The organism is Microbulbifer echini (assembly GCF_041447225.1).
Classification (GTDB): Bacteria; Pseudomonadota; Gammaproteobacteria; order Pseudomonadales; family Cellvibrionaceae; genus Microbulbifer; species Microbulbifer echini.
In genome coordinates, this window is record NZ_JBGMEL010000005.1 from 1 (window position 1) to 115,343 (window position 115,343).

At 52.8% G+C, this 115,343-nt stretch carries 101 protein-coding genes and 1 tRNA gene (1 of these 102 running past the window's edge); 45 read left to right on the forward strand and 57 right to left on the reverse strand.

Annotation, left to right across the window (positions count from 1 at the left end; all coding sequences use genetic code 11):
• Positions 1-51: 51 nt before the first annotated feature.
• The 8 genes from ACCI51_RS06225 to ACCI51_RS06260 form a co-directional block, all read right to left on the reverse strand.
• Entirely contained in the window at positions 52-282 is a 231-nt protein-coding gene (locus ACCI51_RS06225; protein ID WP_226648993.1) for a holin, read from the reverse strand.
• Positions 279-635 (reverse strand): hypothetical protein, encoded by a 357-nt coding sequence (locus tag ACCI51_RS06230; RefSeq protein WP_252084500.1) that lies wholly within the window; start codon positions 633-635, stop codon positions 279-281. Before ACCI51_RS06230 ends, ACCI51_RS06225 begins: the two co-directional genes overlap by 4 nt.
• Before the next feature lie 140 nt (positions 636-775).
• Positions 776-1,030: a DUF5675 family protein gene (locus ACCI51_RS06235; RefSeq protein ID WP_371842979.1), complete on the reverse strand. Its 255-nt coding sequence runs from the start codon at positions 1,028-1,030 to the stop codon at positions 776-778.
• Between the two features lie 186 nt (positions 1,031-1,216).
• Complete coding sequence (locus tag ACCI51_RS06240; RefSeq protein ID WP_371842980.1) at positions 1,217-1,882, reverse strand: hypothetical protein; 666 nt, start codon at positions 1,880-1,882, stop codon at positions 1,217-1,219.
• A 54-nt stretch (positions 1,883-1,936) separates the two neighbouring features.
• A complete protein-coding gene (locus ACCI51_RS06245; protein WP_371842981.1) occupies positions 1,937-2,182 on the reverse strand; it encodes a hypothetical protein in 246 nt (81 codons plus the stop codon).
• Between the two features lie 25 nt (positions 2,183-2,207).
• Positions 2,208-3,086: a hypothetical protein gene (locus ACCI51_RS06250; RefSeq protein ID WP_371842982.1), complete on the reverse strand. Its 879-nt coding sequence runs from the start codon at positions 3,084-3,086 to the stop codon at positions 2,208-2,210.
• 280 nt (positions 3,087-3,366) lie between these two features.
• Positions 3,367-3,570 (reverse strand): hypothetical protein, encoded by a 204-nt coding sequence (locus tag ACCI51_RS06255; protein WP_371842983.1) that lies wholly within the window; start codon positions 3,568-3,570, stop codon positions 3,367-3,369.
• The gene (locus tag ACCI51_RS06260; RefSeq protein ID WP_371842984.1) at positions 3,542-3,811 is read right to left on the reverse strand and encodes a transcriptional regulator; all 270 of its coding nucleotides are present in this window, start codon (positions 3,809-3,811) and stop codon (positions 3,542-3,544) included. The genes ACCI51_RS06255 and ACCI51_RS06260 overlap by 29 nt, the downstream gene beginning before the upstream one ends.
• Before the next feature lie 77 nt (positions 3,812-3,888).
• On the opposite strand from ACCI51_RS06260, the gene ACCI51_RS06265 reads away from it, so the two are divergent.
• From ACCI51_RS06265 to ACCI51_RS06315, 11 genes are all read left to right on the forward strand, one after another.
• Positions 3,889-4,632 carry a LexA family protein gene (locus ACCI51_RS06265; RefSeq protein WP_371842985.1) on the forward strand — a complete coding sequence of 248 codons (744 nt, stop codon included), beginning with the start codon at positions 3,889-3,891 and terminating at the stop codon, positions 4,630-4,632.
• Positions 4,633-4,848: 216 nt separating this feature from the next.
• Positions 4,849-5,190 carry a LuxR C-terminal-related transcriptional regulator gene (locus ACCI51_RS06270; RefSeq protein WP_371842986.1) on the forward strand — a complete coding sequence of 114 codons (342 nt, stop codon included), beginning with the start codon at positions 4,849-4,851 and terminating at the stop codon, positions 5,188-5,190.
• Complete coding sequence (locus ACCI51_RS06275) at positions 5,187-5,375, forward strand: hypothetical protein (RefSeq protein ID WP_371842987.1); 189 nt, start codon at positions 5,187-5,189, stop codon at positions 5,373-5,375. The genes ACCI51_RS06270 and ACCI51_RS06275 overlap by 4 nt, the downstream gene beginning before the upstream one ends.
• Positions 5,372-5,674: a DUF7673 family protein gene (locus tag ACCI51_RS06280; protein WP_371842988.1), complete on the forward strand. Its 303-nt coding sequence runs from the start codon at positions 5,372-5,374 to the stop codon at positions 5,672-5,674. The genes ACCI51_RS06275 and ACCI51_RS06280 overlap by 4 nt, the downstream gene beginning before the upstream one ends.
• 166 nt (positions 5,675-5,840) lie before the next feature.
• Entirely contained in the window at positions 5,841-5,990 is a 150-nt protein-coding gene (locus tag ACCI51_RS06285; RefSeq protein ID WP_371842989.1) for a hypothetical protein, read from the forward strand.
• Positions 5,987-6,274, forward strand: a complete 288-nt coding sequence (locus ACCI51_RS06290; RefSeq protein WP_371842990.1) for a phage antirepressor KilAC domain-containing protein — start codon at positions 5,987-5,989, stop codon at positions 6,272-6,274. The genes ACCI51_RS06285 and ACCI51_RS06290 overlap by 4 nt, the downstream gene beginning before the upstream one ends.
• 85 nt (positions 6,275-6,359) lie before the next feature.
• On the forward strand, positions 6,360-6,629 hold the full coding sequence (locus ACCI51_RS06295; RefSeq protein ID WP_371842991.1) for a hypothetical protein: 270 nt from the start codon (positions 6,360-6,362) through the stop codon (positions 6,627-6,629).
• Between the two features lie 66 nt (positions 6,630-6,695).
• Complete coding sequence (locus tag ACCI51_RS06300) at positions 6,696-7,142, forward strand: hypothetical protein (protein WP_371842992.1); 447 nt, start codon at positions 6,696-6,698, stop codon at positions 7,140-7,142.
• Positions 7,139-8,071 (forward strand): hypothetical protein, encoded by a 933-nt coding sequence (locus ACCI51_RS06305; RefSeq protein ID WP_371842993.1) that lies wholly within the window; start codon positions 7,139-7,141, stop codon positions 8,069-8,071. Before ACCI51_RS06300 ends, ACCI51_RS06305 begins: the two co-directional genes overlap by 4 nt.
• The gene (locus ACCI51_RS06310) at positions 8,064-8,309 is read left to right on the forward strand and encodes a hypothetical protein (RefSeq protein ID WP_371842994.1); all 246 of its coding nucleotides are present in this window, start codon (positions 8,064-8,066) and stop codon (positions 8,307-8,309) included. The genes ACCI51_RS06305 and ACCI51_RS06310 overlap by 8 nt, the downstream gene beginning before the upstream one ends.
• A 32-nt stretch (positions 8,310-8,341) precedes the next feature.
• On the forward strand, positions 8,342-9,544 hold the full coding sequence (locus ACCI51_RS06315) for a tyrosine-type recombinase/integrase (RefSeq protein ID WP_371842995.1): 1,203 nt from the start codon (positions 8,342-8,344) through the stop codon (positions 9,542-9,544).
• Between the two features lie 327 nt (positions 9,545-9,871).
• Here ACCI51_RS06315 and drt4 read toward each other — a convergent pair whose 3' ends face one another.
• The 3 genes from drt4 to gltX form a co-directional block, all read right to left on the reverse strand.
• Positions 9,872-11,485, reverse strand: a complete 1,614-nt coding sequence (gene drt4 / locus ACCI51_RS06320) for an antiviral reverse transcriptase Drt4 (RefSeq protein WP_371842996.1) — start codon at positions 11,483-11,485, stop codon at positions 9,872-9,874.
• A 384-nt stretch (positions 11,486-11,869) separates the two neighbouring features.
• Positions 11,870-11,945: transfer RNA gene (locus ACCI51_RS06325), tRNA-Ala, on the reverse strand.
• A gap of 146 nt (positions 11,946-12,091) precedes the next feature.
• Positions 12,092-13,567 (reverse strand): glutamate--tRNA ligase, encoded by a 1,476-nt coding sequence (gltX, locus tag ACCI51_RS06330; protein ID WP_299586812.1) that lies wholly within the window; start codon positions 13,565-13,567, stop codon positions 12,092-12,094.
• A 276-nt stretch (positions 13,568-13,843) separates the two neighbouring features.
• Here gltX and ACCI51_RS06335 point away from each other — a divergent pair, with 276 nt between their 5' ends.
• The 6 genes from ACCI51_RS06335 to ACCI51_RS06360 all read left to right on the forward strand — a co-directional run bounded on the left by ACCI51_RS06335 (position 13,844) and on the right by ACCI51_RS06360 (position 22,412).
• A complete protein-coding gene (locus tag ACCI51_RS06335; protein ID WP_299586809.1) occupies positions 13,844-14,371 on the forward strand; it encodes a hypothetical protein in 528 nt (175 codons plus the stop codon).
• Positions 14,372-14,419: 48 nt separating this feature from the next.
• Positions 14,420-16,936 (forward strand): TcfC E-set like domain-containing protein, encoded by a 2,517-nt coding sequence (locus ACCI51_RS06340; protein ID WP_371842997.1) that lies wholly within the window; start codon positions 14,420-14,422, stop codon positions 16,934-16,936.
• Positions 16,923-17,873, forward strand: coding sequence for a hypothetical protein (locus ACCI51_RS06345; protein ID WP_299586804.1), 951 nt, complete (start codon positions 16,923-16,925; stop codon positions 17,871-17,873). Before ACCI51_RS06340 ends, ACCI51_RS06345 begins: the two co-directional genes overlap by 14 nt.
• Positions 17,874-18,352: 479 nt before the next feature.
• Positions 18,353-18,886 (forward strand): hypothetical protein, encoded by a 534-nt coding sequence (locus tag ACCI51_RS06350; RefSeq protein WP_371842999.1) that lies wholly within the window; start codon positions 18,353-18,355, stop codon positions 18,884-18,886.
• 56 nt (positions 18,887-18,942) lie between these two features.
• The gene (locus ACCI51_RS06355; RefSeq protein ID WP_371843000.1) at positions 18,943-21,450 is read left to right on the forward strand and encodes a TcfC E-set like domain-containing protein; all 2,508 of its coding nucleotides are present in this window, start codon (positions 18,943-18,945) and stop codon (positions 21,448-21,450) included.
• Positions 21,450-22,412: a hypothetical protein gene (locus tag ACCI51_RS06360; RefSeq protein WP_371843001.1), complete on the forward strand. Its 963-nt coding sequence runs from the start codon at positions 21,450-21,452 to the stop codon at positions 22,410-22,412. Before ACCI51_RS06355 ends, ACCI51_RS06360 begins: the two co-directional genes overlap by 1 nt.
• 413 nt (positions 22,413-22,825) lie before the next feature.
• Here the strand turns inward: ACCI51_RS06360 and ACCI51_RS06365 are convergent, their stop codons facing one another.
• Together ACCI51_RS06365 and ACCI51_RS06370 are read right to left on the reverse strand one after the other, a co-directional pair.
• Positions 22,826-23,509: a fimbrial biogenesis chaperone gene (locus ACCI51_RS06365; protein WP_371843002.1), complete on the reverse strand. Its 684-nt coding sequence runs from the start codon at positions 23,507-23,509 to the stop codon at positions 22,826-22,828.
• A gap of 103 nt (positions 23,510-23,612) precedes the next feature.
• Entirely contained in the window at positions 23,613-23,936 is a 324-nt protein-coding gene (locus ACCI51_RS06370) for a hypothetical protein (RefSeq protein WP_299586791.1), read from the reverse strand.
• 451 nt (positions 23,937-24,387) lie between these two features.
• On the opposite strand from ACCI51_RS06370, the gene ACCI51_RS06375 reads away from it, so the two are divergent.
• The 5 genes from ACCI51_RS06375 (at position 24,388) to ACCI51_RS06395 (ending at position 28,860) form a co-directional block, all read left to right on the forward strand.
• The gene (locus tag ACCI51_RS06375) at positions 24,388-25,080 is read left to right on the forward strand and encodes a glycerophosphodiester phosphodiesterase family protein (RefSeq protein ID WP_371843003.1); all 693 of its coding nucleotides are present in this window, start codon (positions 24,388-24,390) and stop codon (positions 25,078-25,080) included.
• Positions 25,064-26,272 carry a glycerol-3-phosphate dehydrogenase/oxidase gene (locus ACCI51_RS06380; RefSeq protein WP_299586785.1) on the forward strand — a complete coding sequence of 403 codons (1,209 nt, stop codon included), beginning with the start codon at positions 25,064-25,066 and terminating at the stop codon, positions 26,270-26,272. Before ACCI51_RS06375 ends, ACCI51_RS06380 begins: the two co-directional genes overlap by 17 nt.
• Positions 26,273-26,393: 121 nt before the next feature.
• On the forward strand, positions 26,394-27,371 hold the full coding sequence (gene dusA / locus ACCI51_RS06385) for a tRNA dihydrouridine(20/20a) synthase DusA (RefSeq protein ID WP_371843004.1): 978 nt from the start codon (positions 26,394-26,396) through the stop codon (positions 27,369-27,371).
• Positions 27,372-27,425: 54 nt separating this feature from the next.
• Positions 27,426-28,421, forward strand: coding sequence for a transaldolase (tal, locus tag ACCI51_RS06390; protein WP_299586780.1), 996 nt, complete (start codon positions 27,426-27,428; stop codon positions 28,419-28,421).
• Positions 28,402-28,860, forward strand: a complete 459-nt coding sequence (locus tag ACCI51_RS06395) for a tellurite resistance TerB family protein (RefSeq protein ID WP_299586777.1) — start codon at positions 28,402-28,404, stop codon at positions 28,858-28,860. The genes tal and ACCI51_RS06395 overlap by 20 nt, the downstream gene beginning before the upstream one ends.
• Positions 28,861-28,921: 61 nt before the next feature.
• Here the strand turns inward: ACCI51_RS06395 and ACCI51_RS06400 are convergent, their stop codons facing one another.
• The 7 genes from ACCI51_RS06400 to hrpA form a co-directional block, all read right to left on the reverse strand.
• Positions 28,922-29,440 carry an STAS domain-containing protein gene (locus ACCI51_RS06400; protein WP_371843005.1) on the reverse strand — a complete coding sequence of 173 codons (519 nt, stop codon included), beginning with the start codon at positions 29,438-29,440 and terminating at the stop codon, positions 28,922-28,924.
• A 206-nt stretch (positions 29,441-29,646) separates the two neighbouring features.
• The gene (locus ACCI51_RS06405) at positions 29,647-30,825 is read right to left on the reverse strand and encodes a PP2C family protein-serine/threonine phosphatase (protein ID WP_299586772.1); all 1,179 of its coding nucleotides are present in this window, start codon (positions 30,823-30,825) and stop codon (positions 29,647-29,649) included.
• Positions 30,826-30,863: 38 nt separating this feature from the next.
• A complete protein-coding gene (locus tag ACCI51_RS06410) occupies positions 30,864-31,769 on the reverse strand; it encodes an MlaA family lipoprotein (protein WP_371843006.1) in 906 nt (301 codons plus the stop codon).
• A 174-nt stretch (positions 31,770-31,943) separates the two neighbouring features.
• A complete protein-coding gene (locus tag ACCI51_RS06415) occupies positions 31,944-32,726 on the reverse strand; it encodes an HvfC family RiPP maturation protein (protein ID WP_371843007.1) in 783 nt (260 codons plus the stop codon).
• Positions 32,707-33,558 (reverse strand): HvfB family MNIO-type RiPP peptide maturase, encoded by an 852-nt coding sequence (locus ACCI51_RS06420; RefSeq protein WP_371843135.1) that lies wholly within the window; start codon positions 33,556-33,558, stop codon positions 32,707-32,709. The genes ACCI51_RS06415 and ACCI51_RS06420 overlap by 20 nt, the downstream gene beginning before the upstream one ends.
• A 74-nt stretch (positions 33,559-33,632) precedes the next feature.
• On the reverse strand, positions 33,633-33,947 hold the full coding sequence (locus ACCI51_RS06425) for an HvfA family oxazolone/thioamide-modified RiPP metallophore (RefSeq protein WP_299586763.1): 315 nt from the start codon (positions 33,945-33,947) through the stop codon (positions 33,633-33,635).
• Positions 33,948-34,177: 230 nt separating this feature from the next.
• Entirely contained in the window at positions 34,178-38,092 is a 3,915-nt protein-coding gene (gene hrpA, locus ACCI51_RS06430) for an ATP-dependent RNA helicase HrpA (RefSeq protein ID WP_371843009.1), read from the reverse strand.
• Between the two features lie 150 nt (positions 38,093-38,242).
• Here hrpA and ACCI51_RS06435 point away from each other — a divergent pair, with 150 nt between their 5' ends.
• Entirely contained in the window at positions 38,243-39,736 is a 1,494-nt protein-coding gene (locus tag ACCI51_RS06435; RefSeq protein ID WP_371843011.1) for a peptide MFS transporter, read from the forward strand.
• An 86-nt stretch (positions 39,737-39,822) separates the two neighbouring features.
• On the opposite strand, the gene ACCI51_RS06440 is transcribed toward ACCI51_RS06435, so the two are convergent.
• From ACCI51_RS06440 to dnaX, 10 genes are all read right to left on the reverse strand, one after another.
• Positions 39,823-41,004: a vWA domain-containing protein gene (locus tag ACCI51_RS06440; RefSeq protein WP_371843012.1), complete on the reverse strand. Its 1,182-nt coding sequence runs from the start codon at positions 41,002-41,004 to the stop codon at positions 39,823-39,825.
• Between the two features lie 98 nt (positions 41,005-41,102).
• Positions 41,103-41,948 carry an AAA family ATPase gene (locus ACCI51_RS06445; protein WP_371843013.1) on the reverse strand — a complete coding sequence of 282 codons (846 nt, stop codon included), beginning with the start codon at positions 41,946-41,948 and terminating at the stop codon, positions 41,103-41,105.
• A gap of 142 nt (positions 41,949-42,090) precedes the next feature.
• Positions 42,091-42,771 (reverse strand): YEATS-associated helix-containing protein, encoded by a 681-nt coding sequence (locus ACCI51_RS06450; RefSeq protein ID WP_371843014.1) that lies wholly within the window; start codon positions 42,769-42,771, stop codon positions 42,091-42,093.
• A 380-nt stretch (positions 42,772-43,151) separates the two neighbouring features.
• Positions 43,152-43,532 (reverse strand): hypothetical protein, encoded by a 381-nt coding sequence (locus ACCI51_RS06455; RefSeq protein WP_371843016.1) that lies wholly within the window; start codon positions 43,530-43,532, stop codon positions 43,152-43,154.
• A 56-nt stretch (positions 43,533-43,588) separates the two neighbouring features.
• A complete protein-coding gene (locus ACCI51_RS06460) occupies positions 43,589-44,038 on the reverse strand; it encodes a YcgN family cysteine cluster protein (RefSeq protein ID WP_299586745.1) in 450 nt (149 codons plus the stop codon).
• Positions 44,039-44,045: 7 nt separating this feature from the next.
• Positions 44,046-44,333 (reverse strand): YcgL domain-containing protein, encoded by a 288-nt coding sequence (locus tag ACCI51_RS06465; RefSeq protein WP_371843017.1) that lies wholly within the window; start codon positions 44,331-44,333, stop codon positions 44,046-44,048.
• Positions 44,330-45,460: a ribonuclease D gene (rnd, locus tag ACCI51_RS06470; protein ID WP_371843018.1), complete on the reverse strand. Its 1,131-nt coding sequence runs from the start codon at positions 45,458-45,460 to the stop codon at positions 44,330-44,332. The genes ACCI51_RS06465 and rnd overlap by 4 nt, the downstream gene beginning before the upstream one ends.
• Positions 45,461-45,465: 5 nt before the next feature.
• Complete coding sequence (gene recR / locus ACCI51_RS06475; protein ID WP_299586738.1) at positions 45,466-46,074, reverse strand: recombination mediator RecR; 609 nt, start codon at positions 46,072-46,074, stop codon at positions 45,466-45,468.
• 29 nt (positions 46,075-46,103) lie between these two features.
• Positions 46,104-46,448, reverse strand: coding sequence for a YbaB/EbfC family nucleoid-associated protein (locus ACCI51_RS06480; protein ID WP_371843019.1), 345 nt, complete (start codon positions 46,446-46,448; stop codon positions 46,104-46,106).
• Between the two features lie 63 nt (positions 46,449-46,511).
• Complete coding sequence (dnaX, locus tag ACCI51_RS06485) at positions 46,512-48,503, reverse strand: DNA polymerase III subunit gamma/tau (protein ID WP_371843020.1); 1,992 nt, start codon at positions 48,501-48,503, stop codon at positions 46,512-46,514.
• Positions 48,504-48,740: 237 nt separating this feature from the next.
• Here dnaX and ACCI51_RS06490 point away from each other — a divergent pair, with 237 nt between their 5' ends.
• The 5 genes from ACCI51_RS06490 to ACCI51_RS06510 all read left to right on the forward strand — a co-directional run bounded on the left by ACCI51_RS06490 (position 48,741) and on the right by ACCI51_RS06510 (position 61,342).
• On the forward strand, positions 48,741-49,268 hold the full coding sequence (locus ACCI51_RS06490) for an RNA polymerase sigma factor (RefSeq protein ID WP_299586729.1): 528 nt from the start codon (positions 48,741-48,743) through the stop codon (positions 49,266-49,268).
• A gap of 288 nt (positions 49,269-49,556) precedes the next feature.
• The gene (locus ACCI51_RS06495) at positions 49,557-50,600 is read left to right on the forward strand and encodes a FecR family protein (protein WP_371843021.1); all 1,044 of its coding nucleotides are present in this window, start codon (positions 49,557-49,559) and stop codon (positions 50,598-50,600) included.
• A gap of 109 nt (positions 50,601-50,709) precedes the next feature.
• Positions 50,710-53,619: a TonB-dependent receptor gene (locus tag ACCI51_RS06500; protein ID WP_371843022.1), complete on the forward strand. Its 2,910-nt coding sequence runs from the start codon at positions 50,710-50,712 to the stop codon at positions 53,617-53,619.
• 237 nt (positions 53,620-53,856) lie between these two features.
• Positions 53,857-56,718: a TonB-dependent receptor domain-containing protein gene (locus ACCI51_RS06505; protein ID WP_371843023.1), complete on the forward strand. Its 2,862-nt coding sequence runs from the start codon at positions 53,857-53,859 to the stop codon at positions 56,716-56,718.
• Between the two features lie 1,915 nt (positions 56,719-58,633).
• Positions 58,634-61,342, forward strand: a complete 2,709-nt coding sequence (locus tag ACCI51_RS06510) for a TonB-dependent receptor (RefSeq protein WP_371843024.1) — start codon at positions 58,634-58,636, stop codon at positions 61,340-61,342.
• 118 nt (positions 61,343-61,460) lie between these two features.
• Here ACCI51_RS06510 and ACCI51_RS06515 read toward each other — a convergent pair whose 3' ends face one another.
• Entirely contained in the window at positions 61,461-62,594 is a 1,134-nt protein-coding gene (locus tag ACCI51_RS06515; RefSeq protein ID WP_371843025.1) for a tetratricopeptide repeat protein, read from the reverse strand.
• Between the two features lie 380 nt (positions 62,595-62,974).
• Between ACCI51_RS06515 and ACCI51_RS06520 the strand changes: the two genes are divergently transcribed.
• Complete coding sequence (locus ACCI51_RS06520) at positions 62,975-64,507, forward strand: peptide MFS transporter (RefSeq protein WP_371843026.1); 1,533 nt, start codon at positions 62,975-62,977, stop codon at positions 64,505-64,507.
• 99 nt (positions 64,508-64,606) lie between these two features.
• On the opposite strand, the gene ACCI51_RS06525 is transcribed toward ACCI51_RS06520, so the two are convergent.
• From ACCI51_RS06525 to fabV, 9 genes are all read right to left on the reverse strand, one after another.
• Positions 64,607-65,431, reverse strand: a complete 825-nt coding sequence (locus ACCI51_RS06525; RefSeq protein ID WP_371843027.1) for a sulfite exporter TauE/SafE family protein — start codon at positions 65,429-65,431, stop codon at positions 64,607-64,609.
• Positions 65,432-65,625: 194 nt separating this feature from the next.
• Complete coding sequence (locus ACCI51_RS06530) at positions 65,626-66,450, reverse strand: sulfite exporter TauE/SafE family protein (protein ID WP_371843028.1); 825 nt, start codon at positions 66,448-66,450, stop codon at positions 65,626-65,628.
• 94 nt (positions 66,451-66,544) lie between these two features.
• Positions 66,545-67,321 carry an MBL fold metallo-hydrolase gene (locus tag ACCI51_RS06535; protein WP_371843029.1) on the reverse strand — a complete coding sequence of 259 codons (777 nt, stop codon included), beginning with the start codon at positions 67,319-67,321 and terminating at the stop codon, positions 66,545-66,547.
• Positions 67,321-68,514 (reverse strand): outer membrane protein assembly factor BamC, encoded by a 1,194-nt coding sequence (gene bamC / locus ACCI51_RS06540; protein WP_371843030.1) that lies wholly within the window; start codon positions 68,512-68,514, stop codon positions 67,321-67,323. Before bamC ends, ACCI51_RS06535 begins: the two co-directional genes overlap by 1 nt.
• A 34-nt stretch (positions 68,515-68,548) precedes the next feature.
• A complete protein-coding gene (gene dapA, locus ACCI51_RS06545) occupies positions 68,549-69,424 on the reverse strand; it encodes a 4-hydroxy-tetrahydrodipicolinate synthase (protein WP_371843031.1) in 876 nt (291 codons plus the stop codon).
• A gap of 92 nt (positions 69,425-69,516) precedes the next feature.
• The gene (gene lpxL / locus ACCI51_RS06550) at positions 69,517-70,482 is read right to left on the reverse strand and encodes an LpxL/LpxP family Kdo(2)-lipid IV(A) lauroyl/palmitoleoyl acyltransferase (protein ID WP_299579889.1); all 966 of its coding nucleotides are present in this window, start codon (positions 70,480-70,482) and stop codon (positions 69,517-69,519) included.
• Positions 70,483-70,595: 113 nt separating this feature from the next.
• Positions 70,596-70,829: a DUF2789 family protein gene (locus ACCI51_RS06555; protein ID WP_299579892.1), complete on the reverse strand. Its 234-nt coding sequence runs from the start codon at positions 70,827-70,829 to the stop codon at positions 70,596-70,598.
• A 74-nt stretch (positions 70,830-70,903) separates the two neighbouring features.
• The gene (locus ACCI51_RS06560) at positions 70,904-71,947 is read right to left on the reverse strand and encodes an NADP(H)-dependent aldo-keto reductase (RefSeq protein ID WP_299579895.1); all 1,044 of its coding nucleotides are present in this window, start codon (positions 71,945-71,947) and stop codon (positions 70,904-70,906) included.
• A gap of 174 nt (positions 71,948-72,121) precedes the next feature.
• Positions 72,122-73,300: an enoyl-ACP reductase FabV gene (gene fabV / locus ACCI51_RS06565; RefSeq protein WP_371843032.1), complete on the reverse strand. Its 1,179-nt coding sequence runs from the start codon at positions 73,298-73,300 to the stop codon at positions 72,122-72,124.
• Positions 73,301-73,765: 465 nt separating this feature from the next.
• Between fabV and ACCI51_RS06570 the strand changes: the two genes are divergently transcribed.
• On the forward strand, positions 73,766-74,194 hold the full coding sequence (locus ACCI51_RS06570) for an acyl-CoA thioesterase (protein WP_371843033.1): 429 nt from the start codon (positions 73,766-73,768) through the stop codon (positions 74,192-74,194).
• A 287-nt stretch (positions 74,195-74,481) separates the two neighbouring features.
• Positions 74,482-75,192, forward strand: a complete 711-nt coding sequence (locus ACCI51_RS06575) for a DUF2238 domain-containing protein (protein ID WP_371843034.1) — start codon at positions 74,482-74,484, stop codon at positions 75,190-75,192.
• A 9-nt stretch (positions 75,193-75,201) separates the two neighbouring features.
• Here ACCI51_RS06575 and ACCI51_RS06580 read toward each other — a convergent pair whose 3' ends face one another.
• Positions 75,202-75,678, reverse strand: a complete 477-nt coding sequence (locus tag ACCI51_RS06580; protein WP_299579907.1) for an Lrp/AsnC family transcriptional regulator — start codon at positions 75,676-75,678, stop codon at positions 75,202-75,204.
• A gap of 193 nt (positions 75,679-75,871) precedes the next feature.
• Between ACCI51_RS06580 and ACCI51_RS06585 the strand changes: the two genes are divergently transcribed.
• Positions 75,872-77,545, forward strand: a complete 1,674-nt coding sequence (locus ACCI51_RS06585) for an aminotransferase class V-fold PLP-dependent enzyme (RefSeq protein WP_299579910.1) — start codon at positions 75,872-75,874, stop codon at positions 77,543-77,545.
• A 37-nt stretch (positions 77,546-77,582) separates the two neighbouring features.
• Here ACCI51_RS06585 and ACCI51_RS06590 read toward each other — a convergent pair whose 3' ends face one another.
• Entirely contained in the window at positions 77,583-78,482 is a 900-nt protein-coding gene (locus tag ACCI51_RS06590; protein ID WP_299579913.1) for a universal stress protein, read from the reverse strand.
• Entirely contained in the window at positions 78,482-79,987 is a 1,506-nt protein-coding gene (locus ACCI51_RS06595; RefSeq protein ID WP_371843035.1) for a SulP family inorganic anion transporter, read from the reverse strand. The genes ACCI51_RS06590 and ACCI51_RS06595 overlap by 1 nt, the downstream gene beginning before the upstream one ends.
• A 396-nt stretch (positions 79,988-80,383) precedes the next feature.
• On the opposite strand from ACCI51_RS06595, the gene ACCI51_RS06600 reads away from it, so the two are divergent.
• From ACCI51_RS06600 to ACCI51_RS06640, 9 genes are all read left to right on the forward strand, one after another.
• Positions 80,384-81,664 carry an efflux RND transporter periplasmic adaptor subunit gene (locus tag ACCI51_RS06600; RefSeq protein ID WP_299579916.1) on the forward strand — a complete coding sequence of 427 codons (1,281 nt, stop codon included), beginning with the start codon at positions 80,384-80,386 and terminating at the stop codon, positions 81,662-81,664.
• 89 nt (positions 81,665-81,753) lie between these two features.
• Positions 81,754-82,455: an ABC transporter ATP-binding protein gene (locus ACCI51_RS06605; RefSeq protein WP_299579919.1), complete on the forward strand. Its 702-nt coding sequence runs from the start codon at positions 81,754-81,756 to the stop codon at positions 82,453-82,455.
• A gap of 12 nt (positions 82,456-82,467) precedes the next feature.
• Positions 82,468-83,781 (forward strand): ABC transporter permease, encoded by a 1,314-nt coding sequence (locus ACCI51_RS06610; protein WP_371843036.1) that lies wholly within the window; start codon positions 82,468-82,470, stop codon positions 83,779-83,781.
• A 9-nt stretch (positions 83,782-83,790) separates the two neighbouring features.
• On the forward strand, positions 83,791-84,999 hold the full coding sequence (locus ACCI51_RS06615) for an ABC transporter permease (RefSeq protein WP_299579925.1): 1,209 nt from the start codon (positions 83,791-83,793) through the stop codon (positions 84,997-84,999).
• Positions 85,000-85,069: 70 nt separating this feature from the next.
• Positions 85,070-85,603 (forward strand): nuclear transport factor 2 family protein, encoded by a 534-nt coding sequence (locus ACCI51_RS06620; RefSeq protein ID WP_299579928.1) that lies wholly within the window; start codon positions 85,070-85,072, stop codon positions 85,601-85,603.
• A 109-nt stretch (positions 85,604-85,712) separates the two neighbouring features.
• Complete coding sequence (locus ACCI51_RS06625; protein WP_299579931.1) at positions 85,713-87,065, forward strand: sigma-54-dependent transcriptional regulator; 1,353 nt, start codon at positions 85,713-85,715, stop codon at positions 87,063-87,065.
• Positions 87,065-88,399 (forward strand): sensor histidine kinase, encoded by a 1,335-nt coding sequence (locus tag ACCI51_RS06630; RefSeq protein WP_371843037.1) that lies wholly within the window; start codon positions 87,065-87,067, stop codon positions 88,397-88,399. Before ACCI51_RS06625 ends, ACCI51_RS06630 begins: the two co-directional genes overlap by 1 nt.
• 311 nt (positions 88,400-88,710) lie before the next feature.
• Complete coding sequence (locus ACCI51_RS06635; RefSeq protein WP_371843038.1) at positions 88,711-91,032, forward strand: immune inhibitor A domain-containing protein; 2,322 nt, start codon at positions 88,711-88,713, stop codon at positions 91,030-91,032.
• Between the two features lie 163 nt (positions 91,033-91,195).
• Positions 91,196-91,480 carry a high-potential iron-sulfur protein gene (locus ACCI51_RS06640; protein ID WP_299579940.1) on the forward strand — a complete coding sequence of 95 codons (285 nt, stop codon included), beginning with the start codon at positions 91,196-91,198 and terminating at the stop codon, positions 91,478-91,480.
• Here ACCI51_RS06640 and ACCI51_RS06645 read toward each other — a convergent pair.
• Complete coding sequence (locus ACCI51_RS06645; protein ID WP_371843039.1) at positions 91,477-92,439, reverse strand: AraC family transcriptional regulator; 963 nt, start codon at positions 92,437-92,439, stop codon at positions 91,477-91,479. The two genes, ACCI51_RS06640 and ACCI51_RS06645, sit on opposite strands and share 4 nt — an antisense overlap.
• Positions 92,440-92,830: 391 nt before the next feature.
• Here ACCI51_RS06645 and ACCI51_RS06650 point away from each other — a divergent pair, with 391 nt between their 5' ends.
• Together ACCI51_RS06650 and ACCI51_RS06655 are read left to right on the forward strand one after the other, a co-directional pair.
• Entirely contained in the window at positions 92,831-93,973 is a 1,143-nt protein-coding gene (locus tag ACCI51_RS06650) for an efflux RND transporter periplasmic adaptor subunit (protein ID WP_371843040.1), read from the forward strand.
• 96 nt (positions 93,974-94,069) lie between these two features.
• Complete coding sequence (locus ACCI51_RS06655) at positions 94,070-97,264, forward strand: efflux RND transporter permease subunit (RefSeq protein ID WP_371843042.1); 3,195 nt, start codon at positions 94,070-94,072, stop codon at positions 97,262-97,264.
• A gap of 77 nt (positions 97,265-97,341) precedes the next feature.
• Here the strand turns inward: ACCI51_RS06655 and ACCI51_RS06660 are convergent, their stop codons facing one another.
• The gene (locus tag ACCI51_RS06660) at positions 97,342-97,722 is read right to left on the reverse strand and encodes a hypothetical protein (protein ID WP_371843043.1); all 381 of its coding nucleotides are present in this window, start codon (positions 97,720-97,722) and stop codon (positions 97,342-97,344) included.
• Positions 97,723-97,959: 237 nt separating this feature from the next.
• Here ACCI51_RS06660 and ACCI51_RS06665 point away from each other — a divergent pair, with 237 nt between their 5' ends.
• Positions 97,960-98,742 carry a glycosyltransferase domain-containing protein gene (locus ACCI51_RS06665; protein ID WP_455363772.1) on the forward strand — a complete coding sequence of 261 codons (783 nt, stop codon included), beginning with the start codon at positions 97,960-97,962 and terminating at the stop codon, positions 98,740-98,742.
• 128 nt (positions 98,743-98,870) lie between these two features.
• Here ACCI51_RS06665 and ACCI51_RS06670 read toward each other — a convergent pair whose 3' ends face one another.
• The 11 genes from ACCI51_RS06670 to ACCI51_RS06720 form a co-directional block, all read right to left on the reverse strand.
• On the reverse strand, positions 98,871-99,158 hold the full coding sequence (locus tag ACCI51_RS06670) for a hypothetical protein (protein WP_371843046.1): 288 nt from the start codon (positions 99,156-99,158) through the stop codon (positions 98,871-98,873).
• Positions 99,148-99,444, reverse strand: a complete 297-nt coding sequence (locus tag ACCI51_RS06675; protein WP_299579962.1) for a hypothetical protein — start codon at positions 99,442-99,444, stop codon at positions 99,148-99,150. Before ACCI51_RS06675 ends, ACCI51_RS06670 begins: the two co-directional genes overlap by 11 nt.
• A 113-nt stretch (positions 99,445-99,557) precedes the next feature.
• On the reverse strand, positions 99,558-99,827 hold the full coding sequence (locus tag ACCI51_RS06680) for a hypothetical protein (RefSeq protein WP_371843047.1): 270 nt from the start codon (positions 99,825-99,827) through the stop codon (positions 99,558-99,560).
• Between the two features lie 254 nt (positions 99,828-100,081).
• Positions 100,082-101,740 carry a dihydrolipoyllysine-residue acetyltransferase gene (aceF, locus tag ACCI51_RS06685; RefSeq protein ID WP_371843048.1) on the reverse strand — a complete coding sequence of 553 codons (1,659 nt, stop codon included), beginning with the start codon at positions 101,738-101,740 and terminating at the stop codon, positions 100,082-100,084.
• Between the two features lie 17 nt (positions 101,741-101,757).
• Entirely contained in the window at positions 101,758-104,427 is a 2,670-nt protein-coding gene (gene aceE / locus ACCI51_RS06690; RefSeq protein WP_371843049.1) for a pyruvate dehydrogenase (acetyl-transferring), homodimeric type, read from the reverse strand.
• A gap of 447 nt (positions 104,428-104,874) precedes the next feature.
• Positions 104,875-105,453, reverse strand: coding sequence for a class GN sortase (locus ACCI51_RS06695; RefSeq protein ID WP_299579974.1), 579 nt, complete (start codon positions 105,451-105,453; stop codon positions 104,875-104,877).
• The gene (locus ACCI51_RS06700) at positions 105,450-107,831 is read right to left on the reverse strand and encodes a marine proteobacterial sortase target protein (protein WP_299579977.1); all 2,382 of its coding nucleotides are present in this window, start codon (positions 107,829-107,831) and stop codon (positions 105,450-105,452) included. The genes ACCI51_RS06695 and ACCI51_RS06700 overlap by 4 nt, the downstream gene beginning before the upstream one ends.
• 408 nt (positions 107,832-108,239) lie before the next feature.
• Complete coding sequence (locus ACCI51_RS06705; protein WP_371843050.1) at positions 108,240-110,096, reverse strand: hypothetical protein; 1,857 nt, start codon at positions 110,094-110,096, stop codon at positions 108,240-108,242.
• 606 nt (positions 110,097-110,702) lie between these two features.
• Positions 110,703-111,806: a phosphoribosylaminoimidazolesuccinocarboxamide synthase gene (locus tag ACCI51_RS06710; RefSeq protein ID WP_299579983.1), complete on the reverse strand. Its 1,104-nt coding sequence runs from the start codon at positions 111,804-111,806 to the stop codon at positions 110,703-110,705.
• Between the two features lie 105 nt (positions 111,807-111,911).
• Positions 111,912-112,997 (reverse strand): AI-2E family transporter, encoded by a 1,086-nt coding sequence (locus ACCI51_RS06715; RefSeq protein ID WP_299580353.1) that lies wholly within the window; start codon positions 112,995-112,997, stop codon positions 111,912-111,914.
• A 20-nt stretch (positions 112,998-113,017) separates the two neighbouring features.
• Positions 113,018-113,296, reverse strand: a complete 279-nt coding sequence (locus ACCI51_RS06720; RefSeq protein ID WP_371843052.1) for a sulfurtransferase TusA family protein — start codon at positions 113,294-113,296, stop codon at positions 113,018-113,020.
• A 208-nt stretch (positions 113,297-113,504) separates the two neighbouring features.
• Between ACCI51_RS06720 and ACCI51_RS06725 the strand changes: the two genes are divergently transcribed.
• Positions 113,505-115,013 (forward strand): M48 family metalloprotease, encoded by a 1,509-nt coding sequence (locus ACCI51_RS06725; RefSeq protein ID WP_299579987.1) that lies wholly within the window; start codon positions 113,505-113,507, stop codon positions 115,011-115,013.
• 93 nt (positions 115,014-115,106) lie between these two features.
• Here ACCI51_RS06725 and nadA read toward each other — a convergent pair whose 3' ends face one another.
• Positions 115,107-115,343, reverse strand: the end of a protein-coding gene (gene nadA / locus ACCI51_RS06730) for a quinolinate synthase NadA (protein WP_371843053.1). 816 nt of this gene lie beyond the right edge of the window; 237 of the gene's 1,053 nt are visible here — the last part of the coding sequence; the start codon falls outside the window, past its right edge — the gene reads right to left on this strand; its stop codon occupies positions 115,107-115,109.

The following is a 115,343-nucleotide window of genomic DNA, read 5'->3' on the forward strand; positions in this document are numbered from 1 at the left end:
TTTTTTAATTCAGCCGATGCTCGATCAAACTTTGAGGTATCCAGCTTTACACTAACGTCCATCATCCCCACCCTGCTGCTGTTCTTGCAGCTTCAAGCGCTTGTGGTTGTAATACCAATTCACAATGAACCCACTCAAGGCAATCAAGAAACCTCCAACCGCCAATAACTCTTGTGCGGCATATCCACCGACTACCGCTGTACCCGCAGCAACCGTCGTGGTTGCACTGGCGACCTTCTGAACCATGGCTTCCCTCGCTGCCTCTTGAGCTACAGTGTTCACCGCTTAACCTCACTCACCCATGACTTCACGAAATAGAAGCCGATGATGATGCTGTAAGGCTGCACAACCACATCAACGAGCAGGCCCTTTAGGTCTGCTACAAAAGGCGCTTTGAAAGCCATGGCCGCCGCAATAAATAAAACCAGCAACGCCCAAACCAATGTCACCAGAAAGGCAATTAATCGTCGTGCCCTGTTCTGAGGCTGCGTGGCCTCCAGGTACTTGAGATACCAACGGGATTTTTCCTCATTGGTAAACCACACCGCATCCACAGTATTTACAGTGGCATCCAGCACCTTGCCCGCAGACTCAGGGCCAGCAAATAAACCCTTAACTCCAGACCAAATACCCATCACGGATACTCCGGCACATAGTGCGTAATTGTCAGATCAAACTTAGGCGGCAGTAGTTCTCGTAGTTGCTGCATCGCCCTGCGGGAGTGCGTCACCCACCAACCACCGGGCGCCAGGTTAGAACCAATTCCAATACAGCCCTACACATCCGCCGAATAATTCGCGGTGTGGATCAATATTTTTGTACGGCCAGGGACTTCCTCTAGCTCCCACACATTGGGGAACCTCGGTGAGTTATAGGGATTACAGGAATAAACCCCTTCAGGAATACAGCTCTCGAACGGACGATTCCCCAACCACGGGCGCTCTACCGTATAAAACACACAGTCGCGCACTCTCAGTCGCCCCAATGTGGCATCAGGCCCATAGGCGAATCGTTGCAGGTTGCAGTTCATGAATTTCCGCTCGCAGAGCTAAGGAATAAAAAAACGGCGCCCACAAGAACGCCGCCAAGTACAGGTGACGGAGCAATGAAAAATAGAAAGTCAGAAACGAAAAAACCCGGCTGGGGGAGCCGGGTTTCTGTTGCAAGCGGAAATACCGCAAGCTAGAAAAAAAGTACCATCCTGGGTCAAAGTCTGTCAACCCACTTTCAGAAACTTTTCTTTGTAACCCTCCACAATCTCAGAAACAGGACCCAGGGCACGCGCTGGTAGCGGGTCCAAACGTCTCTGTAATTTACGCCAAATATTCTTCCACTCCAGATCCCAGGCAGGTTTATTACAGCCAACAATAGCGCGGGCCTGCTTCACATCCACCTTACGCCCATTCACATCCCGCAACGCACTCGCACTAATACAAAATAACGCCAGCTGGCTAACCTTATCCCTCGGGTGCGGCTCCTCCCACTTATCGAATTCAGACATCAAGTACTGCAATAGCGCCGCCCGCTCTTTAAATCTTTTTGCCGGTGGTGCATAGGCAGCCATGCCCCAGCAGTAAGCCAGTGGATCACTTTGTCTCAGCTTGGCAACCACGCTCTGAATGATTCCCTTCTCACAGGAATCCATAACTCGTCCACCGCTACCCTTGCCTACAACCGTTTCAACACCACTCACCCGAGGCGCATCAATGCGGCAAATCACCTGATTAGCCTCTCCCTGCACCTCACCCCGAATAATTAACTTCCGCCCTCGCCGAGCCTTTGAGGTGACCGTGCTCCTATTGCCCATAGCCTCATAATCAAACGCCGCCGCAGAGCCATCAAAGGCATCATGCCAAGCCTGTCTCGCTGAATCGAATCTCATGCCACCTCCCCCAAGACTGTAAACACTAACCCCAGCTGGCCCGGCAGGGCCCTATCACGCAGCCACCTGAAAACGATCGAAATACTCCTGAAAAACCTTCCTCGCCACATGCAAATTATCCCGGTGGAAAGTCCCCAAATAATCCTCATGCACCTCTCGGATTTTATTTTGAGTCACCACCGTATGAGCAAACACCAGATCCACTTGGCGCGGGTTATCCGTGCGGAATGCCGCTAGGGGTCTACTCGCAGCGGTTGTCATAATTCGCTCTGTCGCCTCGATGAGAGTCACAACGGTCATAGCATCGTTCCTTGAAAACCCGTGTTTACCAGCCAGTGTCTGTCAGCATTTCACCGATGGGGCGGTCCCGTGTTCGCTGCTGAGGCACGGCCCGCTGTGGTGGAATAAACTTCTCGCGCCTCACCCAATTGCGCCACACCGCCAACCAATCACGCCGCACCCCCTGCTTGCCTGACTGAGATTTCCAGTAATCACCAAAGCTAGCCGCAATGTCGTAGATCTGGTGCATCACCTCTGGCCGCGTCTTGGCCGCCTCAGTGTAAAATTCTTGGGTTAACTGCCAATCATCGGGAAGGCGAGTACCACGCTTCGATGGCGGGGCGGATTCCTGACGGAGAGCAAGGGCACCACCCTGACCGCTCTCTCTCTGGTTATTTTCTAGATTGGTTACTTTCTTAGTATCTTTACTTTCTTGTGTCGGCAAATCCGGATACGGTAAACCCGTATCTGGTAAATCCGTATCCGGTAAATCCGTATCCGGTAAATCCGTATCCGGTAAATCCGTATCCGGTAAATCCGTATCCGGTAAATCCGTATCCGGTAAATCCGTATCCGGTAAATCCGTATCCGGTAAATCCGTATCCAGGTTTTCAGGAAGTGGATCAGCATCTCGTGAGGTATCAGAGATTTCATAGTCTGTACCGACTATTTTTCCCCGCTCACCACGCCGAGTAATTCGCTTGCAATATCCAGCATTAATCAACTCACCTAACAGCTTGTAGACCTTATCCCTGCCCTCCTGAGCCTCTTTAGCCAATGCCGAAGGGGAAACTTCCCAATGATCAGGCTTTGACAACAAGTGCAGCAGCAAGCCGCCAGCCGCGAAAGAAATACGGCGATCGCACACAACCGAATTAGCAACCACCAAGTAATTTGATGATGGCCGAGCACTTCGACGAATCATGCCGCATCCCCCTTGGAACAAAGTAATTTGAACATAGTTTTTTTACCTATCCTTGATTTCACTCGTCGTGCATAGTGAATTCCACCGATCAGAAGCACCCAAGACGCAGAGACTTGTTATCGTTTTTCCCCGGTCGTCAGCTGGTTCTCCGACCCTGTATGAATCCCCATATACCGCAATGCATTCATCCCAACCCTCATTCACCGCAGAATGGCAGGACTACAAAATGGGGATTTGAAAATGATCGTTATTCTGGTTTCACTGGAAAACCCGCGTGGGCTTAACTTGCCTGCCGTACTTCTGGCATACCTTGCTGATCAGCAGCTTCAAACAGCTGAACCAGCTCCGGGCAAAGATCCACAGCCCGAACCACACCACCTGCCACCGGCTCCGCGCGCAGAGCCAATTCAGCTGACGCACCATGTTTTTCATTCAGTAAGTTTCTGATGGTGGGCTCACTGATTCCGAGGGCTTTCGTTTCCACCTCCTGTAGCTTGAACTGGGGTATTGGTATATACCGGCTCTCCAAAAATATCTGGGCGTAGCTCATAGCGGGTAACAGTCTTATCAGTTGCACGTTCAATCTGAGAGCACCAGTGCGGGGCAACCTTCTTTCGTCCGGTTGACCATGCAGAAACCATCCCCTGGGTAACCCCAAGGAGTTCCGCCAGGCGTGCTTGTGTGCCTACTTTGTTCACCGCATTTTTTATTGCGTTCATACGCATATTAATACCTCAGATATTAATATCAATCAATACCCAGGGTATTTGTTTTTCAATAGTCGCGCTATTAACCTCAACCGATGAATAAATCGAAACGCAAACTCACTGAAAGCGAATTGCAGCTGTCGGAAAGCCTCCGGCGCATTTGGCTTGCAAAAAAAGGGGAGCTTGGCCTCAACCAAGAGAAAGCTGGCGCGGCCTTGGGAATTACTCAGGGCGCAGTTGGACACTATTTAAACGCCCGCATTGCTCTCAACACCGAGACAATCATTAAGTTTGCCCAGCTACTTCATGTCGAGCCTAGTGACATTGACCCTAATCAGGTAGTTAAATTGGGAAGGCGATCAAATCCAAGCGCCACTACTGAGGACGTATTACAAGGAGTTAGCAATGCATCAGGAACCCAATCTCCAATCCCACCACACCGTACTACCGTGCCGCTGATTTCATCTGTGCAGGCTGGAGGGTGGGCAGAAGTTGTAGATAACTTTCAGCCTGGAGACGCTGAAGAGTGGCGGGAGACAACTGCAAAGGTTGGCCCAAATGCATTTGCCTTACGCATTGAAGGTGACTCAATGACCTCACCTGCGGGAGTTAGTATTCCCCACGGGTCGATAGTGATTGTTGACCCTGACGTGGAATACACGAACGGTTCTATCGTTGTTGCCAAATTGATTGATGTGCAAGAAGCCACCATCAAGAAGCTCGTAATTGATGGCCCCAACAAATACCTCAAACCTCTTAACCCGAACTACGCACCAATCCCGATTAATGGGAACTGTCGCATTGTGGGTGTAGCAAAAAAAGTTGAAATCGACCTATAAACCATGAAGAGGTGGCCCTTACCTCTCCCTGGGCCACCCTTGTGGCCCTCCCACCTTTAGCCTCAGCTTAATCAACCCTCTTTATCCAACCTAAATCTCTGGCGCGCCTTAATACTTGAACACCACAAAATAATACCCAGGGTATTTACATAAGAAGTACCCCTGATATTATCTGTTGCAGAAATATGCGGAAACCACCAAGGACAGGGCACCCAAATGCACACCGCCAAGCACCTCAGACCACTGGCCCCACGCCAGGCCGAAGCGCTGACCCATCGAGCGCGTGGACTCTCCAATCGCGAGACCGCCCAGGCGATGCGGTGCTCCGTCACCAACGTTACCAACCTGCTTGCCGAGTGCTTTTACAAGCTGCACGCCCGCAACAGCACAGACGCGGTGGCCAAAGCGGTTAAACACGGATTAATTCAGCTCGCCTTAATCGCCTCGATCATTAGCGGTATTGGTGCCGATGCACAGGAACAACTGCGCACCCGTATCCAACGCCGCCCCTCTGTTCGAACTATCCGTATCCGCAACAACCGGGAGGGAATCGCATGACCGCCACCGTGTTTGTACACCCAACGGCTATGAGTAAAAGCAATATTGAACGCCTTAAACGCCGTATTGCATTGATCGACTGCGGCAGCCACAAATCGCAACGTATCCACTTGGTGCAGCCAAAGCCCGCCGCCGTACAGCCTGCTCACAACGACTGGCCACCGTTTGGAGGTGATGCCGCATGAATACTTTTAGTCCCACCCAGAGCGTAGAAACCCTGCTCCACGTAGCCAATAGAAACTCCGGCGCGAGTGAAGTCGCCGCACAGGTTTTGCTTTCAGCCTGGAATAGCAGGGATTTCGCCGTCCCCGTTGCCAGCCTCTCCCTGCTGGATGGCGACAACTATGAACACGCAATCAACGTAATGAATCTGCGCTACCACGGCAGAGCACCGCAAAGCGTAATTGCAGACGGCGAGAAAAAACTAAACGCCCTCTACCGCGAATGGAACCACCTGGAAATACAGAGGAAGGAAGCCGCGTGAGCCAAACCCAGCCGCTCCCGCAAATGCCCTGCCACCACTGCGGAAAACCCGCAGAACCCGTATTTAACGGGCAATTGCAATTACGCGGCTGGAACTGTCAGCCCTGCCGATACTGGGAGCCGGCCATCGGCAGAGAAAGGACGTTCAAAAAAAACGGGGTTAAGCCATGAGTGAATTTAGCCGGATTTTAGAACTTTACGAAGAGCTAGCACGCACAGTACAGCTACAACAAATCCAAATAAATCAACTGCGCAAACTCGCAGCTCAACAAGCCCAAACCCCACAAATAAAACCCAAAAAACAGGAGGCAGTGTGAAAAAGGTAAAAACCTTCACCATCACCCAGGCCGCCAGAGAGGTAAAACTGGGTAGAAATACCCTACTGAAATTAATGCGGGAAAACGGCTTGCTGCATAACCGCGAACCCATGCGCAACACGCCAACAAAACAGGCTGTTTCGCAGCAACTGCTCATTGCAGAGATCTCCGAATATAACCGCGGTCCGGTAAAGGTGCAGTACATCACCACCAAGGTAACCGCTAAAGGCATGGTCTGGATTCGCGACTTTGTTGAAGACAAGCCAATACCCAAAGCCAGCTAAAAATTTAACCGCGCCCAGGCGCATCAGTCAGCTGTAACCGTTAGGGCTGCCGGTATGGAGCCCATTTTAAAAATGGGAGAAACCAATGAAACGATACGCTCTATTTAGCGGCGCCTACAACCTAATGATGGGTGGCGTGAAAGATTTTAAACAGTCATACCACACAGAAAAAGAAGCCTTTGAAGTGGCAACGCAAATTGCCAAAAACGATATTTTCACCCGCTGGGTACAGATATTCGACAAGAAAATAGACACCGCAAAAATTTACAGCGTAGTGGATGGAAAGCTAAAGGAACGGAAAGAAAAGACCTGCCCGGCAGGGCTTTTCGAAAGCACCCAGCCCCAGGCCTGCTGAAATTAAATGCCGACCTAAGCCCGCCCAGTGCGGGCTTTGTGGGTAGAAGAGATTGAGGAATAGAGAATGGCCAAGCGCAAACCCCGCAAACCCATGAGCAGACAGGCTCAACATGCCCGCTTGGTTAACCGCTGGCTACCCGGTTTAATCCTCACCGCGCGTAGCAGTACCGGCCTGGATACCGATGGCGATCCCATTTTAAAAATCACCCACCGACGCCAACGTGGCGCCGTGGGCGATATCGCTCGCGCAGATTACCAGCATGAAATATTGAACTGGCAACACCACTGGCTGGTAACGGTATTTGTTGAGTGTAAAACCCCAGAAGGTGAAACCTACACTGATTCAACCGAATTCGAAGCCTACGGTGTCCGCCTTAATGACCTTGCCGAATTAGTGCGCCCAGAATTGGACACCATCCAAAACCAAGCCAACCCCAACCACTACAAAGACCACGGTTGGCAGGCGGAGATTCTGCCGAATCGCAAACAGGAAAAAGGGAGAGCCGCGTGAAGCTCTGGCAATCCCTCACCGGCATCGCCGCGTTGATCTTCTGCGGCACCAGTCTCGTGTTTACCGTGCAGCTGTGGGTATCCATGCCCGCAGGCCTGGGCGGGCAGCTGGTGGCCGGTGCCACTGCGGTGGCCCTGGAGCTGTGCAAATTCAGCTTTGCCCCGCTGGGCCTATGGCTGTGCAGCCAAGGGCAAAAGAGCGGCTATGCCCTGCTTTGCCTTTGGCCCCTGCTGGTACTGATCAGCATTGTCGCTACCGTTGGATTCCTCGCCACCCACAGCGAAGAGCAGCAACAACGCAGTACCCGCAACAGCCAGGAATACCAAGCGCTGCAACAGCAGCTCAACAGCCTGCAACAGCAGATCAACACCTTAAACGGCCTGATCAATACCGATGCCAACAACGGTTACCGCCAACGCGCGCTTAATACTGCCGCACAGTTATCCACATTGGAGACTGAGCGCACCCAGCTGATAGAAAAGCTATCCACAATCGAGCAAGCACCCAGCACGCACAGCGCCTTTAACAGCTTGGCGGGCACCCTCAAGGCAGACCCGGCAAAGGTTCAGCATATTGGCTTCCTCGTCCTGGCGATCATCACAGACATCGTAGGGCTGGTCGCATTGCTCGCATTTAACGCCGCTGCAACAGTTGTAAAACGCGCCACTAAACCGTTGCAACAGCCTGAAACGGTGGAAACACAACCGTTACACACCGCTCACCTCAATGAAGAACAACAGCAACTGGCCCAGCGAATCAGTGTTGGGGAGTTCGGCCCGAAGCCAGTGATGCGCAACATCATTAAAGATCTACGCCTTCGCTACGAAACCGTTAATCCTGTTTTCAAAGCACTGCAACAAGCAGGAACACTCAATAAAAATGGCCGGGGATACTTCCTGGCGAGTCAGGGAGGGCTGCCCAATGGGTAAGCTGGTTAAAGGGATCACCTGGGCCAAAGAGCAATTCGAAAAAGGCTCCCGCCCAGGCAAAGAGAAAATCTTGGAGTGGATAGAGGCCGAGCATATCCCCGGCCAGATCATCGCCGGGGAGCCCTATGTGGATGCCGACCGATTCGCCATACGCGACCATACCGGCAAAACCCCAGCCCAGAACACCTCCGCCAACGATGGCCAACCCAAGACCGGGATGGACCTGCTGGCGGGCTAACCCCAATTAAATAGAAGTAGTCGAGCAAGGAAATGGCCAGACCAAAGAAGCCCCGTATGGTGGGTGAGACTTTATTACCCGATAACCTATATCCAGATTCACGCGGGCGGGAAAACTATTGGCGCTATCGTCGCCCCGATCTAACGGATAAAGTTTTCTCTGCATCGCTTGAAGAAGCTATACGCATGGCTGAGCAAGCTAATGCTCAACGAGGTATAAAGGTAGAACGCAAGCCGGCGAAAGCGCCTGATAGAGCTAGCTTTGCCTACCACGCTGCACGCTATATAGATTGGCGCATTGAAAATGACCCACGCCTATCCAACAAGTCCAGCTGGCGCAATCGTTGTAACGCCCTGAAAAGGTTTGGCGAAGACTTCGAAGCCATCTCTATACATAAAGCCAAATTGGCTGACTTGCGCAAATGGTGGGAATCCCTTACCTATCACCAGCAACATGCGCGCCGCGCGGAGTTTAATAAATTCTTTAATTTCCTAATGGCCGAGGGATTATGCAAGCTCGAAAGCAACCCCTTCACCACAGCCGATGACCGACCGCGCCTGCTGGAAAAAGGAAAGCCCATTAAAAAGCGCCAACGCTTAACCCTGGAAGCTTACTGGACCATCTATGAAAAGGCTGGGGAATTAGGCTATGAAGCGCTACAGGTTGCCATGGGTATCAGCATGCTAACTACCATGCGCCGCGCTGATATTTGTGAGCTGAACTTTGAGAAACATCTGCAAGGAGACCACCTTCGCAAAACGATTAATAAATCCGAAGCACAACGGGACAGCCTCGCCGCCAGCCATTTAAGTTTTAATTTAAAAACCCACCAACAACTTGGCAAACTTATTAGCCGCGCCAGAGAACTCAGTCTAAGAAATTACCGCTGCCCCTACATACTGAGCCACACACCCAAGCAACGGCGGACAGGGAAAATTAAAGAGCATGTTTGCCAGGTAATCCCCGACCGACTGAGCGATATGTTTACCGAAGTTCGCAACGCTACTGGACTTTATATCGGCTTGCCCAAAGACCAAACCCCACCCAGTTTCCATGAAGTGCGCAGTCTCGCCTCAGACCGGTTTAAGCGAATGGGGTACGACGTAAAATCAGTACAGCAATTGATGGCGCACACAGATGAGCGGGTTACTCAGTCTTATCAGGCGGGACACGGTATTGATTATGAGGAGATTAGTATCCATTTGGATGAGCAGGCTATTGGAAGAGAGTTTTAGAAAATTAAAATCCTGATGAAACAGCCCATAAAAAACTTCAATATTTTACCTAGCGTCCCCAAAGGCATTACACTATATTCAGAACAGCAGCAAGAACTTATAAAGTTCCCACACTCAAAAATAGCTTTTTAGTTGACCTTTGACATCAGCTGATAGTTCCTACAGGAAGGTATAATTGACTCACCAGAAAAGGCTGAACTTAGAAACTGTAGAGCCATTTATTTCCATATCTTTGACAAGTAGATTCTCTCACTTACCTAAAATCATTCACTCAACCTGATCTCAGCCAGAAACTAGGAGACTATAACCAAACCAATAATGCCCACTTCAAACCCCTATCCTTTTACGAATGCGCTTAAAATTTAGACTTAAGAGTAGCTCCTTAAATGAATTTGAATCCTTCCTTTTCAAGCATGATAAATCGATGAAAGATATTTTTTTCTCTTTTAATCTATTAAAACATAGAACCTCCCTCCGCATAACATCTTCCTCCGACTCACTTTTCTTCCTTATACCTGAATACAAAGAGGCATCTGAATAAGGGTTTTTGATTTTTCCATCTAAAAACATCTGATAAAGAAGCAGCCATTGCTCATCAATAGCATAAAGATCTTGAGAGACTATTTGATTGGCAAATTTAATAACTTTATCTTCACACCCACCAATCAAATACAGCATCGTAATTGAAATACAATCTTGAGTCTCGATTATTTTATCCACAATATTCTCTGACAATCTTACCAAACAGTGCTTTCTCAGGAGGTAAATTGTCCAAGACATGCCATCCGATCTAGCACAACTGATATTTTCAGTGAGAATCTTAAGTAAGCGACCTTCAAGATCAAACCCTTCAGTCACATTTAAACCAATTAGTAATGGGTCAAGCAATGGAATTATCACTGGGTAATGGAAGGCTAAATTAAGCGCATACTTTACCAATGAGAGCCTGGCTTCAATATCGACTCTGGAAGATATCGCCTTTACAGCGAACTTTAGAACACTACCATCAGGTGTTTTTCTTTGAATTGAAACTGCGTAATCAAGATACCTCGTCGCCTCAAGAAAGGTAACTTTTTTTGTTTTAGGAAGTCTAGTACTTAGATCTGCAACCCAATCATCACTTGCTGCTTCAGGCAACTGTAAAACGTAAGTTTTATTCAAATTTAAAATTAACTTGAATCGCTTTAACTCTTTGCCCAAGTCGGAGATAAAACATTCCGCTTCCTCATTAGATTTACAGTATCCTGTATAGTCATCAATGTAACGGCTGAATGAGTAACCTGAGCCCCTCAATCTTTCATCGACTCGCTGCAAAATTGATTCTGCGAATATATTTGAAGTGGCAGGCCCTATGGGAACTCCCATTGTCTCATCTCTTTTACATTGGCGCTGAAGTTTATCCAGTTTGTTGTACCACTCGTTTGGGTCTTGATTTTTTTTGGCTTCAGAAAACCCTACAAGCGCCCACGGGATTGCATGCGTATAAATTGAATTGAAAAAATTTGATATATCAGTATGGACTACAAACTTCATGCCTAGCGACTTGTTCAAGTGTCTATGGGAAAATCTTTGAGAGCTATCGTAATCCATGATTATCAAGCGACCATCTTTATGGGCTTGTGGCTTTATAATGCTCGAAGTATTTTGTTCAATACTTGATATCTCCTCCCAATTTGACTGAATTTCAAGACACAACTCAGCGTATGGCCTCGGATGCGGTATTGATAGTGCTCTAGGAACATTCGTAAACCTCGTGGACCGATATTCCACTTGATCATAGCCACCTGCTCGAGCTTTAACCCCACGAATTACTGACTTCGCGACTTCCTTATCGAACATTGAAGAGTTAAAAATCGGGGGAATCTCTTCACGATCCTTTTTCTGCACGGGAAAGTAATTCCACTTCAATAATGAATCGGAAATGTCTTCCTTTTTTAGCATGGTCCTTCACTACCTGAGAATTTCAATTCATTTAATAGATACTCATTTATATCACCCATCCTTACAAATTACCCCTCCAATCACACAAAAATCTTAGGGAAAACGCAGTCCCCATAACTAGTAGTATCTAAGAAAAACAGATGAGCAATAACTACTTTTAATCCTTAACCTCGAAAATAGAAAGTGAGATCAACCTTACCCTAGGAAAGAAAAATCAGCTGGAAAGAAGTACTAAGAGGGGGAGATTTCAGGCGAAAAAAAAGGGCCCGAAAGGCCCTTTTTTCATCCCGCATAAGTTTGTGTGCGGGTTTATGTACAGTTTGTGTACACCTTGCAGAAGTCAATTTCTCTTCTTCCGCAACCCCTTGATAGACAAGGGAAATTTGGTGGAGCTAAGCGGGATCGAACCGCTGACCTCAACACTGCCAGTGTTGCGCTCTCCCAGCTGAGCTATAGCCCCAAATCCTTTTTGCTTTGCTTAACGTTTCCGTTGAAAGCGAGGCGCATTTTAGCAAGGTTTAGGCGCCTGTCAACAGAAAAAATAACTTTTTAATCAATTAGTTAGCGTCAAACCCGGAACAGCCCCCTGCCGGGGGCTGTGAGTACTTATGGGAGTAAGGCGTACTCCTTTTCCCAGCGCTTGAGCACTTTCTTCCCGGCGCCACCTAGGGCGTCGATGGCCTGGCGCAGGCGGGCGCGGCTGAGGTCGGGGCCCAGCAATACCATAGCGTCCATTACTGAGAAAGAGGCGGTGGTGCCGCTGATGGCGACAAACAGGGGCGCGTTGAAGTCCTTGAGCTTGATCTCCATGGCCGTGGCCAGAGCCTTCACGGCCTGGAAGATGCTGTCGCGGTCCCAGGCGCGTAGGGCTTCCAAGCGCCACAGGGCGAATTGCAGCAACTTCTTCTGCTCATCCAACTCCAGCTTGTTCCCCTTGAAGCTCTCTTCACTGAGTGGCAGCTGGCCCGCGGCAAGGAAACTCACCAGTGGTGCGAAGTCGCCAAACGTCTCCATGCGCTCCCTGGCGTGGGGCAGTACCTTGAGCAGGTTTTCGCGGTTAAACATCCAGTCGATCAAACGGTCGGCGAGCTGTTCGTTCTCCAACTCACGAATCCACAGACCATTCAGCCAGGACAGTTTTTCCACGTCGAATACCGGGCCACCCAGAGAGACGCGGTGAATATCGAAGTCTTCCAACATTTCTTCCAGTGAAAACTTCTCGCGCTCATCGGGCATGGACCAACCCATGCGGCCCAAGTAGTTGAGCAGGGCTTCGGGCATAAAGCCGGCGCGCTGGTAATAAAGAATAGAAGTAGGATTCTTGCGCTTGGACAGCTTGGTTTTGTCCGGATTACGCAACAGCGGCAGGTGGCAGAGCACCGGCATATCCCAGCCGAAATATTCGTACAGCAATTTGTGCTTGGGTGCCGAGTTAATCCACTCTTCCCCGCGCAGGACGTGGGTGATCTCCATCAGGTGATCATCTACCACGTTGGCCAGATGATAAGTGGGCATACCATCGGACTTAAGCAGAATCTGCGCATCCACTTGAGCCCAGTCGATCTCGATAGAGCCGCGCAGCAGATCTTCCACCACGCAAGTACCGCTCTCCGGTACATTCATGCGCACGACGAAAGGGGCACCGGCGGCACGACGTTTTTCCACCTCTTCTTCCGGCAATGCCAAATCGCTGGGTTTCAGTGAGGTGCGCCCGGCTTCACGCAAACCTTCGCGCAACTGTTCCAGTTCTTCTGACGTGCGATAGCAGTGGAAGGCGTGGCCCTTTTCTACCAGCTCATCGCAGTGGGTTTTGTAAATATCGCCGCGCTCGCTCTGGCGGTATGGGCCGTGCGGGCCACCTACATCGGGTCCTTCCTGCCAGTCCAGCCCCAACCAACGCAGGCTGTCGAGAATCGCCTGCTCAGATTCCGGAGTGCTGCGCTGCTGATCGGTGTCTTCGATACGCAACACAAACTGGCCACCCTGGGCACGGGCAAAACACTGATTAAACAGAGCGATATAGGCGGTACCAACATGGGGATCACCGGTTGGAGACGGTGCTATTCGGGTTCTTACGGTCATGACAAACCTGACTGAGGGTGAATGAAGGACTCTAAAGGCGCGAGATTATAGCGCTGGCCGGGCGTTCGGCACAGGCGCGGAGCTTTTAACAGAAAGATCTTTTTGACGCCATAAATCAAAAATCACCCACAAATGGCGTGACTTAGATCACAAAAAAAGTATTATCCCCGCCACAAAGATGGAATAGCTTGACTAACGCAGTACCCCTGACCCGTGCAGGATCTTCGCGAGCAGCTTTTCACAGAACGATAAATCAACGGCTCAGGAAGATACGCCATGCACAAAAATGTAGTTCGTTCACTGGTCTCTGCGCTCACAGCAGGCATCTTTTTCAGCACCTCGGCAGCCACCATGGCAGCCACGGCTGACTCAAGCAGCATAATTAAACTAGAGTTCACCCCAACTATTGAAATTGCTGCAGTTGGTGATATTTCAATTACCGATCCCGCGCTGGGTTCCAATGCGGTTGCCAGCGAAGATTTTTGTATTGGCGGTTTTGGCTTCCCTACCTTCAGCATCACCTTCGAAAGTAATGACGGTATTAACGATAACGCATTCAGCCTTTCCGGCAACGGTCTCGATGTACCCTACAGCGTAGGCTTCGATAACAGCACCAGCGGAACCTTTACCCAAGTCAACGAAGGTCAGGCAGTCACCGGGCAAACCCGCAATGCCGCTTCCTGCAGTGGTTCAGACAACGCCAGATTCCAGATCACTATTGCCAATGGCGATTGGCAGACCAGCGATGTCCTCAATGGCACCAGCTATACCGATACCCTGCTGATCACCGTAGCCTCTGAATAATTTTGCGGTGTGACCGGGTAGGGTCTCGAGCCAAACCGGTCACCGTCTATGGCAGGATGTCTCAATAAATGGCATGCGCTGGTTTTTTGCCTGGCGCAGGCCATTCACACCGATACCTTCGCAGCCACAGCAGCGACTTTCCTGCTGGAAACCTCTGCGCCGGAAGGGTTTGATACACTAATCGAACCACAGCAGTTGCTGGCGGATCTCTACTATGGCGGCCGTTATATCGGCGCAGCGCAGATTACCGCTGACCCCACCCATATTCATTTCGACCAGCCCGAATTATTACTCCCGCATCTGCCAGAATTACTGGATAGAGCGGCGGTGCTGACGGCAATCAGCAAGCCTTTGCTCAAAAACTCGCAGTATTTATGTCGCACTACCCGGCAAAAGCACTGTGGCTACCTACTACCCGAACAGGTGGCCGTGATTTACGACGAGAGTCGCTATCGGCTCGACCTGTTTTTTTCCGCAGACCTATTGCCACAAGAAGCGGCTATTACCGATCCTTATCTCCCTGCATCTACCAGTGCGTTTTCGATTGTTCAAAACCTCAACGGCACCTGGAGTGGAGTGGAAAGTGATCGCGGAGGCAACAGCCACAGCGCAACTTTGAATGGTAATACTATCGTCAGTTTCGGCGAGGGCGCCCTACACGCCCGTTGGTCCGCCGCCACAGAGCAGCACAACCAAATTGGCGCACTGCATTGGTACAGGGATTACCGCGGAAAAGCCTACTCAGTTGGTTTATTACAACCCCAGGGAGGCTGGCACTATTTCGGCAGCCAAAACACACTGTATGGACTGGAGTTGCGCAGCTCACAGCTCAGTCGCACAGACACCAAACACCGGCAGGGTGCACCGCTTGAAATCAATATGCCGGTGCGCGGGCGCGTGGAAATTTATCGGGATAAGCGGCTGATTCACACGGAAATGCTGGAGGCCGGTAACCGCCTGCTTAATACCAGTACCCTGCCCCACGGCGCCTACGAAATAGAAGTGCGCACCTTTGATGAGATGGGCCGGGCATTGCACCGTCACATTGAATTTTTTACCAAGGATTCCCTGCTGCCCGCCCCTGGGGAGTGGTCCTGGAATTTTCACGCGGGGCAGCCTGCGCATTCCTTTAGTAATACGCAAATGCTGCCCAAGCGCTACGATGATTTGTTAGTGCAAGGATCTATTTCCCGCCGGCTCACCAGCAATCTGGGGCTCTTTGCTGCGGCGAGCTCTACGCGGGAGCAACAACTCTATGAACTCGGCACCCGCTGGGTAGGGCATTACTTTGAGATTTCGCCGAGCCTAGTGACCAGCGACGATGGACGCAGTGGCCACAGGATTCAAGCACTGCTGAAAACGCCTTTCGCCACACTGAGTGCCATTGATACCAGGCTGGATAACGCCACCATTTTTAATGAGCCGAATAGCCTACAGTTACTGCCCAGTGGTTATTCACAGCGCAGCCTGGCTGTGCAGAGTGGTCTATTTGGGGGGCAACTGGCTTTGCGTTTGCGCGAGCGGGATAGTTCCTACCATTTACTACCCGGAGAACAGGCCGATAGGCTGGAAAGTGCACGCAAACTCACCACGCTCTCTTTTAAGCGCAATATTTTCAAAAGCGCAAAGTGGCTCGGCAGCGCAACCCTCTCCTATAGTGAGGCCGACGAACATGAGTACACCGGCCTGGAAGTAGAATTCCGGCGGCGCTCCAAACACTGGCAGCACAGCGCAAATCTACATAGTGAACGCAGCAACCACAGTGGCCGTGAACAGCGGTTGGCCCTGCAAACCCGCTGGCACGATAGAGACTTATGGGCTGCGGAATTTGAGCAACAGCTTTCCGCGGAGAAAAGCACACAGACTCGCTACTTAGAAAGTCGCAGTTATCTCGCCGGCCATTTCGGTTATTTAAACAGCACCTTGGGTTTTAATAGCGATAACACCGGCAAAGCTTTCAATTACCTGGGCGGTTTCAGCACCAATTTGATTGCAACGGGGAATACCCTCGCCTGGGGCGGCGAGCGCACATTGGAAAGCGCAGTCATTATTGAAATTGATGGGAGTGATCAGCAGGATTTTGAAGTGTTAGTGGACGGCACCCGACGCGGTTATGCCAAGGGCGGTAAAAAATCTGTCATCAACTTACCCGCTTTTAAAAGTTATGACCTCTCTCTGCGTCCATTGGATAACGGTTTCTTCGATTACCGCGAGCAGAGTGAAACCTTTACCCTGTATCCCGGCAATGTGAACGCCACGACCTATCAAATAGAGCAACAGCGGCTCATTTTGGGGCGCCTTACCGATATGGGAGAGGGATTGCCAAACACCCGTCTTTCCATCGGCGGACACAGTACCACAACCGATCAGTACGGCGTATTCCAGCTGGAAATCAATACAAACCAGAAAAGCCTCCTCTCCCAGGAATTAACCTGGGATTTGTGCCGTGCCCCCATAAATATTCAGTCTGCCGGAGAGAATTGGTTGAATATCGGTACCATTGAACAATCCGAGGCAAGCTGCCAAGTTGAATACACCGCGGAGGTAATCGGTGCGCAACGTTAAAGACCTTCTCGGCAAACTCCTGTGGCTGAGTTTGCTTTTTCTGTCTTGCTATACACCGGCCCAGGCACAAAGTTGCTCCAGTAATGACAGCTTACGCACCTGCAACCTTGGTGGCACACACAGTCTGAATTACCAACCCAATACCAAGGAGATAGCCTTTACTTTGCGCAGCCGAAGCGCATTCAGTGGCCGCGCCTTCTCCTACTATGCAGAGCTTGCGCCTTTGAGTGGGAATAGCTTTACACTGACTGCCGACAATGGCGATATCCTGGATATATCCTTTACCCTAGACCCCAGCAATAGCGATGCCCAGTCGCTCACGCTCAACACTCTCGCAGGCCCTTTTAACGGTAGCCGCAACGATACCAACGCCTCTCTTTTAGTAGAAATTGACAACGCCAAAACCCCCTCCTCCAATCAATACACGGGAAGCTTCCAGTTAACCCTGGAGCAATACTTCCTTGTCTTCGTGACCGATAGCGAAACAGTAGACTTTGATATCATTTTGGAGGTGGAGCCAAACATTACCATTCGCCATCTGGGGGATGTTGACCTGAGTAATTCGGGTATCTCGTTTGGTCAGGCGATTGAGGGGCATGAAGATTTTTGTATAGGTGGTATTGGCTTTGATCGCTACAAGGTCAACCTATCTAGTGGTAATGGCAGTACGGGAGGGACTGGTACTCACCCCTTTGCTCTGCGCGGGGCCAGTGAGAGCATTCCGTATTCAATCAGTTTCTCTGATAATTTAAATAGCAATAACTCAAGTTTCCCAGGCAGCCAGGGTGACATTGCCGGCTCTTTTATCCGGCGTACCGATGAATCCTGTATCAATGAAAATGCCAGGGTCTATATCACCGTAGCCCCTTCCGACTGGGAGCAGGCCGGGGAGCCTATTTATACGGACGTACTAACTATTACGGTCAGTAGTCAATAGTTAACGGCTACCTCATTCGTTACACATTTTAAATAAACCCCGCCTGTTTAGCTTAAAATAAAGACACTTTTAAAACAGCTTAAAATCAGCAATCTAAACCTTCGCCACCAAAACGCCAACAACCTGAATACCGTATAAATACTCATTTAATAAAAATTACATCAAGTCATTGAGCACCTCAGCAATAAAATTGACATACCAAAAAAACTGCCTGCATCCCCAGCTAATTTAATTCTTGCATATCCCCACTTATAAACAACCAAGCAACCGTCACCCCTACCCACAAAGATAAAATAATCAATAAAAATGTCGCATAAAACCTTACAAGACACTCAATGCAACCAATTACAGAGCAAACCTAGAATAAATTACTATCCTTGCGGGGCCGCATAATGAATCGGCAAGAGTGCAACTCGGAACAAACAATAAAACTGGCAATAATAATTAGGATGCCAACTTTCCCTTAAAAGGATAAAAATATGAAAATAAATAATTTTAATCACGCCTTACTCGGCGGAACAATAGTCTGTCTAACTCTTGCAATATCGCCAGGATCTTTTGCCGTAGATGATACGGCGCTATCGGATATCTCTTTACAATTCACTGATGCTATTGATATCGCTGCTGTACAAAATGTACAGATTGTTGACCCTGCAACTGGTACAGATGCTAAAGCAATCGAAGATTTTTGTGTGGCTGGAATGGGCTTTAGTACATTTGAAATTCTCTTTGAGAGTGACAATGGTGTCGGTGTATTCGAACTTGTCGGTGGCGGAAATAAAGTTCCCTATCTTGTCGGGTATGATAATAGTACCGCTGGCATATTTACACCTATTATTGAAGGCACAGCCCTTACTGGGCAAGCTCTCAACGATATAGCCACCAGCTGTATTGGCATTGTGGACAATTCCCGCTTTGAGATCACCATTTTGAATGCGAGCTGGGAAAACGGCACTATTCTAAGTGGCGGTCCCTATACCGATGCACTAACAATAACGGTAACCTCTGAGTAATTGGTTCGGCGGCTGCATCCTAGATTCAGCCGCCAACAAGATACCCTAGATGCCCTATGACAATAAAATTTATCAAGTATTTTACTTACTCCTTCTGCATTCTCTTTGTTGTATCTAAAAGCGCGCTCGCAGAGATAGCAACCAAGCCACCGATTGAAACGAGCATCCCAAGTGGATTTGAGGACCTGAGTGGCCCACAAATTACGGGGGCTGACATCTACTACGGCGGCCAGTTAATCGGCGTGTCGGAAATCACCGTATTCCCGAAATATATAGAGTTTAATGATCCCATAGCTGTGTTTAATTTGCTCCCAGTCACGCTAGATTCCGAACGACTTAAAGAGCTCCTGCAACAGCCACAGAATAAAAATACACATCGAATATGCCACAATTTATCACAACCTGACTGCGGATATTTAACGCCTGAAGATTTCGCAGTAATTTATGACAATGACAATTACCGCCTCGATGTGTATTTTTCCCCCGACTTATTACCGCATCAAGAAGCGATCAGCGATCCTTACTTGCCAGCCTCGAGTAGCAAATTCTCCCTGGTGCAAAACCTAGGGGCAACTTGGTCAGGGACAAAGTCCGAAGGCATCGATAACAGCTATAGAGCAACCTTTAACGGCACCACCATTGCCGGGTATGGCGAGGGGGCTCTCCGCAGTGATTGGCACTTCTCGGACGAGCAGGGCACTCAGATTAGCAGCTTGCATTGGGCCAAGGATTTTCGCGGAAAAATCTACTCCGCGGGATTATTTCAACCACAGGGAAACTTCGGGTACTTTACACCTTCACAAACCATTTTTGGCGTAGAGTTTCGTAATTCAGACCACACCCGGACAGATATTTCGCATCAGCAAGGTGCTCTTATTGAAGTCAACATGCCTGTACGTGGGCGTGTGGAAATCTACCGGGAAAACCGCCTGATTCATAGTGAGTTGCTTAGCGCAGGCAATAAATTGCTCGATACATCAAACTTGCCCAGTGGCGCTTATGATATTGAGATTCGGACCTTTGATGAATCTGGCCGCCCCCTCACAAGCTTCTCAGAATTCTTTGCTAAAGATTTTTATCTGCCGGCCCCAGGAGAGTGGCACTGGAGCTTATTGGCGGGGATGCCCACAAAATCGAACAGCTATAGCGACCTGCCAAATTACTACAATGAAGGACTTCTACAAGCCTATTTAGGCCGCAGAGTCTCAGAAAATATCGCTTTATTCAGCGCAATTTCTGCCACTGAAAACCAGCAACTCCTGGAACTGGGAACCCGTTGGATAGGTGCACAACTCGAACTCTCACCGAATGTTTTAATAGGCTCAAAAGGACAGCATGGCTACAGGATTGACGCGCGTCTCAGAACGCCACTCTTTACATTAAATGCCTCAACGGCGGACACCAACAAAGAAGACTCCTATGACTTCTCTGAATACGCATTGCTTCGCAATGGCTTGTCCTACAGAAGCGTAGGTATTCAAAGTCAATTTTATGGTGGGAGTCTTGCCTTTAGATACAGCAAAAGAAACCGTACAAATATTTTCTATGCCGACACCTCATCACTAGAGAATATCACGCGCAGTAATCGCAAACTTGCCACCCTTTCTTACCAGCGCACAATTTTGAAAAAAAATAATTGGTTCGGAGATATTACTTTTTCGTACAACGAAGCAGACAGTGAAAAATATTCAAGTATTGATTTTCAACTTCGACATCAAACTAACCAGTGGCAACACCTCGCCAACGTTCGCAGAGAATTTGGCGACAACCCGAGTAATGATCCCCGTAGATTCAGCCTTGACAGCAAATGGAATGATCGTGAACTTTGGGCCGCCGAAGTAGAGCAAGCCTTGGGAGTAGAATCCACAAAAAATGGCTACTATCTAGAAAGCCGTAGCCGCCTGTCAGGCCACCAGGGTTTTATTCACTCATCAATCAGCCTGAGCGATGAAAACAACAACCGTACAACCAATTATCTCGGCAGTTTCAGCACAAACCTTATTACCGCAGGAAAGCAGTTTGCCTGGGGAGGGGAGAGATCTCTGGAAAGTGCCATTATCGTTGATATCGATGGCAGTAAAGATAAGGATTTTGAAGTTCTCGTGAATAACTCACGCCGTGGTTATGCCAAAGGCGGTAAAAAATCCGTAATTAACCTCCCACCTTTTCGCAGTTACGATATCACTTTACGGCCTCTTGACGATGGTTTTTATGAATACAAGGAAAAAAGTCAGTTTGTCACACTATATCCAGGAAATGTGACCGAGGCCAATTATATCATCCAACCACTGTACGTAATAATGGGAAGGTTAACGTCTTTTGGCAACGGCATTCCAGACACATTAGTTACCATCGACAGCCACCGAGTAACAACTGACAGATTCGGCGTGTTTCAATTAGAAATCCCCATTGACATTAACGGGTATTCCAACCTAGAGGTTAAGTGGCTTAACTGCAGTATTGATGTTCAGGTAGAAGACTCTGGGGAAAACTGGATCAATCTTGGCACACTGCAACAATCCGATGCTTATTGCCTACCCCCCTTCAAAGTAAGCAAAAAATAATGAAAAACATTAAAAAACGGTATCAAAGAATTTCCCAAACTTGGATACATACCTTCGCAGGCGTGATATTAATGCAGCCCTTTGAAGCCCTGGCCGTTTGCACGGGAAATACCCAACTACGAACCTGCAATCTACAGGGCAGCCATACGATCAACTATGAAGCTAGCAGGAAAGATGTGGATTTTACCTTACGCAGCAATAGTGGTGGTCATGCGCAACCGTTTGCGATTAAGGTTGAACATGCCAGCGGGGGCAACTTTCGTTTGCTTTCTGACAGCGGTGAAGAGCTGGAAGTAAATCTCACTTTTTCTTACAGGAGTAGATCCTCCACTCCATTATACCCGGGCCAATTTAGCCAACAATTTCCAGGAAATCTCAACGACATAAATAGTCTACTGAGTGTTAACGTTGATCCGTCCTCCCCCATAACTTCCAGTTATTACCACGGAACCTTTCAAATGGAGGTTATGCAGTATTTGAACACCTCCTCAGAGATTTCTCAAACCGTGAATTTTGATATTGAACTAGAGGTTAAGCCAAGCATTAAAATTCGAAATCTCGGCAATATTTATATTAATGGTTCTCACTTCCATCCAGGCCAAGATATTATGGGCTATGAAGATTTCTGTGTGGATGGTAAAGGTTTTAGTAGTTACCTGGTGAGCTTGTCCAGTAGAAATGGGATTTCCTCAGATTTCAAAGGAACAACCATGTTTCAACTCAGCAACCCCATGGACAGCCTCCCATACGCTGCATCTTTTACCGATGATATGAATCAAACTAAAAGTACCCGAACACTCAATTCAGGGCATACTCGGGCCACCCTTACGAATAACCACCGGCCAGGCGCCTGCCTAACAGACAACGCTAGACTCATTGTCTCTATTCCAGCCGGCAGCTGGGAACAGGCACGTGGCTCCTACTATACTGATGTTTTAACCGTGACAGTGACCAGCCAGTAACGCCAATCAGGAAAAAAGAAAAGGGGTTAAGGCCTGCACTATTCATGGGAAGGTTAAGCATTTTTAGCTAACACTGGCTATAAACCCTAAAAACCTAAAAAAGAGCATCCAGCCTTCCAGAATCCATAAATCCAAACATACCCCAAAATGGCCATAGCAACCTGTGAAGGCAAGTGGGTATTTACCTAGCTGTCACAGACATAACCTGTCACCGTAGAGAAAGCAATTACTCCCTTAGGGGCATCGCTATAAGGTTTCGCCTTGATATCCGTTAGCGCCAATTTAGGAGAGTTTCAGAGCAATAAAACTGAGGGGAATTAATATGAGAACTGCCTTTAAAGGATACTAAAAGGGCCATGGATGTGACGGTACCGCAAGACAGAATTGCAATGCCTTGCGGTATATCCCCATACTTATCCCTCTAGAGGGAAGCGGATTCTTTCACTTTTTTGTCCACGCAGTAATACTTCAAGCTCACCTTTGGCCGGCACATCGGCCACCTCGATACTGGTACCAGCATACAGCCGCCCTGAAGTTTCTATTTTTTCGCATTCTGTTTCAGAAAAACAATGACGCACCTCAACAACTTCGACATTAATATTGCCCTTATTGGTGAGATGATAAGTACCGCCGTCCTCTAATAATCCAACCTTGTAAGCTCCGTCCTCTGGCTGGACAAATACCAGCGCCTGATAGGCTACAAGAATTTTCAATGCGGTTTGCTCGGCTTTAATTTCACCGACTACTGGTCTAAAGGTCACCCGATAGACCTTTTCCTCATCCAGATTGCGATCGAGGGCCATAAAACGGAAGCGCTTTCGCTCACCAGGGCTTAACACAGCCTTTGCGGGGCTCACCAGTAGCTTGAATTCATCGGGGTTTATCACCCTGATTCTCTCTTCATTCTCCCGACCGGGATTGTCCACACGGAAAATTTCCGTTTTTACATAAAGCGGCTCTTCATCCGGATTACTGACGACGATATCATCCCTTGAACTGGGACCATCTTCCAAATAGAGAACAATTTTATCCACCGACATAGCGGCCATTGCTGGCTGGACAACCAGCAATATAAAGACAATAAATAGCTTTTTCATAAGTAACCGAGTAATTTTAGAGGTTCTTATTCGAAATACGTTATTACGCTTAGACGAAAATGGCGACTGTTTAAACTTGCATAGGAATTCATGTGCAAGATAGTTATTCTGCGCTAATTATCAACTCTGAAACTCCTTTGGTATCCAGTTCAGATAAGCACCCCTGTGCACCCAAATCGAAAGCTTGCGCACTGTTACTGAGTTTCTGCTTCAAAATCGACACACTGATGTGCTGGGTCGGTACATTTTGTAGACAGAAGTCATGTTGATTGCCAGCCTCAGCCTGCCTCCAAGTTGTTTTCGACGGAAAAATTAACATAATTTGTGCCGTAGCTGTGGCTGAACTATTAGCGGCAGCTGTATTCCCTGCAAAAATACAAGTGAAACACCCAACAAGGAAAATCACTATCAATCGAATACTGGCCATAGGCGCCTCACACCTCTTTACAATACGGAAAACTACATCCGTACAGACTACAAATGGGCGATCCACTCTAATTTTAGCAATGGAAGTGCACGCTGCCACTTGGGCAGCCAGAAAGAACCGCTAAATAGGCCCGGGTAGCCCTGCGGGCATTTCAAGCAGATCTCTATCGGGCACTGTGGATCGCACAAAACCTCCGCCCTTTACGAGAGCTACCGCACAGTGACTTCAGCCCGCAGGCCTCATCCGGCGAGGACTCTAAAGATTTCACTCATCTAAGGGGAAGCTTCATTCGCCTCCAACTTTCACCCCCACTCCACTTGCAACAGCCCCGCCAAGGTCTATTTTTCCTGTAAGCCCCGGTTCCACCCTGGGCCGATTGAGCCTTGGGTTACTGAGCGCCAAGCGCCCATATCCAGCCAACAATAACGCCTGCTTTCCGGATTTTATTCACATGCTAATCGCACACCGAGGCGACAAAACCCGCCACCCGGAGAATACGATCGCCGCCTTCGAGGCTGCCCACAACCTGGGCGCCTGTGCTATCCAGTGCGATGTTCGCTTTAGCCTTGACGGCACCCCCTGGTGCTTTCACAGCGATACCCTGTCTCTGCCCAGCGATAAGCGCCAACACTTTTTCCACGAGCTGAGGGATTCGCAACTCAATCGCCAACCGATTGATTCTTTTTTGCAGCTCGTGGATTGGGCCAGCTGTCACCGGCACCTGGATTGGTTTGTGGGTATTTCCGCAGCCAATATCGCTAACATCGGCTTTACCAAAGCGGTGCAGAAGCTCTTGGAGCAAATGCGCAATGAGCGCGAGTCCTTTGCCCTGCTCACACAGGATTGCCGCAGTCTCCGCGCCGCCCGCAATATGGGCTGGGATCGCGTGGCACTGCAAATCAGTAACGTGCCCCGCTGCCTATCGGCCGATATCGTCACGCTTGCCCCGGAGTACCTCCTGATTCGCGACAGTTTTGTCGACTGCGAGGAACTACCGCCCGGCCCCTGGCAGTGGGTTGTCTACGAAATAAACTCCACCGAGGAGGCCGTACTTTGGCGCCGCCGCGGTGCTCACCATATTCTCACCGGTAATCTGCCTTTGCTGATGCGCTCTCGGGAAGCCAGTGATGTCTACGGATTTTGATGTTCTGGTAGTTGGCGCGGGAATTCTCGGCGCCGGTACCGCCGAGGCCCTGGCCAAGGCCCGTCACTCGGTCGTCATACTGGAACAACAGGGTATCGCCGCAGCGACTTCCTCACGCTCCTCCAAACTTATCCACGGCGGCTTGCGCTACCTGGAGAGTGGGCAGTTTAGTCTCGTCTACGAATGCCTGCGCGAGCGCAGCTGGCTACTGGAAAACAAACCCCAGCTGGTGCGCATGGTGCCTTTTTATATACCCGTCTACCGCCACAGCAAGCGGCCGCCGTGGATGGTCAGGCTGGGGCTCAGCCTTTACGCCCTGCTCTCTGGTATTGGCAGTGAGGCCTCGCGCTTTCGCGCTTTGTCCAAATCCGAGTGGGATACATTGCCAGGCCTGAAAAGGGAGGACCTACTCGCGGTATTTCGCTACTTCGATGCACAAACAGATGACGCCGCCTTAACCCGCGACGTCGTTGCATCCGCCATCGCTCACGGCGCACAAATTATCTGTCCGGGCAGCCTGGTGGGTGCGGAACTCACCGAAGAGGGAGTACGGGTTGACTACGTAGCCGACGGTAAGCTCAACACCTTGCACACCCGCGCTCTGGTCAACTGCAGCGGTCCCTGGGTGGCCACCACCAATGCGCGCTGCTCACCCCCAGTGTCCCTGCCCCCCATCGATCTCGTAGCCGGCACGCACATACTGCTGCCACTGTCTCTGGGCAATAAGATTTTCTATGTTGAGGCGGAAGACAATCGTGCAGTTTTCGTGATGCCCTGGCAGGATAAGACCCTAGTAGGTACGACCGAGCGCCCCTTCTGCGGCGATCCTCGGGAGGTCGCTCCCACAGTCGAAGAGGAAGCTTACCTACTGCGCACCGTACAGCAGCACTTTACCCAAACCCGCGGCCTGCGGGCCGAGGATATTTGCGAAAGTTATGCCGGGCTGCGCGTCCTGCCAGAAGCGGAGAAGAGCCCATTTGCCCGCTCGCGGGAATCTATGATTTGCTGCGACAATGAACGCCGGCCGCGTATCCTCGCCGTTGCCGGCGGCAAGCTCACCAGCTACCGTGCCACCGCGCGCAAACTGGCGAAAAAACTACAGGCTACCTTGCGAGAAAAAGGCCCTTCGCGCAAAAATCCTCCACCGAGCAGTAGCCCTACCAGCGCCTCGGAAAGAGAGCGCAACCTGTAACATTCCCCGCAGCCCCCTCGAATTTCACGACACTGATATATATCTTCCTTAGGGTCTGGGTTTTACATCCCATATAATGCCCGGCTACTCTGATTTTATGACTTATTTTTACACGTAGTTTATGTCCCAATACAGCCCCCACCGCTTTTGTACTGCCCCTCTTCTCGATTGGAGTGACCGCCACTGTCGGTATCTGTGGCGCCTAATGAGCAAGCGTGCGCACCTGTACACGGAGATGGTGACCACTGGGGCGATATTGCACGGGGATCGCGAGCGCCACCTGCAGTTCGATGCCGCCGAGCTGCCCGTTGCATTGCAACTTGGCGGTAGCGATCCGCGCGAACTGGCGGAATGTGCCCGTATCGCCGAGGAGTGGGGCTACGCAGAAATCAACCTGAATTGCGGCTGTCCCAGCGACCGCGTGCAATCCGGCCGTTTTGGCGCCTGCTTAATGGCGGAGCCCGAAATCGTGGCCGTGGGCCTGAGTGCTATGCGCGATGCCGTCTCGATTCCAGTCACCGTCAAACACCGTATCGGTATTGACGATATGGAGGACTATCCCGGCCTGACCCGTTTTATCGAGGCCCAGGAAGCCATTGGAACTGAAACGTTTATCGTACATGCGCGCAAGGCTTGGCTGCAGGGCCTCAGCCCAAAGGAAAACCGCGAAATCCCACCGCTCAATTACGACATGGTTTACCAATTGAAAAGGGATTACCCGCAGTTACAAATTGTTATTAACGGCGGCATCCAATCGCTAGAGGAGTGCCGACAACATTTGCAACAGGTGGACGGTGTTATGCTGGGGCGCGCGGCCTACCAGACCCCGGCGATTCTGTCACAAGTCGATCGCGAATTATTTGGGGAGAATGAGGGGCCGGATGCCGCGGAAGTTGTCGCGCAAATGCTGCCCTACATCGAGCGGGAACTGAGTCGTGGCCAGCGCCTCAATCATATTACCCGGCATATGCTCGGGCTCTTTCAGGGGCTGCCTGGAGCGCGTAGATTCCGACGTCATCTCAGTGAGAATGCACACAAGAAAGACGCGGGGCCAGAAGTTGTGGAACAAGCTTTATCACTGGTCACCCAGGCAGCTTAGGCAAGGCCCAGAGTTTCAGCTGAAAGGAAGCCAACAATTACCGAGGGATTCGCTATGAATAAACTGGAACAACTCAAACAACGCAGCCAAGTGGTGGCCGACACAGGTGATATTGATGCCATTCGCCGCTACCGCCCACAGGATGCCACCACTAATCCCTCCCTGCTTTATAAGGCCGCCCAGCTCCCCCAGTACAAAGGCCTGATCCGAGAATCCCTGGATTGGGCTGCGCACCACCAAGGCAGCGCCAGCCCTACCGAAACGGCCCGCTTGGCCACGATCAAACTGGCCGTTGCTATCGGCAGCGAGATATTGCAGTTAATTCCAGGTGTGGTCTCCACGGAAGTGGATGCACGCCTTTCTTTTGATACACGCGCCACTATTGACTATGCTCGACACCTTATCGCGCTCTATGAGCATGCGGGCATAGCGCGCGAGCGGGTACTGATCAAGATTGCCGCCACCTGGGAAGGCATCGCCGCCGCTGAGATCCTGGAACGGGAGGGGATTCACTGTAATCTGACGCTGTTGTTCAGCCTGAGCCAGGCTATCGCCTGCGCCGAAGCCGGGGTCACCCTAATATCCCCATTTGTCGGCCGTATTCTCGATTGGCATCTGGCCAATGGAGACCGCAAGGCTTTCAGCGGTGAAGAGGACCCCGGCGTACTCTCCGTGCGCAATATTTACCACTATTACAAATCACGCGGCTACAACACGGTTGTGATGGGAGCCAGTTTTCGCAATACCGCAGAAATCGAAGCGCTGGCAGGATGTGATCGACTGACGATCAGCCCACAACTGCTTCAATCCCTGGAAGAGAGCGAGGGCTTACTGGTCGGCGGGCTTCCCACGGTCAACGAGCCGCTACCACGCCCGGAAGGACGACTTGGCGAGGCGACATTCCGCTATCTGCAGAACAGCGATGCCATGGCCACCGAAAAGCTCGCCGAGGGCATTCGCAATTTTGTCAAAGATCAAGAGCGGCTCGAAATGCTTCTGCAGAGCCAAGTAATGGGACACCGGGAAACTGATGCTGCAACAAATCCGTAAGCTGTTTGAACAGATTGGCAACAGTGCCGATGTTGAAATGCACGATGAAAAAGACGTGCGTATGATCAGTGCTGCCCTACTGGTTGAGGTGGCAACGGTGGATCAAAAGCTCGACCAGCGCGAGCGCGATACCCTGATTGAATTGCTGCGCCAGCACTACGCACTGGAAAACCAAGATGCCACAGAGATCATCGATGAGGCTATTGGGCAGCGCGAACGCGCCACTTCCCTGTTTGAATTCACCCAAGCGGTCAACGACCAGTTCAATGAGCGGGACAAATATCTGCTGGTGCGGCAAATGTGGCAGGTGGCCTTTTCCGATGATGTTATCGAGGCTTTCGAAGAACACCTTATTCGCCGAGTCTCCGAATTAATCTACCTACCCCACGGGCTGTTTACACGCGCGCGGGCCGAAGCTCGGGATATGCGCGGTAACTGAAACACTGAATCGGTACAATATTAAAGTGGCGTGGTGGGAGTCTTTCTTAGACGCGCGGGTTTTAGTGTAGGCGCGCAGAGGGTTTGCCGTGGGGCTCGCATTCCCGCTCCAGGGTATGGACCAAATCACGAAAGGTTTCCGCATTCTGCTCGTTCATGCTCATCAACACCCGGTGAGCTTCCAGCACTTTTTCCCGCGCGGCGCATTCGTCGGGCGTTTGGCAAACCAGTGGCTGTGTCTCCACAGAAAATTTGCACTGTTCGTCGCTGATCTCCATCAGGGTGTCGAACCCCATCGCATCCAGCAGGTGCCAAATGCCTTTATTGGCAAGGAAAACCAGAGGTTTTTGGCAACCGCGTTCCCGTGCGCGAATAGCTATCTTAGCCATCAACCCGAGAGTCGTGCTGTCGACACCCTCCGCTGTGTGGAGGTCGAAAGCCACGCCGGCGAAGTCACTTCGCGCAAACATATTGTCGATAAAACTATCGAACGAAGTGCATAGGTTGAGCCTGACATCACCCATCAACTTGATGATATAAACGCCTTCGTGGGCGCCAACCATAATTTGCCCGGACTGCATAACAACCCCTGGCTCACCCGCACACACTTAGAGGATGGAAGTGCGCTTAGATGGCTAAAGTTCACTGGTAGGGCACAAACGCTTTTGGCGGTTTTGCCGCCTCGGCACTTTTGTGCATAAAGTGGGCGGAGCTTACTCCTGACCGCATGGACTGACAAGGGCGCTAGGGCATGAAATTCGACTACTTGGTCGACAAAGAACAGGCCCTATCCACGGGTGAGGGTGAGAATCGTAATATCGTCGGGCAACGCGCCAAAAGTATCTACTTTCAGGCTTTCACACAGCATATCCAGTTCACCATCCGCAGCGGCAATCAACTGTAATAGCCGATCCTCTTTTTCCAATAAATCCCCTTCGAGCAGCTCCAGAACACCATCGGAACAGGCTACCAGTCGCCAACTGGCGGGAAGCTCCGCGCGCATTACCTGCCAGTCACCTCGCTCAAAAATCCCCAGAGGCCGTCCCTTGCCCGGCAGCCAGTCAGCCCCCGCGGCACTGGCGAGCGCCGGCATGGGAATCTGCCCTGCAACCGCGTAGTGCAGCTGGCTCGCGGCGGTATCCACCACACCGACAAACATACTGGCATGTTTGCCCATGCCGGTGGATAAAAGCTCGCGGTTTATCAGCTCCAGTACCTCCAAAAGGTCTGTGCCGAGCGACTCCAGCTGGGAAAACAGCGGGCGCTCGCGCAAGCGGTGCATGATGGTATTTTTGATTAGTGCAGTGACTAACGCGGAGGACACACCATGGCCGGAGACATCCACCAGGTAAAAAGCCACAAAGCGCTCGCCAAACAGGCCGTAGTCAACGAAGTCACCACTGAGGTACAGAGAGGGGACCAGGCGATAGGCAACGGCGATGCCGCCGGGGTAAACATAGGGGCTGCGGGGCAACAGGTGCTGTTGCAACAAGCGGCCGGCCTCTTGATCCCGCCGCAACAGCTCAATATGGTCGCGCAGCTCGCTGTTGCGCTCCTCCAAGGCCTTGCGGTATTGAATATTCTGCTGGGCGAGGTTTTCCTCTCCGGTGATACGGCAGATCACACTGTCGATCAGTGCGGCCTGCTGAATAGGCTTTATCAGAAAGTCACAGGCGCCCAGGCGCATGGCCTGTAGCACTTGGTGTAACTCGCCGCTATCGGCAATCATTAAAACCGCAGTACCCGGAGAGAGATGCTTGATTTTGCGCAGTACTTCCAGCCCGTCCATATCGGGCAGAAGCAGATCCACGACCACCAGCTGGAAAAGTTCGGGGGAGAATTGCTCGATGCCCTGCTGGCCGCTGTCGGCTACAGCGACCGACAGCCCCTGACGCGAAAGCGCTCCGCGCAAGAAGTTGCGGGAGCACTCATCATCGGTCAGTAGCAGGCTACTGGGGCCGGCCACGGTAGGCCCTTATAGAAGAGGGTTTAACTCGCTGATGCTCAGTAGTCACTAGACTCTTCGACTTCACCCTGATCGATGGCCTCAGCGGCTTCGGTCTCGGTGTCCACATCCACTTCACCATTCACGATGAGGAAGTCGCGGCGCTGTAGGTAAGCATCGCGCAGCAATACATAGCGATCCCCCTGCAGCAGAGATTCCGCCTTTAACAGGCTGGCGCGGCTCTGGATAATGTCGGTTGCTTTAAGGGTATAGCGGGTGGCATCGTGATCCACATAACTCAAGGGATTGGTGTAGTAATCCACAACTCTGGCCGGGGTATCCCGCACAGTAGAGGGGCCCAGTAATGGCAACACCAGATAGGGACCCGAAGGTACGCCCCAAACCGCGAGGGTTTGCCCAAAGTCTTCGCCGTCTCCCCTCTCCAACCCCATATGCTTGGCGACATCGAAAAGGCCGGCGATACCAATAGTGGTATTAATCAGCAAGCGGCCCGCATCGTTCCCAGCCTGACCCAAGTTGCCTTGCAACACACCGTTAAAAGTATTGGACACTTCACCCAGGTTACTAAAAAAGTTACTGACACCCTGCTGCATAAAGATCGGGGTAATCTGCCGATAACTCACCGCAGCCGGCTTCAGGACATAGCGATCCGCACCATCATTAAAGCTGAATATTGCACGGTTGAAGCCTTCCCAGGGATCGCGCAGGGCAAAGTTTGCCCCTTCTTCCCCACCAAATTCATCCGCGGGATCAAAACCGTATTCATCCTCCAGTGACCCACTTCCATCACCGGTGGCCGTATTCTGTTCAACAGGCTCAGACTGGATTGAAACTGCGGGGGTGGCCGCCGCTCCAAATGGATCTTGTTGCGCCAAAGCGCCCAACGGGGAAGCGGCCAGTATCGCGGCCATCAACCAGGGCGATAAATCTCTGCGTCCTAGCAAAACCCTGCTCCTCTTTTAACAAAAATTAAGGCCAAGGATTCTAACGCCCTCGCAAACTGTAAACCACCCTCGGCAGCATAGCATCTGGGATTCGTCAAAGATGAGGCAGTTTCAGGCAAGTACACGCCGTCACCAAAAAGCAATTTGCGCCAAAAAATGGAATGCCGAGGACGTTTACCCGATACTCTGGTGCCGCAACCCGGCAATCACACCTTTATCCAATAGCTTTTTCAGTAACTCTCCCCCAAACCCATAGAGGGTTTCTCGGTCGACTTGAGGCAGCTCCGTGGCAATCTGTCCCAGCAGTTGCTCCCCTGTACTCTCCCCTTCAGAGGCCAACTGTAACAGGCGCGCAGTCACCGCATTGATCTCCATAAAGTTGACCTCTTCGTCGAGGCCGCGGTAGACCAGCAAAAAGGTGGGCGATTCTGCCGGCTCCTGTGGTTGAAAGTCGGGGCCGATACGATGCACCGGGTAGCTGTAGCTGAGACTCCACACCAGCGGTGAGACCACCGGCACAGAAGTCAGCAGATCCCCCTGTCGATCCAAGCCAGTGGGTATTTCCTCAGTACTTACGTCCAGGGCCAGCTCCACCCACTCGTAGTGGGCCAACTCCAATAAAAATGGGGGATCACCTTTCCGGTGGCCCCGCTCATGTTGCAGATAGGTGAGAAATTCCTCACTAATCTGCAGGAAGTAAGGGCTCTCTGCGCTATGGCTCTGGACAAAATCCCGCACCATTGCGTGCCAGTATTCATCGCTGTAGAGACTGCGCAATACAGGAAAACCACTGGCAATAAATGATTCGATATTGTTGTAAATTAAGTCCCGGTATATAGCCACGCGCCGGTCTTCAATGTCCCTAGGTGCTGCGATGTGTTCGGGGGCCCGTAAGTGGGCGACAAAGTCCCGTTGCAGTCCCTGGAATCTGGCAGTTTTATCGGCGACTGAGGACATAGGGTTCTTCTACTTGGTAGCTGGCCTGGGTACGCTTGATCTGCTGAACCTCTTCGAGCAGTTGTGGCATGGGCGGAATATTAAAGTCACGCTCCAGCAGTGTGGGCATAACACCGTGAATTTCGTAGGCTTTATCCAAAAGCTGCCACACTGGATCAATCACCGCGGCACCATGCGTATCCACTTTCAGGTCATCCGCTTCATCGTAATGCCCCGCCACATGCACATAACGCATTCGCTCAGAGGGGAGCGAACACAGAAATTCGAGGGGATCATAGCGGTGGTTGATTGAGTTCACATAAATATTGTTGACGTCCAATAAAAGATCGCAGTCCGCCTCCTGCAACACGGCTTGCAAAAATGCCAACTCACTCATTTCCTGACCTGGAGCGGCATAATAGGAAACATTCTCCATGGCAATGCGCTGTTCCAGGGTGTCCTGTACCATACGAATCCGCTCGGCGACATACATCACCGCTTCCTCCGTAAAGGGGATCGGCAATAAATCGTAAAGATGCCCCTGGTCCGAGCAGTAGCTCAAATGTTCACTGTAAAGACGAATATCGTGCTCGCGAATAAATTGCTTAATAGAAGCGAGCAGTTCCATATCCAGCGGGTCTGACGAGCCGATGGAGAGAGACAAACCGTGCAAAATAAATGGATGCCGCTCGCTCAGCTGGCGAAACCAGCGGCCATAGCGACCACCAACACCGATCCAGTTTTCCGGTGCCACCTCGAAAAAATCCACCGCATTCGATGACAGATCCTCTCCCATCATAGAGCGACGCAGTCCGAGACCGGCCCCCTCCACTGAATAATTGCGCACCACGATTTGCCTCTGTTACTTATGGAAAGAGCTAGGGCGGTACTTTATGCCGTACCGCCCAAGTCGTGCGGGACGGAATATTAATTACCGCATTTCCCTTCGCCGCACTTACCTTCTTTCTTCTTACCTTCGCCGCATTTCCCTTCGCCGCACTTACCTTCTTTCTTCTTGCCTTCGCCGCACTTACCCTCTTTCTTCTTGCCTTCGCCGCACTTACCTTCTTTATCCTTATCCTTGTGATCGTGATCGGCCAATGCCAGGTTGTAGCCAGAGTTCAGCTCTTCAGCGGCAAACGGGTTGGCGTCGCTATTGGCTGCAGACACATTCATAGCCGCAGTGGCAATAAAAGCCGCACCAACAGCAGCCGCAACCGGGGAAAGATGTTTCTTGTTCATAAAAAATCTCCTAACTAATACCCTGTGTAATAAAAACCTTTAAGACTTTTTCTAGATCCGGCGACAGTATAATGAAACCGGGTGAGAAACCGTCATTTAGTGAACCCAGCCCATAGCACACGCACTAACGCTCTGCGCCTTTCGCCGACTCTACATTGATCTGTCGGGCCAGAGAGAGGGATCTTACACAAGGCGCCCTACTTTTTTTGTGATCTGCGCCCACTGGTCCATCAACCCAGCCGCACCTTGCCATCAACCTCGGTCCACAGCTTGTGTAGGCGCTTGGCTGAGACTGGCATTAGCGTCTTGAGTGTTTGCGCAAATAAGCTCACACGGAATTCTTCCAACATCCAGCGGTACTCCGCCAGGGCCGGCTCTGAAGCCAATTCCCTATTTGAGAACTTCTCTGCTTGATCGCTGTAGGGTTCGGCCGCCTTGTGGTACTCCACTTGCAGTTTGCGGTCCCGATTGGGATCGAGAGCGGCCTTTTCAAGGCGCAGTGCGATCGCCTTCAAATAGCGGCTATACTGACGCAGCCACTCCAGCGGCGTATCGAATAAGAATCCCCGGTAGAAGAGCCCGGTTAGCTGCTGCTGGATATCCCCCACAGCCATGGCGACCGCCAGATTTTTTTGTTGCTTAATCTGTTTGCGCAGAGGGACTAACTGCCCCAAGGCTTTGACCAACAAGTTTCCCATCTCCTGGGCCGCACCCACCAACTCGCCATCGTTCTGAAGCGCAGAGAGGAATTCAATCTCGGTACGCGGCCAGTTTTCATCCGGCCAGAAGACTTCGCGCACGGCGGCCATCAGAATATCGTCTGCCACCTCCTCACGCCGGCCCAGGTCTGCAGCCGATAAACCCAACTCTTTACCGCGCAATAGCTCTTTGCGCAGGTATTTCACTTTTTCCGGTAAGTGCAGTAGGGCCAGACGGCAAATACCGGCACGGCTCACCCTGCGCGCCTCGGCGGGGTTATCCAGCAACTTCAGGGAGACACTATCCTTGCCCTCCACCAGCGCCGGATAAGCCCGCACTTTAAGACCGCCCTGGTCGAGGGTATGGGTTTCCGGTAGCTCGCCAAAATCCCAATGGATAATACCGTCGCGCTCAAAACTGTCGCCAGCATCGGCCAGGCCCTGCTGTACCCGATCGCGATAGCGCGCCTGCAACAGGGCAAGATCGCGATCCTGGTCGAGCAGCTTGCCCGCCTCATCCATTACCTGAATATTGACGCGATAGAAATCTTCCAGGGACTGCTCGGCGGACTCCCAAACGCTATCGGGTAACTGCTGGGCGGTCTGGCGCTGCAGTTCCAGGGCCAGGGATTGCCACAAGGGCGTATTGTCCGTACGCAGCTTGGGCAGAGCCCTGTCGACTGCCGCCGGAACTGGAACAAAATATTTGCGCCACTGCTTGGGCAGGGCTTTTAACAGGGCGATGCATTTATCGCGCAATATACCCGGCACCAGCCAGGACAAGCGCGCGGCGGGCACCTGGTGCAAAGCGCCCACAGGCACCTGAATACTCACACCGTCATCCACACTACCCGGCTCAAAATGGTAGCTGAGAGGATAAACAACCCCTCCCGCCTGTAACTCATCGGGAAATTGGGCCTCGCCCACATGGTCCGCACTCTGCTGCATGAGCAACTCACGGGGCATAAACAGCAACTGGGGATCGCTGGACTCCACGTCCTTACGCCAGTGTTCAAAACCTGCCAAATTCACAATATCTGCGGGCAAGCGCTCATCGAAAAAGCGATAGATCACTTCGTCATCCACCAGAATATCCCGGCGGCGGGACTTGGCTTCCAGCTCTTCCAGTGACTGCAGAAGATCGGTGTAATGCTTGTAGAAACGGCCTTTTCCACGATAGCGCTGCTCTACCAACGCCTGGCGAATAAATACTTCACGTGCAACTTTTGGGTCCAGTTTGCCGTAGGGAATACGGCGTTTTTCCACCAGGACCAAGCCGTAAAGTGAGACCTTCTCGAAAGCCATCACCTGACCGGAGCGGGCATCGTAGTGGGGTTCGAAATAATTGCGTTTGACCAAATGCTGTGCTGCGGCCAGCACCCATTCCGGCTCTATTTTGGCAACGGTGTGGGCAAACAGGCGGCTGGTTTCCAGTAGCTGGGCGGAAACCACCCATCGCGGCGGCTTCTTAAACTGGCCGGAACCCGGAAAAATATGGAAGCGGCGATTGCGACAACCGTTAAATTCTTTATTTTCATCGCGTACGCCAATATTGCCGAGCATGCCCATAACAATGCCCCGGTGCACGGCCTCATACTCCGCCGGTTCTTTATTTTCCTTCACATCCAGATCGCGACAGGCCACCCGCAACTGGTGATGAATATCCCTCCACTCGCGCATACGCAGCCAGGATAGATAGTTTTTCTGGCACCACTTGCGCAGCTGATTTTGGCTCAGTTCCTGGCGCTGAGTTTCAAAGGCATCCCACAGCTGAACATAAGACAGAAAATCCGATTGCTCGTGTTGCCATTGACGATGTTTTTCATCGGCGGCCTGACGTTTTTCCGCCGGCCGTTCCCGTGGATCCTGCACAGCCAGGGCGGCGACAATAATTAACAACTCGCGCGCACTGCCTTTATCGGCCCCGGCCAGCAACATCCGGCTCAAACGCGGGTCCAGTGGCAATCGCGACAGAGCCCGCCCAAGCTTAGTCACCTTGCCCTGAGCATCCACCGCCAGCAATTCCTCCAATAGCTTGTAGCCGTCATTAATCAGGCGTGGATCGGGTGGGTCGACAAAGGGGAAGTCGCGAATATCGCCGATACGCAGTTGCAACATTTGCAGGATTACTGCGGCCAGGTTGGTACGCAGGATTTCCGCATCGGTAAATTCCGGGCGCTGCTCATAATCGCGCTCTTCATAAAGGCGGATACACACACCCGCGCTGACACGACCGCAGCGGCCGGCACGCTGATTGGCGCTGGCCTGAGAAACCGGCTCTATCGGCAACCGCTGAATTTTGCTGCGATAGCTGTAGCGGCTGATGCGCGCAGTACCCGGATCAATCACATAGCGAATGCCCGGCACAGTAATCGAGGTCTCCGCCACATTCGTGGCCAGTACAATACGGCGACCTTTATGGCCGTGAAAAACCTTGGCTTGTTCGGCCAGGCTCAAACGGGCATACAGAGGGAGAACTTCCAGCTGCGCAATCTGTGCATCGCGCAGGGCCTTGGCACATTCACGGATTTCCCGTTCGCCGCTCATAAATACCAGTATGTCACCACCGCGCCGGCTACTGGATTTTTCTTCGTGTAGGAGTTCCTCCACGGTAGCCACCACCTGCTCATTCAGATCCGCATCGCTGTCTGCGGCGGGTCGGTAGTGAATGTCCACCGGGTAGGTGCGGCCCGACACTTCAATAATCGGTGCATCGGCAAAATGTCGAGAGAATTTTTCCAGATCAATGGTGGCTGAGGTAATAATCAGCTTAAGGTCTGGGCGTTTGGACAATATAGTTTTCAGATAGCCCAGTAGGAAATCAATATTGAGGCTGCGCTCGTGGGCCTCATCGATAATCAGCGTATCGTATTTATTCAGCAGGGGATCGCGCTGTATTTCCGCCAACAAAATCCCATCCGTCATCAGCTTGACATGGGTGTGCTCGGTACTGTGATCGGTAAAGCGCACCTGGTAACCGACAGAGTCCCCGAGGGGTTGCTGCAATTCCTCGGCAATACGATTAGCCACTGTGCGCGCGGCAATCCTGCGCGGCTGCGTGTGACCAATCTGCCCATAAATACCCCGCCCCAGGGACAGGCAGATTTTTGGCAGCTGGGTGGTTTTGCCCGAGCCAGTTTCACCAGCCACCACGACAACTTGATTATTTTCAATCAGCTCGGCGATTTCCTCCCGCCGAGCCACTACCGGCAACGCCTCCGGCCACTGCACTTCGGGCAATTTACCCCGACGCGCCGCTACCAATGCCTCGGAATCCTGCAGCTGCTGCTCCAGCTGGGCCAACATACGGTCTACCGGCTTCCCCTCTTGCAGGCGCCGCCGCACATTCTTCACGGTTCGGCGCAACGGATAGCGGTCCTGCCCCATACAGGTGGAAATACGGGTCTGCAGAATGCCCAGGTTTTTTTCTACTTCGGAGTGACTCATGATTCGTACAGAAGTGACAAACCCTGGATTATACCCCCACTTTGCAATGGGACTGAAAACCGTCGGGTGGCGCTCAACTATACTGGATTGGATAGAGGTCACTTCTAGGGGCGCTATCACGCCTCTGGGTCACACCTTGCGAGCAGTAATATGCAAGAGATCAAGCCCAAGCCACCCGCCAGTGCCGGTCAGCTCTTCGGCCACCCCAAGGGCCTGTTCCTGCTGTTTGGCACCGAGATGTGGGAGCGCCTCAGCTACTACGGCATGCGCGGCATTTTTGTCTTCTACTTAACTTCCACCGCCGCCGCGGTATTCGGCTGGGGACAGCTCTCGGACACCGAGCTACAATCCAAGGCGCTGAGCTACCTGGGCTGGTACGCGATGTTGGTCTATCTGACCCCGATTATTGGTGGCTGGATGGCGGACAACCGTTGGGGACAGCGGCGTTGCATTATGTTCGGTGGCACCCTGATGATGCTGGGACAGTTTTCCCTGGGCTTTCCCCACGCCTGGCTGCCAGATGGCAGCCAAATCTATATGCTGTGGCTGGGATTAGCGCTACTAATTATCGGTAATGGTTTTTTCAAACCTAATATCTCCACGATGGTCGGCGACCTCTATGAAGAGGGCGACAAGCGACGCGATACCGCCTTTACCATTTTCTATATGGGGATCAACCTGGGCTCCATCCTCGGCTATCTCGTCGTAGGCTGGATTGGAGAAAAAGTGGATTACCAACTGGCCTTTATTGTCGCAGGTATAGGTATGCTCCTCGGCCTGCTGCTACAAATGACACAGGCCAGGCGCTACCTCGGCCAGATCGGCATTCAACCCTCCGCCCACCTGGGCCTGGAACAGGGGAGTAACGGGGCCACAGACAAACACCGTCCACTCACTCAGGAGGAGCGTGACCGCATCAAGGTAATTTTAGTACTTGGTGTCTTTATCGTAGTTTTCTGGGCCGGCTTCGAACAGGCCGCCGGCTCCATGAACCTTTTTGCCAAATACCGTACTGACCTAAATGTACTCGGTTGGGAAATCCCAGCCAGCTGGCTGCAGATGGTCAATCCCCTCTTTATTATTATTCTCGCACCGATTATAGCCAGTATCTGGGTAGGCATGGGGGATAGAGAACCCAGCTCACCGGCCAAGTTCAGCCTGGGCTTGGTATTTCTCGGAATCGGTTTCCTATCGATGTGTGGCGCAGCGCTACAAATCGGCGATTCTGAAACCATAAAGGCGAGTATATGGTGGCTGGTCTTCGCCTATATTTTTCATACCATTGGCGAGCTGTGCCTATCCCCGATTGGGCTATCTGTGGTTACTAAACTTTCGCCCCTGCGCTATTTATCCCTAATGATGGGTCTTTGGTTTGCCTTTATCGGTATCGCCAATAAAGGCGCGGCAGAAATTGGCAAATTAGTGGGCGTTTCCGGTCCACTCGCCACATTCGGTGGTGTCGCACTCGCGGCAATTATGGCAGGTTTTATTTTGTATCTGATTCGCGAAAAGCTCGTGGATTGGATGCACGGCGCGGAAGAAATACATGTAACCGTGGGAGAAACCACCAAAGAAGAAATCAGCATCACCGCCGATCATGAAGGCACGCCGCCCCGGCACTTTAGCGGAAACAAAAAAGAGTAACTGCGTATCCCTGAAAAAAAGATGAGACATTCATGCAACACGCGATGTGCCGCATGAATTCGAGCCCGCAGAAGAGATCGCGGCGATCAGCGCCCTTTCACCAAATAGGCAATCGCTCTATCCAAACCCTCCAGCGTCATCGGATACATATGCCCATCGACCAAGCGCTGGGTCATACCAATACTGGGCGTATATTGCCAATACTCTTCACCCACGGGGTTCAGCCAGATCAGGTTACTGTAAGTTTCGGTGATACGCTCCATCCAGGCCGCGCCGGGCTCTTCATTCATATGTTCGACACTGCCAAAACGGCTGCTAATCTCATAGGGCGCCATCGAGGCGTCCCCGACAAAAATTACTTTGTAATCTTTACCGTAGGTGCGCAGCACTTCTAACAGGGGCGTGTTTTCGCTATAGCGGCGCTGGTTGTCTTTCCACACATGCTCATACACAAAATTGTGGAAATAAAAATATTCCAGATGTTTGAATTCCGAGCGGCAGGCAGAGAACAGTTCTTCACAGACCCGCACGTAGGGGTCCATAGAACCTCCCACATCAAAAAAGATCAGTACTTTAATTGCATTGTGCCGCTCCGGCACCATTTTAATGTCCAGTAGACCGGCATTGCGTGCGGTGGAGGAAATAGTGCTATCCAGATCCAGCTCCTCAGCAGCACCGGTACGGGCAAATTTACGCAACTTGCGCAGAGCTACCTGAATATTACGGGTACCCAGGCCTACACTGTCATCCAGATTTTTAAACTGGCGTTTTTCCCACACTTTGGAGGCCGAACGGTTGCGCCCCTGGCCACCAACTCGAATGCCACCTGGGTGATAACCGCTATTCCCAAAGGGGCTGGTACCACCGGTGCCAATCCAGCGGTTGCCACCGCTATGGCGCTTTTTCTGCTCTTCGAGGCGTTTTTTAAATTCCTCTAATAGTTTTTCCAACCCTCCCAGGCTCTGGACCTTGGCCTTTTCCTCTTCGCTTAATTGCTTAAGGAACTCCGCTCTAAGCCAGTCCTCGGGGATCATTTGCTCAACGATATCATCGAGGGTTTCTAGATCTTTGAAATAGGCCTCGAAGGCACGGTCAAATTTATCGAAGTGTTTTTCATCCTTCACCAGGCAGACACGGGCAAGAAAATAAAATTCCTCCAGGTCAGCAAAGACCAGACGTTGCTGCAATGCCTCGAGCAAGGCCAGTAATTCGGTAATGGATACCGGTAATTTATAGCGGCGTAAATTCAGGAAAAAGCCAATCAGCATAGTAATTCGCGGTCAGCACAGGAAAAAAGAGACTCGGCAAAACCGAGCGGATTATCGCCAGGGCTCACATTGTCCCTGGCGAAAAAAACTAGGCTAGCCTAGCGGTTATCACGGCGAGCCATAAATGCCAGACGCTCAAGCATATGGACATCCTGCTCATTCTTTAGCAAGGCGCCATAAAGCGGGGGAATAGCGCTGCTGTTATCACGATTTTTTAAGACTTCCTCAGGAATATCATCAGCCATCAATAACTTCAACCAGTCGATCAGCTCTGAGGTGGAGGGTTTTTTCTTTAAGCCCGGCACATCGCGCAACTGAAAGAAAATATCCATAGCTTCTGCAACTAACTGACCTTTGATATCCGGGTAGTGCACATCAACAATTTTGCGCATAGTTTCGCGGTCGGGGAAACTAATGTAGTGGAAAAAACAGCGGCGCAGGAACGCATCCGGCAACTCTTTTTCATTATTCGAGGTAATGATAACGATAGGGCGTTGCTTGGCTTTAATGGTTTCGCCAGTTTCGTAGACGAAAAACTCCATGCGGTCCAATTCCACCAACAGATCGTTGGGGAATTCGATATCCGCTTTATCGATTTCATCAATCAATAACACTACACGCTCTTCGGCCGCAAAAGCCTCCCACAATTTGCCACGCTTGATGTAATTGCCGATATCGTGAACCTTATCCACCCCCAACTGGGAATCCCGCAGTCGCGATACGGCATCGTACTCATACAACCCTTGCTGCGCCTTGGTGGTGGATTTGATATGCCATTGAATCAGCTTTAAGCCAAGACTCTCAGCAACCTGTTCCGCGAGTAACGTTTTGCCGGTGCCCGGCTCGCCTTTAATCAGCAGGGGGCGCTGCAAGGTAACGGCTGCGTTCACCGCCATCTGCAGGTCTTCGGTGGCTACGTAGCTGTCGGTACCGGTAAATTTCATGCTTACTCCAATCCTGTCATCACGCTAACTTCTGATTTGGCGAATGATAATTGATCACTAGGTCGGGAGGCGAGGCTGGAACGATCAAATTGGATGACCAGCCCGAGTAGGCATTTTGAAGGGACGATGAGCGGAGGGCTGCTCAGGCTATCTGGGTACTGCGGCGGTGTATCACTTGGCGCCCTTTACCGGTGATGTACCAGCGAATTCCCAAGTGACTGTGGATCTTGCCCACCATCTCGAGTACCAGCAGGCTGTTGAGGGCTCGGGCGATAGAGTTGGTTTCCATACCGCTATCCTGCACCATACCGGTCAGCGAGCGAAATACACACTCACCGTCATTTAACAGGTTGAGCACCTGCAGGGCATTGTCATCCAATTTGCGAATCTGATTGAAATCCAGCACAGGTCCCTGCTCCAGATCCCCCTCGATCTCGTGCTCCAGCAGAGGCATCATCTCCAGCTGCATAGTCCGCAGTTCCTGCTCCAGGTTTTCAACCCGGGCACGGGCAATACTGGCATCGCGCAATTGGCGGCGTGCCGCATTAAAAACAAACATGCGAGAGGCAATCGCGGCCAAAAGACAATAACCGGTAAAAATCAGCAGGCGAGAGGGGTCTCCTTGAATTTCTATGAGCAAATCACTCTGGGTGAATTTAAGGAAAATAGGCACCATCAAGGCGCCGCACAACCCCATAATCAGGCAGCGGGCAAGGCCGGCCGGATCTTCCTCGGTAAACAGCATCTGATAATAATTTACCAACCCACCGAGAATACCCGATACCAGCATTACCGCAGTGAGAATCAGCAGGTGGTCGAGCATCAGGGTTCCTCAGCCATCTGGCAGCCAACACCATGAAAAAGGGTGGAAAACGCATACCAAGGGCACTTTATCGTCATTATCTGTAGTCAGTCCGGCTTATCGACAGGTAACCCCTTCCAAACAGGTTTCATATAACCCTCGTGGAAATACAAATCATCATGTTCCGGCAGTGAGTATGGGTATTGAGTTTAGATCAGTAAGCCGGCTCGTCTGGCCTCACGCCAAGCGCGGAAGCAGCCTAATAGATATAGCAGCTGTCATCGCCAACAGAGAAACTAGAGAATGGATGGAACGCCTTTGATGGGCAGATGGAAGAAAGATCACAGGGCCTACCAAAAGTAGGCCCCACGTTAAGGAGGCGGAAGGCGTTGAGCACCCCCTCACTGCTCGTTGAAATATGGGTCTTCAGCAAAGCGACGGCGTCGCTCGCGACGATACTTCGACAATAGGGTAACCAGCCCCCACACCAGCATGATCGTCAGAGCGCCGCCGGAAGCGAAGACCAAATTCGCAATAACTTCCGGCGCGGCTCCACTTTCTTCAAATAATACCTGGTAGAGATACAGGGGAAGCAATGGTATGGCCACCGACCCAGCCACCGGTGTCTTTACCGGGACCAACAAAACCGCAGCCAAGACCAGCAGTAAGGTGCGACGCAACCAGCTCCAGCGCCAATTGCGCATAAACCACCAACCGGCCGCTAACAGAACCAGAGTCGCACCGGTATAAACCAACCAGGCAATTTGAAAATCTTCTGACATTTTTATTTCTCTATATTTCCCCACCCCAGATAGGGGTAGCGGCAACACCGCTCAATTCACCCGGCTTCCACCCAAGTGACAATATGCTCTTCCATATCATCCGGGTGAACCAACTCTTCACTGATAACACTGCCACGCACCGACATGCCCGCTTTATGTACTGATTGCCAATCCCCACTCACTAGCGGGTGCCACTCCGGCAGTGGCTGCCCCTGCGCTAGGCGGCGGTAGGCACAGGTGCTCGGCAGCCAGGTGTATTGATCAATATCCTCCACCCGCAGCTGAACACAGCCCGGCACCAGCTCCTTACGTCGAACGTACTGGCTACAGCGAGAGGAATCTGTATCCAATAGGCGACAGGCGACATTGGTGTTATAGAGCTCTCCAGTATCCTCATCCTCAAGACTGTGCAGGCAGCAGCGCCCACAGCCATCACAAAGAGCCTCCCATTCGGGCTCCGTCATTTGCTCTAGCGTTTTTCGTCGCCAGAAAGGCAGCTGTGCCATATGCGATTCAGCGCTGCAGTTTGCTGTTTTTCAGCGCGATTTCACGCATTTCGGAATCGGCCACCGGGGGCATTTGCAAATAGTAACCCTGCATGCGTAACTCCTGCAGGACCTTGTCGGCATTTGCACGGGCCAATTTACGTTCCGTTGTCATCACCATGGTTGTGACATGCTGAGGACTGCCAAACAACGCCAGCAGGTTTTCCGGCACACGGGCAACCCCCTCGCGCTTATCGACATACAAATACATTTCTTCTTTTTTCGGGCTGCGATAAATATCACATAAAACTTTCACTTCACTTCCTCATTGCGCAGTTGTCGCAGCGCGTTAAGCAGGGGCTGGCCAACCACCTCGGCGCGCCAGCCACATAGGCGCCCTTGTAACTGGGGTTCGTGCGCCTGAACCAGGGTTTCTAGCTCTTTCTTGCGGATCAAAATTTCTGCGGGCAAATTCTCTCGCGCCGCAATATTGGCGACCTCCTGGCGCAATAACTTAAGCAGCTCCCCCTGCTGTCGGTTGAGTGGCTGCGGCAGGCGCGCAGGCGCATCGCTTCGCTCCACAGCAGCGGAAATCATCTGCAATAAAGTATCGCCGTACTCTCGCAGCACACGCCCTTCAAAACCCGCCTGGCTTAAAGCGCTCTTGCTGCGCGGCAGCTGCTGGGCCAGGCTCATACAGACGGCTTCCTTCAGCAGGTGATTGCGCGGCATATCCTGGGCCCGAGCCTCAGACTCGCGCCAAGTACAAAGATCCTGAAGCACTGCCAAGTGTTTGCCGCGCAGACGCCAAGCGCCCTTTACTTTCAGGTAGTAGAGTTCTGGGGGCTGAGGGTTACGCGCCGAGGCTACCAGTGCCGCGCAGTCCTCCTCCAGCCAGGTCTCCCGCCCATGATCCTGCAATCGCTTTAGCAGCGCGCCATAGAGGACCGGTAGCCACGCCACATCGAGCGCAGCATAGGTTTTCTGCGCTTCACTCAGCGGACGCTGTAGCCAGTCGGAGCGGGTTTCACTTTTCGGCAACTCAATATTCAATAGAGTACGCACAGTGGCCGCATACCCCAGGCCCGCGCCCATACCGCTGATCGCCACGGCAATCTGGGTATCAAAAATGGGCTCGGGAATTACCCCGAGTAGGCGCTCCAGGGTTTCTAAATCCTCGCTGCAGCTGTGCATGATTTTAGTGACAGCCGTATCCAACAGCAGGTCGCGCAGAGGCTGTAATTCTTCTATCGCAAGATTATCAATGAGGTAGCAGTGCTTGCCATCACCTACCTGCACCAGGGCCGGCTGCGGATAAAAGGTGCGACTGCGCATAAACTCGGTATCCAGTGCCACAGCGCGCTGCTGCCGCCACTGCGCGCACAGAGCCGCCAACTGCTCGTAGGAATCCACCCAACGCGGGGTGGTATCTATTTCAACCATCGATTTCACTCAGCAGGGGGGAAAAAGGCCGTGCGGCTATTAAAAGCATGCGCCAAGGTGCCGCCGTCGATGTATTCCAGCTCTCCACCAATGGGCACACCATGGGCTATTCGGCTGACACTAACCCCTTGGGCCTTGGCCCGCTCGGCAATGAATTGGGCTGTCGCCTCCCCTTCCACGGTAGGGTTGGTGGCGACAATCAACTCCTGCAGCGGCTCACTGGCAAGCCGACGCTCCAGTAGGTCAATCCCAAGGTCCGCAGGACCAATACCATCGATCGGAGAGAGATGGCCATGCAGGACAAAATAGCGGCCGTGGTAGTTACCCGCCTGCTCAATAGCCAACACGTCAGCGGGAGTCTCGACAATACAGAGGAAAGACTGCTCGCGGCGGGTGTTGTCACACAGGCTACAGACCGTCTCTTCGGTCAGTGTACGGCACTGCTGACAGCGACCAACGCTCTCTACGGCCTGGGCCAGGCTGCGCGCGAGCAATTCTGCAGCATCGCGATCCTTTTCCAACAGATACATCGCCATCCGCTGCGCCGACTTGGGGCCCACACTGGGCAGGCAGCGCAGCGCGCGAATAAGCTCTTCGATTAAGGGACTAAACATATAACGCTAAAGCGACCGAAGTGCGCCCTTTAAAATGGGAATTTAAAGCCTTCCGGCAGGTTCATACCGGAAGCGAGATTGCCCACTTGTTGCTTTTGCAACTCCTGGGCCTTTTCCTCCGCACGACGAACGGCATCATTCACCGCGGCCGCCAGCAGATCTTCGAGCATCTCTTTGTCTTCAGAGAGCAGGGAGGGATCGATATCCACAGAGACGACATCGTGTCGACCATTCATAGTAACCTTGACCATACCGGCACCAGATTCGCCGCACACACGTAGCTCTGCCAATGCCTCCTGCAGCTTCTGCATTTTTTCCTGCATATCGGCCTGCATTTTCTGGGCCTGCTGCATCAAGTCGCCCAAACCTTTCATAGGTAACCTCTATCTCTATATTATGTGAAAGCCCGGCTGGAAGCCGGGCAACCAAAGTCCACGTCAGTCCGTCTTCGCTAGAGACTCGACGGAGTCCGGTAATAACACTGCGCCCAGTTCGACCTGAAGTTCCTGAACCAAGGGATCAGAGGTAAGTGCATCCCGAGCTGTAGCCAGGCGCGCATCGCGGGTCGCCGCTGCCAAACGCGCCGGCGTACTGCCCTGCACCTGCCCCACCTGAATCTGCGCAATAACCGGTTGCTGAAAAAAGTCTCCCAGCAAATCCCCCAAACGCCTCTGATGCACCTCGTCGTAGAGACTGCTAAAAGACTCATCGAGGGTAAAAGAGAGTATATTGTCCTGGCGCCCCACTAGCTCTAGGTGCTGGGCGATGGAGTGCAGTATGCCGCTAACGCCTAACTGGCTATACAGCGCCGGCCAGCTTCCGTGCGTCAGAGCATCAAAGTGCGCCCGCGGGGCTTCGGCAACCTTGCGTACAGTATCCCTGCGCGGAGGGGCCTGAAGCTCCGCAGGCTGTGGCGATGATTCCACTTCCGCTACCCGCTGGCGAAGTTCAGCCAAAACGCTTTCCCGTGGGTTTGATGCCTGCCCGGCGAAACTTTCCCCCTCAGGCAGAGGGTCGCGGACCACAACCTGACTATCTGTTTTCAGCTCATTAATCTGTTCGGTAGTGTCCTGTGGCTGTCGCACACCCTCCTCTTGAGACACCGGCGATCTCTGCTCTCTTTGGGGTACTGGACTCTGTGCCGGGGCTTCATGTGGTACGGGCGCAGTGCTCTCCACCCGGTCTCTGGGTGCCGCCGCATCCGCCTGCGGCGCCAGTTCAGACTTTTTTCCGCCGGCACTCCCCTGATCGTCGACGGATTGCTTCGCCAATTCATGAGAAGCAGGCTGAGCTTGCCCTTCGGCGGAGGGTCCAGGCAGTTCCACCCGTGGAATATTCGCCATGCCCTGTGGACGGAAGGCCAGCATGCGCAACAGGGCCATCTCAAAACCACTGCGCGGATCCGGGGCCAAAGGCAAGTCCCGGCGGGCGTGCAGTGCCATCTGGTAGTAGAGCTGTATATTCTCTGGCGCTATTTGGCCGGCAAGACCTCGCAACCGCTCGCCGTCCCCAAGGGTATTATCCACCGATTGTGGCAACACCTGCGCAACCGCAAGACGGTGCAAGTTATCGGCGAGCTCTGCCAGGGTCGCGGCAAAGTCCGGCGCCTGCTGCGCGAGCTCAGCGACGGCAGCAAACAGCCCAGCGGCATCTTCATCGGCCAAGGCCTGCAGTAGTTTCCACACCAGCCCGGTATCAATACTCCCGAGCATATTGCGAACTTCGGCCTCACTGATTTTCCCACCACCAAAAGCGATGGCTTGGTCGGTGAGGCTCATGCCATCACGCATACTGCCATCGGCAGCACGCCCCAGCTGCCAGAGCGCCCCCTCCTCAAAGGGCACCTGCTCCTTCTCCAGCACAAAGCGCAGATGTTCAACAACCCTCTCGGGGCTCATATTTTTGAGTTTGAACTGTAAACAGCGGGACAGTACGGTGACCGGAAGTTTCTGGGGGTCCGTGGTCGCCAGTAGGAATTTCACATGGGGCGGGGGCTCCTCCAGAGTCTTCAACAGGGCATTGAAGGAGCTGTTGGAGAGCATATGGACTTCATCGATCAGGTAGACCTTATAGCGCCCTCTTGTAGGAGCATATTGGACATTCTCCAGGAGCTCGCGAGTATCCTCCACCTTCGTGCGAGATGCCGCATCCACCTCAATAAGATCCACGAAGCGACCATCGGCAATCTCACTGCAGGCATTACACTGCCCGCAGGGCTCAGAGCTGACCCCCTCTTCGCAATTCAGACACTTTGCCAGAATCCGCGCGATGGTGGTTTTCCCCACGCCACGGGTACCGGCAAACAGGTAGGCGTGGTGCAGGCGGCCATTATCCAGGGCATTGATCAGTGCCTGGAGCACATGTTCCTGTCCCACCATCTCCCGAAACAGGCGCGGACGCCACTTGCGGGCCAGTACTTGATAGCTCATCCAGTCTCCGGTGCTCTGCACACCTCTGCCAACTTAACTCTCACACGCCCTTGGCGCGGGCGCCATTATACCGGCATAGCCGACGAGGCATAGCCGGTAGCAGGCTATGCACTAAATAGATCCATTCGCGCCACTCGTAGCCCGGGCAGTCCTTGTGATATAACTGTGCGCCAGCTCGCACTAAGAACAAACAATCCACAACGAAAAAGCGGGCTTGGACGGGGAACGCATTACGCAATGAATAAAGCCAGGAAGACGCTTCTGGAAAGGCTTTTTGCCGAACACGGCCAAGCCTTGGTGCGCTTTGTCGCACGCATTGTCAAAAGCCCGGACGATGCCGAGGATATCGCCCAACACGCCTACCTTCGCCTGCAAAAGCTCAGCGATGAGAAGGAGCTGGACAACCCCCGCGCCTATCTCTACCAGATCGCCAACAACCTGGCGGTGGATCAATTGCGCCGCGGCAAACTCCATGTGGAGTACCTCAACCAGCAAACCTCTATAGAGGGAGAGACCCAGCGAGATGACCACGCCGACCACCAGTCTCCAGAGCGGGTCCTCGCTGCGCGCCAACAGCTTCAGTCTATCTACGAAGCCATGGATAAATTGCCACTAAAATGCCGGCAGGCCTTCTTGCTACATAGAACACGGGGACTCTCTTACAGCGAAATCGCCCACGAAATGAACATCTCAGTGAGTAGTGTTGAGAAATATATCCTACAGGCACTGAAAGCCTGCAGACGCAAGGTGAATCCTTCGCCGTAAAGCCCCATTCTCCGCCCACGCCCCAGCAACATTTTTTGTTGAGGGAGGAACCCCCTCGGCCGTCTCAGTTTGCAAGGACGAGTTTTAATGGCGAATTAAACCTGCAAATCCTGGCACTTACAGAATTATTTACTGCCAAAAGGTTATTCGTGCTGCCATTGTTTTGCAGCTAGACCTCCATTGTCGCCCAAATCACACAAGTCGGCGAAATTTGAGTAAGATGCACCAAATCTTGAGACTAGAGCTCCACTGTCTACAAGCCAAATAAACCCGAGTACCAGAGCGATTATGAACAGCAACCTCCAACAAATAACAAGTGATGAGAGCCTGGATCAGGCCTGCGCTTGGGTTGCCCGTTTACGCTCGGACACTGTCAGCGCGGCAGATAAAAGCGAGTTTGCAACTTGGCTCGCGAGCTCTGAAACACATCGCCAAGCCTTCGATGAAATAACTGAACTATGGGGTGACTTGGGTGCCCTCACCCACATGCCCATCGATCACTTCTTTCCCGAAAGTGTGCCAACCGCTCACACAAACGATAAAAAGCAAAAAATACAGCGCGGAGCACGCGACGACCACTGGAGCTTGTCACGCTGGCTATTCAGCGGCGGCCTGGCTACGTGTGGTGCTTTTCTCGCCGCCTGGGTTGGACTGCAGTGGCTAGATTCAGGAGTAACTAGCCAGCAAATTTACATTACCCAGTTGGGGGAGGTTCGCACTGTGAGCCTGGCCGATGGCTCCGAAGTGAAATTGAACTCCAACAGCGAGCTGCGAGTTAGCTACAGTCGTAAAGAAAGACGCACACTGCTTGTCCATGGCGAAGCCTTCTTTGACGTCGCACGCCAAACTGCCCGCCCCTTCACTGTGGCCGCCGGCAATGCGAATATTCGTGTACTCGGAACCGAGTTCAATGTAGAACTGAACCCCGAAAACACACGGGTATCAGTGACAGAGGGTAAAGTTTCCGTCAGTGAAACTGAAAGCGCCTCGGGCCTAAACCCCGAATCCGTCACTCTAGCCAAAAACCAAAAAGTCAGCGTGTCTGAACGTGGTCTCAGCAAAATCCAGCGAACTTCAGAGCAAGAGGCCACAGACTGGACCCGTGGCATTCTAGTCTTTGAGAAAACCCCCCTAAAAGAGGCCCTGCAGGAACTTAACCGCTACCTCCCTGTACCAGTAGCTGCCACCCCAGAAGTAGAAGACCGACTTGTATCTGGCACTTTCGCGGTATCTGACCCGGACAATACCCTGAAAGCCATTACTGCCGCCCTAGATCTTCAACAGGATCACAGCAATACCAACCTGACCATCTTGTCTCCCAGGCACAATTAGGTTATAACCGCCTCAATTGGCGGTCGTTTATTGAGCAATTAGCAATTCCCGCCCACAAAATAACAGAAGCAACGCTCCGTAATTCCTTATATTGCTGGGCACAATAACGATGGGCAACTTCTTGACGGTGAGGCTCTGGGCTAAAGTCTTTTTGGTTTTTCTGCTGTCAGTCAGTCGTGCAGCGGCTGCGCTATGCCCCGAACCCAAGATTGAGCTTCCCGCCAGCTCTCTCCCCAAAGCCCTGATCTCCCTGGGAAAGCAGTGTCAGATTTCGATTTTGGTTCAGACCTCATCAGCCGCCCAATATACTCTGGTAAAGCAGAGCCTGGACACCGAGCAGGAGGAGTTTGAAGAGGTTTTAGAGCAATTACTGCAAGGCCTACCATTTGCCTATCAACGCACAGGACCCTCCTCCTTTGCGATAACACCCATTGAGGGCCTCAGCCCCAAACTTGAGCAACAACTCAACTCTCCCCCCGAAGAAGTTACCGTCACCGGACAAAGCCTTACAGGCAGCCACCTGCGTCACTACCAGCTGGACGATTATGCCCCGATCGACAGGCTCTCCAGAGAACAACTTGAACTGACCGGGGCACAAACTGTTGCCGACGCACTCCAGTTCTTGCCAGCTGTCTCAGGAAATTCTACCAGCACCTCTGTCAGTCAAGAGGACGATGGAACAGCCACTGTTTCTCTTCGCTACCTTCCCGCCAGTAACACCTTGGTATTAATCAATGGCCGACGCATTATTGGCGATGGCTACAGTGGAGAGGCGACCGATCTCAACACCATCCCCCTATCTATAGTTGAGCGCGTAGAAATCCTGAAAGATGGTGCTTCGGCAGTATATGGCTCAGATGCCATAGCCGGGGTCATCAATATTATCCTTCGCAGGGATTTCGAAGGCCTATCTATGAATAGCTATTATGGACAAGCCCATGAAGGTGACCGTGAAACAGAATCCCATTATTTAACATGGGGAAGGCAAGGTGAGCGCAGCCACTTGATGTTCAGCCTGGCAAAGTATGCGCAAGGCGCGGTAATGAGTCGTGATCGCAACCTGTCAGAATCTGCAGATAGCCGTAATTTTGGGGGCACCGACAAACGCTCATCAGCCACTCCAGAAGGATTTATCGCCCTGACCAACAGCTCTGTCCTAACCAGCTCATCACCGGAAACTTACCGATCCTGGTCCTTGGAAGATAGGTACAACTACAGCGACTACACCTCCGCCATTACGCCTATCGAAAGCAATTCTGTATACCTATCGGCTGATTTTGATCTCAGTGATAGCACACTGATATTTGCAGAGGTTATGGGGCAGTACACTTCCGCGGAATCAACCAAAGCCCCAACTCCAGTATTTACCCGCTTTGACAATGGCGACCTAACTATAGCGGCGGATAACATCTACAACCCCTTCAATCAAACTATTACGGATGTCAGGAAGCGAATTACCGAACTGGGGCCTCGGATACAGGAAAACCGCACAAGATCCTGGAGAGTAAATAGTGGAATCAAGGGTGCTCACAAGCAATGGCACTGGGAATTGATCTCATCGTTACACCATACAGACAAAAGTGAAAAGCTCAGTAACCTCATAGACCCTTTAGCGCTCTCTCAGGGCCTAAAGGGACCAACAATCTGCAACCTAGATAGTGGCTGCACCCCCATAAACTTACTGGGCCCCAGCGGTAGCATTAACAGCGAGCAACTGGATTTTATTCGAGGGCAAAGCTCCAACCGAAGCCAAACCCGCATGGAGTCTGCCTCCTTTATCGCAGACGGGCCTCTGGGGAAAAATCGGGCAGGTGAGATCCTAGCAGCAATAGGACTTGAGATCAGACATGAAGCTTTGTCTACCAACTCCAACGACCAGAATGGCCTTTCCTATATAGGGGGCCACGCACCGGGCGCAACCCGCGGCTCACGCACCATCAAAGAAACCTTCGCAGAAGTCTCAGTCCCACTGCAGTCAGAAAAACTCTGGCTAGATGGAGCAATGCGCCTGTCCAGCTACAGCGACTTTGGCAGTACTTACAACCCAAAGCTCGCCCTGCGCTGGCAACCTTGGAGCGACCTACACCTCAGGATCAGCTATGCCAGCGGCTTTAGGGCACCCACTCTTACCGATATGCACCAGCAAGGCTACCAAAGCCAGGAGTTTATCTTTGACCCCTGCACCAGCGATAGCGCAAGTCTCCTGGCCGGCTGTCCTGCACAATCTGACAGTGCACGAATCCAATACCTCACCGAGTTCGGCGGCAACCCTAACCTGATGCCAGAGACCTCGGAAACCCTTACAGCCAGCCTAGCCTGGTCACCCAGGCAGATAGAGGGGTTGAGCACCGCCATCGAGTTTTTTAATATTCAGCAAGATGACGTCATTGGCAGCAGCCCCCAGTTTCTAGTTGAGCAGAACGCTTATCTCGGGCTATTCAGCAACAGGGTTACCCGTGATGACCGCGGCGAGATTACCAAAATTCTCGCTACACGGATCAATAAAGGCCGACGCACCATCCAGGGTTACGATATCGCACTCCGCTACAATCTGCCTGTGGACAACTTTGGGCAACTTGATCTTGCCGTTAATATAAGCCATATGCTGAGCTACTTAAATCAAGGGGCCACAGGACTACCCGAAGAGGAGCTGGCTGGCACTTTTATAGACACTACGACAGGCGGGACAGGGTCACTACCAAAATTAAAAGCCAATGCTGGCGTTTACTGGAGTAACGAACATTGGAAGGCCGGCTATACCGCCCACTTTGTCGGCAACATGGAAGAAACCTACCTGCACAACGATCAATCCCTCACGCACCGTATAAAGAGCTGGCTTAGCCATGATGCACAGCTTTCTTTCAACCCTACTGATAAGCTTCGCCTTGCAATAGGAGTCAACAACCTGTTTAACACCCCTCCCCCTTTGGCTGTAACGGCTACGGATAATAATTATGACTACCGCACCTATGACTTAGCTGGGCGGTACTGGTATGGCAGTTTTTCAATAAAATTATAATCCCCCTATCCCAATAAACCTAAGTTCGATCGAACATTAGGCAAAACGCTCCACCTTGTAACTGTCAGAACATTCATTGCGAATTATCAGAAAAAAAATGAGATTTTTTTTGAGGGATCTTTTGTGCCGCTCGTTAAAAGGTATGTTGGGAGGAAAGGGGCCACTTGGGGGTAGCCACTTTCAGCATCGTCACTAATGACAAAGACTATAAATCCAACGATCAAGAGAGGATTGACAATGAAAAAGAATCTCCTATCTGTAGCTGTGAAAGGAGCAATAGGCTTCACTGTAGCTGCAATCATGGTTCCGGCAATGCCAGCCTTCGCACAAGATGCGGAAATAGTTGAAGAAGTAATCGTTACTGGTTCCCGTATCCAGCGTGCCGACCTGGAAGGCGCTCTGCCGATTCAAGTCATGGATGCCGACGCTATCGCCGCTACCGGTGTAACTTCCGCACCTGAACTGATGGCCAAACTGACTTCCATGCAGGGCATGACCGTTGCCGCTGACTCTGTTGGTGGTAGCGGCGGTGGTTTGCAAACTGCCAACTTGCGCGACCTCGGCGACCAATACACCTTGGTTCTCCTAAACGGCCGCCGTATGGCTTCCTCCACCTCTGGCAGTGTGGTCGACCTGAGCCACATCCCTCTGGCCGCTATTGAGCGCGTTGAAGTATTAACCGACGGCGCAAGCGCCCTGTATGGCTCCGATGCTATCGCCGGTGTTGTTAACTTTATTCTCAAACGAGAAGTAGATGCTACTTCTGTAAATGTCCGCTACGACATGCCCGAAGCTAGCGGCGGTGGCGAGATTACTACCTTCGACATTACTAGCGGCTTTGGCAATCTGGACGAAGACGGCTTCAGCATTATTGGAAGCTTCACTCATAGTGAACAGAGCGAGCTTGCTGCGAAAGACCGCGACTGGGCTAACAGCGGTATTATTAACGTAACCAACCCAGCTACCGGCAACAAGGGGCTGTTCTTCAACGGTTCTACCAACTCTGTCCCGGGCAACGCTTACGTTTACTACACTAAGGCATGGCGTGAACAGTGGGCTGCTGACCCCGAAAATGGTGTAGATAGTTACAAGGAAGCACCTATAAATGAAAGCTTCAACCCATACAGCAAAGTAAACGGTGATTGTGCCGCAGACAATGCACCTTCTGGCAACTTATGTGCTTTCGACTACACGAGTACCCTGTTTATCCTGCCGGAAAAGGAGACCGATTCCGTATTCCTATCTGGTAAATACCGCATCAGTGACAATCTGGAAGGCTTCAGTGAGCTGGTTTACTCCCAGCGCAGCATAACTACCAAGATCGCTCCTTTCCCAACTGGAGGGGTCCCCCTGCCGATGGACTCCGACCTAGTTCAGGATAATGTGTTACCGCACGCAAGCGTTGATGAAGCTGATATCGCACAGGTTGTCGGTACTTGGCGCGCCCTGCCTGCGGGGAACCGTACCACAGAGTGGAAGTCAGACGCCTTTCATTTCGTAACGGGTGTCAACGGCTCCATTGGTGACATCAATTATGAGGGCGCATTTTTCCACTCCGCTACCGAGCAGGAACAAAACTTCGTTGGCGGATGGCTGCTAGAAGAAGAGTTCATCGATCTAGTTGCATCTGGTCAAATCAATATTTTTGATACCCCGGACAATTTGTCTGACGACGCTGGCGCACTCCTTTCTGAAACTATTTACAACGGCAACAACGACAGCACGGAAACCGCAACTACTGGCTTCGACTTTTCTGTGGATATGCCATTATTCAGCATGAGCGGTGGTGAAGCCCAGCTGGCAGCCGGTATCGACTACCGCCGCAACAGCTACCAGCAAGATATTTCTGACGCGAGCAGAAACGACCTCATCCTGTTCGAAGATCCAGGCACCACCTACGACCTGGAACGCGACACCTACGGCGCTTACTCTGAAGTCCTGCTCCCAGTGCTAGACAACCTGGACTTCACCGCCTCTCTGCGTTACGACTCCATTGGCGGTGTCGATGCAGTAGTTGACGGTATAAATTTTGGCGAAGTAAACAGCTCTGAATCTGACCTCACCTACAAACTGAGCACCCGCTGGGCCGCAACCGACAACCTGTCGTTCCGCGCCTCTTACGGCACTGGGTTTAAGGCTCCGTCCATGATTCAGCTGGCTCGCCCACTGGTGAATTTCGGCGTAACCTCTGGCACCTTCGACTGCCCATTCGCTGCAGGGGATGCGCTGCGCAGTCTCTGTGTTGCGCAAGAAGGCTTCCAGGCTCAGGTTCTAAGCGGTGGTAATACGGAACTGACTCCGGAAACCTCCACCCAGTACTCACTCGGCTTTGTTCTGGACACCGAGAGCGGCTTCACCGCCACTGTCGACTACTGGAATATCGAAATGGAAGACCAAGTCGATGCCTTAACCGAGCAGATGATATTTGAGAACCCGGAACAGTACCGCGAACTGTTTGTAGGAGTTACTAATTCTGGCACTGGCCGTGACGAACTCGGCATCATTCAAGCCTTTGTTAACATCGGTGAGTCAGAAGTAAGTGGTATCGACTACCGTTTCGAGCAGCCTGTTGAGCTATCCTTCGGCGAAATGCTGTTCTCCCTGGGCGGAACCTACATGATAGAGAACGAAAACTCTCTCTACGGTTCCAGCATGGGGAAATTCGGCTCTGATGACAACGTAACTTTCCGCAACCAGATCCGCGCGGGTGTCTCTCTGACCCACGGTAACTTCACCCATAATCTGGGCATGAACTACCGCAGCGGTTACCTGGACCAGGCTAACACTATTATGCTGCTCGAAGATGACGGCTCCTACATGACTGAAATCGTTTATGACGAAGACGGTGTAGGTACTGAAAAGCTCGTAACTGAGGATGTTCAGCTGAACGTACCTTCTTACATTACTTTCGACCTTCAGAGCCAGGTTGCCCTGATGGAAGATCAGCTAACCTTGAAACTCGGTATTAACAACCTAACCGACCGAGAGCCGCCGCGTACCCTGCGCACCAGCGGTGCAGGCCACCAGCTGGGCTTCGACCCGCGTTACTCTGACGGCTACGGCCGTACCGTATACCTGAATGCAGGTTACACTTTCTAAGGACGCAAGTTCTTAGTAAAGCCCGTGGCGTTCGCGCCACGGGCTTTTTTTTTGCCCAGTAAAGCTAGTAAATTCGGTCCTCTGAAAAAAGATGACACCACCTCGACCTAGGGAGCGGCATGAGTGTCACCGGCAAGTGGTGGAGGCTCAATAGAGCTATAGGAAGCAAATAGGACAATCTGATTCGGCGGTGCAGGAGGTAAACAAAACTTAATACTTGGGGAGGTGCACGATGTGCTTGAGTAGAGGTCAACCTGCAGAGGCTTCTGTGCAAGGCGAGAGGCGAAAAAATAAAGCCATAGCAGTGAAGAATTCTTAAGCCACTTAATTAAGTGAGAGGCAAAGCGCCCTAAAGGAGCGGAAATACGCTCGCAGCCGTTGGCTCAAGGGAGTCCTTTTCCGCAACAACCTTCAGTACTTTAGAGTCAGCAAAAATTATCACGAACCAAATCTTCTTACAATGAGCAAACCACCGGCTATGCCGTAAGCGCTTGACATATAAGGGGCGTGGTCCATAGTCCAGGTATGATGTCAGGCTTTGCTGGTCTCCCGCCTTGGCCCAGGATGCATCTCGTGATTGGAATGCTGTATTAAGCTTGGGTAGTGGCGCTGAACTAAAGCTGCTTCTCTAAAGGGTTAATTTGCAAAAATCCAAGCGCTATCAGCACGATACCTAATGCTACCTTTGTATAGTCCACCCCTTAAAGCGCACATTCAAATCCGAGGAAATCAATCAGATTCAGACACTCCTCTCCGATAATATTGAGGAGAATACTGGACCAAGTAAAGTGACTCCCCCATCAAGATCGCTCGCCAGAAAGGAAAAACAGATCTTCGACCCGAAATTGGAAAAGCGCTCGGTTGTGGTAGCCAACTCCCTTCAACATGCCTTGCTGGTACTGCTACGGAACCAGCCCCGATGGAAGGTAAGAAGCTTAAGATCACCTTAAAGCGAAGCAAGCCAACCGTACCGAGCAACGCTACTGACCTATACTTCAGCTCGACCGTACTAGTACCGGCTAGACTGCCAACATAAGTGAGATACAACTGCCCACCAGAAATTCCTTTGGATTCAAGTAATTTAGCGCTTTTCGTGAATGAGCCTTGATTCGAAACACGATATCGTCAATTTAGCTTTTCCGTAGCTTGCCAAACCACATTCCTTTCGAGAAGAAACACCTTCAAAGCCGATTTCTTCTCGTGTAATCCACAATCCCAGGAATGATGTAGTTAACCAAGTCAGATTTTGTACGCTGGCCTCCACATAACTGAGCAGTATCACGCTAATTCTCCGCGGTTACAGAATAGATGATCCCACGCACTACCTGATACAACCCACAGTCTGCATCATTGTGCGGCACACTCACCCCTATTCTGCTGGCGGCCTTCAGGGGCAAATGTAGTTTGGAGGCTCGCTCGACTAGAGCCCCAGATACCAGATAGCCGACTTACCCATAAACAGTAAAGCCCCTCAGTGCCCTAGATCGACCCTTCCTACCACAATCGTTAGCAATCCGTCGAGAACAAAAGTCCAAAAAAAGGACTGGCCTCCCATCTGCTTGTGACCCAGCTGCATTTAACACTTATCCCATGTGCTTTAGCCCCAATAAAAATTTACAAATTAAAAGACCACTTGGTCTCGACTGTATTTGATAGAAAAATGATTTATTAAAATTGGTCCATGTTAAGCAAAAAAACTCACAAAAACTCACAGTTAGCAAAAAGATTAGCCCTAGAAAGTATAGAAATTAGCCAGAACAGTTAAAGCAGAGGCTACCAAACATCACTGATTCGTGACTCGCACACTGTCACAATAGTTCCAAAATATGATCAATTGATTTAAAGTCAGCTTTGACAGGTTATCTTGTATACACCTAATAACCACAAAAGCACCTTAAGTATAAAAGGTTCCACTATGATCAAGACCAAACTGAGCGTTGCCATTGCAGCACTGGGCACCATCGCCAGCTCTGGCGTTTTCGCCCAGGAATCCATTCCCGGGCCAGAGGTTGAGGAAGTAGTTGTTACTGGCTCCCGCATTGCGCGTGACCCCCTATCCACTACCGGTCCTATCACTCTGGTTGACTCTGAAGCCATCCAGCGTTCCGGTGTGGGCACCATTGATGAGCTGCTCAACCAGCTTCCATCTATGGGTACTACCGGTATCAATGCTAACGACAACAACGGCGGTGCTGGTCTGTCATTTGTGGACCTGCGTAACCTCGGTGCTGCACGTACCCTGGTACTGGTTAATGGCCGTCGCTTTGTCTCCTCGAGCTCAGGTGTAGCCTCTGCAGTGGATATGAACAATATCCCGGTAGACATGATCGACCGCATTGAGGTTCTGACCGATGGCGCCTCTGCCGTATACGGTTCTGATGCGGTAGCCGGCGTGATTAACGTCGTCATGAAAGACTCTTTCGATGGCGTTCGCGTTAACGCCCGTGCGGGCGCCACCGAAGCAGGTGGCGGCGAGAATGGCGAGATTTCCATTACCTTTGGTAAGGAGTTCGATCGCGGCCAATTCATCGGTAACATCACCCACAGCCAGCGTGACGAAATCACCTATAAAGACCGTGACTGGGCCGGACTGCAAAGCTCCATGTCGCCGACAGGCAATATCTTCACCAGCTACGGCAAGGGTAAATACGGTGTTGATACGGATGGGACCACTTTAGAGGACTATTCCACATACGACATAGGCCAGTATATGTGGCTGTCTGGGGCTATGGAACGCACCAGCTTTACCGGAAGCGGCACCTTCTCGATTACAGACTCTGTTGAGCTTTATGATGAAGGCTCCTACACCACTAAGACGACCAATCAGCAGATGGCTGCTCAGCCCATGTACGGCAGTAACGGGCTGAACATAACGTCTGATCACCTGCCAGCCGAAATTCAATCGCAGCTCGCAGAAGTTTGGGATGAAGCTGAAAAGAAATATCAAATCGATTTGGCAAAATATGAAGCCGGCCTTGCAGAGTGGAAAGAACAAGGCAGTCCTGAAGACTTGGAACCCGCTAAACCAGAGGCCACCCACGGTGAGACCTGGCAAGCAGGGCTTACTGATGTTCGAATGCGCCCGGTTGCTGGTGGCACCCGCAATTCTGAGCAGCAGACTGAAACCTACCGCATTTTGGGCGGCCTGCGCGGCGACCTGGCCAATGGCTGGGGCTGGGATACCTTCGTAAGCTACGGCAAGAACGAAGGGGAGAATACCGTTGGTAACTCCATCAATAAAACCTTGATGCAGGAAATTCTCGATGGTACCAGCGGTATTGCCGAAGAGAATATCCAGCTTCTCGGTGGAATGAGTGATGAAGTCATCGACTACATCAGCTACACCGACCAGGAAGACAATGAGTATGACATGCTCAACTTCGGTGCTAGCCTAACTGGCGATATCGAAGCTATCCAGTTCCAAGGTGGTGCTTTAGGTTTTGCTACTGGGGTTGAGTACCGCAAAGAATCTGGTGAGTTTAACCCAAGCACAGAAACCCAGAGTGGAGCTACCTTCAGCAACCAGCAGGATGCTACTTCTGGCGATTTCGCCGTAACCGAAGTATTTGCCGAATTCAACCTGCCGATCTTGTCCGGTGCCAAGTACGCGGATGAGCTCTCTGTTGACGCCGCTATACGTTACTCTGACTACGATACTTTTGGTGGCCAGGCAACTTATAAAGTGGGTGCTGTTTACGCACCAACAGAAAACCTGCGCTTCCGTTCTAGCTTGTCCACAGCCTTCCGTGCACCAGGCATCTATGAGCTCTATAGCGGTACTGCGCAAAGTTATGAAACACTGATTGACCCCTGTGACACCAGTTCAGATAATCAAGGCAAGTTCTGTGATATGGTCGGTGCTGGCTTCACCCAAGCAGGCAACCAGATCGCTACTAATATCGGCGGTAATGAAGACCTTCAGCCGGAAGAATCTACCAGTTTTACCGCCGGCATCGTTTGGACCCCCTCCTTTACTGAAGACCTGTCCATTACCCTGGACTACTTTAATGTAGAGATTAAAGACGCAATCACTTCTACAGATCTTCAGCAGTTACTAGACGACTGCTATCGTTCAGGCATAGCCACAGCCTGCAATGAAGAGCTTGTACGACGTGACGGCACCGGCCAGATTGTACACCTGGAAGGTTCTCTGCAAAATATTGGCGAAATCAATACCAGTGGTATCGATATCGATGTCGTTCAGAACTTCCACTACGATACTGGTAAGTTAGCTCTGCGTGCTCAAGCAACTCACCTGCTTGAGTACGATGAGTACAACGCCCAAACCGAACAAACTACCGATAAGGTAGATTATATTGGTGCCACCGGCGATGCTTTCACTAAATGGCGCGGTCTGGCGAGTGCCACTTGGTATGCTGACAATTGGGACTTTGGTGCCGACGTTCAATATATCGGTGACGGACACAGCCCATACCTGGACATGCCTTCTCACACCTACTTGAACCTGAAAGGTGGTTGGGATGTCAACGATGCTATGCGCTTGACTGCCGGTATTGATAACGTAACTGACCGTGAGCCATCTACCACATCCGGTAGCGACTGGAACGGCACTTACGACTACCAAGGCCGCTACGCATGGGCTGGTGTTACTTACCAGTTCTAAGTAACGACTCTCTAAGTCGAAAGTAAAAAGGGGCCATCTTGGCCCCTTTTTTATTGGTAACGGTGTATTCGGGAGTGCCCCGCCCGATTGACCTTACATATTTAGTCCAAGTAAGGGTTTATTCACCCTCGATCACTAAGTGCAACTTACGTTGATACGCATTAACGGTTGAGGGACTAGTTACCAGCGAAAAAGCCTCTTCAAAGCTCTGTCGCGATGCAGCCATGTCACCGAGCTGATATCGAGTTAAACCAAGTAGAAAGTGGAAACGATGATCGTCCTCATGGCGTGAAACAGCTTTGCGCAGACGGCGCTCAGCGCGCTTGAAGTCCCCCTGCTCATAGGCGTCTCGTGCTTGGTAGAAAAGGAAGTAGGGATTGCGCTCCCGGTGGAAGCGGGCACGCTTGGCGTAGAGGTCGGCCAGTTCAGCTTTGCCATTGTAGCGGTGTAGCCTCTCCAGATTACTGATGGCAACGAGATTACTGCTTTTTAAATGAAGGGCCTGCTGGTAGCTCTGTTGTGCTTCGCGCATAAAACCGAAATGGCTGTACATGGCCCCCAAATTGGCCCATAGGTCACTTCTCTGCGGGCGTAGCTCTAGTGCTTTACGCAGGTATAAAAAGGCCTGCTCCCTCTCGCCTGCACGCATTAATTCGACCCCACGGTTGCTGTAATAAAGAGCGAAGGCCGTTGTGTCATCCAGGGTGTACTGATCATAGGCGGAATCATAAGCAGAGAGGTTAAAGTCGATCACGCGACGGCCACGGGCGCTTTCCGACACCATATTCACATGGCGATAGACTACAAAGGTCTCGGCGTCGTCATGACTCCAAACCGGCGGGACTGCCACCTGATTAAAAGAGGCTTCGGCCCCTAGCTCCCTCGCCATCGCGACCATCATCAGAGTAAATGCCAAACAATTTCCCCGCGCTTGGCGGTAAGTCTCCATGGCGGTGAGAGTACTGCTTTCGTCGTATTCAACGGTAAAGTCGCGCTGCTCAAAGGCGCGAATCAATGCCGCCAAGCGGCTTTGTGGACTGGCGCTTGGAGCCAGCGCTCTCAAGTAGGCTCGTACATCGGAATCTAATCCCAGAAGATCCTCTTGTGGCAACTCCTTCATAGAGACGGTTCTGCCAAGCAAAGCTTCGCCACTCAAGGCTCTATCCAAGTCAATTGGATGGTTATCAGTGGGGGGCATGCTGGCACAAGCGGTCAAAAACAAGTTCAGACTGAGTAGCAATAGGGTTTTCATTGTTATTTTCCCCTTAATATCCTTTGTTATTCAGGATTTAACACTTATCAGGCAGCAATGGAAGCACCCTATTAGCAATTCTCTAAATTGTCTCACAACGGTTCGCCTGTAAATTAGACAGCTGGTAAACTCTGGAGATTGCTTTGGAGGCTAGCGCGCTAGTTTCAATCACCGAGCTCAACGAGTAAGACTCTCTCGTAGCTAAGAATGGAACCGGTTAGCGAAAGTATCCTGAAACAATATCTTGAGGGGATATAGTTTCCCCTGAATAGACGAGAGGACCGAATGGTCACAGTGAGCCATTGCTCAGGATCAAAAGAGATGTACCCGGTATGCCCCTGCATACCCTACTAGAGCTATAACAACTGGAAATTCAGCTTATGTCGTCGAACGCACATCAGAATGGGGGAGGCTTTTTTGGTCACCCAAAAGGGCTTTCCACGCTTTTCTTCACCGAAATGTGGGAGCGAATGAGTTACTACGGTATGCGCGCCCTGCTCGTACTGTTTATGACCGCCAGCTTGCAAGAAGAAGGGTTAGCCTTCACTGTTGCTGCTGCAACGGCTATTTATGGTCTTTACACCGGTGCCGTCTACTTCCTTGGTCTGCCCGGTGGCTGGATTGCGGATCGCCTACTCGGTGGTCAGCGGACGATATGGTACGGCGGCATTATCATTATGTGCGGCCATATCGTTCTGGCAATCCCGACTGATAGCAGTTTCTTTATTGGCTTGATCCTGGTTGCTTGCGGTACTGGTTTACTAAAACCCAATATCAGTGCCCTGGTCGGCCACCTCTATCAGCCCGATGATGTTCGCCGCGATAGTGGCTATGCGCTCTACTATATGGGCATCAACATCGGCTCCATACTCGGTTATGCAATTTGTGGATACTTTGGCGAAAATGTCGGCTGGCACTGGGGCTTTGGCGCCGCAGCAGTCGGGATGGCGGTCGGCCTAGTCCAGTACCGCAGGACCATTGGCAATCTTGGTGATGCCAGCCTGGCACCAGAGAATCCCTTAGCGCCAGAGAAGGCCAAGCTCGCATGGCGAGTCATTGGCGTAATCGCTATCGCTGTAGCCCTGATCACTGGTCTGGCTATGAATGGCACTATCACTATCAACCCAACCGTCATGGCCCAGTATGTCGCCGTGGCCTTTACCCTGACCTTCCTGGCCTATTTCGGATTCATCTACTTCGGCGGCAAGCTGAGCGCTTCCGAGAAAAAGAAAATGTGGGCCCTGTTCCTGGTTTGTGTGGCCTCTACCTTTTTCTGGTCAGGCTTCGAGCAGGCTGGATCTTCTCTTAACCTGTTCGGCCGCGATTACACTGACCGCCTGATCGGCTCCTTTGAGATGCCAGCATCCTGGCTGCAAAGCTTCAACTCACTATTTATCATTACCTTATCGCCTTTCTTCGCCGCTCTGTGGATTAATCTCGGTAAACGAATGATTACTCCCTCCTACGGGCTCAAGTGTGCGATTGGTCTTATCATCATGGCCAGCGGCTTCCTGGTCATGTTCTTCGCGGCTCAGTATGCTGCCGAAGGATTGAAAGTTGCGCCTTACTGGTTGGTCACAACTTACTTCCTGCACACTGTTGGTGAGCTTTGCCTGAGCCCAGTAGCATTGAGTGCAGTGAGCAAGCTGTCTCCACGCCGCTTTGCTGGACAGATGATGGGTGTCTTTGTACTCACCTACTCCATTGGCAATATCTTCTCAGGCCTACTGGCCGGACACTTTGATCCTAGCAATGTCGCCGAAATGCCAAGCTTGTACCTACAAATCAGTCTGTTTACCATCGGCGTAGGCATCATTCTCGCCCTGATCAGCTTGAAGTCCAAGTATTGGGAGAGTGACACCGGCGAGGCCCAACAGGCAGCCCCTTCTGGAGCAAGCACTAAAACTGCATAGAGCTCACTAGCAATCGAGCCTAAGAAAATAAAAAGCCGCTGTTCTCAGCGGCTTTTTATTTTTGAACATCAAAACCTATCCCCAGAATAAAATCTGGTACTAGCCAGTGATTAAGTTGTAATTTTCCCAGATAAAGTGAATCCCGATCGCAAAAAGCAATAAAGCAAAGCAAAGCTTCAACCGTGCGGCTGAAAATCGGTGGGCCAGGCTCGCGCCTAATTTGGCAAAAAATACACTGGTCAGAACAATCCCCAAAAAAGCTGGCCAATAAATATAACCACTGCTCCAGCTTGGTAGTAACCTGTTACCCCATCCCTGTACAACAAAACTAAGTGACCCGGAAATTGCAATCGGCAAGCCAAAAGCAGCAGACGTACCAACCGCTTGCTGCATAGCTACACGAAAATGTGATAGGTAGGGCACAACAAGAGCTCCCCCACCAATACCAAAGATGGCAGCAAGCCAACCGATGCCCCCTCCCGAACACAATAGCGGGAGTGAACCTGGCAGATTGGCTTCACCTTCTACTAACTCTCCTGAATGCAAACTCCCCAATCCCATGCGGAAAGCCATTACTATGGCGAAAATACCTATAAACAGCTGCAGCCAGGCGCCAGGTAATAAATCCGCCGTAACGCCACCGAGCCAAGAGCCAAAAAGTATCCCCGGAGTCATGACCCAAAATAAGTGCCAATCCACTGCACCCTTTGCGTTATGGGCCCATACAGAACTGATGGAAGTCACGATAATTGTGGCCAGCGAGGTCCCCACAGCCATATGGGTCAACACTTCAGGAGAGACACCTGTAGCAGAAAAAATTAGTACCAGTGCCGGAACAATAATCAGGCCTCCGCCAATCCCCAGAAGACCTGCCGCAGTGCCAGCAACTGCACCGAGTAAAAGGTAAATGAATAAAATATCCATATCGTTTTAGTTTAGCCGCAAAAAACGATACGACTAATCACCCAATTATTTGGAGGGGATTGCTCCATATTTAAGGAGCCAGAAGGCAATTGGATAAATGACCAAAACACCCCAAATAACTGCTGTCATTTCAAGGGCTTCAATCAAATAGCTCCACCCATAGAGGCACTTTTTATTAGGGTAAGCGAGTAGCTTTATGAAACGAGTAGATTACTATTGAGCCAAATAAAACGCCCACCGATGATACAGAGCAACACCGCAAAACCATGCTTTAACCACTTTGCCGGAAGACGGTGAGCCAGATTGGCACCAAGGCGGGCAAAAATAGTGCTTGTTGCAACAATGCCCAAAAAGGCCGGCCAATAGATATAGCCGCTACTCCAGCCAGGTAATAGGATGTTGCCCCAGCCCTGCACCGCAAAACTCAGAGCGCCCGCTAGAGCAATAGGCAAACCACAGGCTGAGGATGTGGCAACCGCACGCTGCATTTGCACCCGGCAGCGGGATAGAAATGGCACCGTGAGTGAACCCCCACCAATACCAAAAATCGCAGAGGCCCAGCCAATTCCAGCTCCGGAAAGAGTCATTATGGGAGCGGCCGGTATATGGCCTACCCCCTCTGCCGCCTCGTTGTGCCGCAAGCCGCTCAACCACATGCGAACGGCAATAATAATGGCAAAGATACCAATCAATAATTGCAGCCAGGCGCCGGGCAGCCACTCCGCCGTAACGCCTCCAAACCAAGAACCAAGGAGAATACCGGGGGTCATCATCCAAAATAAGCGCCAATCCACTGCGCCTTTTTTATTATGTGCGCGTACGGAGCTGATGGAGGTAATGATAATAGTAGCGAGAGATGTCCCCACCGCCATGTGGGTAAGAATATCCGGGGATATACCCATTGCAGTAAAAACCAGTACCAGTGCTGGAACAATAACCAAGCCACCGCCCACCCCAAATAGACCGGCAATAGTTCCAGCCGCAGCCCCCACCAAGAGATATACAAGTAAGGTTTCCATCCAATCCCTATCCTTACGAAGTCGCAAACACTGAGGACAGCCCTGCTTTGATTAAGAGTTCTTTATAAAGAGCATGGAAAGCGTTTTCGAGGCATTAATACCCTCGAGCTTCGACGGTAAGCCAGTCAAACCCGTCTTGCTGGCAAGCAAAAATACAGTTTTCAACACTTTCCAGCATTTCAGCCAAAGCGGAGCGGGCAAGTTCCAGCGTATTGTTTTTCTCGCTAATATGGGCAACTACCAAATGTTGAAGCTGCTCGTAACCCACGCGCTGTAGAAACCCCGCAGCCTGCTGGTTACTGAGGTGTCCATAAGCACCGCCCACTCGCCTCTTTAAAGAAGGAGGATAAGGTCCTTGGGCCAACATCTGAGGGTCGTGATTAGCCTCCAGAACCAGCGCATCGCACCCGGCAAAATGGGACTCTACGTGGGGAGTCACCGTGCCGAGGTCAGTCAAAAGACCAAGGCTGCTCCCGCGGCTGCGAAATACATACTGCGCAGCCTCTCTGGCATCGTGAGGCACGGCAACAGGTGTTACCTGGATATCGGCAACCACAAATGGCTGATGTCCCTCAATCAGATGTACTTGCGGCAGTTTGCCGATATCGCGGGCGCGGAGTGTTCCGGGGGTCAGGTAAATTGGCAGGCCATATTTACGCGCAAGCGGCGCGACACCAGAGAGATGATCGCTGTGCTCATGAGTGACCAGTATTGCCGTGAGGTCAGCAGGTGACATGCCGAGCCTCAACATACGTCGCTCGGTTTGCTTGATAGTAAAGCCGCAGTCTACAAGGAGACACTGGTCGCCACTGGCGACCAGTGTACCGTTACCCTTACTGCCGCTTCCCAGAGAGGCGAAGCGCAAGCCCATTAAATCAGATTCTGCTGAATGGAAAGCAGCAGCTGGGAGGCCTTATTGCGTGAGAGAGGCTGGCCACGGGTATCGCGGACACGCACTTCGATTTCATCATTGTTGCCGCGAATCATGATCAGGTAGCCGGGGTAGTCGTCTTCGGGGACAGCGCCCACACCCAGCCCTTTAATTTCTTTGAATAGGGCCGGCTCACTTTCTACCGTGGGATCAATACCAGCGAGAATCTGCTGAAGAGTTACCTGGTCAGCGCTCTCGGCCAGCTCATCATCCTGTTTGGACTTTTTCCCCCAGGAGAACCAACCGCCGTCATCTTCTTCACTCTCCGCCAACTCGCGCTCTTCATCATAGGTGACGTAGAAAAGACCAATATCGGAGTCCTCGCGATGCAGGCGATAGGCGCCGGCGTTCACTGCGTGGGCAACCGTAGCCCAGGCGCGGTCCATTTCCAGGCCCATAGAAATATAGGGCTCGTGTCCAACCGGTTCTTGCAGCTGCACTTTTACGGAGCTACCACCGATCGCCTGAGCCACCAGGGAAGCGGAGGCACCAGCAGTATCGGCAGCCAGAGCCGTGGACATTTCATCGATCATCCAGCCCTCCCGTTCGGGACTGACAGAGCGCTCCGGCCAATTGACCGAACCACCTACCGGCGAATCGACACCTACGGACAGGTGGCGCACATGAACTTCCGTGGTATCTGGCTGAACCCCGGTTTCGATCTGCAGACGGTATTTATCCTTGGTATCCGGACTTTCGTCGAAAGTCATCCAAGCAGTTTCCATAATACCGGTACTGGCGTCAGACATTTCCACTCGCAAGCCTGAGCTGCGAAGAAAATAGTGCAATTGAGGCCAGACCTCTTCCGGGGGCTGGGAAACCAATACCCAGCGATTGCTGCCCAGCTTCTGAATTTTTACCCGCTCCAGCCCCGCATTAACAGATATCGCCTGGGGACGCGGTACTTCAAAGTCGCCGCCCTCTAAGCCATTTGCGGCGATCTGAGGAATCTCATAGAGCTCTTCCTGATGTTTGGTATTGATACCTTCAGGAATTTGTAGGGGGGTCAGGCTATCTGCCTGCTGGTAATCGTTACTGCGATCGCGAAAATAGCCATCGTTGCCGAACACACCACAACCCGCCAGGGTGAGACTGGAAATACAGAGCGCGGCTCCAACGGTCAATTTGTTCATTAAAGCTTTCCTGATTAATTCACGATTCGCAGGTTCATAGTACGCCGGCACTGCGCAGAGCCTCGCGCACTGTAGCATGATGCTCGGGGGAGAGACTGGTCAGCGGCAGGCGGATACCGCCATCCATACGGCCCATCTCCCTGAGAGCCCATTTCACCGGTATCGGGTTGGACTCCAAAAACAAAACTTTGTGCAATATTTGAATACGTTGATCTATGGCCCGCGCCGTCTCGGCATCATCAGTCAACGCGGCCTCGCACATCTGAGCCACCGCCGCCGGAGCCACATTGGCCGTCACACTAATATTGCCCTGCCCGCCCATCAGTATGAGCTCCATCGCAGTGCTGTCATCCCCGGAATAGACAGCAAACCCCTCTGGTAGAGTATCCAATAAAACTCTAGCGCGCTCCAGGTCACCGGTGGCCTCTTTGATTCCGATGATATTACTCACCGCGGCCAAGCGCTGAACCGTCTCCGGCAGCATGTCTACGGCAGTGCGACCGGGTACGTTGTAGAGAATTTGCGGGATCGCCACCGCCTTGGCAATCGCGCGGTAATGCTGGTACAGCCCTTCCTGGCTCGGCTTGTTGTAATAAGGGGTCACCAGTAGGCAGGCATCGGCGCCACAGCGGGTAGCGTTTTCGGTTAAATCGATAGCCTCGGCGGTAGAGTTGGCGCCAGTTCCCGCAATTACCGGAATACGCCCCGCAACCTGATCCACCACCCGGCGGATAACCTCAATATGTTCATTGACATCGAGCGTCGCGGACTCCCCGGTAGTGCCCACGGCAACCAGCGCACGCGTGCCCTGCTCGATATGCCACTCAACCAGGTTGTGCAAACTGTCCCAGTCCAAGCTTCCGTCTGCGTACATTGGGGTGGCCAGGGCCACCATACTGCCGGTAAACATCCTCACTCCTTAATTATCGCGCTCGGCCTGGAATAGCACCGCCAGAGTCGAACCAGTATGTTACTTAGGGCGCAGAATCTATGCCAGTGCGACTAAGTCGCCACTTTTCTGCGCTTCTTTTTCTTCTTGCGCACCCCTTCGTACACATTGGTCGCTCCCTCTGGGCGGGTCTTAAAGCGGCGGTGCACCCACATATACTGCTCGGGAGCCTCGCGGATACGGGCTTCAACGAAGCGGTTGACCAGAATTGCGTCCTGGAGTTCATCTCCAGAGGGAATTTCATCAATGGGGTCGTACACCTTAAGGCGGTAACCGGAGTTGTCATCCAATCGGGTAACAACATAGGGTACGACCCGCGCGCGACCCACACGTGCGAAGCGCGAAGTCCCCGTCACCGTCGCCGCAGGCACATCGAAAAGAGGCGCAAAAACCCCCTGTTTGATCCCGTAGTCCTGGTCCGGAGCATACCAGACGATCCGGCCACGTTGCAGGGCGCGCAGTACCCCCCGCACATCTTTGCGCTGGTAAACGCTGCCACCGCGGGTATGACGCTCGCGTCCCTTGCGCTGCATATAGTCGTAAACAGGGTTCTTGTGGGGCCGGTACATGCCATCCAGGGTCATGCAGGTACCCATCAGCGCCGCTCCAAGTTCCAGCGTGGTGAAGTGCATTGCCATCAGCAATACACCCTGCCCCTGGGTATGGATTTCCTGTAGCTGCTCCAGGCCCTCGATGACACAGCGCTTGCGCAGCCAGCGCGCCGAGCGAAACCAGGCCATGCCGGTTTCCATCAAGGCGATACCGCTGGACTCGAAATTGCGGTGCAACAGGACGGCGCGCTCGGTGTCGCTGAGTTCGGGAAAGCAGAGAGCCAGGTTGCGCTCGGCAATGGTTCGGCGGCTGGTGGCCAACCGGAGCATTGTCCGGCCAAAACCACGCCCCATCGCCAGTTGCCAGCGGTAAGGTAGTTGAGCCACCAGAAACCAAAGGCCAAACAGCAGCCAGGTCAGCCAGTACCGGGGGTGCAGCAGGGCCGCTCGAAAACGGGGTTTTTCCATCGGATTTCGCTACGAAACCGGCACCCAGGTGCCGGTCCAATCGGTTGAATTCGGCGTAGTATAACCCATGGAATACGGCACTGGCGCGAACAACTGGCTAGCGCCTAGATACATTAATGGCGCAGTAACGAGTCGAGCTCATCGACTGCGACGCACCAGTCAGAGTCTTCTTCTATGGCGCTCTGCAAAAACTGTCGCTGCCCCTCGCTCCAGAAGGATGCCGCGGACAGTTTCTCGTGCCGGTGCAGGTAGTGGGTAATCAAAAATTCGTGTATTTCCGCATCCTCTGAGGCCAGCCCAAGCTGGGCGAACAAATCATTGAGGGTGTGATGTCCGGTCGTCTCCATAAATGCTCCCCTGTTGTGTTCCCTTTCCGGTTTCGCAATTTTCTCTACCAATTATAGATAGCCCGGAACCCTCACTAAGGCGCGGGATTAGGGTTATCGCTGTGAACCGCCTCAATCGCAGTCAGCAGCTCTTCGCCAAGCCGCACATCGACACTGGCGAGGTTACTGCGCAGCTGATCCAGGGAGGTCGCACCGATGATATTGGAAGTCACAAACGGCTGTTGGTTGACAAATGCCAGGGCCATTTGAGCCGGGTTCAGGCCAAACTGACGGGCCAGCTCGACGTAGGCAGCGGTAGCGATGCTGCTGCGCTCCCCGGCATAGCGCTGGAAACGCTCGTACAAAGTGAGCCGCGCACCTGCGGGTTTTTCACCCCCCAAATACTTGCCAGAGAGCATTCCAAAGGCCAGTGGTGAATAGGCCAGCAAGCCACACTGCTCGCGCAGGGACATCTCGGCGCAACCGACCTCAAAGGTACGATTCAAGAGGTTATAGGGGTTTTGGATAGAAACGATACGTGGCTTGCCTAGAGTCACCGACTCCTTGAGATACTCGTGCATACCCCAGGGCGTTTCATTGGAAATACCGATATGACGGGCCTTGCCCAATTTCACCAGTTCTTCCAGTGCACTGAGAGTCTCGGCAATGGCGATACCCTCATCTGCGCTGTGCTGGTAACCGAGGCGCCCGAAGAAGTTAGTATGGCGCTCTGGCCAGTGCACTTGGTAGAGATCGATATAGTCGGTGCCCAACCTTTTAAGAGAGTGATCGCAAGCCTCCAATATTTGCTTGCGATTGAGCCTGGGCCCGGAACGCAGATGACCCACACCGGAGTTGGCCTCACCGCGCCCAGCCACCTTGGTGGCAATAATCAGCTGGTCGCGCCCCCCCCGAGCTGTGAGCCACCTGCCGATATACGCCTCAGTCCGCCCCTGGGTTTCAGGGCGCGGTGGCACCGGATACATTTCTGCGCAGTCGATAAAGTTCACCCCCTGGCTCAGGGCATAGTCCAGCTGCTCAGCGGCATCATCGGCATTGTTTTGCTCGCCAAAGGTCATGGTGCCCAGGCAGATCTGGCTGACTTTGAGGTTGCTAGTACCGAGCTGGCGGTATTCCATGGAGTCCTCCTCCGCACAAATAAACAGGGAATTATGCCCCGCGTCGCTACTGATGGGGTAGAGGGCTAGGGGAACTTCACAAGAAGAGAGGCGGCAAATAAATAGTGCCGCAGGAGGTTGGGGGTGGCATCGCCACCCCCAATAGCAGGGACCCTGGAATTGCCCCCGCAATGATCAGCTAAATTCGGCCTCAACTTGCGGGGTGGTCTCCGCATCGTAGTCGACTCCCGCGACCCCAAAACCAAATAACTTGAGGAAATCGGCCTGGTAACCTTTGTAGTCGGTCAGCTCAAACAGGTTTTCCGCGGTTACTTGCGGCCATAATTTCTCAATTTTTGCCTGAGTCTCCGAACGCAACTCTTTGTCGTCCATGCGCAGGCGGTTTTCCCCATCGAGGCGTGGAGTGTCGGTATAAAGCCCCTCGGTGTAGAGGCGATAAAGCTGTTCAATACAGCCTTCATGGGTACCCTCTTCCTTCATCACCCTGTAAATAAGGGAAATATACAGAGGCATCACCGGAATCGCAGAACTGGACTGGGTGACCAGGGCCTTGAGCACCGCTACGTTGGCCGCCGCCGGGCTACTCTCGGTAATCGCTCTGGCTGCGCGGTCCAGATCCTCCTTCGCCTTGCCAATCGTCGCGTGGCCGTATATCGGCCAGGTGAGCTTTTCGCCGATGTAGGTGTAAGCCACAGTTTTGCAGTTATCGGACAGCACACCGGCTTCGCCAAGCGCCTGCATCCACAGCTCCCAGTCCTCACCGCCCATCACCTTCACGGTGTTCGCAATCTCTTCCTCATTAGCCGGATCCACCGTGATATCAGTGATTTCCAGCTTATCGGTATTCAGGTTTTTTGCCGTGTAGGACTCGCCAATGGGTTTCAGTACAGAGCTGTAAAGCTCACCAGTCTTGGGGTCTGTGCGGCGCGGTGAGGCGAGGCTGTAGACCACAAGATCCACCTGGCCCAGATCCTCCTTAATCATCTCCACCGCCTTGGCTTTTATGGCGTCGGAGAAGGCATCGCCATTGATACTCTTGGCATAGAGACCGGCCTTGTGCGCCTCGCTTTCAAAGGCCGCAGAATTGTAGTAACCGGCAGAAGCGGTGCGCTTCTCCGTGGGCGGTTTTTCGAAGAATACCCCCAGAGTCTTGGCGCCACTGCCGAAAGCGGCGGTTATCCGCGAGGCCAGTCCGTAACCGGTGGAGGCACCCACAACCAAGACCCGTTTGGGGCCATTGTCGATCGCTGGCTGCGACTGAATGTACTCAATCTGTTCGCGCACATTGGCGGCACAACCCTGCGGGTGGGCATTGGTACAAATGAATCCGCGTACTTTCGGCTGGATAATCATCCTTACTGTCTCTCCCTTTGCACTTGGGGAATCGTGGTTATGTGATCACAGATACGCTGACCGCGCATCGGGAAAACTATGGCGTAAAAAGCGGCATATCGACGCCTGAGTCACACCGCTTCGCCATTCTAATGGTTGTGTCTCAGGAGTCCCATAGCGGCTTTTCCCTCCTGTTAACCGGGCTGTCCAGAATATCCCCCGTGGCGGCCAAAGTGGCCACACTTCCTCACTATTGTGACTCAATACACTATTTTTGAGCTAGAAATAGAGATTCGCGCCACCTTTGAGTGCCAATCCTCTATTTATGGCACCATTTTTTCTTATTTCCTTGGCTACACTTTTTCTGGCTTGGCACGCTGTATGCAGAATTTATTTTGTGAGTGCCGTGATCACCTCACCCAGGTGGTTTCCGCACCCTCGATTACCATCGGCTGTTAAACCTCAAGCTAGTTAAGGAAGGTTCGTGTGAAATACTACTCCCGTCACTGTGTAAAACCCGGCGATCTGAACCCAGCCCAACGCCTGTTTGGCGGCCAGTTACTCGCCTGGATTGATGAAGAGGCGGCCATTTTCGCCGGCTGCCAGATGGGCACCCCTATGCTGGTGACCAAAATCATGTCTGAGATTGATTTCATCAGCCCGGCCTGCTGTGGCGATGTGGTGGAGTTTGGTTTTGAGGTCGTAGGCATCGGCCAAACCTCCCTGACCGTGCACTGCGAGGTGCGCAACAAACAGACCCAGCAACTCATTGTGCACGTAGAACAGATCGTATTTGTTGCGCTGGATGCCAACGGCAAACCCACGCCCCACGCCAAAGCTGGTATGACGCTGAAACAGGCACACAGCGCCACGCAACGCGAGCGGGAGGTGCGCGAACGCCGGCTCGCCAGCTAGCCCCCCAACGGTAATAAGCACAGCTTCCGGGTGGCGGTACACAAATCCTTGCGTCTACCGCCATCGAACAGATTGTCACTGGGTTATGAAACGTTGAAAGATCGAGCTCAAAGCTTCCTCAGCGGCCTCGATTTCTCCAAACAAGCCCCCTGGCAACTGGCTGCACCCATGCCCGCTTAATCACTGGGAGCCCGCACCAAAAAGAACCATAAGGCGCCATCCACAAAATAGGTCATTAGTGTATGCTGGCGCGGATATACCTTGTCTGCAATGGGGTTTCCGCAGTTATGTCCAGTCTTCGCCAACACGGGTACCGCCTGTTATTACTGGCCATTTTCACTCTTGCCTGGTCCTGGGCCGCCTGGGAACCGCTGCATCCGGATGACTGGCTATTGGAAAATTACCTGGTCTTCGCCGCCCTGCCGATTATTTTACTCAGCACCCGTATTTTTCCTCTCTCCAATGTTTCCTACACACTGATCACCCTATTTATGTGCTTGCATGTGATCGGATCGCACTACACCTATGCCGAGGTGCCCTTTGGCGTCACCCTCGGCGAGTGGCTCGATACTGAACGCAATATGTACGACCGGCTTGTGCATTTCAGTTTTGGCTTATTACTGGCCTATCCAGCCCGAGAAATTTTGATTCGCCTCGCCGGCCTGCGTGGGTTTTGGGCCTATTTTTTCCCGGTGGATATCACTTTCGCCCTCTCTTCCATCTACGAAATTATTGAGTGGCTAGCCGCGCGCAGCGTGTCACCGGAACTCGGCATCGCCTTTCTCGGTTCGCAAGGAGATATCTGGGATGCACAAAAAGATATGCTGCTTGCGGGGCTCGGCGCCATATTGGCCATGTCCATCGTCCTCGCCCTGAACCTTTGGCTGAACGCCAATACTTGGCGGGACATTCGCAATAGTGTGCGGGTGCCCACAGGGGGTCGCACCCTCGGGGAGACCAAGCTCCTGCAGTGGTGGCGCAAGCGCCACGGCCACTAAAGCAGCCTCTCAGCCCCCATCGGCATAGGTTAACGGCAGGCGAGTTGTCTGCTTCATGGTTTCCATCACAAAACTGGAACTGACGTCGAAAAGGTCGGCCTTGATCAGCGCCTTGTAGAGGCGGTCATAACCGGGCATATCGGTCACCACCGCCTTGATCAGGTAATCGAGATCCCCACTCATTCGGTGAACCTCTAAAATCTCCGCAATACCCTGCACCAGGGTATTGAACTGCGTCGCCCACTGATCATTGTGCTGGTTGGTACGGATGGAGATATACACCGTGAGTGGCAGGTTGAGCTTATGCGGATTGAGGAGCGTGACTCGCTCGGCGATCACTCCCTCCTCCTCCATTTTCTGGATACGGCGCCAGCAGGCTGATTTCGAAAGTCCTACCCTATCGGCAATTTCCCCAACCGAGAGCGTCGCATCCTGCTGCAATAACTCCAAAATTTGCCTGTCCTGCCTGTTAAGCCCTGTCCCCATTTACTCTCCCCTACCGCTACCAACCTCATCCGTGAAGCTATCGTCTCACCAAACAAATAAATTTCAAAACATTGAACCCCAATATAGAAAATATCGGCACAACGTTTCGAAATTAGAAAAAAAATCGTGCAAATAGGAACATTGTTTCGGGCCCAAGGCACTAGAGTGGCACTACAAAACAAGGAGAAGGGCTATGATCACTCTTATCAAGCACATCCGTGAATCTGTCATCGGCGACAGGCTGCCAATCCCCACGCCTTTTGGATCCAGACCCCTGATCTATGCCGACTACACCGCATCCGGCCGCTCACTGAGTTTTATCGAGGATGCGATCCGCCAGCGGGTGCTGCCCTTCTATGCCAACACCCACAGTGAAAGCTCTTATACCGGCGCGCAAACCTCTGCTCTGCGGGAAGAGGCCCGCGAAGAAATTCGCCGTGCGGTCAATGCGGGCCCAGAACACAAGGTGATTTTCTGTGGTTCCGGGGCTACCGCCGCCATCAACAAATTGATCGATATCCTCAATTTACGCCTGCCGGCGGACCTGAATGAACGCTACCAACTGCTGGAGAGAATCCCGCAGGAGCAGCGGCCAGTGGTTTTTATTGGCCCCTACGAGCACCATTCAAATGAACTGCCCTGGCGAGAGAGCATTGCCGAACTGGTATCTATTCCCTTGGACAGTGATGGGAGCCTGGATACCGAGAGCCTGGAAAACCACTTGTGTACTTACGCCGAGCGCCCCCTGAAAATCGGCAGTTTTTCCGCCGCCTCCAATGTGACCGGAATCATCACCGATATAAAAGCCGTAACCCGCCTGCTGCACACGCACGGCGCCCTGTCATTTTGGGACTATGCGGCGGCGGCGCCCTATTTGAAGATCGACATGTGCCCTGCCGAGGACTCTCAGGAATATGCCACTATGGAGGCGGTCTTTATCTCTCCACACAAATTTGTCGGTGGCCCAGGCACGCCTGGTGTCCTAATCGCACATCAAAAACTGTTGCAAAACTCAGTCCCGGCAACACCCGGTGGGGGCACTGTGCTTTATGTGACTCCAGAAGATCACCGCTATCTGAAAGATCCGGAACGCTGTGAAGAGGGCGGTACGCCCGCTATTGTCGAGTCGATTCGCGCCGGAATGGTCTTCAAGCTGCAGAGCATGGTGGGCACCGATGAAATTACCCGACGTGAAGAGGTATTGGTAAAGCGCGCCCTGCGGCGCTGGTCGCAGGTGGATAACCTCGAAATTCTCGGCAGCCTGGATGCGCCGCGCCTCTCCATCGTTTCCCTACGGGTCCGCTGGCAGGATAAAGACCTGCATTACGGTTTTGTCGTGGCGCTGCTTAACGACCTTTTCGGCATTCAGGCACGCGGTGGCTGCTCCTGCGCGGGCCCATACGGTCACACCCTACTGGGCCTCGATATGGATTACAGCCACGCCCTCGAAAAACAGATTATTCAGGGGCAAAAACTCTTGCGTCCGGGCTGGGTACGCCTGAACTTTAATTATTTTATTGACGATGAGGTCTTCGAATACCTGCTAGAAGCGGTGGCCTTGATCGCGCGACACGGCTGGAGACTACTGCCCTACTACGCCTTTGACACAACCCAAGCGGTCTGGCGTTATCAGAATACAGCCCCGGAGCCGAGAACTAGCCTGGCAGAACTGGACTTTCTCAATTTAGAGGGGGGTCGGAAGGAAAGCACCCAGCCGCTGCGCGCGCTGGGCGATTATCTGGCCATCGCCAAGGAAGCGTTGTGTTGCAAGCGGCGGGAAGCACACTACTGCGATGTAACACTTCCCGCAGAGGCTGAGGCTCTACGCTGGTTCGTCAGCCCCGGGGAAGCAGCTCGCGCGCTCTAGGGCCCCAGTTCAACAGCGCCTAAGTGTCAATGCAGTATCAGCGCAACAACAGTAACGGCTGGCGAGTCTTCAACAGCATCTTTGCGGTGATGCTGCCCATTAACAGATCGCGCAGGCGATTGTGGCTAAAAGCCCCCATCACGGTGAGATCAATCTGATGTTCAGCCTGGTAGTCAATCAGGGACTCCACTGGATTGCCCTCCAGATGGCTGGCGGTCACCGCCAGGCCGGCCGCATCCAGTTCCGCACTGGCCTGCGCCAGTAGTTTTTGCGCGACGTCCTCAGGCCCCACACTCACCAAGTGGCAAGATAACGGTTGAAACAACGGGCTCTGGGCCACCAGAGACAGCGCTTTGCGCGCGGCCTCACTGCCGTCGTAAGCGAGCATGATGCGCTTCGGAGGCTGGAATTCCCGATTCACGACCAGAATGGGCTTGTGCAGCGCTCGCACCACCGTTTCCAATTGAGTGCCCAGGCCTTTATCGGAATCTGCGTGTTCTTCGCCGCGAATCCCCAACACCAGAACGCGAATGGAGTCTTCAAGCTCGACAACGGATTCGGCCAGGCTATCGTGACGCTGACAGGTCATCGCCTGCTGAACCCCGGCAGCTTCAACACGGCTTCGCGCAGCCTGTAACATCAGTTTGCCCTGCTTCACCAGCAGCTGTGCGCGCTGCTGTTCCAGCGCGGTCAACTCCTCCAGCAACTCTTCCTGACTGCCCAGGCCGATACTACCGGTAAAGTCTGTTACCGCCGGAACCTCACTGCGCTCGATGTTGTGCAACAGCTTGAGCGGCGCGCCCAGGTTATCGGCCAGCCAGGCCGAGTAATCGCAGACCGAGCCGGTATAACGGGAGCCGTCGATACAGGAAAGTATCAGCGGCGCGGTCGCGCCAGTTCCCGGTACAGGGTTGTTATCGCTGTTGCTTATGGCCATCAATGTCCTCCAAGAACCCTTTCAATTTCCTCGGGTTTATCGTGTACGCCGAACCGATCGACGATCGTCTCAGTGGCTTTATTTAACCCCACCAACTCCACCTGGGAGCCCTCGCGACGAAACTTCAACACGACCTTATCGAGGGCGCTCACCGCAGATACATCCCAGAAGTGCGCGCGGCTCAAATCAATAACGACGGTGTCCACGACTTCTTTGAAGTCGAACGACGCGGTAAATTTATCGGCGGAGTTGAAAAATACCTGCCCTATCACTTTATAGGTGCGACGACTCTGTGCCTCATCGAGCTTGCTGCTCACATACATAAAGTGGCTTACCTTGTTGGCGAAGAACAACGACGCCAGTAGCACACCGACAAATACACCATAAGCCAGGTTATGCGTCCACACTACCACAATCACCGTCGCCAGCATCACCAAGTTGGTGGAGAGCGGATAGTGCTTCAAGTTGCGGATGGAGCCCCAGTCAAAGGTGCCAATAGAAACCATGATCATCACCGCAACCAGTGCCGCCATGGGAATCACTGCCACCCAGTCACTGAGGAAAACCACCAGGGTTAAGAGGCCAATACCTGCTACCAGGGTCGAGAGACGCCCGCGACCGCCGGACTTCACGTTGATCACCGACTGGCCGATCATCGCACAGCCGGCCATGCCGCCCAGAGTGCCGGCGGCAATATTGGCAATGCCCTGCCCCTTACACTCGCGATTTTTGTCGCTGGGGGTATCGGTCAAGTCATCGACAATAGTCGCCGTCATCAGAGATTCCAGCAGACCCACCACCGCCAAACCGGCGGAATAGGGGAAGATGATCTGCAGGGTTTCGAAATTTAGCGGCACTTCGGGCCAGAGGAAAATTGGCAGAGTGTCGGGCAGTTCACCCATATCGCCGACGGTGCGGATATCTATCCCCATGATCACGGCAACCGCAGTGAGCAACAAAATACACACCAGCGGTGAAGGAATTGTCTTACCGATTACGGGCACATAGGGGAAAAGATAAATAATCCCCAGGCCCGCTGCCGTCATGGCGTAGACCTCCCAGCCACCGCCGACCAACTCGGGCATCTGTGCCAGGAAAATCAGAATCGCCAAAGCATTCACAAACCCGGTCACCACAGCGCGGGAAACGAAGCTCATCAAGCTTCCCAGCTTCAGGTAGCCGGCGATAATTTGCAGTACCCCCGTGAGCAGCGTCGCCGCCAGCAGGTATTGCAGCCCGTGCTCCTTCACCAGTGTAACCATCAGCAACGCCATGGCACCGGTGGCCGCGGAAATCATCCCCGGCCGGCCACCGACAAAGGCGATAACCACCGCAATACAGAAAGAGGCGTAGAGTCCGACCCTGGGATCTACCCCGGCGATAATGGAAAAGGCGATGGCCTCGGGAATCAGGGCCAGAGCCACTACCAGGCCGGCGAGGACGTCGCGACGTATATTGCCGAACCAGTCGGCTTTGGTCGATGAGAGCAGCGAAGGAAGGAACATAAACGCAATAAATTTGAATTGATCAAAAAAAGGCCGCGCACTCTACCACAAGCACAGCCCCCCCGCATGAATCCCCCTTTCAGACCATAGGTTGCGTGGACAGGTTTTTGCCATCCGCTTTGCCCGGTTTCACTTACCCCCACCTTTTACTGCCCCGTTCAAACACCGGACAGGGCGGACAGCGGACACTTTTCGCGGACACCCCAGTAAAACCTCGCCATCTTTCAAAAATTAAAAAAACTATATATTTCAACAGGTTAAACCATTTTCAAAAGTTGGCACAGAGCTTGCTATCTACCCGGAAAAACCAATTTTTTGGATTTGCATCCGAACAGAAAAGCTTTTGCATCCAAGTTGGGAAAGCAAAAGTATCGATACAGAGAAATGGACAGCAAGATGATCAGAGACACTTCCAGGCAAGATACAAAAATAGAAGCAGCGCCACTGTGGAAGAACCCCAAAGCAATAAAAAGTACCTTGGCTCTCGGCTTCGCCGTTGCTTTTCTCACCTGGGGAATCAACGCTTGGCACAGCACGGGCTCAGTCGATCACACCCTCTCGCTGTCGCGCATCAACATCGCCCAGGTCGAGCGCGGCAACCTGGTACGCGATCTAGTCGTACAAGGCAAAGTGATCGCCGCCAACAGCCCCACCTTGTTCAGTCCAGCGCAGGGCATAGTGAAGTTTTCCGTAAAAGCCGGCGACAGCGTCAAAGCCGCCCAGAGACTCGCCTCGGTGGATAGCCCGGAGCTGTCCAGTCAGCTCGCCCAAGAGAAGGGCCAACTCAACCAGCTTTCAGTGCAACTGCAACGACAGAAAATTCAAGCCAAGCGCCAGCAGATGGAAAACCAGCAGAAGGCCGATCTGGCCGAGGTTAATCTCATCGCGGCCAAGCGGGAACTGAAGCGCTCGGAACTCTCCATGGAGAAACAGATTATCTCCCTACTCGATTTTGAAAGGAGCAAAGATGATATGTCCCGCGCCAAGCTGGAATACCGCCAGGCCGTACAAAATGCGGAGCTGGAAAAAGAATCCCTCACCTTTGAAACCCAGACACTGGAATTGCAGCTGTCCCAGCAACAGCTCCAGGTTGAAGAGCTCGAACGCCGCGTGCGCGAGCTCGACATTCTCTCTCCCGTAGATGGAACCATTGGCAGCCTCGCGGTCACCCAGCGCAGCGCCGTCGCCGCTAACACACCGCTGATCACCGTCGTAGACCTCACCAGCTTCGAGCTGGAAGCCGCAGTCCCCGAAAACTATGCCGACGATCTGGGCCTGAATATGGCCGTAGCAATCAATTTGGGGGGCAGTGAGCTGCCCGGTGAAATTACCGCAATATCCCCGGAAGTGATCAACAACCAGGTCATCGCCCGCGTGCGTTTTACCGAGGCACAACCACAGAACCTGCGTCAGAACCTGCGCCTCACCGCTCGCGTGCTGCTGGAGAACCGCAATAACGTATTGCTGGTAAAACGCGGCAGCTTTCTCGATCAGAGCGGGGGTCGCCATGTATTTCGCCTCAACGATGAACAACAGGCCGAGCGCGTTGCCATCCAGGTCGGCGCACTGGGTTTAAGGCAGGTGGAGATCGTTTCCGGTTTGCAGGAGGGGGACCAGATCATTATCTCCGCCGCCGAAGAGCTGGAGAGCGCGCAACTGGTTGCCTTGAAGAAATAGAGACACTCAATGACCGGCGGCTGTAGAAATTCTATGACTCCGCTAATGAAACAATTTAAAAATTCAGTGAAAAAACAAGGAACATCGCCATGCTTAAAATGCATAACGTTCGCAAGAGTTTCCGTACAGACACCATAGAAACCCACGCCCTGCGCGACTTCAGCCTGGAAGTGAAAGAGGGAGAGTTCGTCTCTGTCACCGGCCCCAGCGGCTCCGGTAAGACCACTTTTCTCAATATCGCAGGGTTATTGGAAACCCCAACCGGAGGACAATACTTGCTGGATGGTGAAGATGTCAGCAACCTGAATGACCGCCAGCGCTCACGACTGCGCAATGAGAAAATTGGTTTTATTTTCCAGGGATTTAACCTGATCCCCGACCTGAATCTGTTCGACAATATCGATGTACCGCTGCGCTATCGCGGCTTCAATGCCAACGAGCGGCGCAAGCGTATCGAAAAAGTGCTGGAACAAGTGGGCCTGTCCGCCCGCGCCAAACATCTACCCGCACAATTATCCGGTGGACAACAACAGCGTATCGCTATCGCCCGCGCCCTGGCCGGCGAACCGCGCTTTCTGCTCGCCGATGAACCCACCGGTAATCTCGACTCCCTGATGGCACGCCAGGTTATGGAGCTATTGGAGTTTATTAACGAGTGGGGCACGACCATTGTGATGGTCACCCACGATCCGGAACTGGCCCGTCGCGCACACCGAAATATTCAAATTGTGGATGGCCAGGTTTGCGATTTACGCGCAGTTCCCGCCCAGCCTGCTGCCGTTACCGTCTGAGGAGTTGGCACAATGCTTGGATACTATATATCCCTGGCCCTGCGCAGCCTGCGCGGTACGCCTATTCTCAGCGCTCTTATGATCGCCGCTATCGCCGTTGGCGTGGGCGCATCTATGACCGTACTCACTCTCAACTATATGATGTCGCAAAATGCACTAAAACATAAGGACGATGTACTTTTCGCGGTGCAGCTTGATAGCTGGGATGTTAACAAGGCTGCCAACACGGCCAATGAAATTCCCTGGCAGCTGACTTATCGGGATGCGCAGGCGCTGCTGCGCTCAGAGATCCCCACTCGCCAGGTTGCCATGCACCGCTTCGGATTTACTGTAGAGCTGGTAAATTCCTCGATACGTCCTTTCACGGCATCAACTCGTGTTACTACACGTGACTTTTTCTCTCTTTTTGACGTGCCCTTTCTCTACGGCGGAACTTGGGAAAGTGAAGCAGACGCTTCTCCAAACCAAGTTGTCATTCTCTCTAAGTCCACCAATGAAAAGCTGTTTTCCGGTGAGAACAGCGTAGGTAAAACTATTAGCCTAAACGGCCAACCCTTTACTGTGATTGGTGTTATCGACCACTGGGAACCCGCGCCCAAGGTTCACGATCTCAACAACGGTGACTTTGCTAAATCTGCAAATCTGTTTATACCGTTCGGCTTGCACAGAGAGTACGAAATTTACAGCTGGGGCAACACCAACGGATGGGACAACAAAAGACCCGATGGCTACGAAGGCTTCCTGCAGGGTGAGTACATCTGGATTCAGTACTGGGTAGAGCTCAGTAGCAGTGCGCAGAAAGCGCAATATGAAGATTTTCTGAGTGCATACATTCAAGGGGAAAAGGCCCAGGGACGCTTTGAACGACCACTGAAATTTGCCTTGAGTAAGCCCTCTGAATGGCTGGTTCTTAACGAAGTGCTCAGTGATGATAACCGTGTACTGGGCTGGGTATCCCTGGCTTTTCTCTTGGTTTGCGTTATTAATGCCGTAGCTCTACTGCTCGCCAAGTTTTTGCGTAAATCCTCTGAAGCCGGTGTGCGTCGTGCTCTCGGTGCCAGTCGCAGCGCTATTTTTATTCAACATTTAATTGAAAGTGCTGCAATTGGACTTATTGGAGGTATCGCAGGTATTTTCATCGCCGTCATGGGAATTAGCGGAATACGCTATCTGGCCATGGGGCAGATAGACACCGTGGCAACGATGGATTGGATAATGATGCTTGCCGCTATCGGTCTCGCCTTGATCGCCAGCCTGCTTGCTGGGTTCTATCCCGCCTGGCGCATCAGCCGCACCAACCCCTCTATATACTTAAAAACCCAGTGAGGCCGAATCATGCTCGAATTAAAACCCATGCTGTCCGCCCTCTGGCGCAACAAAGTCTCAGCCCTGTTAATCACCCTACAGCTGGCATTAACACTGGCAATCATCAGTAATATTGTTGTTATTGTGCAGGATCGAATTGAAAAAATAGAACGCCCTACCGGTATTGCCGTAGAGGACATTATCGCCCTCAACTTTATGGCGATACCCCAGGACTACGATATGATCGGGGCAATCTCTGCCGACCTGGATTTGTTACGCGCACTTCCCGATGTCAAAGACGCTACAGTGACAAATCAAGTCCCTTTATCCCAGTCGGGATCGGCAGGTACTTACTATACCCAAGCAAACCAGGAAATCGGCGGAGAAAATTCAAACTACTACAATACTGATCCACATTTTATTAATACTCTGGGTCTCAAGTTAATAGCGGGCCGCAATTTCACCGATGCGGAAATTCAGTTCTCTGAACCCAATAAAAACCCGGAAATAGCCGTTGCCGTTGTTACCCAGCAGTTTGCCGAAAAGCTCTATCCTGGACAGGACCCGATTGGAAAACCTCTCTTTGATGGCAGCGACTCCAATCCCATAGAAATTATCGGTGTGGTTGAACGGCACCTGGGTGCTTGGGTAGATTGGTCAAATGCCGGTAATGTCGCCTTCTTCCCCTCAATTAAAAATACCCAGGACACAAATTACCTAATACGCACCGAGCCCGGCAAGCGCGATCAAGTATTGAAAACTTTAGTGCAGAAATTATCCGAACGCGATCCGCAGAGAGTGATTAAGACTAAGGTACTTTCAGAGTATGTGGCTCGAAGTTATGCGCGCGACAACCTGATGGTTAAAGTATTATCTATCGTTGCGGCCATGCTCAGCTTTATTGTGGCCCTCGGCATTGTCGGCCTGACCATTTTCTGGATTAACCAGCGCGCCAAGCAAATTGGTGTAAGGCGCGCACTGGGTGCGACACGTAGTAACATCAGCCGTTATTTCCTGCTGGAAAACTGCCTGATCGCCGGTTTCGGCATTACCCTGGGTAGCGCTGCAGCATTAATTGCCAACCAATATATGGTAAGCGACTACTCTCAGCCGGCGCTACCACTGACGCCGCTAGCCATCTGTGCGTTTCTAGTATTAATCGTGAGCCTCGTTGCAGCTCTGGCACCTGCGCTGCGCGCCGCCAATATCTCCCCAGCAACTGCTACTCGGAGTGTTTAAAAAACGCAACGAAGGATATTGAAAAGGCGGCTCTGCGAGGAGCCAGCCCAAAACCATACAGGTTATTTTTATGCGCAAATATATTTTAGCAGTATGCTTCTCTACACTGTCGTCCTCCTTCAGCGTAGCGTTTGCTCAGGAGCACCCCGTCGTTGCCGGGCCCCAAGTCACAAAAGCGTTAGAAAAAGAAATCAGCGCTGTGGACGCACAGCTTTTTGATGCTGTCTTCAACAGCTGCGACATTAACAAACTGAGTCAACTCGTAACCGAAGACTTTGAAATGTACCACGATAAGTGGGGAAAAACCGCAAGCTCAGCTCGCGAGTTCCTTGATGGTATCAGCAGCATGTGTGAACGACAAAAATCCGGCAGCGATATCAAGGCTCGCCGCCAGTTAATCGCTAAAAGCGTAAAGATATTTCCAATGAATAGCTACGGCGCCATCCAAACTGGAACGCATAATTTTTATGGTATTCATGCCGACAACAAAGAAGTACTGCGTGAGAGCGGGCAGTTTACCCATCTCTGGCAAAAGGTAGATGGACAATGGAGGCTCGCCAGGGTGCTGAGCTTTGACCACCAACCGGCCGGCAGTGGCCAGTAGCGCCTAGAACTTTAGTTTGTCCCTAGGGGTACCTATTACCCCTGCCGTAGTTCCCCCTCAATAGCCACTCATTGCATAATGGCCAGCTTACAAGCTGGCCCTAGACCCTATGGATAAAATACTCATCATCGACGATAACAGCGGTATCGTCTCAGCTCTCGAGATACTGCTGTCACTGCATGAGCTACAGCCTCTGTGCGCCATTACGCCCCAGGCTGGCCTACAGCTACTGCGAGAAAACAAGGATATCTGCCTGGTTATCCAGGATATGAATTTCACTGCGGATACCACCTCCGGAGAAGAGGGGCGCGAGCTGTTTTTCGCTATTCGCGAAATAAATCCAGACCTGCCCATAATCTTACTCACGGCCTGGACCCAGTTGGAAATGGCAGTGGAGCTAGTCCGGGCCGGCGCTGCGGACTACCTAGGAAAACCCTGGGATGACAACAAACTGATCGCCACTATCAATAATCTGCTGGAACTGGGCGAGTTGCAAAAGCGCCAGCGAGCCTCCCAGCAACAAGCGATGAATGCCCGCAGCGCGTTACAGGAAAAATATGATCTGCGCGATATCATCTATCGCAGCGACAAAATGCAACAACTACTGGAAATGGCTACCCAGGTAGCCACATCCGATGTCCCCGTTCTGATCACCGGGCCCAATGGCGCAGGAAAAGAAAAAATTGCCGAAATTGTGCAAGTCAACTCCCAGTTGCGCGACGGTCCCTTTGTCAAGGTCAATGTAGGTGCCCTACCGGAAGATTTGATGGAGGCAGAATTATTTGGCGCCGAGCCCGGCGCCTATACCGGTGCGGGTAACAGGGCCCGTGAGGGGCGTTTCGAGGCTGCCGATAACGGAACTCTATTCCTCGATGAGATCGGCGAGCTCTCTGCCAGCGGCCAGGTAAAATTATTACGCGTACTGCAAACCGGGGAGTTCCAACGCCTTGGCAGCAGCCAAACCCGTAAGGTTAAAGTGCGGGTTATCAGTGCCACCAATAGCGACCTGCCCAAGGCCATTGCCGAGGGTATCTTTCGCCAAGACCTGTTCTACCGCTTGAATGTAATTGAACTACGCCTACCCCCACTTTGTGAACGCCCCGAGGACATAGCTCCTCTGGCCATGAATTTTTTACTCGAAAATAGCAATTCGAAAAAACTATCTCCCCAAGCCGTGACTGCCCTCACCCGTTACCTGTGGCCCGGCAATGTGCGCGAATTGCAGAACGTAATGCAGCGCGCTTCGGTACTTTGCCGCGAAGAAACTATTGATGAAAACTTGCTGGCCCTACCGGAACACACACAAATAGAAAAAGCAGATGTAAACTTCGAACCGAGCCGCGAACTCCTGCAACAAACCCTGACCAGCTGTAACGGCATTATCGCCCAGGCTGCCAGAGAGCTGGGTATGAGTCGCCAAGCACTGTATCGCCGACTGGAAAAACACGGTATTCCCTATTGATGTCTAAGTATTTTTCTCTGGAAGGGCGCATTCTTGCCTGCACCGGCCTGGCCCTGGCTGTTGGCACCACACTCCCCTGGCTAGGCATATATTTAGGATTAGGCCCCCGGCTATCCTGGATCGCAGGCCTTCTCCTGGGCGTTATCCTCATAATTGTTTTGATTCGCTTGGCATTGAGTCCCCTAACCACCACTCTGAAATCCTTACAAAACGGATTACTCAATTTTCGCGATGGCGATTTCTCTATTTCACTAGTCCCCCCTCGGGATGTCGAGCTGCAACAAATCACAAATTTATACAACGAAATTGGGGAACACCTTAGACGCGAGCGCGCCCATATTTATCAACGAGAACTACTGCTTGATACCGTAATACAGAGCTCCCCACAGGCTTTAATTCTGGTGGATCAGAGCGAACATATTATTTATTCCAACAGCAGTGCCAAGAAATTGCTCAATGAAGGAAGGCCCATTCAGGGATTGCTGCTGCAAAAGCTACTACCGAATAGCCCCAAGGAAATTGCCAGTGCCATCGAGCACTGGGAAGACGGTCTGTTTAACTATTCCGATAGCAATGGCACGCACTCCATGCACATCGGCAATAGTACTTTTGTGCTTAATGCGCATAAGCACCGCCTCATTGTTTTGCGTGAGATGACAAAAGAGCTCACCAGAGCCGAGGTTGAAGTATGGAAAAAAGTGATTCGCCTAATCAGCCACGAATTGAATAACTCTCTGGCGCCAATTTCATCATTGGCACATTCCGGTAAAATGCTCATTGCCAAACCAGATAAGAGCGCTGCACTGGAAAAGGTCTTCGATATTATCGCCGAGCGCTGCAAACACCTTACCGAATTTACTCAAGGCTACGCCAGCTTTGCCAAGCTGCCTCCCCCCAGCTGTCGTGAAGTTAACTGGCGAGAACTGATTGAACGTATAGCCCCCCTACAGGAATTCTCCTTAAAGGGTGGGCTGCCTGAGCACCCTGGCTATTTTGACCCGATACAAATTGAGCAGGCCCTACTCAATTTAATCAAAAATTCCCGAGAAGCGGGCTCCAACAGCTTAGATATAGAATTGGCGATTAGTACCGACGGTCTCGGCCAGAAACTGGTGATCACTGACCGTGGCTGCGGTATGAGTGAAAAAATTTTGCAGCAAGCACTTCTGCCATTTTTCTCAACCAAAGAACAGGGGGTGGGGCTGGGACTGGCCCTATGCCGGGAAATTATTGATGCGCACGGAGGGCGCATTCAATTATTAAATCGAAACGGGGGCGGCCTGCAGATTACCCTTTGGCTACCCTGGGCAGCGGAACCCACCCCAAAGGGATAAAGCGGATAGAGGTACAAAATAAAAAGAAATATAAATTTAAAAAAATTAACTTTATTGGATTTTTTTATTTCCTAGAGACACCCAATAGGCCAAATAAAACCCAAGAAAAAGCAAATAGTGGTATTGCCAAGGCCGTCACAAAAAAATTATTGCGGCCAAAGCATTCTGGTTCGTTGAATCATAAGTGTCGGCTGCGAACTGCGGCCGACCTCTGCGGCCCAGGCAGAAGTGCACAATCAAAGTGCCCCAACTATTGAAACCTTGACCCCTGGGCCGTTCGTTTTTAAAACAAAAATGAAAAGAAGGGATCAATGCTTAAAATTAATAGTCTGCTGCCGGTCAGCGCACTGGCTTTCAGCCTGCTGGCTGCAAACAGCTACGCGGCCCCCTCGCCACAAGCCCAAAATAATCAAGTCGATTTGGTTATCGCCAACGAAGCCAAGCTGATCGATATGCTGAAACGCTCCGGGCGTATCAGCAAAAATGCAACTATCAGCGAAGCCGAGCGCACCCTGCATCAATTCCTGAAAGAGCGCGCCAGCCAAAACCAAAGCCTGCCTCAGGATTTGTCCAGTGAAACGGTACAAATGATGAAGCACGCCCGTGGCGGCGCTAAGCACCCGAAGCTGGGGAGAGGTAAAGGCAAGGGGCACTTTTTCCACCCCCACGGCCGCGCGCCAGGCCCCATTCAGCTTGAAAACTACGAAGGTGAGATGCGCACCGCTAAGGTGCTAGCTATCCTGATGGACTTCCCCGATTTCCCCCACAACAGCATCGAGCCCGGGGAAACCGATATGTACTACGAGGACTACGCCGCGCAGCACTATGCCAACTTACTGTTCTCCCAGGAAGGTTTCACTGGCCCGCAAGGTGAAAACCTACTCTCCATGCAGCAGTTTTACTGGCAGCAGTCCGGCAACAGCTACTCCGTGGAGGGTGCGGTTGCCGGTTGGTACACGGCCAGCCAGCCAGCGGCCTTCTACGGCAACAACGAAGATGGCGATGCCCGCGCCCTAGTGCGTGAAGCACTGCAAGCCGCTGCGGCAGATCCCAGCGTTAACCTGTCCGACTTTGATATCGAAGACCGCTACGACCTGGATGGCGATGGGGATTTCTGGGAGGCCGATGGCCTTGTGGACCACATCATGATCTTCCACTCCTCGGTGGGTGAAGAGGCCGGTGGCGGTCAGCTGGGAGAAGACGCCATCTGGGCGCACCGCTGGAATCTCGGCGATATTTTCTCCATTGCGGGAACCACGGCGGAAGTCGACTACTGGGGCGGAACCATGGCAGCCTACGACTACACCGTACAGCCGGCCGATGCCGCTGCCGGCGTTGTCAGCCATGAGTACGGCCACGATCTGGGCCTTCCCGATGAATACGATACCGATGGCTCTGGCCGCGGTGAGCCCATTTCTTCCTGGTCTGTGATGTCCAGCGGCAGCTGGGCCGGTATTATTCCCGGTTCCGAACCCACAGGTTTCTCAGCCTGGGCGAAGGAGTATTTACAGCACAACCACGGTGGTAACTGGCTGCATGGCGAGACCATCGCCCTCGAAGACATCCCCCGTCGAGGAGTCCGACTTCTGTTGGATGAGGCTGTACACAAGGGCACCAACAACGATGCTGTGCGTATAGACCTGCCCCAGAAAAAAGTCGTCGTAACTGTACCCAGCAGTGGGGAATACGCCTACTTCAGTGGCAGTGACAACAACCTGCAGAACTCAATGGTGATCCCCGTCGATCTCAGCGACGCGCAGAGTGCCAGCCTGACCTTCAAGGCCTGGTATGACATTGAGCAAGACTGGGACTACGGTTCGGTCATGATTGACCTGGGCGAAGGCTTTATCTCCATCCCCGGAAACATCACCACCGAGAGCAATCCGAATCAGCAAAATCCAGGCAACGGTATCACCGGCAGCTCCGGTGGCTGGGTCGATGCCGAGTTTGATCTAAGCGCCTTCGCCGGCCAGCAGTTCAACCTGGCAATCTCCTATACCACCGACGGCTATGAGGCTAACCCAGGTCTGTTCGCCGATGACATCGCACTCAACATCAACGGACAAGCCACCCTCTTCGACGATGCGGAGAGTGAAGGCCAGTTTGACCTGACGGGCTTCAGCCGCCACCCCGGCTACAACCTGCACGACCACTACTACCTGCTGGAGTGGCGCACCCACCGCGGTGTGGACCAGGGCCTAGCGCACATCAATGTGGCCGGCCAACAGCTGACCTACAACGAAGGGCTGCTAATTTGGTATGCCGACACCAGCCAGGACAATAACTGGGTTGGCATCCACCCCGGCGACGGTTTCCTCGGCGTAGTGGATGCGGATCAGCAGGTGCTGAAGTGGAGCGATGATTCTGTGGCCTCTACTCGCTACCAGATTCACGATGCCACCTTCGGTGTCGACTGGGCCGAGCAGCTGAACCTGGACCTCCTGGAAGAGTTCGGCATTACCATGACCGATATCCACAACCGTCCCCACCGGGTATTCAGTGATCGCAGAAGCTTTAGCAGCGATGAGATTCCCGATGCCGGCCGTGCAATCACACCTTACGGTCTGAAAGTACGTGTTGTTGCCCAGAGCAGGGATAAATCCGTAAGTAAAATATTCATCACTAAAAAGTGATTTTTTGTAAGGCGACACAAAGTGTCGCCTTACCTGCACGGAAGTAAGATTGATTCTTACTTCCGTTCTTTTCCGCAGTAAAAATGCCTCTCCAGCAAAAATTCCAAATCCGGCTAATCTGAAAAGCTAAAGACTCTTGCAAAGCATTTTGGATATTTTGCCAATGGAAAAGCCACAGAATATTTCCCGCAGAAAGTTTCTAAGATTGTCCGGGAGCGCCCTGGTAATACTGCCGGCGACACTGATCGCTACAGACCGGGCCAATGCCCAGATCAAAGCGAAAAAAGAAGCGGTCAATTATCAAGACACCCCAAAAGACGGCAAGAAGTGCGTGGACTGCCAGCTGTTTACCCCGCCCAATGCCTGTATTGTGGTGGAGGGGGATATCAGTCCAGAGGGCTGGTGCAGCCTGTTTGTGCTCAAGCAGGGCAATGCCACCTCGGATTAAGCCGGCACCCGCAGTTCGCCACGCAGTTTGCTCACATCCGCGCGCGGCGGTAGGCCGAACATTCGGCTGTACTCCCGGCTGAAATGGGAGGGGCTCTCATAGCCCACCCGATAACTTGCGGAGGCCGCCTCCAGCCCTTCGGACAGCATCAGCCGGCGGGCCTCGTGCAGGCGCAGTTTCTTTTGAAACTGAAGTGGTGACATACGAGTGATCTGTTTGAAGCTGTGGTACAGGGAGGACTCACTCATATTGGCCTGCTCAGCCAGATCGCTGATACGCAGGGGCTCGGAAAAACGATCCTTGAGGACTTCGATCACCCGCGACACCCGATTTGCCTGGCTGTCGGCCATAGCGAACTTGCGCATCCGCGCCCCTATCTCTCCCATCAGGGCTCGATAAATAATCTCCCTCCGCGCCATGGGGGCCAATATTTGCGCATCCACAGGATCTTCCGCCAGGTGCACCAGGCGGCTCACTGCATCCAGGATCCCCTGGTCCATCTGGGTCACACAGAGTCCACAGCTCACCTCCGGGCAGTCGTAACCGGCCTCGATGCCCGGGGCTTTATCCCCCAGCTCCAGAACCAGATCCGCCACTTCCTTGGGATCGATGGTCAACTTCACTCCGAGAAAGGGCACATCCACAGAGGCCCGCTCAACCCGCCCCAAAATCGGCAGGTGAACCGAAGTCGCCACATAACTGAGCGGCCTATAGGAAATTTCCCTGTCCCCCAACTCCAGAGTCTTGCTGCCCTGGATAATAAAGTTCAGAGAGGGCGCATAGACCGAGGAGGCACAGGCAAGCGGCTCATTGCAGCGAATCAGGGCCAGACCATTGAGGCTAGTCTCCATCAGGCCCTGCTCTGGGGCCTGGCGCATCAAACTTTGGATAAGCTTCTGTCGCGCCGGCTCCAGATCCGGCACAACCATTTCTGCTCTCACTGTATCTTCGCGGCTCATAGTTTTCCCTCGCGCCCGCTTGCGGGTGGGCAGCATCAAACAAGATGGATCGAAGTATACGGAGTTTTAGGCAATTCAAGCAGGGCTTTGCAGGATTGGGCAATCACCGTGTAGTAATAGGTAACCTCAAGCGATTTCTTTCAGTCAAATCACTGCAATAACTCAGCAGAAACATGAACTCAACAAGAAAAAGCTAGTTATATATACAGTACTAACTAGGAAACTGAAAAGTCCGGTTGAATCCGCAGCCCCATCAACAAAAATAGAAATAGGCAATCAACCAATAGTTACCGGTTACCGCTCCCTGCTTGCCCCCCCTTAAAGTTGCGTCCCAACTGAGGGGACTGCCTAGCGGCGCCCCCTCTTCCGAAGCAAAGGGAGTACACGCGTAATGGTGAAGAAACTTACCGCCACCTTGTTAGGCCTATCCGCACTGGTATTGGCCGGTTGTGGCACCGATAAGCCCTCCGGGCAGATGCCACCACCCCCGGCGGTCGAGATAGCTCAAGTCAGCACCGAGGCTACTACCTTGTGGCGCAGCTTCACCGGACGTGTCGTCGCCCCAGAAACGGTGGCATTGCGCCCCCGTGTCAGTGGTTATATCGATCGGGTATCGTTTACCGAAGGCGCTCTAGTTGAGCGCGGCGACGTACTCTTCACTATCGATCAGCGTCCCTACAAAGCCCGACTGCGCGCCGCCGAAGCCGATCTTCAGCGCGTACGCAGTCAGGTTTCCTTCAGCGAGAAGCAGGCCAAGCGCGCCCAACAGCTGCTGAGCAGCAAGGCGATTTCGCGCGAGGAATATGACCGGCGCTTGTCTGCACGGGATGTCGAGCGCGCCGCCCTGGGCTCCGCCGAAGCAGCGCTGGAAAACGCGCGTCTCGACCTGCATTACACCGAGGTGAAGGCACCGATTAGCGGCCGCGTCAGCCGCGCCCTGGTCACCCGTGGGAATCTGGCCAATGCGGATAGCACTCTACTGACCACCCTGGTTTCCGTGGACCCCATGTACGTGTATTTCGAGAGTGACGAGCAGACTTTTGGCGCCAGTCGCACCCTGTTGGATGCAGACGCCAGCCCCCAGGTACATATCGGCCTCGCCGGTGAAAAAGGCTACCCCCACACAGGCAAACTGGACTTTATCGATAACCGCCTCAACAGCCACACCGGCACCATCCAGTTTCGCGCAGTGCTGGCTAACCCGGACGGCACCTTTCAGCCCGGCCAGTTCGCCCGTGTAGAAATGCCGATCGAGGAGATGACTCAAGCGGTATTAATCGACAGCAAGGCTGTTCTGACCGACCAGGACCGCCGTTACGTCTATGTGGTCAACCAGGACAACATCACCGAGCGCCGCCCGGTGCAGGTGGGACCGCGACAGGGGTCCCGCACTCTGATCCGCAGCGGCCTCGAAACCGGCGACAAGATTGTGGTCAACGGTCTGCAGAAGATCTTCTTCCCCGGTATGCCGGTGGCCCCCGAGATGATCGCGCAAAAGAACCCGGGCAGCGCTGCCCAGGCCGCTGGCCACTGACGTAGACATCGCCCACTGCCTGTGGGCGCCAAGTGATCAACGAGTCATTGCAATGAAATCCGAGCGGCCGACACGTCGCTCTCTGGGTAGCATCCTATGAATTTTTCCCGTTTCTTTGTCGACAGACCCATTTTTGCCTCGGTGCTGTCGATCATTATCTTTGTGGTGGGGTTAATCAGCATCCCGTCACTGCCGGTCAGTGAATACCCCGAAGTTGTCCCGCCCAGCGTGCAAGTAAGCGCCCGCTATCCTGGAGCCAACCCCAAGACCATTTCCGAAACCGTCGCCACACCGCTCGAAGAAGCCATCAACGGTGTGGAGAACATGATCTACATGAAATCCGTGGCGGGCAGCGATGGCACCCTGACCCTGAATGTGACCTTTGAATTGGGTACCGACCCAGATCAAGCCCAGGTGCAGGTACAAAATCGTGTATCCCAGGCACTGCCGCGCCTGCCCGAAGATGTGCGCCGCCAGGGGGTGACTACTCAGAAGCAATCCCCCAACCTGATGATGGCGGTGCATCTGATCTCCCCAGATGACAGCCTCGACGCCACTTACATCCGCAACTACGCCGTACTGCATATCCGCGATGAATTATCGCGTATTCCCGGCGTGGGCCTCGCCGCGGTCTTTGGCTCCGGTGACTACGCGATGCGTCTGTGGGTGGACCCGCAAAAGGCCGCGGCGCTGGGTGTCACGGCAGCGGACATCGTCAACGCCGTGCGCGAGCAGAATGTACAGGTCTCCGCCGGGCAAATCGGCGCCACGCCCATGCCCGAGGGGTCTGATTTCCTGATTTCCATCAACGCCAAAGGCCGCTTGCAGAGCGAAGAGGAATTTGGCGATGTGGTCCTGAAAACAGGCGCCGGTGGGGAAATCACTCGCCTGCGGGATGTGGCGCGGGTTGAGCTGGCCTCTTCCCAAGACTCCCTGCGCGCCCTGTTGAACGGTCGCCAGGCGGTGGCCATTCCCATCTTCCAATCGCCGGGCTCCAACTCTCTGGAAGTCTCCGCCGCGGTGCGCGAGAAAATGGCCGAGCTGGGTGAGCAGTTCCCCGAGGGCCTGGACTGGGAAGTCGCCTACGACCCCACCGTATTCGTCAGCACCTCGATCAACTCCGTGATCAAGACCCTGCTCGAAGCGGTTCTGCTGGTAGTACTGGTCGTCATCCTGTTCCTGCAAACCTGGCGCGCTTCACTGATTCCCCTGTTGGCGGTGCCGGTTTCCATCGTGGGCACCTTCGCGGTGCTGCTGATGCTGGGCTTCTCCATCAACACTCTGACCCTGTTCGCGATGGTGCTGGCCATCGGCATCGTGGTGGATGACGCCATCGTGGTGGTGGAAAACGTAGAGCGCAATATCGAAGAGGGGCTTACACCCCTGGCCGCGGCTCATCAGGCCATGCGCGAAGTGAGCGGCCCCATTGTGGCGATCAGCTTGGTGCTGTGCGCGGTGTTCATTCCCATGGCATTCCTGGATGGCATTACCGGCCAGTTTTACCGTCAGTTCGCCACCACCATCGCCATCGCCACCATCATTTCCGCGATCAACTCACTGACTCTGTCTCCGGCCCTGGCAGCGACCTTACTCAAGCCGCACGGCGTGAAGCCAGATATGCCCGCGCGTATTCTCGAGCGGCTATTCGGCTGGATTTTCCGCCCATTCAACCGCTTCTTCCAGCGCAACTCCGAGCGCTACCAGCGGGTCGTAGGCCACAGCCTCAAGCGCCGTGGATTGGTTTTCGGGGTCTATCTGGTACTGCTGGCCGGCACCTTTGCCCTGTTCCAGCAGGTACCCGGCGGCTTCATCCCCACTCAAGATAAAACTTACCTGGTGGGCAGTATTCGCCTACCGGAAGGCGCCTCCCTGGACCGCACCGAGGAAGTGGCTCGCCGTGTCAGTGCACTGGCAGTGGAAACCGAGGGTGTGTCCCACGCCGCCGCATTTGTGGGTTTCAACGCTCTGCAGAGCACAAACACCCCCAACGTAGGCACCGTATTTATCCTGTTTGACGACTTCGATGAACGCGAACGCAGCGCCACCGAGATCGCCGCCGAGTTGAATGGCAAGCTCTCCCAAATCAAGGAGGGTTTTGCCATGACCTTTATGCCGCCGCCGATCTTCGGGCTCGGTGCCGGCTCCGGTTACACACTTTATGTACAGGACCGCCGCGGCGCCGGTTACGGCGAGCTGCAAAATGCCACCAATATGCTGGCCGGTGCCCTGAGCCAGGCCAGCGGTCTCAGCTACCCCTTCAGCTCCTACCAGGCGAATGTACCGCAGATGGATGCCGAAGTGGATCGCCTGCAGGCCAAGGCCCAAGGCGTGCGCATGGATGATTTGTTCGGCACCTTGCAGCTCTATTTCGGCTCCATGTACATCAACGACTTCAACCTGTTTGGCCGGACCTACCAGGTGGTTGCCCAGGCGGACGCGCCTTTCCGCGATGAAGTCCAGGATCTCGACAACCTCTACACCCGCAATATGAATGGGGAGATGGTGCCAATTAGCACTATGGTGACCCTGCGCCAGAGCTACGGTCCCGACCCGGTCATCCGCTACAACGGCTACCCGGCAGCAGACCTGATGGGCCAGTCCGACCCCAGCATGCTGTCCTCTTCCGAGGCGTTGGCTGCGGTGGAGAAAGTGGCCAGCCAGACCCTGCCCCCGGGGATGCAGATCCAGTGGACAGACCTGAGTTTCCAGCAGGTCAATCAGGGTAACGCCGCCATGGTGGTCTTCCCCCTCGCGGTACTGCTGGTGTTTTTGGTGCTGGCAGCCCTCTACGAGAGCTGGATTATGCCGCTGGCGGTCATCCTGATCGTGCCCATGTGTCTGCTTGCCGCGCTGTTTGGCGTCTGGGCAACCGGCGGGGATAACAATGTCTTTGTACAGGTGGGTTTGGTCGTACTGATGGGGCTCGCCTGTAAGAACGCCATTCTAATTGTGGAGTTTGCCCGCGAGCTGGAAATGGATGGCAAGGGCACTGTAGAAGCGGCGCTGGAAGCCTGTCGGATGCGTCTGCGCCCGATCATTATGACCTCGGTGGCATTTATCGCCGGTGTAATACCTCTGGTACTGGCCAGTGGTGCCGGCGCCGAGGTGCGCAATGCCATGGGCATTACTGTATTCACCGGTATGATTGGCGTGACCCTGTTCGGCCTCTTCCTCACCCCGGTGTTTTATGTCGCACTGCGCAAGCTCGCCGGTAGCAACCTCGCCATCACACAAAAAACCGACGAACCAACGCTGATCACGAGCCCCATGAAAGAGCCGAGCCACGGCTAGACACTCAATCTTTGGCCCTTTACCCCAGGTCACCCCTAAGCCCCCGCTGCACTCTGTGCACGGGGGCTTTTTTTTGCCTAACCTTTCTCTTTGCGCCAGCGGGCGCTGGGGAAGATAAACACATAGAGCCAGGTAAACAGGCAGAGTGGCACGCAGAACCAAATCACGATCATTCCCAGCAGTGCACGCATAAAATCACTGCCCTCTTCATGCTTTTCCGTGTGGTCCCAAAGATAACAGCGGTAACAGTGATCCGGGCCATCGATAGGCAGAAAAGCAAAATTGATCATCCACTCCAATATCCGCCAGTAGCGACGAAAGGAGGTTTCCTTTACGCGGGTGAAATAGCCGCACCGTGCAGATATGGTGGCGCCGGGATTCCCCCCTGCAATGGCATTGCCGAGCTGATCAATCGCGATACAGACACTGCGAATCCAGCTTTTTTTGGCGCCTATCATTACCAGCCTGTTTTATTTCATGGAAAGCTCTGTCCACCCACAGGTGCCAAGCCTGAGAGCCAAACCCCGCACCAAAAGGGAATACCATAGAAAGGATAATGCATCCGCACGCCGATGCAGGGGCGACCCTACAAGTCCACCGCCCCACCCCAGAGGCTCGGCTAGACTTCATGCGTAGGGCGAAGAAACCTTTGCCGCAATAGAAAGTTACAAGTCTCAAGGTCCCCTCCTCAAATCATGTTGCATATCGCCACTATTGCCACCCACTCAGAAAGAATGTTTCCTGTACTGCAGGAATCCGCCATACGCAATGACGTATCGTTAAGCATCCTCGGGCGCGACCATCCATGGAAGGATTTTTCATCAAAAATAGATATTTTACTCCCCTTCTTTCACCGCCTGCCCGAAGAAGACAGCGTCTGTTACCTGGACGGTTTCGATTCATTAATACTTCCGCCAATTCGCCATCTTGAAAAAAACTACCTTTCCTTTAACAAGGAAATCATTTTTTCCAATGATCACCAGCATGGGGGCGCCCAGGGTTTTTTTGAAAAATTGTTTTTTCCTGGTGAGCATATTTTTTCCACTGGGATTTTTATCGGCAAAGTAAAAGCATTGAAAACACTGTTCCATTCGGCTCAGGAGATCTACCCGAACTATCACGATGATCAGAAAATGATCCGGCGCTATTATGCCCATCACGCCCCAACTGAAATGGACATAGACCGCGACTTCAAGCTCTTTTATAACTTTGATTTCGCCGACAGCAGTTACAATCTACTCAATCAAATCAGCCATATCCATTGCGGAGAAATTTATCTACACAACGGACAGAATCCCAGCATTATCTCTTTTCCATGCAGCTGGTTCTCTGTTGGCATCAAAAAAAATCTGCATGTCCTGTTGGAAGAATTGGGTTATGAATACTGCCCAGAGGTGAACATCAGAAAAACGTTTACCGGTTTAAAATATTATATTGGCAATTCAATCAAAGAGCATATTAAAACGCTACTGAAATAATCCCAGCTCCACACCGCCAAAGCACAGGTTTCCCTGTTCATGTGCTGTTGATGAATCCCGATATAATCAACTGGTTTGGCCGGGTCAAATTATTCTCGCACCCGGCATAAATCCTATCTGTGTAGCCCTTAGTAAAAACTGTAACTCAACTCAAAAGGTGAATAGGGTCCGGCACACCAGTTCCCCGTATCCAACTGGTAGCAGTGCACTCCCTCAGCAATACAGTTACTCAGGTCCCCCATATAGACATCACAAGCCAGGCAAAAGCGCGGAAAGGCGGTCTGCTCATCCGGCGGAACGGGGCTGGTCTTGTAAGTGTAATAAATTGCCGTACCGTTCAAGTCCTGCCAAAACCCATCGGCACAGCCAATAAGCAGCTGCAAAACTAACAAAGACAGAAAAATTTTAGTCTTCATAGGAAATACAACGCCTTCCACCAGAAATATCAAAGCAACGGGCACTGGAAGGGCAAATAGAGCCCGGCGCCAGTTCCTCAGAATCGCCAGGACAACTGGAGTAATTGGATTTTCGTACCGAGGGGGCCGCGGGCATGGATGGGGACGGGTAAGCGCGGTACTCCGCGTGGCGGGGCATTGGCGCGCTAGTGGGGTAAACCACTTGGTTGCGAGTATCCGATGTGCCACAAGCCGAGAGTAGAAGAACAGTAGATAGTGCAGAAATAACCAGTGGGAATTGTTGCATGGGCATGCCTCCGTATCGGTACCACGCGAAGCTAACTTCGCGTACTTCGGTAAAAGACCGGGGGGCGCAGCGACAACTCCACGCGCGGTCTTGTGCAAACCTTCCCGCGCGGCTTAATACACCCGCAGGACCGGAAAAAACCAGGTGTTAGAGTCATACACCTGGATGGCACAATCCCTGTCACATTCAAAGTTAGCCGGCAAGACCTGAGCAGATGCGGAAAGCGCTGTGCCAGCATCGACAAAACCGCTTTCCTCTTTGCTCGCCTCAACCTCAAAAAAGAAAGGGTCTTCACCCTCTACCTCTTCGGCGGGTAAAAACAGGCAGCCCTGCACCGCCAGTACCGCCACAAGCGGCAGGGCGAATTCCCTTGAAAGCCTCATGATTCGACACTCCACTTTCAGTGTTACGCTGATCGCTGTCTTTCAGAAAGTCTAGCTGTCGAGGAATACCCGGCCAGCTGGCGCCGAGTCATTTATGCGCACTATTCATTGTTTGGATGTTTTTGACGCCATTTTAAGCACTTTTTTTCACCCCCCCCTGTAGAGGGGACGCTTTTAACCAGGTGACCAGTACCAATAAAAAAAGCGGCCTATGGCCGCTTTTTTGAATCGAACGCAAGGTGGTATGAGGCGCTCTACAGCAGCAAACGGCGCACATCCGCCAGAACGCTGACAAGGTAAGTCATAAATCGCCCGGCATCACCGCCATTCACCGCGCGGTGATCGTAAGACAGTGCCAGTGGCAGCATCTGCCGCGGTGCAAAGTCTTTACCATTCCACACCGGCTTCACAGCCAACTTGGAAACACCGAGGATGCCGACTTCCGGGGAGTTAACGATCGGGGTAAATCCGCTACCACCGATAGCACCCAGGCTCGAAATGGTAAAGCAGGCACCCTGCATTTCATTGGGCTTGAGCTTACCGTCGCGGGCTTTCAGAGCCATCTCCGCGGCCTCAGCCGCCAATTCGTATAGACCCTTTTTATCCACATCGCGAATGACCGGCACCATCAGACCTTTCGGCGTATCCACCGCCATGCCCACATGCACGTAGTCCTTGTGCACAATCTGCTCGCCATCGTTGTGCAGGGACACATTGAAACTGGGCTCTGCGCGCAAGGCGGCGGCCACCGCTTTTAGCAGGAAAGGCACCGGGGTGAGCCTTACACCGCGCTTCTCCGCCTCGGCCTTCATAGACTTGCGGAAGTCCTCGAGCTCGGTGATATCAGCATCGTCAAACTGAGTGACATGGGGCACATTGAGCCAGTTGCGCGACATATTGGCCGCGGTGATTTTATGGATCTTGCTCATAGGCTCCATTGTCACCGGACCAAATTGGCTGAAGTCGATATCCGGCATCTTCGCGATACCGATACCACCGCCAACACCCACAGCGCCGCTCTCTGCTTTTTTCACCTGCTCGCGAATATAATTGTGCAGGTCATCCTTGGTCACACGGTTGCGCGGACCACTGGCCTTCACCTTGTTCAAGGTGACACCTAACTCCCGCGCCAATTTGCGCACGGCGGGGCCGGCGTAAACCTGAGCGGCTACCGTGAGATCCCGCTCCAACAGGTGGTCTTTCTGTGGAACCGCGGGTGGCTCAACCGTTTCCGGAGTCTGTTGAGGCTCAGTTTGGGCCGCAGGCGCAGACTCCTGGCTCGGCGCTGCTGTAGCGGCGGGCGCAACATTACCTTCGGCAGCCACTTTTAAGACACCCAACGCATCGCCAGTGGAAACTTTATCGCCCTCTTTGACGGCGATGGAAACCACGGTACCCGCGCTCGGCGAAGGTATATCCATGGAAGCTTTGTCGCCTTCCACCACAATCAGGGAGTCGCCCTCGGCGACCGTATCGCCGGGCTGCACAGAGATCTCAATCACGTCCACGGCATCGGCACCGCCCAGATCGGGAACCTGAATAGCCTCCTCTTTCGATTCGGCACCGCCTTTAGGCTTCACTTTTGCCTCGGCTTGCGGCTCCGCAGCGGGCTCAGGAATTGACTGGCTATCCTGCACCGGGGCCTGACTGGACTCTGGTTCAGCCTCCACTGCTGTCTCGGTTTCAATTTCTCCAATCTCATCACCCTCGGAGACCTTGTCACCCTCCTTAACGGTAATACTGAGAATTTTGCCGGCCACCGGGGCCGGTACATCCATGGAGGCCTTATCGCCCTCCACCACAATCAGAGAATCCTCTTGCGCGACGATATCGCCGACAGCCACAGAGATCTCAATTACATCCACCTGATCGGCACCACCGAGATCAGGCACTTTAATGACTTGTTTTGCCATAGGAGTTCTGCCTTCTCTTAGCTGATGCGCGGGTTAACTTTTTCGGCGTCGATATTGAGTGTCACAATCGCTTCCGCAACCTCTTTCGCATCCATCACCCCCTGCTTGGCCAGGCCGTTCAGAGCGGCGATCACCACATAGTTACGATCCACTTCGAAGAAGCGACGCAGTTGCTCGCGGGTGTCACTGCGACCGAAGCCATCGGTGCCCAGAGTAGTCAGTTCGCCGTCGATAAATTCGCGCAGCGGCTCCACATAGGAACGGATGTAATCGGTGGAAGCGATCACCGGAGCCGTGTTGCCTTCGAACTGTTGGGTGATCCAGGCTTTGCGTGTTTCGGCTTGCGGGTGCAGCATATTCCAGCGCGCCACGTCCTGACCTTCACGGGCCGCTTCCACGGCAGAGGTGAGGCTCCAGACATCGGAGGTCACACCAAACTGATCGGCGAGAATGTCCGCCGCTGCCAGCACTTCGCGCAAAATGGTACCGCCGCCAATCAGCTGTACATGTTTCTTCGCCGTTTTGCCTTTGGCGCCTTTCTTGACGTTGGACTGCAGCTTGTAGATACCGCGAATAATGCCTTCTTCCACCCCCTGGGGCATTTCCGGCTGCAGATAGTTTTCGTTCTCGATGGTGATGTAATAGAAGAGGTTCTTCTGCTCTTCGTACATCTCTCTCAGACCGCGCTGCATCACCACGGCCAGCTCGTACCCGTAAGCCGGATCGTAACTGCGACAATTGGGGATTGTTGAGGACAATACATGGCTGTGGCCATCCTGGTGCTGTAAACCTTCGCCGTTCAACGTAGTGCGGCCGGCGGTGGCGCCGATGAGGAAGCCGCGCGCCTGCATATCGCCAGCGGCCCAGGCCAGGTCACCAATACGCTGGAAGCCGAACATGGAGTAGTAGATATAAAAAGGCACCATCGGCACGCCGTGGTTGCTGTAGGCCGTGGCCAACGCCATCCAGGTGGACATAGCGCCAGCTTCGTTGATGCCTTCTTCCAGTACCTGGCCCTTCTTGTCTTCCTTGTAATACATGATCTGGCCGTGATCCACCGGGGTGTAACGCTGCCCCTGGGAGGAGTAGATCCCCAGCTGGCGGAATAGCCCTTCCATACCAAAGGTGCGCGCTTCGTCCGGAACGATCGGCGCGATGTTCTTGCCGATATTCTTGTCCTTCACCAGCGCGGCGATGGCGCGTACAAACGCCATAGTGGTGGAGATTTCCCGCTCGCCGGAGCCCTTAATCAATGCACTGAAGGCGTCGAGGCCGGGCACTTCCAGTTTCGGGCACTCGATCTGGCGGCGCGGCACTGGCCCCCCCAGGGTCTTGCGGCGCTCGGCCATATATTTCATTTCCGGGCTATCCGGGGACGGGCGGTAGTAGGGCACTTCCTCCAGCTCTTTGTCCGTCAACGGAATAGCAAAGCGATCGCGGAAGCGCTTGAGGGAATCCAGATCCAGCTTCTTCACCGAGTGGGTGTCCATCGCCGCTTCGCCGGCGGAACCCAGACCGTAGCCTTTAACGGTCTGCGCCAGGATCACGGTGGGCTGGCCCTTGTGCGCCATCGCCGAAGCATAAGCCGCATAAACTTTGTAGGGGTCGTGGCCGCCGCGGTTGAGCTTCATAATCTCGTCGTCGGACATATCCTTAACCAGCTCCAGCAGCTCTGGATATTTGCCGAAGAAGTGTTCGCGGGTATAGGCGCCGCCGTTGGCCTTGAAGTTCTGCATCTCACCATCGACCACTTCGTCCATGACTTTCTGCAGCAAGCCTTTGTCGTCTTTCTCCAGCAGCGGGTCCCACAGGCGACCCCAAAGCACTTTAACCACGTTCCAACCGGCACCGCGGAAGACGCCTTCCAGCTCCTGCACGATCTTGCCGTTGCCGCGCACCGGGCCGTCCAGACGCTGCAGGTTGCAATTCACTACGAACACCAGGTTTTCCAGCTGCTCGCGGCCAGCCAGGGAGATGGCACCGAGTGTTTCCGGTTCGTCACACTCACCGTCACCGAGGAAAGCCCACACCTTGCGATCGCCACGCGGGGACAAACCGCGGGCGGACAGGTAGCGCATAATATGCGCTTGATAAATCGCCTGAATCGGCCCCAATCCCATAGAGACCGTGGGGAACTGCCAGTACTCCGGCATCAACCAGGGGTGCGGGTAGGATGAAAGACCGTTGCCGTTCACTTCGCGGCGGAAGTTATCCAGCTGCCCCTCATCAAAACGCCCTTCCAGATAGGAGCGCGCGTAGATACCCGGCGCACTGTGGCCCTGGAAGAAAACAAGATCGCCACGCTCCTCACCTTCGTTACCGCGGAAAAAGTAGTTAAAACCCACATCGTAGAGGGTGGCCGCCGAGGAGAAACTGGAAATATGGCCGCCGAGATGGTCATTATTCTGGTTGGCACGCACCACCATCGCCAGTGCATTCCAGCGAATTAAGGAGCGGATACGGCGTTCCATAAACAGGTCGCCGGGCATGCGTTTTTCCGCGCTGGGTGGAATCGTATTGCGGTAGGGGGTCGTGATAGCCGCGGGCAGCTGCACCCCCACATCGGTAGCGCGATCAGACAGCTGCTTTAACAGGAAGGCTGCGCGCTCTTTGCCGCTATAGCGTATTACCGCCTGCAGCGCATCCAACCACTCCTGCGTTTCGAGGTTATCGGTATCTTCGTGCATCAAGTGCTCCTCGGCGAATTAGGCGACATCAAGTCGGTCTATTTCTCATAAATCGGTACGCGGGCAAACTACAGCGCAGGCAAAAAAATGCTGCCTTTTTTTCAGAGTTCCGCCAATTCACCACCATCGTTGGCGGAAATACAAGGTGTGGATATTCACCCGATCATGGCGGAGAGGGAAGGTGACGCCAGTCTGTGCCGCGAGTGCTTAGTTTGACTGTAATTATCTGTTCCGGGGCCCGCGCAGTGTGGCGGACAAAACCCCTTTCCCGGTTATTCGCGGAGAGGATTGTAGTATTACTACAAAAAATTTTCCAGATAGGACGGTTAGTAACAAACAAAACAAAATGGTAAAACAATTATTTTTCTTTTTTGTGTTTTACCGGAATATTTTATGGGAACTTCGAGAAAACGGACTACAAAATCGAGTCCCAGATACAGAGACCAGTCACAACCGCACCACCTCCCCTCCAGATTGATATTCAGCGTAGACCAAATAGCGCAGAGGCCCTCCCGCCGCGACGGCATCAAAGGGGTAACAGGTCACGAGCAGCAATCCCCGCTCAGCAAAAACCGGGAGGCGTTCGCGTTCACTATTAACGATACGCAACTCGCTAACCCGATAGGTATGCCAGTGGCCGCGCTCATCCTGCAAGTAAATGGCGCTGCCACGCCGCACTGATTGCAGACCGGCGAAGTGGGTATCCCGGTGTGCCGCAATAACCGTGGTGCGAAAGTCCCCCGGCTTGCCGGAGCCCGCCAGCAGCCCAGGGCCAAAAGCGAGGGACGCACCACTGCCGCCGGCGAGCACAACCAGCGGGCGCTGCCCCTCCAACTTGAGCTTGGCCACCGGCCGGGTATCCGCCCAGGGCCAGGGCTTTTGTGGAACCCCGTCCTGCAGCTGTGTCTCCCAGGCCTCGGCGATCAGCCGCTGGGCCAACTGCGCCTTGGCCAGTAACCAGCCCGCAGAACCCAGCTGCCAAAGCCCCGCCGCCAGACACAACAGGAAAAGCAGGGGGCGGATCATCCGCGAATATTCCTGATTCGAGCCTCAAGGCCACCTTGAGGTCGACGTATATCCGGCACAACTCTGCGCAATTGCTGGCGCAGCTCACGCAATAAATTACCGCGAACCTTGCGCCCACGGCGCAACAGTGCTGCCAGGCTGAGCAGACTCAGGGCCGCGAGCAACTGAGCGTACACCCCCGCAGCCGTGCTCGGGTAAGCCTGGCGCTGCAATACTTGCCCCTTAGGCATCGTATTGGCAACCGAACTGTGGGAAAACTCATTACCCGCCTTGCGCACGACCTCTTCCTCAACCGCGACAAAACTTGTATAGGGACTGGCGATCTGGTGCCCCAGGGCGAGGTGCAGAATTTGTTCACGCAGCGCCAATCCCGCGTTGCTACCCTCCCCCACCAGGGTCTGGCGATCACGCAAAGATTCGATCTTGCTACGCGCCCAAAGACTGCCGATTCCGACAGTGCTGGGCGACTGCCCTGCGCGCAATACCAGCTTGCGCACAAACTGTTTGCCTGCCATACGCCCACGCAACTGGATTTCTCCCTGCATTTCATCGCCTTCAATCCTGGCTACCAGCTGCAGCGGCTCACCGCGATACAGATCCGGAATACGCTTCGGGTAGGCCTCCGCAACCACCCCCTGAGGCCAGCTCAACTGCAGATCGGTGGCCATGGGGTTTTCGAGCTTGGCGAACAGAGTCTGCATACGCCCACGCACCTCGGAGATATCGCCGATGCTCACAAAGGCACCGCGACCAAATTGTGCAGCCTTGCGCATAAAGTGGTTATTGGGCGCGGAGCCAATGCCTACGGTAAACAGGCGCGCACTACCCAGGTGCTGATTAATCAACTCAAACAAAGCCTGCTCGTTACCCACGGCGCCATCGGTGATAAATACTACCTGGTGCACCAGACTGGTCTCATCGGGCAACTGCTGCCCAAGCGCCAGACGCAGAGCCGAAGCCATCTCGGTGCCCCCATCGGCATTTAACCGTTCAATTTCCCGGCGTGCGCGCTGAACATTCTGCTTACTTGCGACCACAGGACGCGTGAAGAAAGCGCGGGGACTGTTGTTAAACTCGATCACATTGAAACGGTCGTTAGCCTGCAAGCGGGAAAGTGCCAAGACCAGGCTCTCCTTGGCTTGTCGAATGGAATTACCGCCCATTGAGCCAGAAGTATCGATCACATAAACGACTTCCCGCGGCAGGCGCCGGGCGCGGGTACCCTCATCCGGCGGCAGTAACATTACCTGCAGATATCTACCGGCTTTTGCACCCGCATTTTCTTCATTGCCAATTTCTTCTTCGCGGACACGCTCACTAAATAACGCTGCACGCGGCATCGCCGAGGGCTCCGCCTGCCAGCTTAAGAGAAAGTCCCGATCCATTTTCACAGCACCATCGCGCAAGCGAATGGAATAATGCTCCCCAGCTTTCTCATCGATCGTAATGTCGTGGTAGGGGCTAGCAATTTTTACCAGTGGCAGACCACCCTCCAGTTCCACCTCTATCTCGATATTATGACTACCCACAACCTCCCGCTCTGCTGCCGGCTGCATATACGGTGAAATCGCCGGAGCGTCCTTTACCTGGTCCGTAGGCAAAGCCCAGCCACTGCCCTCTGTGACCAGTTTCTGTTCGGTACCACCAAGAGTATTAAAGGGAACCGGCTCACCGGGTATGTAACGCGGAGTCAGAGTCGTAGGCATACGCAGTGAAAAGACACCATTGTCATAGACTACTGGCTGTAAGTAGCGAATATTCACCTGTACTGTTTCCCCCGGTGCGATATTGGCCACTTTATTGGTAAACAAATTGGGGCGCTGCTGCTCCAGAAGAGCCGCGCGCTTACCCGCCGCGCGCGCGGCCTTATAAATCTTCGCCGCCTGTTTTCGTTCGCGTACCTTGCCGACAATACGGCGCTCACCCAATTGAATTTCGAGGCCGGTCACTGCGGCTCGATCCGGTAGTGGCAAAGCGTAAATCGCCTCCTGCCAGTTTTCACTGGTATTTTGGAATGCCTGTTGTAGCCACACTTCTGCCACCAGGCCGCGTACAGCAATACTGACCCGACTATCCTGGTGTACCGCCGGAATATATTTCCCCGCTTCACCGCCAGTAAACAACAAATTCCCTGCTTTCACCTCACCTAGGGTGATAGCTTCGACAGCTTCCTCATCGCCACTATCCGCCGCGTCGTCAAGCGCCTGGGCATTCACTTCGGCACCAATAGCCGCAATCACTACCGCCAATACAACCACAATAAATAATAACCAGCGGCCCACACCCCCGCTTTTCTGACGGCGACGATAGTATTCTTCCGTCGGCAACATCAGCTCATCTTTATGAAAACGCTGCCCAAACAATATCACCCTGTTCACAAACTTCTCTCCACTTTTAAACTGGAAGCTAAAGGAATTAAAAACGCTAAAACGGGCGAAAGACGGCAGGGAATCGGGTGAAAGCCGGGAGGAATAATGACGAATTGTGGCGGAGGGGATACTTTGACATATTTCAGGGGTACCAGGTAATCCTGCAATAACTCTCAGCTTTAAACGCAGATTTACAATCTAGGCTCAAATATCTAGATCCGTCAAAATATCACAGCGCGGAGCGTGAAGCTCACCGGCAACCCCACCGGGCAGGGCTGCTGCGCTGCAATCATCACACAAGGATATTGCGAGATTATTCAGAGAGTCTCTAAAGGTCTTTTATTTCACGCCAATCTCTTCCTATGACCAAAATGACACATCTTATACCAATGGAAAATATCGAAACAATCGATCACTTCAGCAATCCTTGGCCTTACAAATTTCGATATCCGTTTCACTATCCGAATTTAATGGCAAGAAGATGATAGTAATTTTTTTACCCGATGCACCTCTAATATTACCCCGTTTAAAGTCATCGGTAGCCTGTCCATTTATCTTCACCACAATATCACTTTCATTTTCCCAGCCCTCCAACACAAACGCAGGATTAAATACTGGGTTAGCGCTTGAGCCACTTAAACGAAAAGACAGTGAGTCGCTTGCATCAAAATAATACGCTCGCTGCGCCTCATCATAACCGTAGTCTGATGAGCCAGTAACATTGGCAACTACAGGTGCCTGCAACCAGGATTTCGCCAGCTTGGTCACTTGTGCAGTTGACATATTAGATAATCCAGTAAGCAGTAGCCGGGTTTGCGAAAAATCATCTTGCTTAAACGGTGGATTGAAAGCCATATGAAACAATGATGTATGACTTGGGTAAAGCGAATCGGAGGCTCCACGACCAAACGCGCGTATTTGGTTTACCGGCCAGTGATCCCAGCGCACAAAGTGATGATCTGGATATTCTTCTTCGAAACCCACTTCAGAATAGGGGATAATCTCCAGCGAACCACCATGCTCCATAATCGTGAAGGTGTCAAACTCTGTATCTTTCAAATTAATACGAGCTATATTCGCCTGTAAAGGTAGTTCAAAAGCCTCACTACCTCGGTTATTAATCCCACCATTGGCCCCATCATAACTTTCTGCCTGCCCATTCATATTTACAAGCGTGAGCGTGTTGTCAATCTCAATGTTATCCCATGGATCTTTGCCGGCACTGTGAATAATCATAGCCTCATGGTATTCGAACCCATTGGGAGCATCACCGTAGGTATTGACTTGCTGACTGAATAACGTGTTTCGGGAAAGCACCGTTCCATCTGGATAGATATAAAAAACAAATTCTGACGCTGCACCCCATCCATCTGGCGAGTCTTCCGTATCAATTAAGTTGTAACAAATACCGGTGGGATGATATCGCCACTGAACCACGACCCTTGCAGGAGTATTTTCAATGACGCGAACATGACTGTAGCGAACCTGCTTATCATTCATGGGTTCAGCACCACCACTTTCACACATTTCCGGCCACCCCCAACTTTCATTGAATTCATTACTGAACCATGCACCGTTTTCAGAAACCAAACTTGGCACAAAGCCTAAGCCTCGCCAAAATACCCACTTAGTGTCATTGCCATCAAAATTAACAATCACATCGGGATCGGCATGTACTTGCCAGTTATCATTCCACAAATTTGACCTTGGCTGATATTGATCCTCTGGGCCTGTATCCCATGCCCCGACGTATCCCAATTTAGTGTATTGCGCTCCAAAGCCTGAATCTGGTCCCGCAGGCAAAGCATCGGCACTATAAAACTCGGGCACAGGTGAGACGTAAGCGGACGGCTGAGCAGAAACTTGAGTGATAGTGCCATTCGGATTTAAGGTCAAATTATGAGTAATCTTACGCTCGTTATCATGATCATATGTCTCACGTAAGATCGTTCGGTCAGGTTTCACTGTGTAGTATTCATCAACCCATCCGGTCCAACCCGGCAGCATTGGATCCTTGTGAACATCAAACTTTGGTGCATAACGCCAATGTATTACCACGTCGTTTTGTGACTGGCGAATGATCCGTACATGAGAGTGGCGATTGAGTTTATCCCAACGCAATCCGACTCCATCCCCCCGCGTCTCGAAGAGTTGCTCCACGTAGTTGACACCCTGACCTGTGTGCCACCTTGGTAGATAGCTCGAAGCTCTCCAGAAATAGAACTGTTCAGTGTCAGAAAAGTTTACAACGATGTCAGCAAACTCACTGACCATCTGGTGAGCCTCCCAGGATTCACCGGAATCCATTCGCGAGTAATATGCGTAAAAATCAGTCACAGTATTTTCACTTGTCGATTTATCATCTCCTTTTGAGTCTGAACCGGTGGAACATGCAGTACCCATAAAAAGGATACAGAACGGGAGTAGACACTTATATAGAAGTGTTGCCTTAATCGTTTTTATCAACATTAAACATCTTCACTTTACAGTAATGAATTGTGTTTTCTTAACGCTATATTTATTAAGTTTACACAGTGGGCACAGCGAAAAGTGAAACATAAAAAATATTTAATCTAAGGTTAGCGCCTTGAAAAAGACTAGCCGCCCTCTCAGAAGCCATGAATTTTATTGTGTCACTGCTCATGCCCCGCGCCTTACATGACTGATATCTCTAAAGTCACGGAGTAAATCCTGGAATTGGCACAACACCCAGATACCCTTCTAGTGCAACCTCCAGCACCATCTTGGTATTTTTTTTCGCAAAACACAGTAAGGAAGAAATTATGCCTTTGGGCATAGCCTCAAACTGAGGGGGGGGGGGGAATTAGCGGGCATAAAAAAACCGGCGCAAGCGCCGGTTTTTTTTCGATGAGGGCTCGGTCAGTCGATCAGCCCATAATCCTTGCGCAAAACCTCAACCAGCTCCGCTTTTGGATTATCAGACAGCTTCAATTCCTTTCCGGTAATTTTCTCCGCGATACCGACATAGGTTTTAGAAAGATCCATCAGCATGGATTCCGGCAGCTCGTTATCACGGGCCAAGGCCAGGCGCTCATCCATGCGGTCTTTATTCAGCAGAATATCGGCATCTGGGAAGTAATTGAGCAGGGCCTGACGGAAACCTTCTTTGGAGTTTTCCACAACCTTGCCGGTGCGGTACTGCTCACCGTCCCAAATGCGGGAGGAGTCCGGGGTGCCCACTTCGTCCATATAAATCAGCTTTTCTTCACCATTGGCATCGGTGACATAGCCGAATTCGAATTTAGTATCGACAAAAATTTGGTCGAGCTTCTCCAGCTCTGCGGAGATCACATCGAAACCTTCTTTCAGCAGTTTTTCGTAAAGGTCGATATCCCCTGCACTGCGGAAATTAAAAGCGTCGACGTTGTCTTCGATATTCTTACGGGTGATATTCACATCATCCGCTTCCGGCACGCCGGGAATATCTTTGAGAATACCTTTGGTGGAGGGGGTGATCAGCAGCTCGGGCAGCTTCTGGTCCTTTTGCAGACCATCCGGAATCTCGATACCGCAGAAGTCGCGCTCGCCCTTTTGGTAGGAGCGCCACATGGAGCCGGTGATGTACTGTCGGGCGATAGCCTCGATCATGACCGGGCGGGCCTTCTGTACGATCCAAACCAGGGGATGGGGAATATCTAGGATATGGCTGTCGGCCAGGCCCTGCTCCTTGAACAGCTTGAACCAGTGGTTGGAAATCGCGTTCAGTGCGGCACCTTTCCCGGGTACGCCGCGCATGCCGCCTTTGCCGGTCCATATGCAATCGAATGCGGAGATGCGGTCGGAAATGACCATCACCGCGAGAGGGGCATCCGGTGCTACCGGGTATCCTTTCTCCTCGATCAGGCGACGGCTATCGGCTTCGGTCAACCAGTAAACGGAGCGGACCTTACCGCTGTGGATGGGCTTGTCGGTACGGATCGGCAGGTCATTATTGACCGCTAGAACTTTGTCAGCCAGGCTCATGAGCTCTCACCTATTTGGAGGGACAAATAAAGGAAAGCGCGGCATTCTAACAACGGCCTCGTGCGGACACAAAGAAAAGATATCGGCCGGCCGCGCCAGGGGCTGTTATTCCGATATCCGTTTGGCCTCCCACTCCGCCTGGTGCTCACTGGTGGGCCAAGCCGTCATAATCGCTTTGAGCAGGGTGGCCAACGGAATTGCGAAGAAGACCCCCCAAAACCCCCAAATTCCCCCAAAAAACAAGACCGCCAGAATAATTGCCACCGGGTGCAGATTAACCGCCTCGGAAAACAGCAGTGGCACCAGCACATTGCCGTCGAGCAGCTGAATAATGCCGTAGGTCATGATCAGGTAAAAAAACTCGTTGCTCCAGCCCCACTGAAACAAGCCGATAGCCGCCACCGGGATAGTCACCACCGCCGCACCGATATAGGGGATCAATACGCTAAAGCCCACAGCCACCGCGAGCAGCAGCGCATAATTCACCCCCAGTAACAGGAAAGCGGCATAACTCACCGCCGTCACTATGCCGATCTCTACCACCTTGCCGCGCACATAGTTGGCCACCTGATCGTTCATCTCGTGCCAAATCTGATGCAACATCGGGCGCTGTTTGGGCAGGAAAGACGTACACCAGCGAATTAGCTGATCCGAGTCCTTAAGGAAGAAAAACACCAAAATCGGCACCACCACCACATAAATCAGCAAGCCGGCAAAAATGGGCAGGTTGGTGAGGGAGAAGGCCAGGAGGGTCTGCCCCATGCCTCCGAGTTCCTTGCCGAGAGTATTGAATACCTCATCGATCTGCGCAGCCGAGACCAGGCGCGGGTAGCGCTCCGGTAACAACAAGAGTAACTCCTGTCCGCGCTGCACCATATTTGGCAACTCCGCACCGAGACGCACTAGCTGACGCCAAATAATCGGCAGCACTACAAACAGCAGCGCTACGATGGCACCGACCAACACCAGGCAGGATAGTGTTACCGCGAGCCAGTGAGGCACCCGCCAGGACTTCAGCTTCTGCACCATGCCCTGCATCAGAAAAGCGATAACCAGGGCCGTAAGTACAGGCGCCAGTACAGCTCCGAGCGTGGCCAGTATCACCAGCGCTACCGTGAGAAGCAGCACGAGCAGCACCACTTCCTCCTGACTGAAGTAACGGTTCACCCAGCCTTTAACAATCGACAACATAGACTCTCGGGATTGATTCTTCATTTGCCAGCGTACAGCCAATAGTGGAAGGTATTATCACGCCTTTCAGCGCGCAGCAGGGGTCTGCCACTCAGAGCGGCAAAGCTGTGAAAGTCTCGCCAGGAGCCCTCATCGGTGGCCATAACACACAGCAGAGTACCCGTTTCATATTCGTTTAGGGCTCTGCGCATGGCCAATAGAGGCTGCGGGCACGGCAGCTGGCGGGCATCCACCATCACCGCGGCACGCCAATCCGGCTCTGGTTGTTCACGGATGGTATCGGAGGAAGGCACGACCATTGATTAATCAGTCACAAATTTTGCAGAGCCGTGGATTATAACGCGGAATCCGTGCCAGATACCGCCAAAGCTTTACGCTTTTTAACCCACCGCGTGGCGTAAACCCGAACCTTTTAGGGGCTACCCGGTCAAAACCTCGACAGTTCAACGGGGTTGCGTATAGAGTTGGACTATAGATCCTTCACGGACAGACCGAGCAGTAATCAAGATGACTAACCCACAAAAAAACCTGCCTCGTCGATCACACAAATTGCCACCCTCACAGCGATTGCGCCGCGGTATAAAGGCACTGGGTATCGGCCTGCTGCTTGCCAGCACCCCTATCGCCGCCACAACTGAGCCGGAGGGTATCCGCCTGCCGGAGCTGGGCGATAGCACGAGCGGCGTCGTATCCCCACAGCGGGAAAAGGAACTCGGGCAGATGTGGTTGCGCATGTTTCGCAGCCAGGTAAAAACATCCTCGGACGCGCTTCTGCAACAATATGTAGAGAAAACCGTTAAAGAGCTCGCCAGTTACACCCCCCTGGAAGACAAGAATATCGATGTGGTCGTGGTCAACAATGAAACCATGAACGCATTCGCGGTCCCCGGCGGCATTATGGGGGTACACACAGGCCTCTTCCTGTTCGCCGAAAATGAAGACCAGTTTGCCTCGGTGATCGCCCACGAACTCGGCCACCTCAGCCAGCGACACTATGCCCGCTCTCTCGAAGCGCAGCGCAACAACAGAATTCCCACCCTGGCCGGTATGCTCGGCGCCCTCGTACTTGCCGCCACCGCTGGCGGCGGAGCGGGTATCGCCGCCATGACCGCCACCCAGGCGGCGGCACTGGACAGCCAACTGCGCTTTAGCCGCAAGAACGAACAAGAAGCGGACCGAGTCGGTATCGAGACCCTGGCGGCATCCGGGCGCGATCCAGATGCCGCCGGTGAAATGTTCGAGCAGATGCTCAAGGCCACACGCTACTATCAGCGTCCGCCCGAGTTCCTCCTGACTCACCCCGTTACCGAAAAACGAATCGCCGATGCCAAGCTCCGCTCCCAGCGAATGGAGACTGTACCGCCGAGCGACAGCCGCGACTTCCACCTGATGCGCGCCCGTATTCGTGTCGCTGGCGAACCCACTCCTCAACAGGCGGTGAAACGTTTCCAGGCCGAGCTCAACGGTATCAATGACAACGAAGACGCCGCTCGCTATGGCCTGGCTCTGGCGCAACTGGCGGCCGGCAGGCCCGACAATGCACTGGACACCCTGCAGCCGCTGCTCGACAAAGAACCCTCCAAGGGTGCTTTTGTACTGGCGCGCGCGGATATCGACCTGGTGCGCCGGGACTACAGCGGCGCCACCCAACGGCTGCAATACGCCCTCGACCGCAACCCCGGCGACCACGCCCTGCTCATGGGACTCGCCAATGCACACTTCAAGGCGGGTAACTTCCTCGCGGCAGAGCGCATGCTGGCCAAGTACAGCCGCGCACGCAAGAAAGACCCCACCGTATGGTATCTGCTGGCTGAAACCCACGGCTTGGCCGGAGATATCGTCGGAGTGCATGAAGCTCGCGCTGAGTACTACATTTTGAACGGGGTTTTCGACAAGGCCCTGCAACACCTGCGCCACGGTATTCGCATGACCAAAGACAACTACCAGACCAACGCTATCTTGAAACAGCGCCTCAAAGATGTCATCAAGATGCAGGAGAAAGCCAAAGAGCTTTAAGTCGGCACCATAAATGCCTCAGGCGGCGGGAGAACCAAAAAGAGCGGCCAATGGCCGCTCTTTCTCTGTCCGCTAGGATCACCGTACCGGGCACTATCCCATGCGGAAATCCAGCATTCTCTGCAGTGGGATCATCGCCTTGCGGCCCAATTCCGCGTCCACAAAGATTTCATTGTCACCGCGCTCCAGCACAGCGCAGAGATTCTCCAGGGAGTTCATCGCCATCCAGGGGCAGTTGGCGCAACTGCGACAGGTAGCGCCGGCTCCAGCGGTTGGGGCGACCATCAACTCTTTGTCCGGGCACTCCTGCTGCATCTTGTAGAAGATGCC

Excerpts from the sequence above, each read along its gene's own strand:
- ACCI51_RS06595 (WP_371843035.1), bottom strand. The coding sequence starts at position 79,987 with ATGTTCCTTCCTTCGCTGCTCTCATCGACCAAAGCCGACTGGTTCGGC.
- ACCI51_RS06240 (WP_371842980.1), bottom strand. The coding sequence starts at position 1,882 with ATGAGATTCGATTCAGCGAGACAGGCTTGGCATGATGCCTTTGATGGC.
- ACCI51_RS06620 (WP_299579928.1), top strand. The coding sequence starts at position 85,070 with ATGCGCAAATATATTTTAGCAGTATGCTTCTCTACACTGTCGTCCTCC.
- ACCI51_RS06415 (WP_371843007.1), bottom strand. The coding sequence starts at position 32,726 with ATGTCCTCAGTCGCCGATAAAACTGCCAGATTCCAGGGACTGCAACGG.
- ACCI51_RS06495 (WP_371843021.1), top strand. The coding sequence starts at position 49,557 with ATGAACAGCAACCTCCAACAAATAACAAGTGATGAGAGCCTGGATCAG.
- dusA (WP_371843004.1), top strand. The coding sequence starts at position 26,394 with ATGTCCCAATACAGCCCCCACCGCTTTTGTACTGCCCCTCTTCTCGAT.
- ACCI51_RS06370 (WP_299586791.1), bottom strand. The coding sequence starts at position 23,936 with ATGGCCAGTATTCGATTGATAGTGATTTTCCTTGTTGGGTGTTTCACT.
- ACCI51_RS06490 (WP_299586729.1), top strand. The coding sequence starts at position 48,741 with ATGAATAAAGCCAGGAAGACGCTTCTGGAAAGGCTTTTTGCCGAACAC.
- ACCI51_RS06235 (WP_371842979.1), bottom strand. The coding sequence starts at position 1,030 with ATGAACTGCAACCTGCAACGATTCGCCTATGGGCCTGATGCCACATTG.
- ACCI51_RS06425 (WP_299586763.1), bottom strand. The coding sequence starts at position 33,947 with ATGAACAAGAAACATCTTTCCCCGGTTGCGGCTGCTGTTGGTGCGGCT.
- ACCI51_RS06635 (WP_371843038.1), top strand. The coding sequence starts at position 88,711 with ATGCTTAAAATTAATAGTCTGCTGCCGGTCAGCGCACTGGCTTTCAGC.
- ACCI51_RS06300 (WP_371842992.1), top strand. The coding sequence starts at position 6,696 with ATGGCCAAGCGCAAACCCCGCAAACCCATGAGCAGACAGGCTCAACAT.
- ACCI51_RS06640 (WP_299579940.1), top strand. The coding sequence starts at position 91,196 with ATGGAAAAGCCACAGAATATTTCCCGCAGAAAGTTTCTAAGATTGTCC.
- ACCI51_RS06585 (WP_299579910.1), top strand. The coding sequence starts at position 75,872 with ATGATCACTCTTATCAAGCACATCCGTGAATCTGTCATCGGCGACAGG.
- ACCI51_RS06675 (WP_299579962.1), bottom strand. The coding sequence starts at position 99,444 with ATGCAACAATTCCCACTGGTTATTTCTGCACTATCTACTGTTCTTCTA.
- ACCI51_RS06720 (WP_371843052.1), bottom strand. The coding sequence starts at position 113,296 with ATGGTCGTGCCTTCCTCCGATACCATCCGTGAACAACCAGAGCCGGAT.
- ACCI51_RS06260 (WP_371842984.1), bottom strand. The coding sequence starts at position 3,811 with ATGCGTATGAACGCAATAAAAAATGCGGTGAACAAAGTAGGCACACAA.
- ACCI51_RS06515 (WP_371843025.1), bottom strand. The coding sequence starts at position 62,594 with ATGAAAACCCTATTGCTACTCAGTCTGAACTTGTTTTTGACCGCTTGT.
- ACCI51_RS06715 (WP_299580353.1), bottom strand. The coding sequence starts at position 112,997 with ATGTTGTCGATTGTTAAAGGCTGGGTGAACCGTTACTTCAGTCAGGAG.
- ACCI51_RS06630 (WP_371843037.1), top strand. The coding sequence starts at position 87,065 with ATGTCTAAGTATTTTTCTCTGGAAGGGCGCATTCTTGCCTGCACCGGC.
- ACCI51_RS06610 (WP_371843036.1), top strand. The coding sequence starts at position 82,468 with ATGCTTGGATACTATATATCCCTGGCCCTGCGCAGCCTGCGCGGTACG.
- ACCI51_RS06505 (WP_371843023.1), top strand. The coding sequence starts at position 53,857 with ATGAAAAAGAATCTCCTATCTGTAGCTGTGAAAGGAGCAATAGGCTTC.
- ACCI51_RS06615 (WP_299579925.1), top strand. The coding sequence starts at position 83,791 with ATGCTCGAATTAAAACCCATGCTGTCCGCCCTCTGGCGCAACAAAGTC.
- ACCI51_RS06400 (WP_371843005.1), bottom strand. The coding sequence starts at position 29,440 with ATGCAGTCCGGGCAAATTATGGTTGGCGCCCACGAAGGCGTTTATATC.
- bamC (WP_371843030.1), bottom strand. The coding sequence starts at position 68,514 with ATGAACAAATTGACCGTTGGAGCCGCGCTCTGTATTTCCAGTCTCACC.
- ACCI51_RS06710 (WP_299579983.1), bottom strand. The coding sequence starts at position 111,806 with ATGAGCCTGGCTGACAAAGTTCTAGCGGTCAATAATGACCTGCCGATC.
- ACCI51_RS06665 (WP_455363772.1), top strand. The coding sequence starts at position 97,960 with ATGTTGCATATCGCCACTATTGCCACCCACTCAGAAAGAATGTTTCCT.
- ACCI51_RS06650 (WP_371843040.1), top strand. The coding sequence starts at position 92,831 with ATGGTGAAGAAACTTACCGCCACCTTGTTAGGCCTATCCGCACTGGTA.
- ACCI51_RS06645 (WP_371843039.1), bottom strand. The coding sequence starts at position 92,439 with ATGAGCCGCGAAGATACAGTGAGAGCAGAAATGGTTGTGCCGGATCTG.
- ACCI51_RS06280 (WP_371842988.1), top strand. The coding sequence starts at position 5,372 with ATGAATACTTTTAGTCCCACCCAGAGCGTAGAAACCCTGCTCCACGTA.
- ACCI51_RS06530 (WP_371843028.1), bottom strand. The coding sequence starts at position 66,450 with ATGGAAACCTTACTTGTATATCTCTTGGTGGGGGCTGCGGCTGGAACT.
- ACCI51_RS06265 (WP_371842985.1), top strand. The coding sequence starts at position 3,889 with ATGAATAAATCGAAACGCAAACTCACTGAAAGCGAATTGCAGCTGTCG.
- ACCI51_RS06670 (WP_371843046.1), bottom strand. The coding sequence starts at position 99,158 with ATGAAGACTAAAATTTTTCTGTCTTTGTTAGTTTTGCAGCTGCTTATT.
- tal (WP_299586780.1), top strand. The coding sequence starts at position 27,426 with ATGAATAAACTGGAACAACTCAAACAACGCAGCCAAGTGGTGGCCGAC.
- gltX (WP_299586812.1), bottom strand. The coding sequence starts at position 13,567 with ATGACCGTAAGAACCCGAATAGCACCGTCTCCAACCGGTGATCCCCAT.
- dnaX (WP_371843020.1), bottom strand. The coding sequence starts at position 48,503 with ATGAGCTATCAAGTACTGGCCCGCAAGTGGCGTCCGCGCCTGTTTCGG.
- ACCI51_RS06655 (WP_371843042.1), top strand. The coding sequence starts at position 94,070 with ATGAATTTTTCCCGTTTCTTTGTCGACAGACCCATTTTTGCCTCGGTG.
- ACCI51_RS06455 (WP_371843016.1), bottom strand. The coding sequence starts at position 43,532 with ATGTCAGAAGATTTTCAAATTGCCTGGTTGGTTTATACCGGTGCGACT.
- ACCI51_RS06695 (WP_299579974.1), bottom strand. The coding sequence starts at position 105,453 with ATGATCCGCCCCCTGCTTTTCCTGTTGTGTCTGGCGGCGGGGCTTTGG.
- aceE (WP_371843049.1), bottom strand. The coding sequence starts at position 104,427 with ATGCACGAAGATACCGATAACCTCGAAACGCAGGAGTGGTTGGATGCG.
- ACCI51_RS06525 (WP_371843027.1), bottom strand. The coding sequence starts at position 65,431 with ATGGATATTTTATTCATTTACCTTTTACTCGGTGCAGTTGCTGGCACT.
- ACCI51_RS06445 (WP_371843013.1), bottom strand. The coding sequence starts at position 41,948 with ATGAAATTTACCGGTACCGACAGCTACGTAGCCACCGAAGACCTGCAG.
- ACCI51_RS06250 (WP_371842982.1), bottom strand. The coding sequence starts at position 3,086 with ATGATTCGTCGAAGTGCTCGGCCATCATCAAATTACTTGGTGGTTGCT.
- fabV (WP_371843032.1), bottom strand. The coding sequence starts at position 73,300 with ATGATTATCCAGCCGAAAGTACGCGGATTCATTTGTACCAATGCCCAC.
- ACCI51_RS06460 (WP_299586745.1), bottom strand. The coding sequence starts at position 44,038 with ATGGCACAGCTGCCTTTCTGGCGACGAAAAACGCTAGAGCAAATGACG.
- ACCI51_RS06285 (WP_371842989.1), top strand. The coding sequence starts at position 5,841 with ATGAGTGAATTTAGCCGGATTTTAGAACTTTACGAAGAGCTAGCACGC.
- ACCI51_RS06230 (WP_252084500.1), bottom strand. The coding sequence starts at position 635 with ATGGGTATTTGGTCTGGAGTTAAGGGTTTATTTGCTGGCCCTGAGTCT.
- ACCI51_RS06560 (WP_299579895.1), bottom strand. The coding sequence starts at position 71,947 with ATGGAATACCGCCAGCTCGGTACTAGCAACCTCAAAGTCAGCCAGATC.
- aceF (WP_371843048.1), bottom strand. The coding sequence starts at position 101,740 with ATGGCAAAACAAGTCATTAAAGTGCCTGATCTCGGTGGTGCCGATCAG.
- ACCI51_RS06680 (WP_371843047.1), bottom strand. The coding sequence starts at position 99,827 with ATGAGGCTTTCAAGGGAATTCGCCCTGCCGCTTGTGGCGGTACTGGCG.
- ACCI51_RS06590 (WP_299579913.1), bottom strand. The coding sequence starts at position 78,482 with ATGGCCATAAGCAACAGCGATAACAACCCTGTACCGGGAACTGGCGCG.
- ACCI51_RS06500 (WP_371843022.1), top strand. The coding sequence starts at position 50,710 with ATGGGCAACTTCTTGACGGTGAGGCTCTGGGCTAAAGTCTTTTTGGTT.
- ACCI51_RS06275 (WP_371842987.1), top strand. The coding sequence starts at position 5,187 with ATGACCGCCACCGTGTTTGTACACCCAACGGCTATGAGTAAAAGCAAT.
- ACCI51_RS06510 (WP_371843024.1), top strand. The coding sequence starts at position 58,634 with ATGATCAAGACCAAACTGAGCGTTGCCATTGCAGCACTGGGCACCATC.
- ACCI51_RS06335 (WP_299586809.1), top strand. The coding sequence starts at position 13,844 with ATGCACAAAAATGTAGTTCGTTCACTGGTCTCTGCGCTCACAGCAGGC.
- ACCI51_RS06355 (WP_371843000.1), top strand. The coding sequence starts at position 18,943 with ATGACAATAAAATTTATCAAGTATTTTACTTACTCCTTCTGCATTCTC.
- ACCI51_RS06245 (WP_371842981.1), bottom strand. The coding sequence starts at position 2,182 with ATGACCGTTGTGACTCTCATCGAGGCGACAGAGCGAATTATGACAACC.
- ACCI51_RS06270 (WP_371842986.1), top strand. The coding sequence starts at position 4,849 with ATGCACACCGCCAAGCACCTCAGACCACTGGCCCCACGCCAGGCCGAA.
- ACCI51_RS06395 (WP_299586777.1), top strand. The coding sequence starts at position 28,402 with ATGCTGCAACAAATCCGTAAGCTGTTTGAACAGATTGGCAACAGTGCC.
- ACCI51_RS06555 (WP_299579892.1), bottom strand. The coding sequence starts at position 70,829 with ATGGAGACGACCGGACATCACACCCTCAATGATTTGTTCGCCCAGCTT.
- ACCI51_RS06380 (WP_299586785.1), top strand. The coding sequence starts at position 25,064 with ATGTCTACGGATTTTGATGTTCTGGTAGTTGGCGCGGGAATTCTCGGC.
- ACCI51_RS06580 (WP_299579907.1), bottom strand. The coding sequence starts at position 75,678 with ATGGGGACAGGGCTTAACAGGCAGGACAGGCAAATTTTGGAGTTATTG.
- ACCI51_RS06365 (WP_371843002.1), bottom strand. The coding sequence starts at position 23,509 with ATGAAAAAGCTATTTATTGTCTTTATATTGCTGGTTGTCCAGCCAGCA.
- ACCI51_RS06360 (WP_371843001.1), top strand. The coding sequence starts at position 21,450 with ATGAAAAACATTAAAAAACGGTATCAAAGAATTTCCCAAACTTGGATA.
- ACCI51_RS06310 (WP_371842994.1), top strand. The coding sequence starts at position 8,064 with ATGGGTAAGCTGGTTAAAGGGATCACCTGGGCCAAAGAGCAATTCGAA.
- drt4 (WP_371842996.1), bottom strand. The coding sequence starts at position 11,485 with ATGCTAAAAAAGGAAGACATTTCCGATTCATTATTGAAGTGGAATTAC.
- ACCI51_RS06535 (WP_371843029.1), bottom strand. The coding sequence starts at position 67,321 with ATGGGCTTGCGCTTCGCCTCTCTGGGAAGCGGCAGTAAGGGTAACGGT.
- ACCI51_RS06350 (WP_371842999.1), top strand. The coding sequence starts at position 18,353 with ATGAAAATAAATAATTTTAATCACGCCTTACTCGGCGGAACAATAGTC.
- ACCI51_RS06375 (WP_371843003.1), top strand. The coding sequence starts at position 24,388 with ATGCTAATCGCACACCGAGGCGACAAAACCCGCCACCCGGAGAATACG.
- ACCI51_RS06435 (WP_371843011.1), top strand. The coding sequence starts at position 38,243 with ATGCAAGAGATCAAGCCCAAGCCACCCGCCAGTGCCGGTCAGCTCTTC.
- ACCI51_RS06705 (WP_371843050.1), bottom strand. The coding sequence starts at position 110,096 with ATGGTCAGTGAGTTTGCTGACATCGTTGTAAACTTTTCTGACACTGAA.
- ACCI51_RS06625 (WP_299579931.1), top strand. The coding sequence starts at position 85,713 with ATGGATAAAATACTCATCATCGACGATAACAGCGGTATCGTCTCAGCT.
- ACCI51_RS06315 (WP_371842995.1), top strand. The coding sequence starts at position 8,342 with ATGGCCAGACCAAAGAAGCCCCGTATGGTGGGTGAGACTTTATTACCC.
- ACCI51_RS06450 (WP_371843014.1), bottom strand. The coding sequence starts at position 42,771 with ATGCTCGACCACCTGCTGATTCTCACTGCGGTAATGCTGGTATCGGGT.
- ACCI51_RS06440 (WP_371843012.1), bottom strand. The coding sequence starts at position 41,004 with ATGCTGATTGGCTTTTTCCTGAATTTACGCCGCTATAAATTACCGGTA.
- dapA (WP_371843031.1), bottom strand. The coding sequence starts at position 69,424 with ATGTTTACCGGCAGTATGGTGGCCCTGGCCACCCCAATGTACGCAGAC.
- ACCI51_RS06520 (WP_371843026.1), top strand. The coding sequence starts at position 62,975 with ATGTCGTCGAACGCACATCAGAATGGGGGAGGCTTTTTTGGTCACCCA.
- lpxL (WP_299579889.1), bottom strand. The coding sequence starts at position 70,482 with ATGGAAAAACCCCGTTTTCGAGCGGCCCTGCTGCACCCCCGGTACTGG.
- recR (WP_299586738.1), bottom strand. The coding sequence starts at position 46,074 with ATGTTTAGTCCCTTAATCGAAGAGCTTATTCGCGCGCTGCGCTGCCTG.
- ACCI51_RS06480 (WP_371843019.1), bottom strand. The coding sequence starts at position 46,448 with ATGAAAGGTTTGGGCGACTTGATGCAGCAGGCCCAGAAAATGCAGGCC.
- ACCI51_RS06295 (WP_371842991.1), top strand. The coding sequence starts at position 6,360 with ATGAAACGATACGCTCTATTTAGCGGCGCCTACAACCTAATGATGGGT.
- rnd (WP_371843018.1), bottom strand. The coding sequence starts at position 45,460 with ATGGTTGAAATAGATACCACCCCGCGTTGGGTGGATTCCTACGAGCAG.
- ACCI51_RS06340 (WP_371842997.1), top strand. The coding sequence starts at position 14,420 with ATGGCAGGATGTCTCAATAAATGGCATGCGCTGGTTTTTTGCCTGGCG.
- ACCI51_RS06605 (WP_299579919.1), top strand. The coding sequence starts at position 81,754 with ATGCTTAAAATGCATAACGTTCGCAAGAGTTTCCGTACAGACACCATA.
- ACCI51_RS06660 (WP_371843043.1), bottom strand. The coding sequence starts at position 97,722 with ATGATAGGCGCCAAAAAAAGCTGGATTCGCAGTGTCTGTATCGCGATT.
- ACCI51_RS06725 (WP_299579987.1), top strand. The coding sequence starts at position 113,505 with ATGACTAACCCACAAAAAAACCTGCCTCGTCGATCACACAAATTGCCA.
- hrpA (WP_371843009.1), bottom strand. The coding sequence starts at position 38,092 with ATGAGTCACTCCGAAGTAGAAAAAAACCTGGGCATTCTGCAGACCCGT.
- ACCI51_RS06600 (WP_299579916.1), top strand. The coding sequence starts at position 80,384 with ATGATCAGAGACACTTCCAGGCAAGATACAAAAATAGAAGCAGCGCCA.
- ACCI51_RS06575 (WP_371843034.1), top strand. The coding sequence starts at position 74,482 with ATGTCCAGTCTTCGCCAACACGGGTACCGCCTGTTATTACTGGCCATT.